Genomic DNA, 114,484 nt, shown 5'->3' with positions numbered 1-114,484 from the left:
TTGATGAGGAAAAGATTCCCGAAGAGGTACTTGAGAAACTTGTCGTAACTGCACAGGACTTTGAAGATGCACTCAAGGAAGTAGAGCCTTCTGCAATGAGGGAAGTGCTTGTGGAAATCCCGTCTGTAGGGTGGGATGACGTGGGTGGCCTTGAAGAAGCTGAACAAGAGCTGCGAGAAGCTGTTGAATGGCCATTGAAGTGGCCGGAAAAAATAGAGAAAATGGGAGTAAAGCCACCAACCGGCATTCTGTTATATGGTCCACCTGGGACCGGGAAAACCCTTCTGGCACAGGCAGTAGCCAATGAAGCAAATGCTAATTTCATAAGCATAAAGGGCCCACAGATTTTCTCAAAATACGTAGGAGAATCTGAAAAAGCAATTCGTGAAACATTCAAGAAAGCCCGACAGGTTGCTCCATGCATTATTTTCTTTGACGAAATTGATTCAATCTCTTCCACCAGACAGGGAGGCAGCGATGAAGGCGGAAGAGTTACAGAGCAGGTTGTAAACCAGCTGTTGACCGAAATGGATGGCCTCGAATCCCTGAATGAAGTCGTAGTTATAGCAGCCACCAACAGGCCTGATCTCATTGATCCGGCATTGCTTCGATCAGGAAGGTTTGACAGACTTGTTATGGTTACTCCGACAACTCATGAAGGAAGAATTAACATATTCAATATTCACACCAGAAACATGCCATTGGACACTGACGTAAATATCTCAGATCTTGCCGGCATGACTGATGGATACGTAGGCGCTGACATAGAAGCTGTTTGCAGGGAAGCCGCAATGCTGGCTCTTCGCGAAAACTTTGAAAATGAGAAAGTCAGCTTCCGGCACTTTACACAGGCATTTGAAAAAGTGAAGCCTACAGTCAACGAAGATATGATAGACTTCTATAACCGCCTGTCACAAAAACTCAAGGGCGGCACACGAAAAGCGGAATCAAGTTCATACACAGGATATATCTGAAGGAGAGGACAAGAATGGTAAAGGTATTTGCAAAGAACATGTCCAACAAACAGGTAATGACAACCGATGGCACTGAAATAGGCATACTTAACAATGTAGTAATGGATGTTAAAAGTGGAAAATTAGAAGATCTAATCATCAAACCTGATATTGGTCTTGATACTTCCAAATACCCAATGGAAGGACAATACCTGAAAATATCCTTTGGTGCAGTCCGTTCCGTTAAGGATTACATCGTCGTAGACAGGGCATTTATTTTTGATCAGGCTTAAGAAATAAGTCCTTCAGCAAGGAGGCGTTCGAGCGCCTCTTGTGTTCCATCACCAAATGACAAAGAGGTCACCATATCTGCTATCTTTTTCAGTTCATCTGACGCATTGCTTACCGCAACAGAAAAACCGGCCGCCTCGCACATTTCAATATCGTTTACCGAATCACCGATTGCAATAAAATCCTTTACCCTGACATCCATAAGCTCTGCCATTCTAGCAAGGCCAGTACCCTTATTAACATCCCTGCTTTTTATGTGAACAGCAAAGCCCGTGTCAATTATTTCGACATTGGGATGAGATCCTAAGATTGATTTCTGAAGCTCTTCAACGGGGACGCTTCTACGAAGGGTTATTTCCGTTTTCCGAAGATGAGAATCCAACCTGACAAGATCAAATTTGGAAGACAATAGATCAAAGGCTTCTTCACATTCCTCTATATTGTCTGAAACATATGGTTTGGCATCAAAAGCCAACTGTAAAACTCCGCCATTTTCACTGATTACTTTTCCATCCAGACCTATCAGTTTTGAAGCTGCGGAAGCATAACAAAGTACATTCCCTGTAGCCAAAACTACAGGGACTTCCAGATTGTAAAGAAGTTCAGAAACCCCATGATGGAGCCTTCTGTCCATTCCTGTAATTGTACCGTCTATATCTACGGCAACTGCAGAAAACATAGCAGTATTCTAAGAAAAGGGATAAGATAAAATTATCCCCGAATTAACCGTCTACCAGACCGTCAGTGGTAACTGCTATAATTGCTTCCCCGTCTGGAAGACAAGGAGAATCCACCAATTTAACAATTCTTTTGTCACCCTTGGATTTACGAATGTAGAGCCTGAAAGTGGCAGTATGCCCTACAATGTGACCTCCAATAGGACGGGTTGGATCCCCGAAGAAAGCATCCGGTTTAGCCATTACCTGATTGGTTACCACCACACAGGCGTTATTAAGATCACCGAATCTCTGTAAATCGTGAAGATGTTTGTTCAGTTTTTGCTGGCGGTCTGCAAGAGTACCCCTGCCCACATATTCAGCCCTGAAATGTGCTGTCAGTGAGTCCACAATCAGCAACTTCACCGGCCTATCAGTGTCCTTTAATGCGGTTGCCTTTTCAGATGCTGCGTCTGCCAGAAGAATCTGGTGATTGGAATTGTAAGCTCTCGCCACATGGATATTTCGAAGGAATTCTTCCGGATCAAGTTCAATGCCGTGTTTTAGTGCCGCACCCTCGACCATCTGCTTAATTCTCTCGGGTCTGAAGGTGTTTTCCGTGTCAATTATAACAACAGAGCCGTTCATTCCGCCTAGTTCTTCCGGAAGCTGGGCATTGACCGCAAGCTGATGAGTTATCTGGGTTTTCCCGGAACCAAATTCACCATATAGTTCGGTGATTGCCTGGCTCTCTACTCCGCCACCAAGCATTTCATCAAATTCTATGCATCCGGTGGAAAGTTTGGCTACTCTCTCCCGTCTTTCCATAACAAGATCACCGGTTTCAAATCCACCAATATCGGCTGCGTTTCTGGCTGCACTGATAATCTTGGCGGCAGTTGACTCCCCTATTTCTGCACTGGCCACCAGTTCTGCAGGAGATGATACTGCAATCGCTTCCACGCTGGTATAGCCTGCTTCCTTTAACTTCTGGGCGGTTGCAGGACCAACATGATCCAATTCCTCAAGTGATATATCGCTCATTAAAATTCCTCTTTTGGTGCACAATTTTTCGTCCTGGGTGCACTGTGATATGATTGACTATCCGCTTTGCATTATATATACGTGATCAAAGCGGCCTGAAAGTATTCTTCAAGGGGTTACACATAATCATGCAGATTCTGCTTTTATTATCCGATATTCTCTGACAAGCATCCATGAAGTAAGCACAAAGGCAAGAGCATCCGCAACAGGAAAAGCCAACCAGACACCTTCAAGATCATACATCAGAGGTAAAAGGAAGAGCAGAGGAAGTAGGAAAATCGTCTGTCTGGCCATTGAAAGAATAAATGAAGGCAAAGCTTTTCCCAATGCCTGATACATTCCTGCACTGATAAACTGAATCCCGAGAAGCGGTACAGCCAGAACCATAATCCTCGTTGCGTCCACCCCGGATTCAATAAGCAGTTCATCAGTAGTAAATGCAGAAAACAGGATTTCTGCCATTACGTACAGCAGCACAAAATCGAAAACTGCGATAGCTGTGGAAATCCAGAGGGAAAGTTTGAGAGTTTCAAGAACGCGCCCATAATTTCCCGCACCGTAATTGAATCCTATTATGGGCTGCATACCCTGCAAAAGACCGATAAGCGGCATCGAGGCAAATACCAATAAGCGGTTAAATATGCCATAGACGGCAATCGGCAGATCCCCACCGTAGATTGCCAGAATATTATTCACAAAGACAACTACAATGCTCATTGACGAATTGCGGGCAAAAGGCGCCAGACCAAGAGCGCATACTTCCTTTATTATTGGAAGATCAGGCTTTAGATCACGACTCCTGAACACAAGGGTGCTATGACCTGAAACAAAGTACTTCACCAGAAAAATAGCAGCGGAAAAGTAGGAGATCACAGTTGCAATCGCAGCGCCTTTGATGCCCATACCAAGTCCAAAAATGAATATCGGATCCAGAATTATGTTTAATACACCGCTGATGACCATTGTTAACATGGCGACTCTGGCGTTGCCTTCAGATCGGGCTACATTGTTTGCTACGAGGGAAAACATGAAAACCGGACTCCCATAGAGGAGTATCTGAAGGTACTCCTTTGCAAAAGGAAGAATTGTCGGAGTTGCTCCGAAAAGTTCCAGTATGGGAGTGATGAAAACAATTCCCAGTATGGCAACCAGTGTACCGAGTGCAACTGACATGCCTATTATGTTTCCAAAAGTCCTTTCAGCCCCTTCAAGATCCCTTGCACCCAATCTGCGGGAAATAATTGAAGCCCCACCAAGCCCTATGGCAAGTGAAATTGCCATACTAATCATCAAAACAGGAAAACTCACAGCGATAGCCGCAATGCCCTGAACACTGGCATCCCCGAGAGCACGGCCTACAAAAATCGTATCGACTATATTGTATAACCCACTGACCACCATTCCCACTGTAGCCGGAGCTGAAAGTTTAAACAAAAGTTTGCTTATCTTCTCGGTACCCAGCATTTCACTTTGTGCTTTCATTGCCACTTTTCCTCACAAACGTTATCCACCATCTTTGAAAGCAGTCTCAGGAAAGTAGCCTGCTCTTCATCCGAGAAACCCGCAAAGAGTTCCTCCCTCCTTTTGGTGGAGAGCTTCATTACGACTTCCTGCAGCTTTCTTCCAGCTTCTGTGAGATAAACCCGTAAGACCCGCTTGTCCTGCAGGTCCTGGACTCTTTGAACATATCCTTCTGATTCCAGTTTTTGCACCGCCCGGGCAGCAGTTGCCCGGTTTACAAGAAACATCGTGGCAAGATCTTCCTGACGCAGGCCATCCTAATGGTAAAGAGCCATCAAAAAACCAAATTGTCCGCCACCTATGCCGTATTTTTCAAGCTGTTTTGCCATGAATCCCAGGTTTTGCCGGTGGAGGAAGGCAATCATGGCACTTGGGGACTCTGACGGATCAGGAAAACTCATAGAGGAAGCCATACAACACGTCCATATATAATTGTTGTGCACGCAACAATTATCTAAAGGCTTATCAGAAAGAAAAACATCATGATTCCTGATGCCACATATAGCAGTTGGAGGAACCTTTGAATTCCTGCATGACGGACACAAGCAACTCCTAATCAGAGCCTTTGAAATCGCTGAGTCCGGAAATGTTGACATTGGGATAACATCCGATGAAATGGCACAAAAAAGAGGTCGCCCTATCCCCGACTATACAGAGCGTGTTAAGCAGCTTGAGGAATTCCTGAAAACCATTGAGGTAAAAGCGGACTCCTACAGAATCCAGAAGCTTGAAGACCCTTATGGGACAACGCTGACAGGTACTTATGATTACATTGTAGTATCGCCTGAAACACTCCCTGTTGCCCACAAAATAAATGAAATCAGGGAACAGAACGGCCTTGATACAATAACTATTGTAAAAATTGATTATGTACTTGCAGAAGATGATGTACCCATCTCCTCAACCCGAATTGTAAAAGGAGAGATAGACAGTCACGGGCATCTCAAAGGGACAAGTCTTTAATTTGTTGCCCCATATTATTTTTCCTATGGGACGCGAATTCACCGAAAAAGATATGGAAATTTTCAACAAACTTGCACCTGAAGCAGGCGGAAAAAACATGTCATCAATGGGCCATCCATTTCCGTTTATTTTGAGACCGGTTTCCCACAAGTTTGCAGAATCTGAAGAAGATTTCAAGGAACGTCTTACACGGCTCACCCCGGAAGAAATTGAATATCTTGCTGACCTTGCAATGGAAGGCAAGGAAGAAATCCGCACACTTGAAGATGAGGATTCAGACAGTTTTTTTGAAATACTTGGTGAAAAAGTATCTGCTGAGAAAGTCGAAGCCCTTAAAGACAAACTTGGAATTCTTTAAACCATGCCACTTCTTTTTGGAACTGCAGGGACTCCTATCAGCGCAAAGGGAAAAGGGAGCGCGGGAGGAATCCGACGTATTCGCGAGCTTGGGCTTGGCTGCATGGAACTTGAATTCGTGCGTGGAGTCCGGATGAAGGAAGATACTGCAAAAGAAATAGCTGCAGTTGCAACTGAAAATGACGTAGCTCTCAGTGTTCATGCGCCCTATTACATCAACTTCAATTCCCGGGAACCTGAAAAAATAGAAGCGAGCATTAAGCGGATCTATGATTCCGCAAGAATTGGAAGTCTTTGTGGTGCATCATCTATTGTATTTCATCCAGCTTACTATCATGGAGAGGATAGTGAGACCGTTTTTGAAAAAGTTATGGAATCACTTGATAAACTCAGGAAAACCTTTGAAGAGAAGGGAATTAATGTAATTCTTCGTCCTGAGACTACAGGAAAAGGCAGCCAGTTTGGCAGTCTTGAAGAAACCTTGAAAATGTCTGCTGAAATGGAAGGCGTAATGCCATGCATCGATTTTGCACACCTACACGCCCGTGCCAATGGTGAAGTAAACACATACGAAGAATTTGCTAACTGCCTCTCCCTTGTGGAAGAATATCTTGGAAAAGAAGGGTTAAAGGACATGCACATACACATCTCAGGAATTGAGTATACTCCTAAAGGAGAAAAAAACCATCTTGTCCTGAAGGAATCTGATTTGAATTACCATGATCTCATGAAAGCACTAAAGGATTTCAGCGCAGAAGGACTTGTAATTTGCGAAAGCCCTAATCTGGAAGCTGATGCGTTACTCCTTCAGGAAACTTTTGAAAAACAGTAAATCAGGCTTTTTTGTGCTTCTCACATACCTCGAAGAAGTTCATGAATAGCGCTTCTCCACTTTCAGTATGTGCAACTTCCGGATGCCATTGAACACCATAGATTGGTTTTTTAGGGTGTTTCATGGCTTCAACTTCACAAATCTCTGAGCGGGCAAGGTGTATAAATTCTTCAGGCATTACGGTCACTTCGTCAGCGTGGGAGGCCCATGTTGTAATTTTGGGACCTAAGCCTTTCAGGATATCATCTTCTTCAAGAATTTCAATATCAACATCTGCATAGCCACCATATTCTCCTGAACCGGTTTCCCCACCAAATGTGAGGGCTATCAGCTGGTGCCCAAGGCAGATGCCAAGAATTGGAAGATCGATTTCTTTTACATAATCACCACAAAAACCAACACGCTCCATGCTGGGTCCCCCACTTAAAACAAGTCCATCCGGCTCCATTGCGAGGATTTCATCAACTGGAGTAGTATTGGGCACTATTTTTGTGTCCATGTCCAGATCACGGACGGTCCGATGAATCAGGTGGCAGAACTGTCCGTAATTGTTGATGACAAGTATCTTCAACTCTTCCATGAATGAACTGAAGAATATAAAAATATATAATACATTTGCCTGTGCACATCCATAATACCAAAGACAAAATTGCAAACAAAAAGCTTAAATATTCAACCGTGCTACTATGTCACATACTAACACGATTGAGGAGCTAAACATATGTCAGAATTAGGAAAGAGCATTCGCATAGAAAGGATAATGGACAGGGATAGCAGAAATATGGTAATCATACCCATGGATCATGGGATTTCTGACGGCCCTATAAAAGGTGTCATCGATATTGCCGACTCCATAAACAAAGTTGCCGAAGGCGGGGCTAATGCTGTTTTAATGCAGAAAGGAATGGTTCCTTATGGCCACAGGGGATACGGCCATGATGTTGGACTGATTGTTCATATGAGCGCGTCCACATCACTGGGTCCTGACCCCAATGACAAGGTATTGGTGTGCACTGTTGAGGAAGCTTCAAGAATGGGAGCAGATGCGGTGTCCGTTCACATCAACGTCGGATCTGAAACCGAATCAGAACAACTCAAGATACTTGGTGAAATTGCCAAACAATGCGATTACTGGGGAATCCCCTTGCTTGCAATGATGTACCCAAGAGGAAAGAAGGTCACAAATCCACATGATCCTGAAATGGTAGCCCATGCAGCCCGCGTAGGAGCCGAGCTGGGAGCAGATGTAATTAAAACTGTGTACACAGGAGATGTGGAATCATTCAGAAATGTCGTGGAAGGATGCCCTGTCCCTGTAGTTATTGCAGGCGGACCAAAGACCAACACCGACAGGGAATTCCTTGAAATGATCAGGGGAGCCATAGATGCCGGTGCTCGTGGAGTTGCAATCGGCCGAAACGTTTTCCAGCACCCAGATCCTACAAAAATAACAAAAGCAATTACACATATAGTACATAAAAACAGTACTGTAGATGAAGCTCTAGAGATACTACGTTGAAATGGAGTAATCCTGATGACTAAGGAAGTATGGATACGCGCCGATGAAGGCGACTGGGAAACGAAAAAGCAGCGTATAACTTCAGGTCTTGAATCTGGTGTTACATGCGTGCTGGTATTGCCAGAAGATGTTGACAAGACAAAGGAACTTGGGGACATCAAGGTCGCCACTTTCTTTTCAGAAGAACTGTCAAAAGCAGATATAATTGTGGTTGGAAAGGACAGCGAAGGCGATGGAACACTTCCTTTACCCACTGATTTGAGCAAATCCAGAGATTTTGATATTATAGCCCACCTTCGCAGGGAAAAGAAAACTGTTGCAGGTTTCTCCGTAATACATGACAAAGCACATGAAAAATTTGCTTCATCCCTTGGAGGAGTTTGCGACTACCTCATTGCAATTGGCACAGACTGGAAAGTAATTCCACTCGAAAACCTGATTGCATCCCTGCAGCCGGAAGATGTTAAAATAATATCCGGTGTTCGCGATACTGACGAAGCAAGACTCGCTCTTGAAACCATGGAACATGGTGCAGACGGAGTATTGCTTGATACTGACAACCATGATACTATCCGCAAATCCGTGGAAATTGCAGAAGAAGCCACCTCAGAGAAGCTGGAGCTTGAAGTTGCAAAAGTCACAAAGGTAGAACAGGTAGGAATGGGAGACCGTGTTTGCGTCGATACCTGCAGCCTCATGGGCACAGGCGAAGGAATGCTTGTAGGGTGCGGCTCCGGCGGCATGTTCCTTGTTCACTCTGAATCCGAGGAAAGTCCATACGTTGCGTCACGGCCATTCAGAGTCAACGCCGGAGCGGTTCACGCTTACGTCCAGACTGGCGGAAAAACCCGTTACCTGTGCGAACTCGAAGCAGGTGACGAAGTTGCAGTTGTTGACGCCGAAGGAAAACAGCGCAGGGCCATTGTGGGAAGAGTGAAGATAGAGCGTCGCCCACTCATGCTTGTAGAAGCCCAGACTTCCGATGGAAGGACAATGAAAAACATCCTCCAGAACGCCGAAACCATCAAACTGGTTTCAGGAGATGGAAAACCTGTTTCAGTAACCAGTCTTGAGCCAGGCGACGAAGTTATGGTCTACGTCGAGGAAAGTGGCAGGCATTTCGGTATGAAAGTCGAAGAAACAATTATCGAGAAATAAACATGCTGGAATTACCCGGGCAGAATCGTTCTCTTGTAGTTGCATCAATTGATGCGAATCCATATTCGCAAGCATTAGCCGCAAAAAATCTTGGTGCTGATGTTCTGGAATTACGGCTTGATCTGCTCGGAATTGATTCTTTGAATGCCGCGATTGCACTTACAGAGCAGGTTTCATGCATTGGATTACCATGTATTGCAACCAACAGAATACCAACTGAGGGTGGATGTTGGGCCGGTGAAGAGGAAGACAGGCTGGAAATACTCGAAGGAATTCTTCCATATGTTGAGGCCGTTGATATCGAAATGTGTGCCCCTGAAAAAGAAAGGATTATCAAAGCAGCAAAACGCAATCAAACTACCACAATCGTTTCATCACACTTTTTTGAAAGTACGCCTTCTGTTGCAGAAATTAGAGAGCTTTTCAACAAGGGAAGAGAGTTAGGTGCGGATATTACAAAGCTGGCCACTATGCCCCAATCCCCTACGGACGTCCTGAAACTTCTGGAAGCAGCGAATTCCGCCGACAGTCCGGTATGTGCCATCGCAATGGGAAAAATCGGAAGCTACAGCAGAGTTGTAGGTGGACTTTACGGATCAGTTCTTACTTACGGATGCATCGGAAAAGCCGTCGCTCCGGGTCAGCTAAGGGTTGACAAAGTGAAATCGGCAATGGAGATGTTGCTGTGAAGGTTTTCGGGGTAATGGGAGATCCTGTGGAACACTCCCTGTCCCCTGCAATGCATAATGCTGCATTTCGCGAACTTGGGATGGATTGTGCATACCATCCGTTCAGGGTTACCCCCGGTGAACTCGGGGATGCCATAAAGGGAGCAAATGCACTTGGATTCGGCGGACTTAACGTTACAGTTCCACACAAGGAACACACACTGGATTTTGTGGAAGCTGATGAACTTTCCCTGCAAATCGGTGCCGTGAACACCATTGACTTCAAGGATGGAATAAAGGGATACAATACTGACGGGTTCGGTGCAGAAAAAGCCCTTACTGAAAAAGGAATCCCCATCAAGGACGCAAACATTTCCATTGTTGGCGCCGGCGGAGCAGCTAAATCAATAGCATTTCATTTTTCAAATCTTGGTGCAAATATTGACATATTCAACCGCACCCCACAACGTGCAGAGCAACTTGCCCATGTTATTGGCGGACAAGGACATGGACTGGACGTGCTTGTAGGCAGTCTTGAAAACTGCGACATCCTGATTAATACAACAACCGTTGGGATGCATCCGAACGTATCCGGATCAGTTGCAACTCGTGAACAACTTCATTTGGAACTGGCAGTATTCGACATCGTTTACAATCCCCTGAAAACAAAATTGCTTCAGGAGGCCGAAGCTGCCGGTGCAACAACAATCGACGGAGTCGGGATGCTGGTTCATCAGGGAGCAGAATCTTTCCGTATCTGGACCGGCCGGGAACCTCCGGTTGAAACCATGAGAAAAGCCGTGTTGGAGGGGCTTGCATGCAGATGCTAATTATCGGCGGCAGCGGCGAAATGGGGCAATGGTTTGCAACATTTTTCAAGAACGAAGGATATGATGTATGGATATCCGGCCGCCGAGGACGGTCTGATGTCGCGGAAAAACTGGGCGTTCGTTTCACATCGACTCCTGAAGAAATCATTCCTGAGTGCGATGTTGTAATAGTCTCTGTTCCAATTGATATAACACCTGAAATTATCCGACAAACAGCTCCCATCATGAAACCCGGTAGCTTGTTGATGGATCTCACATCCATCAAGAAGAATCCAGTTGATGCAATGATTGGAAGCGCACCGGAAGGAGTGGAGCTTCTGGGAACACACCCCATGTTCGGACCCTCAATACCGTCACTTCAGGGCCAGACTTTTATCCTGACACCGGTGGAAAACAGGTGTGAAAAATGGTTCCCGATAATGCGTGAACTGCTGGAGAGGCACGGCGCACATATCGAGATAATAACTCCACAAGAACACGATCACATTGTATCCATTGTACAGGGATTGACCCATTTTGCATACATTACAATCGGTGCAACCCTGAAAGAACTTGATTTCGACGTACAGGGATCACGTCGTTTTATGAGTCCCGTTTATGAGATTATGCTGGACTTTGTCGGCCGTATCTTGGGGCAGAACCCATGGCTCTATGCACAAATACAAATGCAAAACCCTGAAATCCCGAATGTACACCGGAGTTTCATAGAGCAATGTGAAAGACTCTCCAAACTTGTTGTGGAAAATAATGCTGACAATTTCTGTACCGTCATGAAAGATGCTTCAGTCCACTTTGGAGATACCGGGGCTGCGCTGCATAGATCTGACAAGCTTATCAATGCAAAGGTAGCTGAATTTGAAGAGCTACTCCAGTCAATCGGAAAAGAAAAGGGACTGTACCACATTTACTCCGGGAAAACTCATGTTGGAATCGTTGAGAAGGTGATGGCCCGATCAGTTGATATTTTAGAATCGGGGAAACTTGTCAACCTTAAAATTGAAAATGTGCGTCTCCTTAACTCTGATGAGCTTAATGCATGGAAAAATGATAACTTAGCAGCAAAAACAAGAGACATTTCTACCTACATCCCGGAAAACGCAGATCCTGATACCCTGTGCCATATTCTCGGGAAAATTAGTGAAGGAATATCCTGCAAAGTACATGATACCTACATAAGCCCCGATGGACGCAGAAGTGCTACTTTCCGCATAGACATCCGTCAGGATATTGACATTAACAAAATACAGGATGATATAGAAAGACTGCTTGAAGGTATCGGGTGCATCCTCCGCTAAGGCAAGGATTTATGTAATCAGAAGCCCATCTTCTGGAAAGGAGCATTGCGGGGCGCTAATATGAAAGTAAAAAAGAATGAACAGGAAGAAGCCGGATTACCCACTGTTTTCGGAAAAGATGTCCGGGAATTCTTACGGTTTTATAAGGGAGGACTCCTTTTTGTAGCCCTTTTGGGGATATATCTTGGCATACAGGGACTGTATTTGATTATTATTGACAAGAACTTTATTCCCGGAATTTGCCTCTTTCTGGCAGCACTTTTGATATCCCCCCCACCCATTGGGATCTCAAATATGGTGGCTCAGCATCTGAGAATTGAGCTGACAATGGGAATTAAACTGGGATTCTCAGCCCTTCTGCTAGTAATAGCAGTGCTTACGCTATGAGAATAAAGGAAAAGAAAAAGTGTTGAACAGGTAAAGATTAAAGAAAGCTGACAAGATCTTCAAGTGCAGCTTTCGGATTTTCTGCTTTTACAACACCAGAAGCAAGCAAAACCCCTTCGGTGCTAAGTTCAAGGGCTGCTTTTACATCCCCGCCCTTTGAAATTCCTGCACCACACAATACTTTTACATTTGGGTTCACATTCTGGACTGCGCGGACGGATCCTTCAACAACCTCCGGGTCAGCTTTTGAAACAGGGATACCACTTCCGATAAGTTCAGGTGGTTCAACTGCCACATAATCCGGCCCAAGAGCCGCTGCCGCAGCAGTTGTAGGAATGTTGTTAGTACAGACAATTGAAGTCAACCCTTCGGCTTTTGCAGCGCTTACTGAAGCCTCAATGTCTGCAAGTCTTAGACGGTGTTCTGAGTGGTTGATAAGGGTTCCGCAGGCACCTGCATCCTTCACACAGCGTGCAAGCACATGTCCGGTCTGGCTTCCAGGAGCCATTCCATCAAGATGCTGGGAATACACGGGAACATCGACCTGTGATGCTACACGGTAGATATCACATAGCTGGGGTGCCACCGCAATGGTAACACCGGAAGCATCAGAAACTTCCACACAGCTTTCGGCAATCTTTACAGCCTCAGGACCTGTGCCCTCCAAATAAGTCTTGAAGTTCACCACTATAAGCGGAACCTGCATTTAATCGCCTCAGAAATCAGTCATTACTCTGTACTGATCAATTTCAGGTGAATTCAATGCTTCAATAAACTGCTCTGCAGACTGACGCACCTCTTTAGAGTTGGTAATAGCACGTCCGACTACAAGGATATCTGCACCTGCTTCAAGAGCATCTGGAATAGTGCCTACACGGATACCACCTGCAACAGCCACAAGCATCTTTGGTGAGAGTGCTTTCATGTCGGCAATGCTGCCCCATGCGTGAGCAGTTTCTTCGATATCGATTGCCCTGTGAAGCTCCACAACGTCAGGAAGCTCATCGAGCTGTTTGAGTACTGAAAGTGGATCTGGCTGGTTAAGAGTATCCATAACTGCGTAAATACCAGTCTTGTGTGCTTCGGATATTGCTTTGTTAAGTGTTGCAATTGGTGCAAGAGCTGAAACCACAATGGCATCTGCCGTAGCATCTGCAACCATCCTTGCTTCAAGGTTACCTGTATCAAGAGTCTTCAAATCAGCAACGATGAATGCATCGGGTTTGAGTTCCCTGAGTTTTGTAATTACGTCAACACCATATCTTTTGATAAGAGGTGTACCTGCCTCAAGAATCAAGTGATCGCTCTTTGGAAGCTGTTTCACAATGCTGGAAATTGCTTCGATGTTTGGATTATCCAATGCCACCTGCAGGTATGGTGGATTCCAGAGTCTTGAAACTTTGAATCCCATAATTGCGTGTGCCATCCTGTCCTTCTCCTCAAGTACTTTGTCAATGCTTGGGAAACCGGCCATTGCACGTTTAACTGCCAACTTAGTAGCTCCGTAATTGTACCTGAAAATACGGTTATAATCCTGAGCTTCAGGGTGAATAAAGACACTTGCAACAACAACGAGATCTTCAGCCTGGTCTTTAGGAATCAAACCTTCCTCTACCGCATCGGCAACTGCCTTAGCAACAGCAGCCTGTGCTGGACCGAAAATCTGGGATGCCTGATCCATGTTCTTTACAGTGACCTTCGGAACAATGAGAGTAGAGGGTTTGGTAGGGAGATTTGGCCTGACTACCGAGAGTAATGGAGTGTGCCCTGCAGACAGCTGGGTCATCCCGGTAGCAAAGGCCTGGCCTACCGGCCCTTCCTTGTCTCCGATCATAAGATCAACGTGGGCGAGTTCGGGGGCCTCGCCGATTAAAGCTTCTCCGATTAACATCATTGTATCAATTCGCTACATGGGCATGAATATATATATGGTTTCTGATGAACCTTCACTCCGTAAACTACAATAAATTATTTATTAATATCAATCGATACTAATTGCGTGCCCTTAAGAACTGAAAATATCCTGATAGCAAACCCACGCATTCGTAATCTGTTAGTCCTCACCGCACTCATCATTACTTTTTTCGCAAGCTGGCTCCCTGATTTCGAAATGGGGTTTGTGGTGGAAGAAGGACGCATCAGTTCGATCCTCGCTTTTGGAACGCTTAATGGTTTTTTACTGGGACCTTTTATCGGACCAATAGTATCCCTGATAGCAATGCTGTCACATATCTTCATTAACCCGGATTACCTGGGAGACAACTTATTCACAATGCTTTCACCTACTTTTGTAACTCTTGCATCAGTGGTTGCGGGATTGTGCATCACAGGCAGACAAAAAATTGCAGCCATAATATATGGCGTATTGATTCTGGCATGGTTTGCTACACCTGAAGGGATACAAGCTTATCAGTATTTGTGGTTCCATCTGGTTGTTTTTGCCTGTTTTATTGCAGTTATCAAGACATCAGCATATAAGCGAATAACTAAACAGTGGCAAGTATTTATCTATCTCTTCCTGTCCGGATTGCTTGCAGTCCTTGCAGATCACCTGGCAGGCAGTATCACCGCTGCATTTGTGTTTAACCTCGAAGCAGAGCTTTTCCAGGAATTTATCTTCATATATCCCGTAGAACGTACAGTTCTCGCATTGGGAGGAGCGGCATCTGCTTACATCTTCTTCCAGTGGGCAAATGTGCTCCAGAATGAGAAACTCGATAAAGACGAATCCATTGTTGATCTCAAGGAAGTTATTGACTACATTGAAACCGACGTAAAGGCAATCCTGCAGAAAGAAAAGAAGTGAGCCTTATCTAATCTGCTCTTTTACACTGAATATCGCTTTTGAAAACGGATGAGTCGGATCTTCAAGAGTGAAGATTTTTTTAGTCCCATGCTCCGAAACATCGCACATGCATGGAATCATTGCAAGTATCGGGACACTGGAATCTATTGAGAAAGAAGTAACGCCGTTAACATTCATGTTCTCGACAGCCCCACACTTCTTCTCGAGCGGTTTGTAGATTCCATCAATCACAGGCTGAACACCCCTGCTTTCTCCCGACTTGAACACAGTTAATACATAATCACTGCATGCAACTACATTTACTGAGGTATAATCTACACCGGGGCTGGAATCCAGAATCACCACATCATAGCCATTGGAAAAGAGTTCTTTCTTACAATCAACCATTTCCTTAAGAGCCTGGGACTGCCAGTGGCGATCCTTCAGGGAGATGTCCCTTATCGCAGTGATCTCGGGATTTGAATAACCGATAGAAAGTTTACCTTTTGTTCCGACGCTATCAGTCGCATCCACAAGCACATCCTGAACATCCCTATTCCCTTCAAGCACACTGTTTAACCATCTATTTTTCACAGGAAACAAATTGCCAAAAAGGCTTGGGGATTTAAGATCAAGATCCATAAGGCAGACGTTTTTCCCTTCCATTGCATAAGCAGAAGCAAGGTTTTGGGAAATACAGGTTTTCCCTGTGCCGCCTTTTGAAGAATGAACTGAAATACAGATACTCATATTAACATGACCGTTTTGTAGTTTTGCAGAAGATTAGTGCACATAAAATGGCAATCTAGCTGGATGTCACTAAATCTTCTTTTAACATTCAGCTAAATAATATACATTAATTTGTCCTACGAATATTAATCCAATCGATTAATATAAATTCATTTGAACCTTTTTTTACTTTAGTATGAGGATTTGACTTCAAAATATACTTTCTTCCCTTTTCTTACTTTTCGAACATGACCCATTCTCACAAGCTGATTCAAGTAAGAGCTCTCAACTGCCCTCTTTTTGGTTGTCATCTCAGATAATTCATCCGCCGTAGATAAGCCGGCCTCAAAAAGTGCAGTTGCTGTTGTCCGCAAGTGATCTGGCAAGGACAGGAGAGTCATCACATCGAGGCCCTCTGGAATTTCAGCACCTGAATCCAGATTATTGGCCTTCAGAAGCCTGTCAAGCTTCCCATCAATACTCCTGAGCAAAAAAAGGAATTCATCTGCCTTTTCTTCGTCAATCACGTGTAAGCCTCTCGTAGTAGCTATGTACTACAAAAATACATAAATTTGACGGCCATTTCAGAGAAGCCTGGACATATAGGGGCCCTTAAGCCGATAACCAAATTTCCTGTAATATTCCCTTGCGCCTATACCACTGATAATTGCGAGTTCCCTGTAGCCAGCAGCCCGGGACATCTCTTCAGCAGTTTTCAACAATTCCGCGCCATATCCCCGATGTTGCCAGCTTCCTGTCCTGGAATCTTTTCCCGGAGGAATTAGTGAACCATAAACATGCAATTCCCTTACAAGAGCGGAATATTCAAGCTCCTTCCGATGCGGATTGTGAGGATAACGCAGCCTTAAAAACCCTATCAGAATATCCTGATTCACATCTTCAAAGGAAATGAAATGCTCCAGTCCGTCGCATGACTTGTAGCTTTCTACCATAAGTTCAATATCCGAAGCAACAGGTTCCTTCCCTTTCAACATATTGTGCCCGACTTCCCGACACCGGATGCACCTGCAAGTACCTCCCTTTTCTTCAAGCTTCTCGGAAGCGAGCTGCCTGATATTGCTCTTCCTGACTCCGGCAAGGATCTGGTTTGCCGGAATATCTCTCTGAATACGCTGCAGCCTCACCCATTTGGGAAGTATGGCCTTCAAATCCGCAATAAGCTCAATCGCCTCATCATCGTAAAGCGGAGAGTATTGCCCACTCTCCCACATTTTGTTAAGCTCGGTACCTTCCGTCACAAGGGTCGGGTAGATCTTGAGGTAATCCGGCATGAATCCTGGATCATTAAAAAGTTTTTTGAATCCCCGTAAGTCCCTTTCATTATCCGATCCCGGAAGCCGGGGCATCATATGAAAACCCACTTTCAGGCCACTGTCACGTAAAACCCGGTTTGCGTTTACGGTATCTTCCACCGTATGCCCTCTTTTTATACGGGATAAAACGAAATCAAAAACACTTTGAACACCAAGCTCAACCTTGGTTGCGCCTAACTGGAGCATCCTATCTACTTCGTTTTCGGTTGCCCAATCCGGACGAGTCTCAAAAGTCATCCCGATATTGCGCACAGAAGCAGTTTCATTGGCAACCTGTACCTGTTCAAGCGGAACGAACTGCCCCCTTGAAAAGACACTTTCCCTCCACTCTTTGCCTCGATAATCATTCATGGCTTCAAGGCAGCGTCTTACAAACCATTCCTGATAATCCAGACTTCGGGAGGGCATGGTTCCCCCCATTATTATCAATTCGGCTTTGTCAACATCATGTCCTATATCTTCCAGCTGCGAGAGGCGGCCGTTAACTATCCTGTAAGGATCATAATCGTAATTTATTGCCCTCAAAGCCGCGGGTTCCTGACCCATATAGCTTTGTGGAGACTCGAATTTGGAAGAAGGCCCACCCGGGCAGGGAACACAGATTCCATGCGGACAGGGCGCAGGTGAAGTCATAACAGCAATAACAGCAACACCTGAAATGGTTCGCACAGGTTTGCGACGCAGGAGGGCTTTGACTTTTTCTTTTAATTCAGGTGGTGCAACTGCAATTATATCAGAATTACGTGGCAATTTCTGAAGAGACATTTCCCTGCAGATTGCCAGTTTCTTACGGTTTAGAAGGGTTTTGTCTTCGATTTCACCACTCAGGACAATATCCATTAACTTCCTACAGGCCTCTGTGAATTTTGCATCTTCATCAGACATTCGCCATCTCCGTGACAAGGGCTTCAAGCTGTATCCTGTCGCTGGCACCACTGCGTATGAGCAGATCAGCATCTGAAAGTTTCCGAAGCATTGCAGCAATATCCTCGGGCTGCAAGGCCTCCTCCCAGATGACCTTGTGAAGGTGGCTAATTACTTCAACTCCTGACATTCCATCTCTGATTAAAAGTGGATCGATGGCTTTTCTTGCGGCTGGAAGATCCTTTTTCAGAATTGCCCTGTAAAGTTCCCTTACTCCTGCAGGAATACTTTCCTGTGAGGCCGTAAAAATCATTTCCGTGTCTACTTTTCCGCTGCTTTCAAGGGAAACGGTTTGCAGTATATTTAGACCACATGCAATGTTGCCTTTGCATAGCATGTACAGATTATCCCATGCATCATCGGATACATCCAGATTTTCAGCTTCTGCAACTCCCTTAAGGAAAGTTATGAATTCGTCTTCCCCGACGTAGGTGAAGAAAAGTTCCAGACCCCTGGATCGCAGGGGCGATATAAGTCTGGATGGCTGGGTTGTGGAAAAAACGAACCTGCACGTCTTGCTGTAGCGCTCCATTATCCTTCTCAGTGCATGCTGGGCATCTTCCCTGAGGGATTCGGCGCTGTCTATGAAAATGATTTTGTAATCCGCATCCAGAGAACCCATTGCAGCATACTCATTTACCAGATCCTTGAAAATGGAAATCACGCTTGACTGGATCTTTTTGGGATCGTCTGTTCCGAGAAAACGGATGAAACGCTTATCCCTTACAAGATAACGTTTTCCCTGATCAAAAAAATCTGATGCGTTGAAATAAGTGAGGTTGCGCTCGTAGTCTTCGCCATACATTTCATTTGCAAGGGCAAGGACTGCCGTGGACTTGCCGCACCCTGCGGGGCCGTGGATTACAAGATGTGGCAGGCGACCTGATGATACCACCAGGCGAAGCATATCCACTGCTTTCTTATTTCCCACTATGCCGTCAAGGGTTTCCGGCCTGTATTTGACAGTCCACAGATCCTGCGTAGCTTAACCCTCCTCTTCGTGAAGGACTTCTTTAATCACTTTGCCATAAACAGGTCTTGCAATAAGGACACCGATCATGACACCAATAATGGTTGTTATGGCGAAACCTTTCAAAGCACCAAAGCCCATTACCACAAGCGGGGACATTGCAATAACCGTAGTGGAGGCGGCTGCAAATATGATGCCGAATGCGCGGGTAATGCGTGAGAGATAGACCTTTGTCGGAGGCAGTTTGCCTTCGTAAAGGACTTCATCGGTAATTATCACAAGATGGTCAATACCGGTTCCTATAGCTGCGATAATTCCTGCAATTGCCGGGAGGTCAAGCTGCCAGTTGATTGCGGAAGCAAACCCGAGAATCATTACGACTTCACAAAGGGAAGTTCCAACCATCGGGATAAGGATCTGTTTCTTGCCATACCTGCGGAATACCGCCAGAGCGACTGCGATAAGTGCAAGAAGTCCTGCGATTATCGCCTGCAGCTTAAACTGGCTTCCAAGAGCTGCGTCAACCTGTCCCGAGCCCATTAGTTCCACGTTAACAGGAAGCGCTCCTGAGCGAAGGTGAATCTGAAGCTGTTTTGCCTGATCTTCACTTTCCTCATCCCCTCCTGTGGATGCTTCCCAGGCATAAATCGGAGTTTGCTGGAGTTTTGTAGCTGCGGAGAAACTAAGAGGAGCACCATATATTTCCTCGTCATCGAGATACATTATCAGCCAGTGTGCATCCGGATTGGTGGTTGCTCCCGTTTCAAGGGCTACTTTCTGTAATGCAAGTGCACCTTCTTCGCTCAAGGTGAAAGGCGTAAACCACTGACCTTCATGGAAACCGGCGATTCCGACACTTGCGATATCGTCACCGTAGAGGACGTGTTTGGTCTGGTTTCCTGTAGTCTGGACACGAATTTCGAATTTTCCGGGAGTCAGTGCAATTTCCTTGGCTGTGGTGAGATCGATTCCCGCAAAGTCCATGAGAATGTACTCATCACCTACAGTTCTCACCGGGATGTCCTTAAGCCCGAGTCCGTTGAGCTTGTCACTCAGAATGTCCTTGGTCATGTCCCGGGTCTCGGTTCTGACACCGTCACGATAAAGGGATTCACCTGATTCGTCGGTGAGGATTGAGCCGCCTACTGCAGCAAAGAGTACGTCGAGTTCTTCCTCGGTTACCGCAGTGCGGATTTCATATTCCACACCGTCTTCTATCAGGAAAGGAACAACTTCTGAATTAAGTGAAGTCGAAAGATATGATATTATCAGGCTTTGCTCACTTGAAAAGAGAGTGACCGCTGAGCCGTTACCCTCGCTTGCAATGGAATACTCCCCCAGCCCGAGCAAGTCCATTTGGGAATTGGACACCGGTTTGTCGGTGACAAGCACTATTGTGGATGAACCTGAGGGGGTTTCAGACGAGCTTCGCACATCAACTGCATACCCGGTTGTTGATTCCAGTAATGATTCCGCCATCTGTCCGGAATCTGCGTCAGCCTGGATTACCGCACCCTGAAGCTTGACCTGAAGCCAGGAACCGCCTTCAAGATCGAGGCCGTAATTGAGATTTGTTTCAATGCCTTCATCTGCGGAATACCACGGGTGTATTGCTACAAGGGATAGCAAGAGGGCAAGTATGAATATCCTGACTCTCCAGTCCTGCCAGAGGGTTTTTGGTTTCTGTTCCCTTTCCTCGTTCATTTTTTCACCCCCCTGGGGTTCTTTGCTACATACCATTTCAGGATGCCGGTGTTAAGCAGCCATGTATTCATGATATCAGCCATCAGTCCGAAAATGAGGACTATGGCAATGTCTGAGAGCAGGTTAATCTGGGACGCTGTGGAAGTTATAAGATAAGAGAAAGTTGTTACAAGGTACATTACCACAAGAGCCGCGAGGGTTGTGGTTGTCATGGTCAGACCGGTATGGAGCGCGCGGGATATTTTTTCGTCAATGCTTCCCCTGCGCTTGAGCACGCGGGTGGTAAGCAATATGTCACTGTCTACTGAGTAACCGATAAGCATCAAAAGGGCTGCAACCGTTCCAAGGGATAATTCAATCCCTGCAATGCTCATGAATGCGGCTGCGATTGCAATGTCTGAGAGTGCCGAAAGCACTACGGCTACCGATGGCACGAAGGTCCTGAAAATCAGGAAGACAACTATTGCCATTCCGAGGAATGAGAGGACTAGTGCCTGTAGTGCCTGTGCCTGTAAATCCGCACCGTAAACCGCTCCGATTTGCCGGATTTCTACATTTGAATAAATACCCATCACGCTTTGTTCAAGAGTGAACTGTTCATCATTGTCCATGGGGCCGAATTGCATTACCGCCCTGTCCCCGGCTTTGCGCACGTCAACCAGAGCATAGGAAGAGTAGAGTTCCTCAAGCTCTGTGACGGAATCATCCGTCTGCATGGATATCATGGTTCCTCCCTTAAACTCCATGCCAAGATTCACAGGCGAACCTGTTGTCACAAACAAAACCCCGAGAACCAGCAGTGCTACTGCAAACACAGCCAACGGGATGCCGATTAATTGCTTTGTGTCACGTCCCCGAACAAAAGCTTCCAGCCTATCTCCAAAACTAACCATGGGTATGATACTCCAATAACTATCACTAGATGGTAGTTCCATAGCACTGGATTATATAAACAATTTCCTTTGGATTGTGATTTCGTGGATCTGTTGGAAAAATATGTCAAGTGAAGTGGTTGAGCACAGTCTATGGACGAAGTGCTAAACCAAATACTAGAAAATAGAATTGAAGATTTCTTGAATCAGAGAGATAACCGGGATATTAGCATAGAAAAGTCAAGTTTGAATGTTTATTTCCATTCTCTTGGCCATTTATTCTGAATGTAATTTTTTATCTCATCTACTTTGGCCACCATATCCTCTGATGATATAATGTCTTTATCAAATAAGATGTAAAGTCTGATTGAGTAAAGCGCCTTTCCAGACAAAAAATACATTAAAGAATCATCCCTCTGCATAATTGGAACTGATGTACCTGAAATTCTATCATAAATTCGAACCGTTTTTCGAATTCCTTCGTCTATACCAGATTCGTCACTCTCAATTTCAAAACTTCTTCCAATTTTTGTAATACTAAATCCTTTGAGATCCCAGATTATCACGTCTTCCTCAGGAATGCTAAACTTTTCCGAAATTTCTGGGAGCCAATTTTTAAAATCACGAAATGCTGAGATATGTTTATTTGAATAAGAGTTACGATCTTGAATTGACTCCAACCTTAGAACTTCTTTTGGAGGAACCCGGTTTATGAGTGATTTTATCAAAAGTTGAATAGATGGTTCAAGATCACTTTTTTTGTAATAGTCTCTGATCTTGTTCATGACATACAAATCATCATATTCATACCATCCACTATCTTCGATCAATGATTTATTTTCTTCTGAAATATATTGTAGCTCATTATTTTCAAGCAGATACAGAATAACTTTCTTTAATACTTCTTCAAATGCTACTACTGATTTATGATAAATTACTTGAGAATAATCAAAATACCTACATAGCAAAAAATGATCTACCGTTCTTAATGCTTTTGGATCGATGCAAATATTCTGATCTGCATCTAATTTCATTTGTAACAATATATATTGGAGATCAGTAGAGCCATAAGGCAATCCAAGATGATATGCAGATCTAAGTAGATAGTCTAATCGATCAGCATCAAGATCTGAACTAATTATATTAGAAATATTGAACTGCTTTTCGTCTTCATAATCAAATTTTTCGCCGTTACTGATGAACAAAGAGTATATTTCATGGACATCATAGTTATTGCTTTCAAGAATAGTTCGTATTTCCACATCCAAACGGAGTATTTCCCTTCCAACTGATTCGTGATTTAAAAATGTCTCCGAATGAAGGTCGTCTATTGTGGTGTTGTCTAAATCCTGGGATGGTTTTTTTAAATGCTCTTTTATGGCATCTTCCATAGCATGTGAGAATGGATAATGTCCGATATCATGCAAAAGCCCAGCAAGTCGAATTTTCTGTTTTGCCCGAATAAGATCATCCTAACCATCGCATCCTTTTTCTTCATCAAATTCCAACTTAAGACGCGCATCATAGAGCTCGCCACATAGGTGACAAACCCCTAAACTATGAGTGAAACGCGAATATTCAGCTCCCGGAAAGACAAAATGAGCAAGTCCTAGTTGCTTGATATTCCGTAATCGCTGAAATGCTTTCGAATTAATAACCTGAGTTTCAAGATCACTCAAATAAATTGTCCCATGGACTGGGTCATGGATTTTTTTCTTTTCAAAGTGTGTAGCCAACAGCGACATAAAATAGCCATTAAATTAATTTTAATTGCTTTGATAACTCAACACCATCATCAAAATATTCAACCAGATGTGGCTTTTCAAGATTTAATCTAGATTTTATAAGATCTTGTGTCAAACCCTCTTCCTTTTTTAAGTAAACAATTGAAGCAATTAACTCTAACCAACTGTCTACTTTTAATTTTTCAGATGGAACAGCCAATATCAACTTAAGTTCATGAATTTTCTGAGTCAAGCTCTCTGACAATTTAAATTTTCTATAATCTTCATCCCCACTATCCAGATAATCATTTAATGAATAATATGCCTTTGTTAATTCTGGACTATAGGGCCCCATCAAATACCAACCATATGAATAGCCTAAGTTTACACCTGCAGATTGACCAATGTAAACTGCTTTTTGTACAGTTTTTCTTTCATCGAGAGTGGCAATTGTTGTAGGCACATTTAATTCATCAAGAAAGAGTTTGAGTTTTATTGATGATTGATCCATAAGTTGAATATCCCCATTTATCTATAGAAACTTCTGATTATAAAGTTAGTGGAAAGTAGGCACTACACTTGTAACCTATTATATCAAGTTTACTTTATGTTCTTTGTCTATTAAAGTGGGAAGAAAGCAAAGTGAAAGTGAAAATGTACATGATCATTTTCTTTTTGATCATATATTTATTAATCATTTTCCTTATTGTTCTGTTCAACTCATCTGAATTTTTAGATCTATGTTAAAATTGCTTGAATATCTGATTACAGGACTGGGATACCCATTCCCAGTCCTTACTAATATATGCATATAAAAAAATAACCTCTATTGTGATGTATTTTTGTTTGTGTGCAAGATTTTCTATTCCTAAGGCCATAAAGCAAAAATAGTGCCTTTGAGCCGAATTAATTGAAATATGCCTCAGTATAGAACAGTACGCTCATTCCAAGAGCTGGACTTACCACTGGAACTAAAGAATTAGAAGATTTAAGCTCCTTGATTTTCCGCCAATTGATGACAGGAAAATTACAATTTCAAAAACCCTGCAATTCCTTCCTGCGCTATAAACCTCCTCTTACAAGCGTTGTATTCCCTTATACATACTCTCAACCCTACAACGGTACGCCGAAAAATATGAAACACTGCTTTTAATACCAGCAGCCGTCAAGAAAATCCCAACCAACCCCCGCCCCCAAACAGTTTCACCCAGCTTCCCAAGTTCATTAGTAAATCCGGCACTTTGTTCATGAGTACCAATTCAGGACAAATACACCGTTCAGGAAAATGCCGATGATAGAACCCAGTGAAGCTATTGGACTCATAGTTGGAAGTGCCGGATTAATTGTGGCTGTTTACTCCATGGGTAAACAAAAAAGACTTGAAAAGAGGTTCAAGGAGAAGGAAAAGCTGAAAGCTCTCTCCGAGAAAATCCTTTTTGAGCTGGATTTCCGGATCGATTCCATTCTTGAAGAAATCGAGAATCCGATGCTTGATGAGAACATCTATTTCGACCTGAAGCAGATATCCGAGATGGTTGTTGCAAGGGCTTTTGATCAGAAAAGCGACCTTGTCAGTTTAAACATCGAAATGGAAATTGATCTGGATGACACGTATGAGAGCATCAGGAAAGATCAGCAGAACATCATGACCCTTTCCCCGAAAAACGAAAAACAATTCCTGAAACTGATTGCAGATGAGAAATACCATTCTCCTCACATATACTGCTTTCTCGATAGCAACGACTTGTTAATGGAGCTAAGCGAGGTTCCGCTGGGTATAGAACTCCTGCTGCGAAACATGGAGGAAGTTGAAAGCGAATTCGGGACAATGATAAACGAATTCAAGCCGGAGCTGTTCATCAACCTCAAAAACTCCCTCATGGAAATGCTGGAAACAATAGCAAAGTCCGTGATTTTATCGAATGAAATAGCAATCAACATTAAAGACTTCGACAGGACAGAGGAAATCGGACTCTGGATTTATGATACCGCTCTTGGAAAACCCCATCTAACGGAACATTTGTTTTGCCTGAGTGAACTGAAAAAAGAACTTGATGACTTTCGGGAAAAACTGATAGCTACAAGCTACACGTGACCAGAAACAAAACACCAGCGTTTAATAGGAGAGAGAGCCTAAATACATACAGCAACTCAAAATAGGCAAAAGCATGGAAAAGCGGGGTACTTTCCTGAAATGCATCTTGCCGGGCATATTGCTTGCTCTTTTTATGCCGGGCATAACCGTGGTTGCATCGGCAGCCGTATATTTAGTTGACAGCGGGGAGTCCATACAGGCAACAATTGAAAATTCAAATACCGGAGATACAATAATTGTCAACAGTGGAACTTACCATGAAGCCGTTACTTTAAACAAACCCGGGCTTATTCTTAAAGGGAGTGATTCGGGAAATGGATATCCAACTGTAATCAGTGGCAGTTCAAATGGCATTGCAATTGAAGCGGATGGATGTGTTGTTGAAAATGTCCATATCACAAAATCAAAATGCGGTATTTTTGTAACCTCGGACAATAACATCATAAGAAATAATGAAGCAAACCACAATGAAAACGGAATCATTCTGGATAATTCTGATAATAATGTGCTTGTGGGAAACATTATCAATTCAAGCTTAAAGTTTGGAATGACCATGCAATTTTCCCATAACAACACGTTTGTAGACAATATTGCATGTGAAAACGGAGGAGATGCCTTCGTGGTTCATGACTCTGATTATAATACATTTGTTGGCAACAATCTAATTTCAAATGGTGACGACGGGATTGATCTGGCGTCATCTGACTACAACATACTTTCGGATAATATTGCACAATCGAATAGCTGGTTTGGAGTCAACCTCGAGAAATGTTATTACAATGAATTCATGAACAACAGCATCATCTCAAACCATGATTATGGTATTTATCTCTACTACTCCGGCAACAACATCCTGAAAAACAACAATGTCAGTTCTAATGGGTACTATGGATTCCGCCTTCAATCATCAGATTACAATGAGCTCGTAAACAATAATGCTATCTCAAACCATGACACCGGGATATAGCTGAGAGAATCACGGCACAATGTTTTTGTGGGAAATATTGCAAATTCAAATTCCGAAAACGGTTTTGAAATGTCTGGAGATTCAACAGATAACCGGTTTACAAACAACACTGCCATCTCCAACGAGGTGTTTGGAATCAGCATGGAATCCGCATACGACAATATTTTCTCAGGGAATCTGGTACACAGCAACTTGAATGGAGATTTCTACGGTGATTACTACCCCAACAAATGGAGTACAGATAACTCTGAAGAGGTTTATGGAAACCTTTTCCAGAGGTATATGGCAACAAATTCAAGTGAATATTCGGGAATAGCAGAATTGTATTACAGGGAAAGTGGAGGAGAATGGATCAAATGTGACGAATACAATGATGTCGAACTCAGATGCTCCACAATTCTTTCCGATCATTGCGACTTCTACACCATCGAAGATGACTCAAGTACATCCGGCAGTTTGGCCCTCGAATACTCTGAAAATAACGGCCAGTCATCCGGAGAGCAGCTTTCTGATACCTCCTACGTCAACGACAGCTCAGGAAATACGAAACCGAAAATGCCAGGCCCTGGAATACTCATCTCAATCCTGTCGGTTATAATTGCGTTTTTGCTGAAGCGCAAATAAAACAATCCCACTCCACTAAAAACCAATATATACCTCTTACACCCCTCTCCTAAGCTATGGATGAGAGACCTTCTACTGACGAATATTTCCTTGAAATCGCAACCGTGGTCGCCAAACGTTCAACCTGCCTGCGTAACCGGGTAGGCTCTGTAATCGTGCGTGACAAGCAAATCCTCTCAACCGGCTACAACGGTGCGCCGAGAAATATGGAGCACTGTCTTGATATCGGGTGCATACGCCAGCAAAATAACATCGAATCCGGCACCCGTCATGAAAAATGTCGTGCCGTTCATGCGGAACAAAATGCGATAATTCAGGCCGCACTGCACGGTGCCGGGATTGAAGGCGCCACCCTTTACTGCACCCATCAACCATGTATCCTGTGCACAAAAATGATAATCAATTCTAATATCGAAAGGGTGGTTTATCTCAACTCGTACCCTGATACCGATGCACTGGAATTCTTCAGGGATGCCGGCGTGGAAGTTGAGAACCTGCAGCCATCACACCTGCTTGAAACTGCGTAAGGCCTGCTTGACAATATCTTCATTATCTGGTCGGTAAAGATCGGTAATTGAAACTTCCCTGTCAGTGCGGAGGTTTAGCCCCCTCACAATCACCACAGGATTTCCGCCATTTCCCTCACCCATGAGAATATTAGCTGCCGCTGCCACCTCGTCCGCAACTGCTTCCTCGCTTATTTTAAGTTCCAGCCCGAAAAGGTCACGTGTGCCTTTCCAGTCCTTAATGGGTTTGATATGATAAACACCGATAGCCACACCGGTCTGTCCTATCCTGAAAGCCCTGCCGTTGGTATCGGTTATGATTACGCTAAGGCTTTTTCCTGAAAGCCTCTCAAGCTCCTCTCCTATGGCGCAGGCACTGGCATCGGAGTCCTCAGGAAGTTCCACAAACTTCCCACCCTCAACATTGGAATCGTCAATTCCCGCATTGATACAGACATGAGCCCCCTTGCTCTGCATGAGCATCATGGGATAACCGATTAGGCATTCGTGACTCCTGTCCAGAACCGCCTGCACGATCCGTGGATCCCTGTCTCCCTTTTCACCAAGACGCAGAGCTAGTTCTCCCGGGACAATTCCCTCAAGTGTAAAAAGACGCCCTTCTGCCTTTGCTACAATGGTGGATGCAATCACTACAATATCACCGTCTTCAAGAGCGATGTTTTCACAGATCATCTGCGCAATATTGTCCCCCGGCTGCACCAGAGGCAAGCCATCAACCGTAAGAACTTCCATTTTCAAAGACTCAACTCCACAACTGCAAAAAGCATCAGGAATAAATAACACTATCTACAATTACTGACTGCGGCGATGATGAGAGTTACCCCCACCGAGCAAAGGATGACGAGGACTACAGACCTGATGCCGCAAAACGAATTATAGTTCTAAAAAAAATAAGAAAAGATAGAGATTATTCAATCTCTATCTTTGGTTTTTCTGCCGTCTTGGTCTTTGGAAGAGTTACTGTCAATACACCGTCCTCGAGTTTTGCCTTTGCGCCTTCCTCGGTTACATTGGAAGGCAAGGATACAGCCCTTGAGAATCTGGAATAGCTACGTTCCTTCTGGACATAGCCTTCTTTCTCAGATTCTTCCTCCTTTTTTGACTCTGCGCTTATCTCAATGTAGCCCTCACCTATGCGGATATCCACATCACCTTTGTCAACTCCCGGAAGATCGGTTGTAACAACTACTGAATCATCTTTTTCCTGAATATCCACAAGAGGAGAGAACACATCCCCACCTTTCCATTCTATGGATGGCATGAAATCCTTAAAAAGTTGGTTCAGGTGTTCCTGGGTCTGGCGAATCTCATCAAATGGATCCCAGCGGCTAACTATCGGTACCGAAGGTCTGCGAATTAAACCCCTTTTCATACAATTCCACTCCTGCAGTCCTCTAAAACTGCAAAAAAAGTTAGGTTGCGGAAGCTTAAAAAGATTGCGAAAGGGCGTTAATTCGCTTCCCCGAGTTCCACGAGCAGATCAATAAGATCGTTACCTTCCACCGTTCCCAAACTACCGTCTGCAGCCTGCTCTTCAGTGTATTCAGTGACTTCATCCCGGATAAAATCTGCAGTAGACCAGACAACAAAAGGAACTGACTCCGACGTGTGAGTTCTCAGGGCGATTGGTGTCGGATGATCCGGCAATACAAGAACAATGCAGTCATCATCGAGATCCTCCACGCCTTCCAGAATTGGCCCTACAATTTTCCCGTCAAAGTCTTCAACTGCCTGTATCTTAGCCTCAATATTACCCATGTGGCCGGCTTCATCCGGCGCTTCAACATGCACAAAAACAGCATCATGGTTTTCCAGTGCCTTTAATGCAAACCCTACCTTTCCTGCATAGTTAGTATCAAGGTAACCGGTAGCTCCCGGAACATCAAGAACTTCCATTCCCGCATAAACCCCTAATCCTTTAATGAGATCAACGGCTGAAATCACTGAAGCCGTAAGCCCGTAAAGATCGTAAAACATGGGAAATTCCGGTGCATACCCCTGACCCCAGAACCAGATGGAATTTGCAGGTTTTTTCCCTTCCTTAATCCTCTGGATGTTAACAGGATGCTCCGCAAGGATATCCCATGAAGCCTCGATCAGTTTCCCAAGCTCATCGGAAGCCTCACCTTTAGGCATGTGATCTTTTACAGGTTGCTCCAGTACATCGTGGGGCGGTGTGCAATTACAATCCACACCAAAGGGAGCAGTCATGAGATGACGGTAGCTGAATCCAGGATAGAAGTGAACATCATTTCCTAATTCCTCTTCCACAGCTTCAATAAGCTGTGCAGCCTCTCCGCTTGAAATATGTCCTGCACTGTGATCGAGAATTAAGCCATTTTCAATGGTGATTAAATTACAGCGAAATGCCACTTCCCCTTCCTTTAAGCTGACACCCATACTTGCGGCTTCAAGGGGAGCACGTCCCGAGTAGTACTTTCTTGGATCATAGCCCAGAACCGACATGTTCGCCACATCGCTCCCTGCCGGGTATCCTTCCGGAACATTGTTTGCAAGACCACATGCCCCCTCCATTGCCATTTTATCCATGTTTGGAGTTGAAGCGGCCTCCAGTATGGTGTTCCCGCCCAGGCTTTCAATAGGGTGATCTGCCATCCCGTCACCAATGAGTACTACGTATTTCATACTACAACCATGGAAAAACTGCTATATATCTTCTGTTAATAACTTTAAATAATCTAGGAGGAGGAGGGTAAAGTGAAACCCACAATTCTTGTAACAACAATTCTACTAATTCTTACAAGTGTAGCCGTAGGTGCAGCCATTGAAGACGAACCGCCAATCCTGTATTATGAAACAGATGCCACCGCAGGAGATGTTTTCGGAATCCAGCAGGATTATTCCATAGATGTCATGGACATTAACAGCAACAACGGAGATCTCTGGATAAAGGTGTCTCTTGAAGGAGAGGAAGTGGATAGCGGATTTGCCAAGGAAAACGACCCCTATGAATACATTCTTGAAATCGAGGATGAAGACGACGAGGATGAAACAAAGGAATATCTCATCGTAAAAGTCTCTTTCATCGACATGAAAGATGATGGGGATGATACCATTTCCGAAATCCTGATTGAACAGTTCCTTGATCCGGAGAGATCTGATTCTGATTTCCTCCTCCTTGGTTCAGGAACTTCCGTAGCTCAAGGGGAAGAAAAGGATCTTAAAAATGGGTATGCAATTACAGCCACTGATGTGGACACGGATATGACAGACCTTATACTGAAAAAGGATGGAAATATCGTAAAAACAGAAGATGAGCTGGAGGAAGGAGATGTTTTCAGTTACACTCTTCATGGTAATGGAGAGGTAAATACCATTTTTATGGCTTATGTGGATACACTCTTCGAAGGTGTAGATTCAAACACAGTCATTCTCAAAGATGTAGCCCTGCGCGAAGATACCGGAATAGATGCAGGTCTAAATATTGAAATCTCAGTAGGCGACATTGAAGCAGGAGACACAGCAATCATCAGCTACACCCTTGACGCCCCCGCCTCAAAAGTGGAAGTATTCCTTGATGGGGATATGATTGATGAAAGGAAGGATGTTGATGCCGGGACTTATGCTGCAATAACCGATGAACTTGATGCAAGTATCTATGAAGTTTCTGTAAAGGCAATCACTGAAGATGGACTGGAAGTCGAGGAAGAACTTGCTTTCAGTGTGGGAAATACTGAAAGCGAGGAGCAAAATACCACTGAAGAGGATGCACCTGAAACAACAGACGAACCAAGGGGAACCCCTGGATTCGGAATAATGATTTCAGTGATTGCACTGATTTCCGCCCTTATGTGGAAGCGCAGATGAAATGACGGTTCATAATGTTTATATTACACTGCCATATTATACTGCCAAAAAACGATTAAAGCTTACAGAAACGTGATTTGATAATGAGATATGTAATGAAATTTGGCGGTACGTCCATTGCGGACGGAAAAAAGATCCGCCATGTCGCCAGCCTCCTCAATGATTACAAGAAAGAAGGGCATGAAGTAGTGGCAGTTACTTCGGCGCTTGGTGGTGTTACTGACGGTTTGCTTGAGAATGCCATGGAAGCTTCCAGAAAAGGAAAGGTTCCACAGATCAAGGAATTCATGGCAAATCTGGCGAAGAAACATTATGATGCTGTGGAAGAGGCCATCGATGACAGCACTGCTGCTGATGAAGCAATCGAACAGATTGATGCCCGCATTGATGAACTTGAAAAGGCACTTATCGGAATTTGCTATCTCGGGGAGCTGACGCCTCGCTCCATTGATTACATTTCTTCCTATGGAGAAAGGCTCGCCGCCCCAATCATAAGCGGAGCAATACGAAGCCTTGGAACAAAATCAAAAGCATTTACAGGCGGAGAGGCAGGTATTGTTACAAACAGTAATTATGGTAAAGCATCTCCCCTGGAAAAAACCTACGAGAATGTAGCGAAAACACTCGGGGAAATTATCGAAGATCATATTCCTGTGGTAACAGGATTTATCGCTGAGAGTGAAGAAGGAATAATCACAACCCTTGGTCGAAGCGGCTCTGACTACACCGCATCAATCATCGGTGCTGCTGTCAAAGCAGATGAGATCTGGTTGTGGAAGGAAGTGCATGGCGTCATGACCAGCGATCCACGTATCGTACCGGATGCACGCCCAATCATGCAGATTTCTTACATTGAGGCTATGGAATTATCCTACTTCGGTGCCAAGGTACTTCATCCAAGGACCATTGTGCCTGCCATCAAGCACGGCATTCCTGTCAGGGTAAAAAATACTTTTGAACCTGATTTTGGTGGAACGCTTATTGTAGCAGACCAGACCCGCAGTGAAGATGTGGTCAAAGCAGTTACACTTATCCGCAATGTTGCAGCAATCAACATTTCCGGTGCAGGAATGGTTGGTGCAATTGGAACAGCAGCACGTGTCTTTTCAGCTCTTGCAGATGCAGGCGTGAATATTATCATGATCAGCCAGAGTTCATCCGAAGCCAACATGTCATTTGTAGTGGATGATGCGCATCTGGATATTGCCGTAAAAGCACTCCAGCCGGAGCTTGAGAAAAACTCTATTGCAGATGTGGTCTGTGACAGCAACATCTGTGTGGTTGCAGTCGTCGGAGCCGGAATGGATGGCATACCCGGCGTTGCAGGGAGGGTTTTTGGCGTATTGGGCCGGGAAAAGATCAATGTTATTATGATCAGTCAGGGTTCATCCCAGCACAACATTTCGTTTGTTGTCAGCTCCGATCAGGCCGAAGATGCAGTCCGTGTACTTAACCGGGAATTCGAACTCGGTGCTCCCAGGGAGGAATGATTTTTGCAGGAAAAGAAACTTACATACGCCGATTCCGGCGTAGACATTCATGAAGAGGAAGGAACAATTGGAAACCTGACAAAAAGCATGACCTATCGCAGGGAAGGCATTGGTGCACCCCTGACAAACATCGGACATTATGCCGGCCTGATGGACTTCGGGGAACATGCACTTGCAATGGCCACAGATGGTGTCGGTTCAAAAGTCCTCATTGCAACGGAAATCGAAAAATGGGATACAGTGGGAATTGACTGTATTGCCATGAATGTCAACGATCTGCTGGCAATCGGTGCCGAACCCATCGGATTTGTGGATTACCTGGCAGTCGAAAAGCACTCCGAGGAATTTGCACGCCAGATTGGCGTCGGACTTGCAAAGGGTGCTGAGATCTCAAAGATGTCAATTCTTGGTGGCGAAACAGCTACTTTACCGGAAATTGTCAACGGATTTGATCTGGCAGGAACCTGTCTTGGAATGGTCAAGAAAGACGAGATAATAACTGGCGAAAAAGTGGAAATTGGCGATGTTCTTGTGGGCCTTCCAAGCAGCGGGATACACAGCAATGGCTATACCCTTGTCCGCAGGATAATTGAGGAATCCGGATATTCCTATCATGACCCCCTTCCTTACAACTGTTCAAAAACCATCGGTGAAGAGCTTATTACTCCAACAAGGATTTACATGGAAGTACTGGACGTGATCCGGGAATGCAACGTTCACGGTCTTGCACACATTACCGGCAGTGGTTTGCTGAAACTCCAGAGGGTTACCGATCTTGGATTTGAATTCATCGACCCGATTGAACCACCGGAAGTTTTCAAGTTCCTTCAGAAGGAAGGCGGAGTAGATGAAGCTGAAATGTACCGCACCTTCAACATGGGAATGGGCTTTTTGATTATTCTCCCACCGGAAGAAGCTGAAAAAGCTGTCAACCTCTGCAATGGTAAAATTGTCGGGAAGATTGTGGAAAAGGGTATTAAACTAAAAGGAATAGACTTCATCTAAGGGTCCTAAAATGTCCTGTATCAATGATATTCCTTACGAAATAATGCTCAAAGGGGCGTCCCAAAAAGAATGTGAGGACTTCGTCATACGTAATTCCGATGAAGTCTACCATGTTCCAGCGGGTTACACAATTCGAGGCGTTATGCTCAGGGGAGCAGAAACCATTCCAATTGGCATTCGCGAAAAGGCAATCTATTTCCAGTATGTAAAACCCTGTGCAGGGCTGTTTGTGCTCAAACTGGACAATGCCGAAGATGAAATTGAAAAACTCCGCAAAAGCGGATACTGAGTCAGAGTTTTGAAGGACTTCCTTTTTCAACCACACATTTCATGAAATCCCCGGATGGGAATTCGTGAATTGTGGAAGCTACAACCAACCCCTTTCCTATTTCTTTCTTCACCATCACTGGCTGATTTCTTTCATTTTCAAGAATCACGATAGCATCGGCTTTTGAGAAATATCCATCACATTCCACCGGTTCTGACAGGTCTTCAATAATACATGAAATGTCACCCTGATTCACCTGATGCAATGGAAGTTGCTCATGCTCTTCAAAATATTCCAGTTCAAACGGGAGCCAATCAAAAGAATAGAATTGTACCAGTGGACCGAATATAACTAAAGTCCCGCCTTTCTCCACAAAATTTACAAGCTTTTTTCCTTTATTCCCGATAGACCGATGGATTTTGCTGTAAGCGGTATTCGCAAAACCTGTAGGCAGGACAAGACATCTGGAAGTCGGTAGGAAAGGAGTACCAAGAGCGGCACCATCTACCCTCATGCACGCAAGTCCATGTTCTGTGAACAGTTTTTCAAAAAGGATAGGAGAATCCCATACAAGCATCACATCGGTCATGGGAAACTGCTACGATGGCATTTGAGATTAATATTATGGTTTAGCTGTATTCCACAACAAGGAGGGGGGCACTGGAAGAAACACCATCATAGGATTCAACAACACGTTTTCCTGTGCCGTTAATTATTACTGTCATCGAGTTTCCTGAACTCCAGCCCGATCTGCTTACGATTTCCTGCACGACACTTGATATGTCCGGGGATTCGAGAGTTTCGCCTACATCCGGAGAGGGAAGACTGTTCCACTGGACAACAGCAGAAGTTCCTGCACGGCTGCTTATGTTATAATCTGAACTGCTAAACTCCGGCGAATCATCAATGTCATGACCATAAATATTCAGAGTAGTTGGTTGAGCATTGTTTTCGTCAATAATAAACACTATTTTAGCACTGCTAATCGTGCTTCCCTGTGGGATATCAACGTTCTGGAAACGCATTCCTGTTACCTGATCCTGACTGCCATCACGAATCAGTTCAAGATCACTGCTCGTGAGCGACATCGCACCATTTGAAACCCTCTCCTCTGCATCATCACTGGAAGCACTCACACGGTATGATTCACTGCCCTGAGGAAGTGTAACTGCATTGTATATTTGTGTAATTTCCGATTCACTGAGAATTGAATCACATATCCTTACATCATCCAAATCACCCAGGAATGCCTGGTTTAAGGCAAACCCTCCACCAACTGAATCCTGTTCCTGTCCCATCACTACTGAACCACCGGTACCAATAGAAGTTCCGCTTGCAAGAGTACCGGAATATGCAAGAGAGCCGTCTTTGTACAATTTAGTGGAGCCGTCCGAGCCTTTCCATGTAACAGCAATATGATGCCAATCCCCGTCATTTGCGGATACACCGGTGGCAACATTGGAATTACCCCTGTATATGGCAAACGATCGGTAGTTATAGATCAGGAATTCATTATTGTGAGAAGCAGCATATGAGAACGGAGTTCCACTTTTGCTGCTGTCCGAACTCTTCATCCAGAACATAACAGTTATTTCATTCTGTGGCAGATCCATGGTTTTCTGTACATAATCATTGGTTCCGTCAAATGACAAACCATTGCCATCTATTGCAGAAATCCAGGTAGCCCCATAGATTGTAGCATCGTAAGAACCTACGCTATCATATGCAATTGATCCGGAACCGGTGTCAAATGCCCATCTTGCAAATCCACATGTGGGATCAGGCGTCACTCCACCAGATCCTGATGAGAGTGAAGAACTTCCAGATAAGAAACTGTCAAAAACAACAAGGTTTGCAGAAGTGTGAATAAGTTTCGATTCAATTGAGCTGTTTTCAGTAATGTTGTACCCGAACATATCCGATACATTCAGTTCAATTGTGTCGCCAAATTCCCATATGTCCCTGCCATAGAAAGAAGAAATCTGGGAAGAATCGATTCGCTCAATGGTACCGTTAATATTCACCAGAAATGCGATGTCGCTGACATCTATGGTTTCTCCACCGGTATGCCTGAAGGAAACCGTATCAGTGTCAATATCCGTCCAGGCATCTACATCCACTCGTGCGGATTCGTCTGCCCCAAGGTTTGCAAAAATAAAAGTGACAATGGCAGCAAATGCCAGAACTGCAATCGCACTCAAAAGAATCTCTCCAACGACCTCTGCTACTGCAGATTCGTCGCTTGAAAGCGTTTTCATGCGTGGCAACACTGGCATGTACTAATTTAACCTTTTAATAAAATATATTATTATGGGCTCAGACCGCATTCAGGTAACGTTTGATTTCCCAATCGTGAACCTGTATCCTGTAATCATCCCATTCTGCCTTTGCGTATCTAAGGAGATTATTGTGGAGATGTTCACCAAGGGCATTTCTCAGGAGCTCATCTTTTTCAAGGTGGTTGGATGCTTCCAACAGAGTTCCCGGAAGGGTTTCAATTCCCCTGTCATCCCTGCCACAGGCGGTTAATTCAAAGATATTTTCTTCCGTGTACAAATCGGCAGGATCTATCTTGTTCTTTATTCCATCAAGACCCGCCGCGAGAAGAGCCGCAAAAGTAAGGTAGGGGTTACATGAAGGATCAGGACTTCTCAATTCAACCCTTGTGCTTTTCTTTCTTGCAGAAGGAATACGTATTAGTGAACTGCGGTTGGCCCCTGACCAGGCAATGTAAACCGGTGCTTCATAGCCCGGAACAAGCCTCTTGTATGAGTTAACTAAAGGATTGGAAATTGCAGTAATACCGTTTACGTGTTTTAGCAAACCTCCAATAAAATGGAATGCAATATCACTCAATTCCATCTTCCCATCGGGATCATAGAATGCATTATTGCCATCCTTTGAAAGAGAAAGATTTACGTGCATACCTGATCCATTTTCACCGAAAATGGGTTTTGGCATGAAAGTTGCATGAAGACCGTTTATTTTAGCAATGGCACGTGTAACATACTTGAAAGTAACAACATTGTCTGCGGTAGTCAGAGCATCCCCATATTTGAAATCGATTTCATGCTGCCCGAAAGCAACTTCATGATGAGAAGCTTCAATATCAAAATCCAAATCGGTAAGTGTGAGTACAATATCCCTGCGGATGTCTTCGGCCAGATCTGTCGGAGCAAACTCAAAATAGCGTCCATAATCGTGGGGTTTGGTCGTTGAATTTCCATTCTCATCCTTTTCAAAAAGGAAAAACTCGAGTTCCGGCCCGACATTGAAAGTGTAACCCATTTCATGAGCTTCTTTCATTACTTTCTTAAGGACATAGCGGGGGTCTCCTTCAAAGGGAGTGCCGTCCGGCATGTATACATCACAGATCATACGGGCAACAATACCCTTTTTGGAATTTAATGGCAAGATTGCGAAGCTACGAACATCAGGTCGCAACACCATGTCGGATTCATCGATCCTCACAAAACCTTCAACTGAAGAACCGTCAAAAGATATACCGGTATCAAGGGCTTTCTGGATCTGCGTCACAGGAATCTCAACATCCTTGACACCACCCTGAATATCGGTGAACTGCAAGCGAATGAACTTAACATTCAGTTCTTCAGTTGCTTTCAATACATCTTCTTTAGTGTTGATTATCATAATATCACCTGATGATTGTTTGTATTATGGAGAGGGATTACGCCCTGTATGATATATCATGTTTTTGGTGATAAATGTAACATAAAACAGAAAAGAAGCATACAGGATTTTGGTTCACTTTATTGGAGTTTCACTTACGAAGTGGTGATATCCTAAAAAAGGAAGTAGTTGGTAATCAGCAGTTCTCATCAACGAACTTTATACCAACATCTTTCATATTGTTCCTGATGGCTACGTTGATAACAAGCGGAGTCAGGGCTTCAACCATAGAGGATGTTTCAAGCGGGCCAATGTCAATTGGTCTCATATTTGAAATATCCCTGACGAGATCAAAAACAATGTTTTTGGAATGCATGTTGTTTCCACATACACCAATATCATAGTTTAATTCGATGTCCAGGTTTGCAAGCTTTGCTGCCGGAACATTGTGGAATGCAGATACAAGTTCAATCCCATCCGGAAGCAGTGCATCAATTTCCTCTGCCGCACTACCTGAAGCGGGAGTACTGTAACAGAAGTAATCCACATTATAATCATCACGATCAGCTGCTGTCACCTCAATTGTATCGGAATCCGGCATAATTATGCAGCGATCCTTTGCCATGGGTACAACAACAGATATGACGATTTGATCGTCGAGTACGGGCTTTATTTGATCAATTATTGAAGCAACCTGACCATACCTGACTGCAAGCACTACAACTTCAGCTTTTGAAGCTGCTGTTTTGTTGAGAGCACCCGTAATACTGGCATCAAGACCACGATTTTCCAGCATGCTTGTAAATTCAGCTGCTTTGGCTTCGGCTCTTTCCTGGTTTCGGGAGCCAATAATTACTTCGTGTTTCTGGCCCCATCTGAGCGCAAATCCCTTCCCGATGCTACCTGTGCCACCAATTACTGCGATCTTCATGGGAACCCCATAATTAATAATGTAAATAAAATTATTGGTTAAAAAAATAGCCGGATGAACCAACTAAGGATCATTCGGCTATTTTAGCAATGACAAATGTTGCGGGGCTTAAATCCAGCCACGGTCTTTCATTGCAACTACGACACGGTCGATAGCAACTACGTAAGCTGCGGTTCTCATGTCGATGTTGTAGTTCTTGGATGCTTCGAGGACTGCGTGGTATGCGTCAGTCATCTTCCTGTCCAAACGGCTGTGGACACGTTCCTCACTCCAGTAGTACATGTAGAAGTTCTGGACCATTTCGAAGTATGATACAGTAACTCCACCAGCGTTACAGAGGAAGTCAGGAATGACGTGTACACCTCTCTCGTGGAGAATTTCGTCAGCGCGAGGTGTGGTTGGACCGTTTGCGAGTTCTGCTACGATCTTAGCTTTAATCTTGTCTGCGTTCTTCTCGGTGATTACGTGTTCGAGTGCTGCAGGAATAAGCAATTCAACATCCAATTCAAGGATTTCTTCATTGGAGATTGGTTCGGTGTTTGCGAGACCAACAACGGATCCGGTTTCAACTTTGTGCTGGAATGCGGCTTCTGGGTCGATACCGTCCATGTTCATGATACCGCCTCTGCTGTCTGTAACAGCAACGACTGTGGAACCGAAGAGTTCTACTGCGAGTTTTGCAGCGAAGTATCCTGCGTTTCCGTATCCCTGAACAGCGACCTTTGCGTTCTTGAGGTCTATTCCGAGCTCTTCTGCTGCTTCACGGACTGTGTAGAGACCGCCTCTTGCAGTTGCGTCGCCCCTACCGAGGGAACCGCCGACAGATAGTGGCTTACCGGTGATAACACCTGCTTTGTTCATGGTGGAGATCTTGGAGAATTCATCCATCATCCATGCCATCATCTTAGGGTTAGTGTAAACATCAGGTGCAGGAACATCTTTTTCTGGACCTACAATCTGGGAAATGCTTGAGATAAATTTACGGCTGAGACGTTCGAGTTCGCCTTCGGACATTTCCTTAGGGTTGCAGATTACGCCACCTTTACCGCCGCCGAGTGGAATGTCAACAACTGCGCATTTCCAGGTCATCCATGCTGCGAGTGCCTTGACTGTGTCAACGGTCTCTTCCGGGTGGAACCTGATACCGCCTTTTGTTGGACCCCTTGCATCATTATACTGTACCCTGAAACCTTCAAATACCTTAATGGAACCATCGTCCATACGGATTGGAAGGGATACGTGCAGTTCACGCATTGGGTGTCTGAGCATTTCGTGTACACCGTCATCGAGTTCAAGAATTGCTGCACACTTTGCTAACTGTTTCCTTGAGTTTTCAAATGGGTTTTCTGTTGACATTTGTTTTACCTCTTAAATTTATGAGATATTTAAACGGATTTAATTAACAAGCAAACTTTAATGCGAGATTACAATTTTTGTCGAAATTTCCCTGATTTCACTTCTAAATTGTTCCATGTAGGCGAACCCCGCCAACCAAGCACCATATAGAGAGTTTGCTCAAATACCATGGGTATTGGCAACCTATTACCTCCTTCTGATATATAAGTTAACCGGACAATTGTAGGAAACTAACGCCAGCTTTTTATCAAATACAAAGAGTAAGAAATGTGCGCATTGTAAGGTCCTTGCACAAGAATATGGCACGAGCCTTTCAGTGAGTGTACAGACAACCTCAATGCGCCACATAAGGAGACGATGCGACACAAGCCTGTCACGAGGGTAACCGGGAAGGACTGCGGAGATGTCCAGAGGATGATCTCCCGGAGTTAGTGCGTCGGGCGACAGCATTGTCCCCTGCAACAAAATGGATTTTTACCCATGCCTTTTAGTGATGCCATTCGTGAAAACGATACTGGAATTACCATCGATTTTGAAGTTACTCCGGGGTCTAAAACACTCTGTATACCAGGAGAATACAATGAGTGGCGAAAACGCATTGAAGTTAAACTCACTGAAAAAGCACAAAAGGGAAAAGCCAATTTGCAGCTGATCCAGAGCCTTTCGGAAATTTTAGGGATTCCTACGTCATCGATATCAATCGCTGCCGGAATGAAAAACAGTCAGAAAACCGTTAATGTGGAAGGAATCAGCAAAATAAAGGCAGTCGAATATTTGGAAAAGAAAAAGTAAAGAATCAGAGGGAAGAAATGTATTCCCTCACTATTTTAGCAGTACCGTCTGCCTTGAAAGCTTTCAGGAAGACCATTGTCTCGGCATATACACGGGCTTCAATGGCAACTTTTGTGTCCTCGTTTACAGCATAAATCCTCTCAAAGAATTGTCCGACTGCGAATTTGCTGAACTTGCCGAAGATTTCGTTGTCGGATTTACCCGGAGCTTTCTCACGGTGGTTTTCAATGGTCCATTTCCAGATATCGTTGAACAGCTCAGGTTCGAAAATCCTGAAGATCTCCCATACAATGTTCTGGAAATACGTTGCAACATTCCCTTTGAGAATAGTCCCATGAGGGAAGCGCTCATAAATCAGCTCTCGCGGAGTGCCGGTAATCCCGTGCTGGGCAACACGCACATCAGAACCATTTTGCCTGAGTGCGTCGGCAATCGCAATTGTTTGCTCGACATCAATTGAAATCTCTTCAATCAGATGTCCTGCACTGTCATAGGTGTTGCCATGAGCACTCCCATTTGCAATAGCAAGAACATGGGGATAAACATCATTTTCGTTGAGCGCCTGAATAAAAGTAACGGCTTCTTCAGGTTTTGTGAGAACACGGCCATGCTCATCCTCTCGCCCGATTTCACCGACCTCAACTTCAAGGCCGTATTCTTTGCCGCCCATCTTCTCTTCAATGTGGTGAGCGATTTGCGTAGTGGCATTAATGTTGTCAGCAAGCTCTTCCCTAAGATTACCTCCCTTGAAATTGAAGAGATGGGATGCATCAATGGCAAAAGAAGTGAAACCTGCTTCAACCTGTCCGCTTACAAGATCTTTTGTTGCTTCGATGTCTTCAGGGGTCCCTTTCTTGATGCCAATATGATCAGCATGCAATGCCCACATATCATAGCCCACCTCCGCAGCAGCTTCCCTTGATCTTCTGGAGAATTCTGCAGGGGTAAGTCCGGAATAACCACCACTCAGATCAGACTCAGATCTTGCAAGCTCCAAAATTACCGGAGCATCCATTTCTTTTGCTGCCCTGAGGATACCCTTCGTTACCAGGGCTATGCGGGTGTTGGTTGCAAGGATGATTGTGTCCCTGTCAAGCAGGGCTTTAAAGAAATATGAACTTGGGACTGGTTCGTAGTTTTCGCTCATGTATTATGACCTCAAAAGCGTTTATCTGGTACCTAGATATACCTTTCAATTCATAACGATTTCTGTCACACAAACCATAAGTCCTAAATACACAAAAGCGCATCAAATTGAACAGATTAATGGAGAAAAACCATGAAAGAGATCCTTGAACTTGAGAACAAGCTCCGTGCCATGAGTGCAGAAGAGCTTCACAAATATGCTATTGAGAAACATCCAGATATTCCAAATGTGGGTCTTGGAAAACCCAAACTTGTTATTCGTAAGCTGCTCAATCTTGAAAGAGAAAGGTTAAACCGGGAAGAAAGTGAATCCTGAGAACATCATCAGGATTCGAGCCATCAATTATTTCTGCATTTTATCTTAACCACAGAGTTCTCAGAGAGCACAAAGACTGCAAAATTATCTGGGTACTCTGTGTTCTCCGTGGTTGCATTCGAACAAGGGTTTCGACAGAACCGAAAAATCAGGCAACTTCCTCATCGATTAAACGAGTTCCTACCCCTATCACCCTCATGTGGGTCTGGAGCGGGAAATCCCATCCATCCGGCACAATTTCTTCCTTAATAACATCAATATCCACGTGATCCGGATCAAGTCCCGCATCTTCCATGTATTGCATTATCAGGGAGTGACCGGTTTCCTTTGCGTAATGCATAGCATCACGATACTCATGGAAACTTACCCTTCCTAGTTCTGAGAATACATAGTATTCCCAATCCGGAGCTGCCATTGAAGCGGGTTTCACCAGGAAATCAACCCTCCTGACACCCTTGGCAGCAAGAGCTCCTGCAGCATTGCCGACATTTGAATAATCCGGAAGAATTATTTCCGCATCAAGGATTTCCTCAAGCTCTTTCTTGTAGGCAACCACGGGGCCACCGATGAGAACTACCGGAACATCGATTTTGAACTTAACAGGAACATCAAGATCGAACACTTTGCGAACCTCTTCCTTTGGAATTCCTTCGAGGAAGAAAGATATGAGGTGAGAAGCCATGTTGCGGACAAACTTTTGTTTGATGGACAATGCAAATCCTTCTGCATCCATTTTGCACATTTTCCCTAGTAATGCAGCACCGATTTCTGCAGCCTCGGTATTGTGCTCAGTGTAATCGCCCAGTACGTGAAGAGCATCAGTAGGAGTAAAACCAATAGGTTGTATCAGGCGTTTCTGGAGAAGTTTATCCAGAATTTTGGAAGACGGATATCTGTTATCAAGCCGGGTTCTCAGTTCGCGAAGTGAAGTCGGTTCATCGGACACCGCATCAAAGACCGCTTTTTCGAGTTCCGTAAGCCCTATTGGCCCATATCCGGACTTCATGTAGAATGTGGTGGGCTGGATGTTGTTACTGATCAAAGTGTTGGAAGGCATAGGGTTTACTTTAAGCATATCCAGGAAACCCGGGAATAATTCCGCTGCACGACTTAATGGAACTACCCTTCGCGGACCAATATTTGATTTCCCGTCTTTCACCCATACGTGGCTGTCCCCACCCATTGCAGACGTTTCCATCTTAATGGCTTTTACACGTGTTTTCCAGCCTCCTACAACCGCCCCTTCATCACTAATCTCAGGAACGCCGTTTTGAATAACTGAAATATCAGTGCTGGTTCCACCAACATCAATGACAGCACAACTGTCCCTTCCGGTGAGGAAAGACGCACCAACAAGACTTCCGGCAGGACCGGAAAAAATGGATTCGATTGGTTTTTCAAGGGCACTCTTGATGCCGATAACCGAACCGTCACATTTGAGCATGAACACTTTCGGGTTTATTCCACGGCTCTTTATATCCTGTTCAACGGTTTCCATGAATTTTTCCGTTATTGGAAGCAGTTGGGCATTGAAAAATGCCGTTGTTGCCCTTTCAAAAGCACCCAGATCAAGAGATAATTCGTGTGCACAAACAACAGGATGTCCAGTGATTTCCCGAACAATTTCCTTTGCTTTTTCCTCGTGTTCGGGATTACGTATACTGAAAAACGAGGATATAGCAAATGCCGAAACTTTATCCTTGACTTCAGCGGCAAATTTGCGTATTTCGGCTTCATCAAGAGTTTCTTTTTCCACACCATTGTGGTTATGCCCGCCTGTGACTTTCACATAGTATGGTGTTGGCAACTCCTGCTTAAGCTCGTAATCCCCAATAAGGATAAGAGCCACCGGGAAACCGGTCCCTTCAAGAATCGTATTGGTTGAAAGGGTTGTTGATACCGAGACTATCCTCACTTTTTTCAACAGGTCCTGATCAATCCCATCAATTGCGTTTTTAATACCCTGAAGAGGATCAGGGTAACTTGTCAAAGCCTTGTTTGCATCAAGAATGCTATCGTCATCATCGTTTAACAATACGGCATCAGTGTATGTGCCACCAGCGTCAATCCCAAGACTATAAACCATGTAAATACAACTCCCTTTTTTTTTGAAAATATGACATACAAATGAAACAGAGAAATACGTTCAAGTGCTGCATATATAAGGATACCGTATTCATCCAACGCTGTGAACTTTCAAAAACAGTCACTTGTTATCGAATATAAAAGCAGGAATTGCAGCCAGATAAAAACATAGCTTCGAATAGAAGCTCCTTACCAAAAGGTATATATTAATATCTATGGATGTTTTTATGATGGAGAATCAACATAAAATGTTTGAATTTGATCAGAGGGGATTCAAATGAGAGAAATATGTGATTTTTCTTGGAAAGACTGTAAAGATCTGGCTTTAGACAAACATGACGGAATTGTGGGAATCCCGCTTTTAGTTGAAAGCAGAGACCCCCACCAATATGCGCTCAATGAAATAAAAGCCAACATGGTAGTTGACGACTTCAAAAACAAGATTTCCAGGACATTATCTGAAAAGAGAGCAATGCTGGACTAATAAAGTCTATCATTATAGGTAAAGGACAATTCCAAGCAGGAACACGGCTGCGATGGCAGTTAGAATGCGATCCCTATTTTTAAATTTCATTTCATATAGCTGTGTTCGTGGCCCACCATGATAACAGCGGCTTTCCATTCCCACGGAGATGTCATCTGCAAGCCGAAGGCTTCCCGAAAAGAACGGAATTACAAGAGAAAAAATCCCGGAGATCATAAACCTGTTCCCCAATCCTCTTGAAAGCTGTGCATCCCTTACTTCTTCCATATACCTCAAAAGGAGAGGAACGAGATTTACGGATAATGCCATCATTGTGGCAATTTCCGATGTTGTTATTCCTGCACGATGAACCGGAATTGGTTTCAGGATTGATTCAATCCCCAGCGCCAGCATTGCAGCGGAAGTGGTTGCTGAAAACAGGGAAGCAAATAATATTAACAGGACAAAGCGACCCACCACAAGAGAACCGCTGAGTAGTCCTTCCTGTGAAAAACTGGACCAGTGAAACTCAGATGAAGCTGTGCCCGGAAACATCAGGAAATGAAACAAAAATATGGCAATCAGGAATGGAAGTAAGGGGCGTACGGAAAGAACGTGCTGTTTAAGAGAAGTCCCCGAAAAATGCGCTGCCCCAATGAAAAGAAGCAAAGGATAAAACAAGTTCTGGAGAGATGAAATTCGGAATATCAGAATACTCAGCACAATAAGCGAAAATAGTTTGGTCCGTGGGTCAAGATTGTGGATTGCAGAATCGCCATTGATAAAACCGAAGGAAATATATTTTCTCATCTGGTTCCCCCTTTTCCGCATACCGAGAGAATTGCATTGAATGCCTCTTCAACTTCAGAAATGTCCGAAGGCAAGTCTACACCACGATTCTGCAATAAAGACATCAATGCGGAAATTGAGGGAGATTGCAAAGGATATTTTTCAACAAAGGAATCCGGGGAACCATCATAAGCGATGCTCCCATTTTCAAGGAATAGCATTCTGTCAACAAGATTTACAAACGTATCGGAATGATGGGAAGCAATGAGAATCCCACAACCCTTTCTCTTCAGTGTTTCAAGGGCATTCACCATCTTGTTCCGGGAAATACTATCCAGCCCGCTAAAAGGCTCATCGAGAATCATGTCATCTGGAGAGCATGCAACAACACCTGCAAAACAGGCAAGTTTTTTCTCACCCCCACTCAACCTGTGTGGTGAAAGTTCAAGTAATTCCTGTCCAAGACCTACAAGATCTGCGGCCTCATAGACGGTCTTTTTGAGAGTGTGTCCCTTCTCACCATAATTTTTCGGACCGAACGCAATGTCATCAAAAACAGTCTGCTCAAACAACTGCCTTGAAGCATGCTGGAAAAGGATACCAACCAGCTTCCGGGCCTTTTTGTCAGATGACGGAAAATCATCCACCAGAACAAAGCCACTATCCGGGGAAAGCAGTCCATTGAGATGCCTGATGAGTGTGGATTTTCCAGATCCTATTTCACCCATGAGGCCAATGATTTCACCGGATTCCAGAGTAAAAGATATATCGGATAGTACAGGCTTGTTTTTTGCATATGCAAAACTTATGTTTTTGACTTGAACCGACATATTCCCTCCACAACGGTGCCCATGTCACATGCAATATCTTCCAAGATGCCTGCCTGTTTGAGTCGCAAGGACAGATCCATGATTTGGGGGATTGCCATACCTGCATCCCGGAACACTTCCCTTTCAAGAAAAGTCGCCATTTTCCCGTCGTACAAAACCCTTCCGTTTTTCAGGGCAATAATCCGTTCAGCATGCCGTATTTCATCCAGATTGTGAGCAATGTGAACTATGGTTTTCCCATCGGAATGCAATTTTTGGATCAAAGAGATGATTTTATTCCTTGTAATGGAATCAAGCATTGAAACAGATTCATCAAAAACCAGACATTCGGGTTCCATAGCCAGCACCCCTGCAATCGCAGCCAGTTGCATCTGCCCACCACTGAGCAGTGAAGGTGAGGCGTCCCTGAATTCTTCCAGACCAACAGCCCTGAGTGAAGCCTCAACAGCTTCAAGCATTTTCTCACGGGAGAAACAAAGGTTTGAGGGACCAAAAGCAACATCTTCCCAGACAGTAGCCCCTACAAATTGTGTCATGGGATCCTGGAAAACCATGCCCACTTTCTGCCGTATTTGATCCAGGCATGATTCATCAGTGGTAGGCATTCCGGAAACTGTCACCGAACCTTCCGCAGGAAGCAGCAGGCCGTTGAGGTGCCGTACAAGAGTGGATTTTCCACTGCCGTTTTCCCCTACAATTGCAACGTACTCTCCTGCTGATATCCGGATGTTGACATCTCTGAGAATATATTCACTTCGAGGATACCTAAATGACAGGTTTTTGATTTCAATCATAGTTCAATATCCACACGTGTAAACAATACTGCTGCAGCGATTGCCTTGATGGCATCAAAAAGAATGAACGGAGCCACCCCCAATGTAAAAGCCTGAACAGGACTCAGGGAGGCCACATACATTAGCTGCAAATAGCCAAAAATATAAATTACAATCATTCCGGCAAGGAAATAAACTGAAGCATATGAAATTGATTTTCCGGGAAAGCGTTCTACCAGGTAACCAATAACCGCTGCGGATGCGATAAATCCTATCAGGTAACCACCTGTGGGACCAAGAAGCACACCCAGACCTGCTGCACCCCCGGCGAAAACAGGCAGACCTGCTATCCCGAGCAGAAGATAGACAACCATGCTGGCCGCACCCCAGCGGGCACCAAGGAACGCCCCTGCAAGGAATACGAATAGTACCTGAAGAGTTATCGGAACAGGACCGACTGGAATTACCATATACGCCCCCACTGCGGTCATTGATGCGAAGAGGGAAGCGTAGACCATTTTCCTTATACGTTCCGATGAACTGACAGTGTTGTTAACCATGTTCAGTTTAATGGTTAACTAGTGATATATATTTTTGCTTTACGGATCTGAAAGCATTAAAAAAAAGAAAGAGGTTGATGGGCTTAAATAAGCCACATCACATTTCCATATCGCCCATGTCAGGCATTTCAGGGGTAGGGCCTGCAGGATTTGGAGAAGCTGCAACAACGTCATCAATCCTCATGATCATGACAGCTGCTTCGGTTGCAGACTGGATTGCCTGTGTCTTGACACGGAGTGGTTCAATAACATCTGCCTCCCACATGTCAATTATTTTACCTGTATAAACATTAAGACCTGCGTTCTTGTTGCCTTCCTCGTGCTGTGAGCGAAGTTCAACAAGTTTGTCTATTGGATCAAATCCTGAGTTCTCAGCAAGGGTTTCAGGAATGGTTTCAAGTGCTTCGGCAAACTTGCTTACTGCAAGCTGCTGCCTTCCCTTGAGACTTGCTGCGTATTCATTGAGACGCAGGGATAACTCGACTTCAGGAGATCCCCCACCGGCAACAACATTGCCGTCTTCCAGTGCTACACTTACAACATGAAGTGCATCATCCATTGCGTGCTGGAGAGTGGCCACGACGTGCTCGGTACCACCGTGGAGAATCACAGTAACTGCCTTCTTTTCCTTGCAGCCTGTGACATAGGTCATCTTGATGCCCTTGATGTCGCGCTCTTCTACAAGTGCAGCTTCACCAAGATCTGCAGGAGTGATTTCATCGAGATCCTGAATGTCGGTAGCACCGGTTGATTCACAGATTCTCTTGATGTCGCTCTTCTTTATCCTTCTGACAGCATAGACGCCTGCCTTTTCAAGGTAGTACTGTGCAAGGTCATCAATGCCTTTCTGGGTGAAAACAACATTTGCACCGCTTGCAATAATCTTGTCAGCCATTTCCTTGACCATTTTCTCTTCCTGATCAAGGAACATCTGCATCTGTTCTGGAGAAGTAATCTTGATTTCCGCATCCATTTCAGTCTTGCGGAATTCGATTGGAATGCTGAGCGCGAGGATCTTTGCATCTTCGATTTTCTCAGGCATGTTGGGGTGGCTGCGCACCTTGTCAATAACAAGGCCTTCTACAATATGGGATTCCTTGATGCTGGCTCCTGCCTGCTTTTCCACTTTGATGTTTGTTACATCAGCCACGATTCCGTCATCGGTTTCCTCGACAATGAGTTTTACTGCATCGACGGTGAGCTCGGAAAGTTTGTCCTTGTAGCTCTCAGCACCTTTACCGGTAATTGCAGTTGCTGCAATCTTTTTCAGTGCTGCGATGTCATCAGGGGAAACTGAAATTGCGATGTCGTTGAGAATCTTGATAGCTTTCTTGGATGCTTCCCTGTAACCGTTTGAGATGATTGTTGGGTGAACACCTTTGTTGGTGAGCTCTTCAGCCTTTTCGAGAAGTGCGCCCGCAATAATTGAAGCGGATGTGGTTCCGTCGCCGACCTGTGCGTCCTGGGTCTTGGAAACTTCCACGATCATTTTTGCTGCAGGGTGCTCGATATCCATTTCCTTGAGAATGGTTGCACCGTCGTTGGTAATTACAACGTCACCCATGCCGTCCACAAGCATCTTGTCCATGCCTTTTGGACCGAGGGTTGTGCGTACAGCATTTGCCACGGCTTTTCCTGCGAGGATGTTGTTGCTCTGTGCATCCCTGCCACGTGTTACTCTGCTTCCGTCTGCTAAAATGTAAATTGGCTGTCCAGCCATATATCCTGCCAAATTCTGACCTCCTGAATCGCGTAATATAGTGATTGTTATCGTACTGACCTGACACCCTTCGGGAGCATGGTCTGTTCGTTGTAGATGAATGAACTTCTATATAAGTATTGCTCGTGCCCAAACCTTTCATGCATGCAAAGAAAATAGTGCTATCGGGGTTTGAATCCCCATCGGAACATCAAACCGACTCAATTAAGCCCGGTGCTTGAAAAGCCCTGACACGTAAAACATTTAGGATTGATACGATACATAATAAGTATAAAAGATTTGGGGAGGACATCAGATTCCAACAATAACAATTAATCCCGACTTATGCATACATTGCAATTCCTGTGTGAAATGCTGTCCGGAAAACGTTTATTTTAGCGAGGATTCCGATGAAACACCTAAGGTTTTCTTTGAAAGGCTGTGCATTAGTTGTGGACATTGTGTCAGCATCTGCCCCACTGAAGCCATAAGTCATTCTGCTTTTCCGGAAGATAGTTTGCATCTTTTTGAAAAGGAACGGCTACCTGCAGAAGAAGTGCTTAAGTTGCTTAAAACCCGGCGCTCTGTGAGAGCTTTCCAGAATAAATCTGTTGAAAAAGAGATGCTGGAGAAGATAATCGAAGGTGCCCGGTATGCTCCAAGCGCGCATAATTCACAGAGTACAGAATTTATTGTCATTTGGGATCGGGAAAAACTGGAAGCTATTGTGGAAATAACAATAAGCTACCTGTCAAAGATTGTGGGCCAGCTCAACAATCCGATTACAAAAAATCTGTTGCTCAAATTATCCCATGATGAAATTGCAGGGGCATTGGAGCTTCTTCCTAATTTTGTAAGAATCGTGAGTGAAGCAAACAAGGGAGAAGATTCGATATTGCATGAGGCTCCTGCCCTGATATTATTCCACGGGAAAAGAGATGCCATTTCAGCAGAAGCAAATGCGCTTGTTGCGACACAGAATGCGATGCTTATGGCACACAGTTTAGGACTTGGCAGCTTTTTCACCGGATATGTGATGGGAGCCTGCAAGCGGGACAAAAGGATACCGGAACTGTTGTCACTGCCTAGCAACCATAGGATTTATACAGGACTTGCAGTGGGTTACCCGGAGCTTGAATACAGGTACTGGATCGAGAGGAAGCCCCCCGCAATAAAATGGATGTGAGATTCAAAAAAGGGCCTGAAGGAGTAAAATACCATGAAATTGCTGTGTAAACTGGGACTGCATAAGTGGGAGAAGGCTGGAGGATTTTCGCAATATTCCTCAAACGTCCGGGAGCAACATTACATTTGCAAACGTTGCGGGGAGAGGAAGAAAGAAGTCATTGCGAAAAAGGGCGACGATTTTTTCTGACAAATCCGGAAAAACAGGATTAGTAAGACGTTTTCAAAAGGGAGATAAGTGTACGGATAACAGCGTATCCGCAGCTTTTACATTATCCCTTATAGTATCGGAACAAAATACCACAATGCATAATAAAGCATGGCAAGCGCCGTAGCGGTGGCCGTTGCGTTCCTTAGATCCGATACTGATATTCCATACCTCATACCGTCATACCTCCACACGTTCACTTCACTAAAGTACCACCATAATATAATATTAAAAACTTATAATATATATTTTACTATAGATAATTAGTATGAGTATTATAACCTCACCTAAAAGACGTACCAGACGTCCTTTAAACGAGCAAAAATGTTCCAAACATGGATCTAAATCCAGCCAAAAATGAATACAATTCAAAAATGTATAAATATATATAATAATCCTAATATCTTTTACCTATGAATCCCGTCAGCCCTTCCGAAATAATGTACGAAATGTTCGGATTCCGCCCCGAACTCGGAGGCATTATAATCATTGTCGTCCTTGCACTCATCCTGCGGGGACTTGTGCTGAAAACCGGGAAGTCACTGGTAGGGCGGTTTTTGATCAGTGCAGTGATTATAGCTATCGTGATTGTAGCGCTTTCGGCTTACATGATTAGCAGGCTCTAAGCTTAGTTCTTGCTTTTTGCATACTCCAGTGCTTCGTAAATGAGTGATTCGTACTCATCTTCGAATTCTATAGGAATCATCACCCATTCCTTAAAGCGCTTCTTCGTGAGATTGAATTCCTGACCCTTGCCTTCGGCAATCAATTCATTAACCCTTTCAGGAGAAACCTTGATGACAAGAACATCTTCCTTTTCCCACATCATTCCCATGAAGTCGCCTTTGTATCGCAGACAGGCGTTTTTCATCATCGTGGATTCTTCAACCCCGTCTTCAAGCAGGAGCTTGTAAACTGCTTCATCGTATGTCATGCCAAATTCTCCTGTATGTATTTTAGAAGGGGTGGATTGTTCTCGAGTTTGCGGGGACCCATGAGCATGCCATTGAGCCCGTTCTCCTTGAGATAATAATAGTTCACCGGAGAGTCTTCCTTAATCTCAACGGCAGAAGACACTTTCACTTTCATGAATGGTTTTGTGTGCTTCTTCCCCGAATCCGATTTTTTGATGAAAGCACTAACCTCGTCCATGATGTCCTCGGCATCATATCCAATCTCCAGCACCTCACAAACAAAACCGATTTGCTTGTAAGGAGCAGCCAGGTAAATGTAGAGCACATCCCCAACGGACACCTTGGAATTTACAGGCCAGTAGGTCTCTTTCTCACCAAACGCACCCAGGACGTCGTAGTATTTTGTGTTTGCAGGGTATAGCCAATGTTCCATGATATTTTGTTTGTGTTGGGAGGGATTTATAGGTGATGGGGTGTGAGATTCAGATACGGAATAGAAAGCAAAATGAAGCCTAATCATTCATTGCCCAAAATGCCGGTGAAAGCTCTCTTAAGTCTTAGTTTCTGAAAGATGCTTCCTCATCCAAACAGCTACTTTTTTAGCATTTGCTACTGCTAATAGAGGCAAACCCGCTAGGACGGCTTGAGCAATCTCTTTTGAAGACAAATCAAACTGATCCATAGTCAATTTAAAAGCATAGATGCCAAGGACAGCAATGAGAAAAATTAACGCAATGAAAACAGGTTTTCGATTGTTTTCAACAAAATTAGCTGTTCTCTCACTTGTGTCGAAGACCACTGAAGAAGTTACAAAAACAATATGCCATATTAGTATAGTCAATGAAACCAAAAAAATTGCAAGATAGATAGTTATTCCATAGTTCCCATAATACGAGGGTATTATTTCAGGATTGACCAATGCATTATAGGACACGATGAAGAGGATAAAAGATACCAATGTCCATTCTATATGTTTAACGCGCTCTTCCAATGTCAAAGCTTTTGAATTCATAATTAACCCCTAGAGAACTAATAGTATTTTCTTTGAACGCTTTATAAATTTTCCCAGACTTGCAACCTAACTTTGAGCATCAAATCTATTTTGACAGCATAATTCTGTAAATAAAGAATTGGATAGACGAAAATAAAATAGTATGTACTAACAATTGCAGCAAAACTAACTGAAAACGATTAAACAAAAGAAGAGAATAAAGCGTCCCGACCGAGACTTGAACTCGGGTCTAAAGCTCCGCAGGCTTCAAGGATATCCGCTACCCTACCGGGACACGCTTTGATGTTGTACATGTTTTTCAGATATAAAGCTTGCTGGTGAAGGCTTCATTCATTAGAGGACAAAGAGGCGCTCAATCCAGCCATACCCTTACGTAGCATGATTTCAAGGATGTAAACGTTGTCATCCTCAATGGAGAAGATAGCACGATAATCGCCTATTCGGAGACGATACAAGTCTTGCCTGCCCTTTGTCCCCTTCAATTTTTTGACATCACGGGAAAGCGGATCGTTTTTTAGTTGCCTTAAGCCTTCCACAAGCCGGCTCTTTGTGCCGGAATCAAGTGCGTTCAGATACTTCTGCACGTCCCTGTGAATGCTTATATTATAGTGCATGCCGGATCACGCTCAAATGTTATCGAGCGAAACAAACTGATCCTTGTCTTCCAGCCGGCGGTACATCCGATCCATGAATTCATCCCTGTCAGCACAATCCATGAGACGGTTCAGGATATCGCTGTAAGTATCTCCTTTTTGGCCGTAGGTTTTCAGCCGGTCCCTGATATCTTTTGTTGTTGGTATTGTAGTTGCATCAGACATGGAAATCACCTTTCGGGATACATCTGTTTCATCGAAATCAGATGAATATGAAACTATTATATTATTAGTTCTTATAAGTTTTTATTAGTAATTCATAACTACTTATAATCAAATTATAGGGATTGGTAATTGCAGAAGAAACATAGCTAAAAAACACAGAGCACACTCACCTCCTGTGGAGTTGAGTGCCTTCTACGCCTGTGAGGCGTGCAGGTCACAGAGAGCACGGAGGGAGACTGCAAAATCCTCTGAGAGCTCTGTGTTCTCTGTGGTTAAACTTGTCGTGTTTGAATAATCGGGGAGTTTCTGCAGAGCCACAAGATAAAAATTAAATGCCTGTAGAGTATGAGGGATTAGCATGACAATGACCATAGGCCTTGCCGGCAAGCCTAACGCCGGAAAATCAACGTTTTTTAAAGCCGCCACACTGGCCGATGTGGAAATCGCAAATTATCCATTCACAACCATCAACGCCAACCGTGGTGTAACCTATGTGCGCACGGACTGCCCATGCACCGAAAAAGGCAAACCCTGCGGGAAATGCAATGATGGCGTGCGCTACGTACCTATCGAAATTATCGATGTTGCAGGACTTGTCCCTGACGCCCACAAGGGCCGGGGATTGGGCAATGCTTTCCTTGATGAACTGCGCCAGGCACAGGCAATCATCCACGTAATCGACGCCTCCGGGGGCACGGATATCGAAGGCAACCCCGGAGACATCGGCAGCCACGACCCCCTTGGTGACATTGACTTCCTCAACCGGGAAATCACCATGTGGATGGCAGGCATCCTGAACCGCAACTGGCTCAGGCTCGCCCGTAAAATCAAAGCCGAAGGACTCAAACCCGAGCAGGCAATCGCCGAGCAGCTCATGGGAGCCGGCGTCTGCGAGGCTGATGTGCACGAAGCCCTCTGCCAGTACAAGGATGACAACTATGAGAAATGGGAAGAAAACCAGCTCTGCGAACTCTGCGAAATAATACGGATACTAAGCAAACCCCTCATGATCGCAGCCAACAAGATGGATGTCGCACCTCCTGAAAACGTGAAAAAGCTCCGCGAGCTCGACTTAATAGTGGTTCCCACAAGTGCTGCAGCCGAACTTGCCCTGCGTAATGCCGCAAAACATGAAATTATCGATTACATCCCCGGAAACGAGGATTTCAACATCATCTCCGAAGACCTCGATGACAAGCAGAAGAAAGGACTTGAAAGCCTCAAGGCATTCATGCAATCCCACAAACCGGCCGGTTGCGGAGTTCAGGAATGCATCAACAAAGCCGTTTTTGAATTACTCGACCTGATTGTCGTCTACCCTGTGGAGGATGAGAGCCACTGGACGGACAAGAACGAGAACATGCTTCCTGACGCCTATCTCATGAAACGCGGATCAACCGCCCATGATCTTGCCTACCGCGTCCACACCGACATCGGGAAGGCATTCCTCTACGCCGTCGATGGCCGTACGAAAATGAGACTCGGGGAAAAACACGAATTGCAGGACGGGGACGTAATTAAAATCGTATCAACTGCCCGTTAAGCGTCCCGGAGTAATCCGCCATGCTCAGGAAAATCTATGAAAAACGTCTGCAAAACACGGTCATGAAACCGGGAAGGGCAATTCCCGAACATGTTGCCCTTGTACTGGCGGAAACCGACATCCTGAGCAGAAACGGAGTATCCAAACTAAGGGATTTCGTCAACTGGAGTTCAAAACTCGGAGTTACCGAGATAAGCACTTACATCGATGTTCTGGACATCGAACCCCAACTGCAGGAAGAAATGGCAGGCAAGCTCGCAGAAACCCTGCGACAGATGTTTGCCGGCATGTCCCTGAAAACGGAATATGCGATTTACAACGACAAAGGCACTCTTGTGGCAAAGAACGGGAATGAGAAGCCTTTAATCAACATCCTTGTGGGATTCGGCGGGAAAAGGGAACTGACACATGCTGTCAGGGCCATCCTTAAAAAAGTCGAGGTCGGCGAGCTACAGCCGGACGAAATCACCGAAAAATCCATAGAGGATAATCTCACGATCCGGACAGAGCCTGATCTAATCATACGTGCAGGGGGAAAACATCTTTCCGATTTCCTTATCTGGCAATCCGTATACGCAGAGTTATTTTTTACCGATGTCAACTGGGAAAGCCTGAGGAAAATTGACCTCCTCAGAATAATGCGTGACTTCCAGAACCGGCAGAGGAGATACGGGAAATGAGCGACTGGGAAAAGCATTACGTGGTCGTAGTCTGCCCGAAATGCCGGATACAGTCCCAGATAGTAGAAGATACAGGACAAAAAACCATACGCTGCCAGAACTGTGGTGCAAATCTTAAGTTTAGAAAACTGAGACAATTCCACAATTCAACCGATCTTGAGGAAGCAATTCTCGCAAGAACAAAGTTGCAGGCATCGCTTGTCGGTAAGGGCACTGCCAGCATTATCTCGACGGTTGAAGTTGACGAATCAAAAATCAAAGAGAAAGCAGATGACGTCACCCGACCGAGAAAACCTCTGGAAATTGTTCTCTCAAATATCCCCGAAAAGGGAAACATATCCCACGAAGAGCTGAAAAGCAGCGCCGGTAAACTGGGGCTTGGTGAGGAAAAATTCGAGACAACATTACGCAAATTGCTTGAATCCGGTCATATCTACGAACCTAAAAACGGATTTTTCCGCCGGGCCTGATTTGGTGCACAAAATATATCTAAAAAAAAAGCGTACCAGTATGGATCGAAATACTTGTCACAAAACCGGAGATAATTTGAATATGTCAGAAAGTCGTCTCGACATCGTTGAACTACTGCTCACGACCAGCGTCTATAACGATCACAAGGAATTGGATGAAAACAGTCTGCCTCGCGATATCAGGAAAAACTACTGGAACAAGCAATACAAAGGCGTTCCAAAACCCGTGAAAGTATCGCTCTCGGATCTGGAAAAACTCTACGGGATAGAAAACCAAAAAGCTGCGGTACAGGGTATTCCGTTCCTTGAAATCGATGACGTAGGATACAAATTAAAACTCACGTCTTTTGACGTAGCTGCAGACTGGTTTGAAAAACAGGAAGATTCAATAGAACGAATCAACAACAACCCCATTCTCGCATATTATTTTGAAAAACGTGAACATGAGCACGCAGATTATAATGCAGCCCTTGAATTCACCCGACCCAAGGAAGTGGACAGGGAATGGCTGGAATCCCTGCAGGAAAGGATCAGTCAGGAAGAAGGCGGGGAAGATATGCTCAAACTCGCCCACCTCATCGCTCCCGAGGACATCATACAGCCGCTTAGTGAGCTTGTCCTGACTTCCAAGCAGGAAGAAAAAGTGGAAAAGATTGTCAAGGCCATAACATACAGGGATTACCTGAGGGAAATAGGCCTATATGACGTCGGGAAGGTACTTCTGGTCGGAGCTCCAGGTACCGGGAAAACATCGGTTGCAAGAGCACTTTCCGAAAAACTGGCAGTCCCCTTTGTTGAAGTCAAGCTTTCAATGATAACCGACCAGTATCTCGGGGAAACGGCCAAGAACATAGACAGGGTTTTCGAACTGGCGAGAAGACTCAATCCCTGTATCCTGTTCATTGATGAATTTGACTTCATCGCAAAAACCCGTACCTCCGACGAACATGCCGCACTCAAAAGAGCGGTTAACACTCTCCTGAAGGCCATTGACAGTATTAGTCTCACAAACGACGGCGTTCTGCTGATAGCCGCCACCAATCACCCGCACATGCTTGATTCGGCTGCGTGGAGGCGTTTCGATGAAATCATGGAATTCCCGTTGCCAGACCTTGAAATGAGGAAGGAAATCCTTGACATTGTCACCCGTAAGATTAAGGGTAAAATGGATACTGAAGAAATTGCAGAACTCACCGAAGGGTATACAGGCTCCGACCTCAGGATGATTATTCGGGAAAGTGTCCTGTCTGCACTTCTTGAGGAGAGAACCGAACTAACACAGGAAGACCTCCTTGACGCGATTGAAATCTTCAATGCACGGGCAATCATCAAATCTGATGAATACATAAGCCGCAATTTTACCTGAAAACCGGGGAAAGTTTATGAAAATTACTTTACTGGGAACCGGTGATGCTCCCGGAACCCCGATTATTGGATGCCATTGCCCCACATGCAATGACGCCCGGAAGGGAACAAAGAGTCAGAGACTCAGGAGTTCCCTGCTTGTAGAAAGTGAAACTGGCAAGGTATTAGTCGACACAGGCCCGGATCTCCGTGCACAGCTACTGAAAATCGGAGTGGAGCATGTTGACGGGGTAATCTGGACACATGGTCACTATGATCATTTTACAGGATTTGCAGAATTCCATCGGGTACAACGTAAAGTTGATGTCTACGGAGTTACGGAAACCCTTGACTATATCATCGATTACCTTTCATTCCTGGGACCCAGCAGACACGACATCGCTTTGTATGAACCATTTGAACTCATTGGCCTCAAGTTCACACTTTTCGGGGTAAGGCACAGACCTTCCAAAAACCCTATCGGTGTGGTAATACAGGAAGGGGAGAGGAAAGTCGTTTTCACCGGTGATTGCGAAAGCTTGTTCCCGGAAAAGAGCCTTGAAGTAATGGACAGACCGGATCTTCTCATCGCCGACGCAATTGTACCGGATCTAACCAAATTTCATATCAAAAAACACATGGATGCCATACAGGCCATGGAACTCGGGGAACGCATCCAGGCGAAAAATATTGTTTTAACGCACCTGAGCCACTATTTCAAGCCTCATGAGGAAGCAAGCAAGGATTTTCCTTTGGGATATGACGGAATGCAGTTTGAAGTTTGAATAACTTCAATCCTTTTTCCGGGCATCCATGTTCTCTATTTCCATACGTTTCTCTTCGAGCTTGCGCCTGGTTGAAGCATAATTTAAGGCTACAATCAAAGTTGCTATGCTGAGAATAGTAGTTCCCACTAACAACCCCAGAGGTGCGGAAGTGGTATAGAATTTGAGAATTACCGGATGGTATTCCACCGGACTTTCATCGGAATCTACGCCGCTTCGGTTAAAGAGATCCGCAGGCAGCAATGAGGACGGTTCCCTGTGAAGATCTATCCATCCAAGAACCTGCCTGTCGTTTTCATCATGATACGTGAAATTGACCTCGGGTTGGACTTTGCCTATGAAAGGATTGCCTGTGGTATAACCTGCAGGAAGAACTATTCTCACCACTGAATCATGTGTTGGCATGTAAATGAAATCCTGCCCTAGCGGCACGTTCACCTTAAATGCAACAAATCCCGTAATTGATTTATTAAAATCGATTACCTGCGACTTTTGTCCTCTTTCCACAACCTCTTCAATTGTGAAATTGAGATCTGTAGCTTCTTCTCGTAGAGACAACTGTCTCAAAGTCTCCTCAACATCAGTCACATTGCCGGAGTCTTCAGCAATTATTACTATCTCGGAAATGGGATCTTCCCCGGGATTGGTGAGATCCTCCATCGGGATAATTTCAATAGAAGAAGCGTTATCCAGAGCATAAACACCTGTTGCAAAGCCATCCTTTGTCAGGAAAAAGGTTGTTTCATTAAATGTGGTTGCATTCGCTTCTTTCCCGTTGTATACGATTTCGTAAACGGAAACATTTACAGGTCCATCCTCCTGAACGGCCACAAGTTCATCAATGCATCCACTTGCAAAAAGAACGGAAAAAAGTACCACAAGAATAATGCAAAAAGCTTTGCTATCCATTGTATTCATCACAGTTAACCTATGTAAAAAAGATAACGCCCCCTTAATTAAGGAGGCATTGTAACATTACTTGTTTTCAGGAATGCTGATGAATATCCCGATGCTCTCAAGAGCCTGGGATACTTCATTGTAGGCAACAAATAGTTCCTTCTTCTGGAGTTCGATGTCGTTTACATTTGGTTCTGATGCAAACCAGATTTCCTTGTCGTTGTTACCCCGGGTAATTGAAACACAGGCAAGCATGTCAGCCTGGACAAGCCTGTAAATGGAATCAATACCAGTGGATGTAACCCATGCAGGATAAGTGGTGTGAAGTGCTTCAACAAATCTCTTCCAGTTAAGTGATGCAGAACTTTCCATTCTTACATGCAAATGAGCACGTTCCCCGACAGCCTGTTCATCGATTGTTGTAACGAATGTCTGGAAATCAGGGCTATCTGCATCCACAGCTTTTGCTTCTTCTGCAGCAAGGTTTTCTGCCTCATCCTTGAAGAACGGAGCAAGGTTAACACTGCTTGAGCGTTTTGTTGCGAGGGATACGCCAAAGAAAGCAATACCGCTGAGAGCCATTCCCACGATAACACCGTGACTCATCAGGATAGGATGGATGGTTTCAAGGTGTGCTGTGGCGAATGGTGGTGTCATGTAAAGATCATAGGCCACAAGGGAAATCTGAACCACTGCACCCACAATCAATCCTGCCATAGCACCCTGCTTTGTTGCACGCTTCCAGTAGAGACCTCCCATGAGAGGGAAGAAATATGATGCGCTGGCGATGAAAGTCGCAATGTGGATTGCTTCAATAATACCGTCAATAAGGAATGATCCTATTGTAGCTGCGGCGATAATAATCAGGACACAGACACGGTTTATGACAAGCATTTCCTTCATTGTGGCATCCGGTTTGATGAAACGCTGGTAAATATCCCTTGAAAGGGATGACGCACCGGAAGTTGCAAAGGTATCAGCTGAAGACATCGCAGCTGCTACAAGACCAATAGAACATAATGCAACTATTGCCGGGGAGAAATACGAAATTATGAATACAAGCATCGCCGGCTCTGCCTGTGCCATGGCGCCCATTCCGATTTCCCCAAAGGACGCCGGAATTTCAGGATAAATCGAACTCAAAGCAATGGCTATTACCGCACATGCTGCGAAGACAATGGTTACCAGAAGGGAACCAATTAACAAACCATTGCGAGCAGATTTCACATCTTTGGCCGCCCAGACTTTCTGCCATGGATCCTGTTCAGTAATCCATCCCGGAATGATTGCGAAGATGAAAATTAGCACCATCGGGATACCGATACTTATCGGATTCCACCAATTCGAGGGTACTGAAGAGAAGAGTTCTGCTGCATCTGCCGGAGCTCCGACACCACCTGTTGCAGCACCTACTGAAACAATAGCTATTGCAATTGTTAAGAGTACAAGGAATACGAACTGCATTACGTCAGTCCAGACAACAGCATGTAGTCCGCCAAGAGTCACATAAACAGAGACTGCCAGGGCGACAATTAATGCTGCATAGATTGGATCCAGGCCGTAGAATATCTGGAGAACCAGTGCAAAACCTTTGATATCGGCTACTGCAAAAAGGATCATGACAATAGCGATAATAATTCCCACAGGTGCCCTAATTGCTGAACTGTAACGCTGTTCAAGCAATTCCGGTTGAGTGATAGCCGGGAGATTCTTGAATCTCTTGACAAAGATGGCGATAATCAAAAGGGCTAAAATGTTCGGGGCAACAAATCCCCAGATGGAACCCATGCCCAAAAGCATGAAGAAACCAATTACCGCAAGAATACCTCCTGCGGTCAACCACGATGCAGCGGAAGAAAATCCGACACCTATTGTGCCAATCCTTCTTCCTGCGAGCCAGAAGTCAGTAACGGTCTTCTGCCGTTTTGTAAAGTACCAACCAATGGCGACCAGTACACCCAGATAGAGTGCAAGCAATATGAGAAATAATTGATATGCATCCATTAGTAAATCCCTCAATTGAGTGAATGCTGCTACTAAAGGAAATGCACTATATATACTTACTCCAAAAATGAAGGCTTAGGGCATTCAATTGTGTGAGGATTCAAAGGAGTTTAATCAGCAATTGCCGGGAACATGAATGCAAACACCATGGCTCCAATCAGAAAAAGGAATCCTATGCCATAGTTCCCGTTTGAAACACAATCCAGACATGCAAGAAACGTCAGTTCAACGCAAATTAATGCAATTATAAATACATATGTAGAATTCACTAGTACTCCCCGCCCCTAAAACCTGCATGTTAGTATAAAACTGTATTCTTCTAATATTATTGTGAAATCAATAAATAATTTCTAATGCTTTCAAGAAGAGGCCCTAATTTCACTAAATGGAAGATAGCAAAAACGGTAATAATCTTAAAAATCAATTGTTTACTAATGGCTACCATTACCCTGACAACAGATTTTGGGACTTTGTATCCGGCATCCATGAAAGCCGTAATACTGGATATTTGTGAAGAGGCTACAATCGTCGATATTTCACACACTATCCCGCAGGGAGATATTCTGTCAGGGGCATTTGCACTGTACAATACAGCCCACCTTTTTCCGAAAAGGACAGTCCATGTGGCAGTGGTGGATCCCGGAGTCGGGACTCTCCGAAAGGCGCTCATACTGGAAGCAGGAGGGCATTATTTTGTTGGACCGGACAATGGTTTAATGATTCCTGCAGCCCACAGATGTGGAAAAATGAAAGTATGGATAATTCAGGTTGATAAGCTCTTTCCGGAAATATCACCCACGTTCCATGGCAGGGATGTGTTTGCACCGGTTGGTGCATACCTGGCCTCCGGCAAAAAACCGGAAGAACTGGCCAAACCAAGTGACTGTTATGTTTGCCTCCACATTGAAGAAGCCAGGGTTAAAGTCGAATCTATGAGGGGCAAAGTCAATTATGTGGATGACTTCGGAAATATCGTAACAAGCATTCCTGCCCGATTATTGCATAATATTGTAGAATCCGGAGATATCCTTGAACTTGAAGGAAATGAAATCAGGTTTGTAGAAACCTATGCGAATGCGACCCCCGAAGAAACAGTTGCTTTAGTTGGAAGTCATGGGTTTCTTGAAATCGCAGTCAGCATGGGAAATGCTGCAGAAAGGCTTTCGATCTCAGGTCATCCGGAAATCTGTCTTCGAAAGGTTACATCCACTCGTAATGACGAATGACTTCCGGGTTAAAACGGTACATCATACTGTTTTCTGCATATCCGAAAAAGAGGCATCCTTCGCATGAAGATGCTTTCTCTTGCATCTGTTTACCCCATTGCTTCCAGACATTTTCGAGCCCGTCACGAATATCGGCCAGAGGTTCTCGGTGGACCCTGCAAGTATAGACCATACCCTCCTGTGATACCCCGATGAGAATGTTCGGAGCATGGCATTTCCATTTAGGCCTCATATCTCTGACCATCTGAAGATATGTCTTTGAATTTATGATAGGATAGCCGGCCTCTTTCATATGAATTAGATCGTCAACTGCCATCCTATGCTGGTTTTTGTCCCGAACTCCGATTTTATCCCACACATTATCCTCAATGCTGGAAAATTCATACATAGGTTCAAAGGAAATCATGGCCCCAAGATCATCTGCTAGGAGCACAAGATCACGAAGTTCATGAATATTCCTGTTGCTTATGACACAGTTTAAGAGAACATGTTTTTCAAAAGTGGATACAGCTTCTTCAATTCCGGGGAGAATCCGGGAAAAATCCACACCCCTGGAGTCACGGTAAGTTTCAATCCCGTCGACAGAAACTGAGAGATAATCAAGATCAGTAAGTTCCGAAATTCGCTTTTTCAGCAAAAGGCCGTTAGTCACAAGAGAAGTTTTCAGTTCCAGGGAGTGAGCATATTCAAGAATTTCAGGCAACTCGGATCTCATTAAAGGTTCGACAGTCCATGCATTGTAAACTCCAATTCCAAAGTCTTTTGCATCATCCAGCATGGAAAAGATTTCTTCAACCGTCATTTCCTGCTTTTCTTCGCGCCAGTAATCACAAAAACTGCATTGCATGTTGCAGGTTGAATTGATTCCATGTGACAGGACAAACGGACGCTTGCGTATTCGCATCTGCCATAAAGCACGAACCGCAGTATTGAAATTAGACATTGGTTGCCATTTGGTTTTGAAAACAGATAAGTTAAGCCCTTAAGAAACAAAAAAAGAAAGAGTGGTGTCCGCATTTGCGGACACAGGTATCAAATTTAGCCAAAGAGTGCACCGAGACCGGCCATGCCGCTCTCTTCTTCTTCAGCAGCTTCTTCTTCAGCAGCTTCTTCTGCTGCTGGAGCTTCTTCTGCTGCAGGTGCTGCTGCGGCTGCTGGAGCTGCTGCGACTGCTGCGGTTGCCATTGCTTCTTCGATGTCTACGCCATCAAGAGCTGCAACGAGTGCTTTTGCACGTGCGTCATCTACATCGATACCTGCTGCTGTGAGAACAGCAGTTACTGTTTCTTCTGTAATCTCCTTTTCTGCGTTGTGGAGTAAAAGTGCTGCATATATGTATTCCATTTAAATCACCTAATTAATTAATATCAAATTTTAACCAAAGAGTGCACCGAGACCGGCCATTCCTTCCTCTTCGGATTCTTCTTCCTTTTCTTCCTCAGCCTCTTCTGCAGGAGCTTCTTCAACTGCTGCAGGTGCTGCTGCTGCACTCTGTGCTGCTGCACCAAGTGCGGAACTTAATTCCTCGTCCACAGCGTTTGCATCCTTGCCTGCTACAGCAGATGCAAGGGAAAGCATTTGTGACTGTGCCTTGGAAAGGAGGGAATCCATAAGTTCTGGTTCCATGACTGCGGCGTTGATACCGAGGTTCTTTGCCTCTGAAGCGGCTTTTGAAATGAGAGTGCTGATTGTAGCATCTGTCGGATATGCCATGTTAACAGCGAGGTTGAATGCCTGCTGAGCTGCCATTGCAATATCAGAGAAGTATTTATCTTCATCAATGGCAAGTACATCCGGACCAAAAATTGAGCCTTCCTCAAACACTGCCCTGAGGTCAAGACCTACTTCTACAGGATAAATCTCCAGTCTTGTAAGCATGGATGCGAGTTTCTGGGAAACTACATCTCCTTTTGCTGCCACGACTTTGTCCTGACTGATGACCACACTTCCACCATCAATAGCTGCGGGGATGCCTGCACTTTGCAGATCACCGAGAATTGGTCCTGGCGGGAAGCTTGTTGGTCCCTTCTCAACTTCAATGTCATTTGGTGCCACTGCACCTGCCTTTATTGGAGAAGGAGTCTTGCTGCCTTCAAGTAATTTGTAAAGCTTGAAAGGATTCTCATTTGTGAAAACGAGAGCTGATTGTTCCTCAAGGAAATCAACCATATCTGCACATTCCTGAGCAGATTCTTCAAGTGCTCTCTTTATGAGAGTGTTCCTTGAAACTTTGACTACCGCGAGGTCTTTTAGAACTCTCCTCATGGACTGAAGCTGTTTTGCAGGAATCCCGCCGACACCAACAATGCCGAACAGTGGATAGGAATTAATAAGTTCCTTAATATCCTCAATTTCCTTCTTCTTCCATTGTGGGATGTGTTCACTGTGATGAACTGCTTCCATCATGCCACCCTCACGGATTTGCCCATAGTGGTTGTAACATAAACTGACTTGAGGTTATGTATACCCTTTTCAAGAGAATGTTCAACCCTACTTACAACTGTTTCAATGTTCTCTGCGACTTTTTCCGCATCCATGTCCCTCCTTCCAACTGCCACGTGGAAGGTCATCTTATCCTTGGAACGGATACGAATTGAGTTTCTTGAGGAATTGATAAGTTCTACTACGTCCTTACCAGGGGGGAGAGGAATTGGCATTTTTCCTCTTGGACCCAACACAACACCCAGGCTCTTACCAATCAAAGGCATGTACTGCACTTCTGCAATAAAGAAGTCGCATTCATTGGCAATTGCTCTTGCCTTGGCTTTGTCTTCTCCAAGCTCTTCAAGATCTTCTTCGGAGAAAACGTATTCACAGCCAGCCTCTTTGGCCTGAAGCCCAACCTCACCTTTTGCGAAAACACCGATCTTGATATCCCTGCCACGACCGTTGGGAAGCATAATTTCTTCATCCACACGGTTTTTAGGCTGGCTCAGATCGATATTTTTTAAGTTAATTGCAAGGTCAACACTTTCAGGGAACTTGCGCTGCGGGGACTCCTCAAATAACTTATTTACGGCGTCCAGTATAGTTTCTTCTACCATTCTGTACCTCCCGTAGTTCGATAGACCTCAAAGGTCTCCTACGGATCATACTGTAAGGGCTCTCAAATAGAGAGCTATTTATTTTAAAGCTATCGGTTAAGGGGCAGTGAATCACCAGGATTCAGCTGCCAATGCATCATCAAATTTGCCTTCATCAATGGCTTTCTGGCATTCCTGAGGTTTCATACCTTCAGCGGTAACACCCATTGGTACACAGGTACCAATTACTTCCTTGACTGCGGCCTTAAGATCGTAGGACAACAGGTCGTCCTTTTTCATGCGGGCGATCTTTGCAACTTGTGGAATTGTGATGTCACCAACAATGTTGACATGTGGCTCACCTGAGCCTTTTTCAATACCAATTTCCTGCTTGATCAATGCAGCTGTTGGTGGAGTACCAACCTCGATCTCTACATTCTTATCGTCATCTACGATTACTTTTACAGGAACCTGCATTCCATTGTAATCTTTTGTCTTCTCATTGATAGCATCAACAACATCTTTGATGTTAACACCTAGCGGACCTAAAGCTGGACCAAGTGGTGGTCCTGGATTTGCTTTTCCGCCTGGAACCAGGGCTTCAACAACGCTTGACATTGAATAATCACCTTTTTAGTTTGATAAATTTAAAATCAGGAATCTTCTTCCTCTTTCCTGAGAATTCTTACCGTATCTCCGCGAATTGTAATGGGAATTGGAACCACTGCATCAAACAGCTCGACTGTGATTTCCTCATGCCCTTCATCCACACGCTTAACACGGGCTTTTTCTCCCTTGAACGGACCGGAAGTAACTTCGATAATTGCACCTTCCGTTATACCGGTGACAGTTGGTTTTGGAGTCAGGAAATGCATGATTTCCGCCAGACTGGATTGTCCCTTTACAACTGCTCTTGCATGTGGAACGGTCTGAATTGCCAATTCCACAACTCCGGAATCAGGAGCTTCTACAAGCACATAGCCTTTCAGCTCATCCGGGGCCAGAATTGCACGGAGATCAAGGTTTTCCTTGCGTGCGGTCTGTGCCAGCATGCCTGCAACTGAACGTTCCTGATTTGCAGTAGTCTTTACTACAAATATAGCGGCATCGTCACTCATGACTTACACCCATTTAGGTAATTCAGTTAACAGCACGTACACTACAAACCCAACGAACCCGATAATGAGGATTCCTGCACCTGCTACTTTTGAGATCATCAAGAACTCTTCCCGGGTAGGTTTCCGGGACAGCTTGAGAACCCTGAAGTAGGATTTGAGAGTCTGGCTGATGCTGCCATTTCCTTTTGCTGATTCAAGTATATTTCCTGCCAAAATATTCACAACCGGTATATTGTGATACGGGGATACTTACAGTTCAATTATGATATAAAACTATAGCGCCCTTCAAACAACTTAAAGATTAAAAAACTTTTCCACCCACACGAAATAGCTTAGAAGAAGAGAAGAGGGTCGTGGGCTCTTCTCATCTTACAAAATCAATTCCATATCTTCGAGTTACGTTTTTGGCACTTCCGTGACCGTAAATCTGAGGTGATTTCACACCTGTTACAACAATCATGGTGCGTACACTGTGTTCCAGATCAGGATCTACCTGAGCACCCCAAATGAGTCTTGCACCTGGATCAATGCGACTGTAGACTTCCTGTACAACACTTTCCGCTTCCGCAATGGTCATGTCCTGTCCACCCACTACATTTACCAGGGCAGATGTTGCACCGGAGATGTCCACATCGAGAAGAGGGCTGCGAAGTGCTTTCTGCACAGATTCAACTGCCTTGCTTTCGCCGTCTGCTTCACCCAGACCGATCATTGCAACGCCACCGTTCTGCATTACAGTGCGAACATCGGCAAAGTCAAGGTTAACAAGACCCGGCTTGGTAATCAGTTCAGTGATGCCTTTAACGGCGCGCATAAGAACTTCGTCGGAAACCTTGAATGCTGCCTGAAGAGGAAGACGTGGTACAACTTCAAGGAGTTTGTCGTTTGGAACAACAATAACAGTGTCTGCTACGTCCCTGAGTCTTTCCAATCCTGCTTCTGCATTTGTTCTTCTTACTTCACCTTCCACTGCAAAAGGAAGAGTTACAACAGCAATGGTCAAAGCGCCTGCATCACGGGAAGCTTCTGCAACAACCGGAGCGGAGCCTGTACCGGTCCCTCCACCAAGACCTGCCGTAATAAAAATCATATCAGTGCCTTCTACTATTGCACTGAGTTCATCAATGTTCTCCAGAGCTGCATCTTCGCCAATCTGAGGGAGACTGCCCGCACCCAATCCACGTGTCTTCTTCTTACCGATAAGGACTTTCTTATCGGAGTTTACATTGAGAAGATGTTGCGCATCGGTGTTTATGGCAACCAGCTCTGCGCCCTTGATACCTTCATCAGCCATACGCTGAACGCTGTTAGAGCCGCCGCCACCGCATCCAATTACCTTTATGTTCGTGTGCATTTCCCGCAACACAGCCTCAATCTCTGCATTCACATCCACCTGCTCAGGTGTTGCTGTATGGACACGCCTCTCTTCTGCCGATCGCGCTAAAGCCTCTTCAACTATGGATTTCATAATGTATTTTCCTCCACGACCAAAAGATAATCATGAGATTAGATGACTCTGCTGTCAAGCAAGAGTTCTTTTGTTACTTTTTCATGAACCATTTCCGGGCCGACAATATTCCCATCCACCTCAACTGGAATTCCCTTTGAAAGTTTCCCATATAAAGGACCTTTGGGAATTCCAAGCTCCTCTGCAAGGTAAGGATTAAACCTTTTTTCGGATAGATAGAGCATGGATTTGCCTGGAATATACTCAATTTCATAATGTTCTTTTAGTATTTTAATGCATTCATTTACTATTTCGTCCAATAAAACTCCTGCATCAGATTTCCAGACAAAAAAGAAACCTGAAAGAGTTCCATTATCCTTTTCAAGCCATACCAGAGGAAGATTGTCAAGCCATTCAATGAAGGTGTCAGAATCATTTTTCCAGGTAAGGTGTATGAGTCGAGGGTCAATCATTATCGTATCAAAACTTCCAAAATCGGAAATTAAATTCTTATCAAGCATATTCCTCAGATGTGTAGAAATATGTGGAGATGAACCAGATTCAACCTTCTCAACTCCTTCAAAAACTTCTCTGAAAAAGTCCCATGAAACACCCTCCAGTCCATTAATATCACTTTCACGCAACATCAGGAATCCGTTTTTCTTCGACAACTCTTCTATTTTCGATTTTTCAGCAACTGACATGGATTTGCGATCCATATAAACAAAATCAGCACCGGACTTTTCTATTGCCTGAAGAAACAGGGATTCACTCAGGTTTTCAAGATGGTATGACGGGAAGTTATGCCCGAATGCCACACTGTTGTTCATAAGGATTTCTGATTGCCTGACAGCATAGTGTCCTCCTCCAAATCCCAATGCTACAGGCATGTCTTGAGGAGTAAATGATAAAATAGCTTTAGCAACTGCCTCACCGGCATCCGGATCATCCCATTGCTCAGGACCGCTCCCAATTTCGACATAAATTGAGGGAACGTTCAGATCCGTCGGCCCGTGGTGAGTGGATTCCATCGAGACCTGATAACCAAGGTTTTCCGAATATTTTGCCAATTCAGATATAATAGGTTTGATAGCGGATGTATATGCAACAGCCAATTCTCCATCCTTTCCACCATATTTTGCATCAGATGGATTTCCTGTGAAATGTGCAGTCAGTAATCGCCTTCCATCATCACTTTTATGCTTGGAAGCAAACAGGATATTTTTAGCAGGAAGACCGCAGGCTTCCAGATTCCTATCAATCCCATCCTGAAAAACGTGATGTTTTGCTACTTCCACAAGCCTGAACTTACCAGATTCATAAACATCTGCCAGATCTTCAAATCCAGGACATTCAATCTCCAATTTAGACCAGGAATCAAGTTTCAACAAGTGGTTTTTGATGTTCTGGCTCGCAGCATCCACTTGCGAACAAACAATTGTGCTTTTAGGAGCTGCATTTTCAAAATTACTACCCATGGGAAACAAACCACGTATTTTTGTTCGGTTTTTCAGCTTAGACTTAAGGTCTTACATTATATGTGTTTTTGGAGATCAAAAGCCCATCGACTGACACCTGCAGCCACATTCCCGCACCTTCTGACACACAGTACTTCATATCCCTGCCCGATAAAATCCATTTTAGTGGAGTCTATTTCCTCAGCAACCTTGAAAGTATAAAAATGAAGATAGCCTTCTTTCTTAAGCAGGGGAGAAAGGATTTCAAAGAAAAAATCCATCCCATAAGGAGTAGGGACAATAATCCTGTCAAATTTAGTGTTCACTATATTTGGTATATCTGAGACATCAGCGCAAACAGCATCCGCATTTGAAAGCACATTGTTTAGCCGGATATTCTCGGAAAGCCATTTACATGCAGCAGGGTTTTTTTCAATCCCAAGAACATTCGCACCCTTTGATGCTGCGGGAATTACAAAGGGCCCAACCCCGCAAAAAGGGACAAGAATGGTTTCCCCTTCCTTTACCTGTGATATCACCCTTTGTCTTTCAAACCCTAGCCTGCTATTGAAAAAAACTTCGGAAACATCCATTTTGTAGCGATGTTTGTATTCCCCGTGAGTTGTTACCGTACTTTCGCCTAAAATAATTTCAAAATCCGAAACCCGATGATCACCCTGTACCAGACTTGTTTTGTTGAGAACTGTCCTGATGTTACCCCTTCTTCCTGCAATGGCCTTTGCAATCAGGAAGCGATAGTCATTAAGTGATTGAGGAATGGAAGCAATTGCAATATCCCCCACAAAATCAAAACGGTTCGGAACATCCTGAAGCAAATGGGGTGGAATAGCATTCTCCAGCGTACTTCTTAAACCTCTGTCACGCATATTGCCACCTGTTAGGATGCAAGATATGTCAGAACAGCTAAGTATTTAATTCAATCCTTCCAAATATTGTACAGGAGTGTATTTGAATGGCCGTAGCAAAGTGGAATGGAGTTGTAATTGCAGAGAGTGATGAGACTATTATGGTTGAAGGTAACCACTATTTTCCTCCCGATTCAGTTAAAATGGAATACTTTTCAAAAAGCGAAACTACCAGCCGTTGCCCATGGAAAGGACTTGCACACTACTACGACATAACGGTGAACGGCGAAACCCTGAAAGATGGGGGATGGTATTATCCGGAACCAAGTCCTGCAGCTGCAGAAATTAAAGATCATGTGGCGTTCTGGAAAGGTGTGGAAGTAACAGATTAAATATCGCAGTACTTCCCTTCCAGTATTTCTGTGAGTTTTAAGTTTTCGGAATAATCCACAGGAACGTCTACTATCCAGACACCACCCTCTTCAAATGCGTTTTGAAGTATATCGCCCAATTCGTTAGCATTGCTCACACGTATGCCTTTTGCACCAAAACTGTTTGCAAGACCTACAAAATCAGGATTTTTAAAAGACGTTCCGAAAGAGGAGCCAAATTCTCGGTTACTATCCCACTCGATAAGCCCGTAGGATGAATCATCAAAGATAACAATAACAAGATTGCAATCCAGCCGGACAGCGGTTTCCAGATCCTGAAGGTTCATAAGGAACCCTGCATCCCCTGCAACTGCCATGACTTTCTTTTCCGGATGCACAAGACAGGAAGCTATTGCTGCGGGAAGGGCAAATCCCATGGAAGCCAGTCCGTTTGACATCAATACCGTCTTGGGTGCGAGGGCAGGATATAATCTCCCAACCCATAATTTGTGAGCACCTACATCACTAACGAGAATATCATCCCTGTCCAGGATTTGTCGAACCTCCCAGAGAATACGCTGTGGCTTCACCGGAAAGGACGGATCATCCTTGTAATTGAGTAATCCATTTTCCATGGAAATCTTGATGTTGTGGTAATGTTTGGGGAATTCCTGAGCAGGAATTGCATGAAACAGCGCTTCAAGAGTTGTTTTGAGAGAACCGATAAGCGCGCAATCCGGGACATAACTTGACTCCATCGCAGGGTGACGATTGTGAACATGAATTATTTTTTTGGCACCACCCATGTTCCAGTGATCCGGACTGTATTCAACAGAATCAAAACCTATGGTAATAACCACATCTGCTGCGTCCAGTCCGCACATAATGTAGTCTTTCTCGGACATTCCCATGGTACCAATGAAGTGTTCATTGTCTGCACTGATTGCACCCTTTCCCATGAAAGTGGTCACAACGCCCATGTTTGATGCTTCTACGAATTTTTCCAGTTCAGCCGAAGCATTTTCACGAATTACACCGTTTCCGGCTACGATTAAGGGTTTTGAAGCTTCTGAGATCAATTCAAGCGCCTTATGCAGTTCCCTTTCTTCAAAATTACAGGTATGTGAATACGATTTTTTCTCAAGAGGGATTGCATTGGTTTCCTGCTCACCAACATCTTCAGGCAATTCAATATGCGTGGCCCCTGGCATATCTGTTGCTATATCAAAAGCCTTCCCCACCAACTCGGGAATCTGATGAGCAGCGGTGACAGTTGCATTCCATGAGGTTATCTTGCTGAACATTCCTGCAACATTCAGAAACTGGTGCGATTCCTTGTACGCCCTGTCAAGGGAACCCTGTCCGGTTATTGCTACAAGAGGTGCCCTGTCAAGATGGGCATCCGCTACACCTGTCATCAGATTGGTAGCACCCGGACCCAGAGTTGAAAGACATACACCGGGCCTCCCTGTCAAACGCCCGTATGCATCCGCCATGAATGCTGCAGACTGTTCGTGCCTTACCACAACAAATTCGATATCCGATCTGGATAGGGAATCCATAAAATCAAGGGTTTCCTCTCCCGGAATTCCGAAAATATATTCTACGCCTTCGTTTTCCAGGCACCTGATAAACAGGTCGCTTCCTTTCATATCAATACACCTTAATCGATTTAATATTCATGAACTCATAAAGTCCGTATTTATACAATTCACGCCCGATGCCGCTCTTTTTGGTTCCGCCAAACGGCAGGCGTGGATCCGAGGCAACCATTGAATTAACAGACACTACACCCGATTCAATGTGTTTTTCGAGTTCCATTGCATGTTCCCGATCCTCTGTCCAGATGCTTGCACCCAAGCCGAAATCAGTGCTGCCGGCAACCCGAATGGCTTCATTCTCATCCTTTACAATTACAATAGGTGCAACAGGTCCAAAGGTCTCTTCTTTCAGCACACGCATGTTCTCGTTAACGTTACTGAGAACAACAGGTTTGTAAAAAGAACCAGGACTGTCAATTCTGCCTCCTTCAAGCAAAGTTCCGGCACCTTTGTCAACCGCATCCTTTACCTGAGCGTCAATGAGATCAACCTGTTCCGGATTTACCAGAGGACCAATATCTGTTTGCGGGTCCATCGGATCCCCAACTTTTAGTTGCTTTGCAGACTCTACAAAAACACGCAGGAATTCATCTGCCACTGCTTCGGTGACTATGAACCGTTTGGCTGCAATACAACTCTGACCTCCATTCAAAAATCGGCTGTTTACTCCAACCTCTGCTGCCATCTCAACGTTTGCATCATCAAGAACTATGAATGGATCACTGCCCCCCAACTCAAGAACAGCTTTTTTCATATTCCGCCCTGCAGCCTCTGCTACCTTGCTTCCCGCGTTGAGACTCCCCGTAAAAGTAACTGCTGCAATTTCATCCCTATCAATTAATTCCGAAGCGGTTTTGCCGTCAATGAGCAATGTCTGGAAAACACCCTCCAGCAACCCGGCATCCAGAAGTACTTTTTCAATTGCAAGAGCACACATTGGAACTGAGCTTGCGTGCTTTAGGATGACCGTGTTACCACCGACAAGTGCCGGTGCACCAAAACGTAAAGCCTGCCAGAATGGGAAATTCCAAGGCATTATACTGAGAATTACTCCCTTTGGCTCAAATGAAACCCCGGATTCCATGGCATCCGTTTCCACAGCCTCAGGAGCAAGAAACTCTTCTGCATTTTCTGCAAAATATTCGAGAGCCCAGGCACATTTTTCCACTTCGGGAACAGATTCCTTGATGGGTTTTCCCATCTCAATTGTTATGATGCGACCCAGTTCATCCTTCTCTTTTCTCAGCTGTGCTGCTGCCATTTTGAGATGGTGAGCCCTTTCTGAAATATCGAGATCTTTCCATTCAAGAAAAGTGGACCTTGCCCTTGTTAATGTCTGGTCAATCCTTTCCCCCGAATAAAGTTCAAATTCCTCATTAATTTCCCCTGTTGCCGGATTCCTGGAAACCATTTTCTTCATGTAATCACTCCCAAATAAGCGGAGGAATACAAGCCCATACCCTGATTCACAGGGTTTTTCAAATCCTCCTGATTCACCAGTAATAATGATGTTAACGATGCAATATAAAACAAATTGTGAGAGAGTTCAATACAATTTCATGGATCTTACATGCATGAACTCGTATAATCCGAAATCTGAGAGCTCACGCCCCATCCCGCTATGCTTCATCCCACCAAACGGCAGGCAGGCATCGGGCCTAAAAAAACCGTTAACTCCCACAATTCCAGCATGTACCTTCTTTGCGAAGGACATGCCTTCTTCCTTATCTCCTGACCAGACGCTGCCACCCAGACCGTAGGGTGTTGCGTTGGCAAGCCGGATTGCTTCACCTCTATCTTTGAAAGTTACTATCGGCGCCACAGGACCAAATGTCTCCTCCTGCATAACAGGCATGTCGGTATTAGCATTGGACAAAATTACAGGGGAATAAAAGAAGCCCTTCCCTTCAACCGGACCGCCTTCCAGCTCAAGTTTTGCCCCCATAGCAAGTGATTTGCGAACCTGCATATCCAGCTCTTTAACCTGTGAAGGCCTCACCATAGGACCAATGTCAGTATCCTCATCAAAGGGATTCCCGACTTTCATTTTCATTGTCTCTTCAACAAACCCGGCTGTGAATTCATCAGCTATGGATTCATGCACAATGAAACGCTTCGAGGCAATACATGTCTGTCCCGTATTGATGAAACGACTTGGTGCAGCCACTTTCACTGCCTCCCTAACATCGGCATCCTCCAGTACGACAAAAGGATCGCTTCCACCTAGTTCCAATACGAATTTTTTCATGTGGGATGCCGCTTCAACAGCAATTTTACGACCGGAATTTGTGCCTCCTGTAAATGAAACTGCTGAAATCTTGTCGGAGCCGATTAATGAAGAAGCTGTTGAGGAATCGGTCAGCAAGGTCTGGAATACACCCTCAGGAACTCCTGCCTCAATGAAAAGTTCCTCCATTTTCAGGGCACATTCCGGCACATAGCTGGAATGTTTGAGCAGTATCACATTGCCTCCAACAAGGATATGGGATGCAGCACTTAGCACCTGCCAGAATGGGAAATTCCATGGTTTAATGCAGAGTACAGTTCCCATGGGTTCAAAGAAAATTGTGGATTTTTCAGCATCCGTTTCCTCTTCACGGGATGCAAGCAAACGCTCTGCATGGTCAGCGTAATAGTCAAAAATCACCGCACATTTGGAAATTTCCGCCCTTGCCTGCTTAATGGGTTTCCCCATCTCCATGGTAATAAGGTGGCCAAGTTCCTCTTTGTTCCCACGCAACAGAGAAGATATATTCCTCAGGTAATCGGTCCTTTCAGAAATATCAAAACTGCTCCACTGTTCAAATGCTGAGCCTGATTTCTGAACTTTCTCCGCAATTTCTTCCTGCGAATGGGGAGCAAATTCCCTGTTTATCTGGCCGGTAGCGGGATTGATTGAGGAAATGGATTTCATAACTCCAATTTAATGGTTGATGGAATATAATGGTAATCCGGTTTCCTCTTGATCCTGAAGAAAGAATTATCTGTTTGTGAACTAATGATCATGCGGAAGTGGATCTTATGGATTACAAAACATATAATCCGGTAAAAGCAGTGGGTTTTGCTTTATTCCTCTGGATTTTAGGGTTTGTCTGGGGAACAGTTGTTTTCATGACACCGCAATTGATGGCTTTTGAAGAAATAACATATATTTCACAATTTCCTGCCATCAGTTTCCCGTTAATCATTGTGTATGCCATCCTGACAATATACTTCTCAAGAAACTACCTGAAACCCATGCAATCCCGGGTTTACGCAGGATACAAACTGGGATTTACCCTCTTTCTCGTGAACATCGTACTTGATGGCCTGATATATGCACTAGTTTTCGGAACAAGAGAGTTCTTTTCCTATCTTTCCGTCTGGCTGGCTTATGTGCTGATAATGGTAATACCCTGGGGCGTTGCGGTAAGAATGGAAGGGCACAAATAACTTCATTCTTTATTCATATCCTCGTCCCGATAACGCCTGCTGGCTTCTGAGCCAAGGCTCCTCCGGTAGTCGCTACGAATTTGTTTTCGGCTGCTTTTGACAAGCAACTCTTCGAGTTCTTCATCGGATAGACTTTCTTGAGACAAGTTTAAAAATCCCCTACAAATCTGAAAAATATCTGCTCTGTTTTGTCTATTTTTATAATTAGGAGAGACTACCAATTACCCTAATTGTCAATTTCATTAAGATCAAAGATTCATCCTCGCTAATTTCATGCCTACAATCGTGGATCAATGAATTTCGATCTGATCTTAGTCCATGCAAATAATGTTTATTTGATTCACTGATAAAACCATCTTTTTTTGCTTTTTCTACCATATCATAAAATGTCATTTTATCCCCATATTTCAATGACAAAATGTTTTCAATGGTTGCTATGGCAAAAACACATGCTGCACGATTAAATCCATAAAGAAACATGTTAAAAGCTTCATTAAACAAACTTTTGGCAGCAGGATGCACATCCAAGAACCCCAGCCCAGAAGTATCACCTAATTTAGCTCTGTTTTGTTCAAGATAATTCATCATTTCCCTGTATTTTTCAGCATCTTCAATGGCTTTACTGTGCTCTTCTTTAAGATGTTTTGTTTCGAGTAATAATCTATCGTAATTAGCTATTTTCTGCTTATCTTCTGGCTTTGTAGATGCAAAAACCGCTCCAAGAATTCCTCCAAGAATTAATGCACCGGCAGCTGCCCCGGAATCATCTTCATAATGATCATCTTCATACATCCCATAACCTCTTAAAATTTCTATTTTTATACAAATTTACAAGAAGTATTTTAAACTTATTCCTTAAGAGTTGATGCACCTTGTATAATGTGATGAAAGCTGAAACCCCATACCTATAAATTCCCAAACCCCAAATTCCCTTACATGCAGCAATTACTTGACACGGCAGAAAAGATTCGCACAATGGAAATCAGGGGAGCAGGCAGGATAGCTGTTGCAGCCGCCGGCGCACTCAGGGATTATGTGAAGGATTTACAGGTTTCATCCTTTGAAGAGTTTGAGACAAAGGTTGCAGAAGCCTCCCGGATTCTTGTGGAAACCCGCCCAACTGCAGTATCCCTTCCAAACGCTGTGAAACTTGCCGGCAGGTATGATGCATCAACTATCGAGGAAGCTCGTGAGCAGATAATTGCCAGCGCTAATGAATTCATCGAGAGAGCCGAGAAAGCACTGGATACTATCGCTGAAATCGGGGCAAAGCGCCTGAAAGATGGCGACGTTGTGATGACACACTGCAATTCCCATGCCGCCATCGCAATCATAAAAGCTGCACACAAACAGGGTAAGAACATCAGGGTTTACGCCACCGAATCACGTCCTCGCAGGCAGGGATTCATCACAATCCGGGAACTCAATGATGCAGGAGTTCCAACAACACTCATCGTCGATTCTGCCGTGCGCCTGACAATGAAAGAAGTGGATGTTGTAATCGTGGGTGCGGATTCAATTACCGCAAACGGTGCACTGGTTAACAAAATCGGGACATCCCAGCTTGCACTGGCCGCAAAAGAAGCCCGGGTGAATTTCATATCCGCTGCCGAGACTTACAAATTCCATCCTAAAACTGTCATGGGGGACATGATTGAAATTGAAGACCGGTCTCCTGACGAAGTCATTGATCCCGAAATAATGGAAAAACTGCCGAATGTAAAAGTCAGCAACCCTGCATTTGATGTTACACCGGCAGAATATATCGATCTCATCGTCACCGATGCAGGAGCATTTCCGCCAGCGATGGCATTTGTTGTTATCAGGGATTACCTCGGGCTGGATCTTCTTGAGAATTAAAAGTAGATTATTTCTTCCTTTTTTCCAGGTTCGCATCGGACCAGTTCCACCACTTGAGCAATTCCGGATCATGGTTTTTGTGGGATGCATAGTAGACAGCTTCCCTGAAACCGTACAATACACACCTGTCAACATGATGACCTGCCAGATCCATTAATTCAAGGTAAAGCAACTCGGGATCTTTTCCTTTGAGATCAGCAATGGAATGAATTCCTAAATCCCATAAATTAGTAGCGGACTTTACCCCGAATCCCGGTATTTGGGTTAGCTCATCAAGTGCTTTTTCTTTTTCCGATATCCTCCCCTGCTTTTTCATACCTTTCCCACCGTTGCAACATAAATTGCAAACTCTTCCTCGCCATCAGCACCCAGCAGATCGTTTAATTCATCATCCAGAAAAGCAGCAATCGCACATACTCCACAACCTATGGATTCAGCACTCAGGTACAGATTCTGGCACACATGCCCAGCATCCAGATGCAGATACCGATATCCTCTTTCACCATACCTGTAAGTCATCCTGTAGGCAACCGCCGTCCAGATGAAAGTAACTGTATTTTTCTTAACAAAATCCTGACCAAGACAGGCTTTGGCAATCCTGTCGGAAATACCTGCGTCTGTATTTACTTGTAACAGCTTGTGCTCGATTGGAAGAAAGCGGTATAGACCGGACTCAAGACCTTTGACATTGTTTGCAAGAATATATGTCTCAAGCGCATGTCTGGCGCCTGCCGAGGGCACTGTCCTGAAAGTAGCAGCATCCCGAATCACTTTCTTTACACCCTGTGTACACCAGAGCAGATATGAAAGCTCTTCCATAGAGATGGGTTCAGTGGAATAATCACGAACACTGATACGCTTTTCAATTGCATCCGTTACAGTGATATTGGCCGTAGAAACCGATTCCAGATCAGGAAGATCTATCAGCACATCGGTGTCAGCATACTCCAGTTCAAGCGGTGGATATGGATAACCCAAAGATTGATCAGACCTCATGAGATTTTGAAACTTGGTTTTTTCCAGAAACTCTTTTCCAATTGTCATTTTGTACCCCCATAGTTAGTGGGAGATACAATCTTTTATTATTTGTCGTTCGGGAAATTGGGAAAAGCGGTGGCAATCCTGTCAACGTTTGGAACAAATTGATTCCTTTTCTGACAAAACCATGCCTTCAAAAAAAGGAAAAAAGCTGGTTTTCCAGCTTATAGCTGTTGAAAATGTGATTTGTAGTCACTTCAAATCAGTTCACGATCTCAAAACCCCAAACGGGGAATCCTCATAGTAGCTTACGAAACCCTTTACATCCTCTGATGTGGATTCCGAGCCGAAAAGCAAGCTTGTCAGTGATGGACGGTTCACATAATAAACATCCGGTTCGCCTTCAATTCCCCCAAGTTCTGCCGCAATATCGATTGCATCGTAGAGGCTACCGAATTCATCGACAAGGCCTATACGCTTTGCAGCAGTTCCTGTATAAATCCTGCCGTCTGCGATTTCCTTGACCTCATCGACAGTCATGTTGCGCCCTTCAGCAACATCTGCCACAAAAAGTTCAAAGGATTCGTTGATTACCTCATCGGCATAAGCCTTCTCCTCATCGGTAAGCCCACGCCATGAACCACCCATATCCTTGAATTCGCCTGACTTGGCGATATAATACTCAATTCCTTCTTCTTCGTAGTAAGCAGACATGTTTACGAAAGTCCAGATCACTCCGATACTGCCGGTAATTGTGTTAGGGTTTACAACAATAACATCTGAGGCTGAAGAAGCATGATAGGCAGCACTGGCACCCAGATCACCCATGGAAACAACCACTGGTACACCCAGATCCTGAGCCCGGTTTATTTCGTTATAGATTTCTTCACCGGCAGCAGGCGAACCTCCGGGACTGTTGACGCGCAATACTATAGCTTTGACGCTTTCGTCATCAAGAGCCTCACGTATGCTTTCACTGATGTCTTCAGAAGTGGCATAGCCAAAACCTGCAGGAACACTGCCGGTTACCATGGTACCCTGAAGATAAATTACGGCGACCCTGTCACCCGAAGAATAAATATCTCCATCAAAGGAATAGATAATGGCTGCAAAACTAGCAAATATTATCATGAATAAAACAGCAACAATTGCCACATATTTGACCCAGCTGTTATTCTTTGGTTGTTGGGGAGGGGGAGTATATGCAGGTTTTTCCAGAACAGGTTTGTCCCTAAACGGTGGGATTGTTTCATCGGCTTCATCAGGAACAAGTTCAACTGGAGGAATATCGACTTCTTCCCCGGGAACTTCGTCTTCAATTTCAGTATAAACATCAGAATAGCTTTCCGAGAATTCTTCGGAGTTGTCTTCAGGTTCAATGTAAGAGTATGAAGCAGACTCTTCTTCCTGAATTGGCTCATTTCCCTCTTCAGGCGTTTTGCCAGGATTATCAGTATCAGTCATCAAACTCCCCTTTTTAGGTGTAAAAGATACGAAGCCGGACATTAAAAACTTTCCCGATAAATCGGTTAACAAGCGAAACGTATTTTATAATTGCCTCCAATCCCATTGAAATATTGTTTACTCATATCATCCATAGCGGAGTATCAAAATGTCACAATTCCCATCCGATAAACCTGTACTTGTAACATGCGGGCTTCCTTACGCCAACGGAATGGCACATGTCGGGCATCTGCGAACCTATATCCCGGCAGATATTTTCGTGCGTTCATTAAAAAAAATGGGACAGGAAGTCACCTTTGTTTGCGGTTCCGATACCCACGGAACTCCAATTGTATTCAATGCAGAGGAACTGAATACCACTCCTAAAGAACTCATTAAGATTTACCACAAGCACTTTGATGAGACATTCAAGAAAGTGGGAGTGAAATTCGATGCATTCGGTACTACCGATGATCCTACAAATCACAATCGTACAACCGATATTGTGAACAAGTTAATCGAAAACGGCTATGTGTTCCCAAAAACTATCGAGATAGCCTACTGTTCTTCATGCGATCGTTTCCTTCCTGACAGGTATGTAAAGGGTGTCTGCCCTCACTGTAAAAAGGAAGCAAGGGGGGACGAGTGTGATCAGGGATGTGGAAAGCACCTTGAACCCGGGGAACTGGAATCCCCTACCTGTACAACCTGTGGCGGACCTGCTGAATACAGAAAACAGGAACATTTTTTCTTCAAACTATCCGAATTCAAGGATTTCCTGATAGAGCATCTTGAAAAACTCGGCGGAACAACCAATGCAAGGAACTATGCACTGGGATGGATCAAGCAGGAACTCACTGACTGGTGTATTACCCGAAACCTTGAATGGGGAGTCAAATTCCCGGGACATGACGACCTTGTGGTTTATGTCTGGGTGGATGCTCCTATAGGATACATCGCATTTACTGAAGAATGGGCAGAAGCCAACAATGAAAGCTGGGAGAAATTCTGGAAAGACGACGGTCGTATCGTCCACTTCATCGGCGGAGATATCATCTACCACCACTGCATCTTCTGGCCGGCAATGCTTAAAGGTGCAGGATACAGCCAGCCATGGGCAGTTGTTGCTTCGGGCATGGTGAAAATTGAGGATAAGACATTCTCCAAGAGCCGCGGATATGTGGTATGGGTCGGCGAGGACTATCTTGACCACGGATTCCACCCGGATCTGCTTCGCTACTATCTTGCAAGCTACACATCCCACACAAAGGAACTCAATTTCTCATGGAAGGTATTCCAGGATAAGATCAACACAGAACTAGTAGGTGTTTTTGGAAACTTCCTTTACAGGACACTTCTGTTCACTTTCAAGAATTTCAAGGAAATTCCTGAAGGGGAAATCAAAAAGGAAACACTGGATGAGATTGCTAAGACCATTGAATCCACCAATGAAGCAATGGAGAACTACGAGTTCAAGAAGTATGCAGACACTGCAATGGCCCTTGCATCATACGGAAACACATACTTCCAGTCCAACGAGCCATGGAAGCTTGTCAAGGAAGACAAGGATGCATGCGGCGAGGTTATTGCAAACTGTATCCAGATTGCAAAAGCGCTTTGCCTGCTCTTTGAACCGATCCTGCCAGAGAAGATGGAAGATGCATGGGAACAAATCGGCATGGAAACCGATGTTCACACAGCAGGATATGCCGAAGGTCTGGTGCCTGTAGTAAGTGGAACCGCTCTCGCAAAACCATCCATCCTCTTTGAGAAAATAGAGGATGAAAAAACTGAAGAAATGGAAGCCATTGCTACCGGAAGGGTGAAAGCAGCTATGGAAAAAGAGAGTGGAACCGGGAAGAAAAAAGAGATTAAGGAGATGAAAGAACTGATTACATTTGATGACTTTTCAAAGCTTGACCTGCGTGTCGGAACAATTGTGAATGCCGAGAAGATCAAGAAATCCAAGAAACTGCTTCGCCTTGAAGTTGATCTCGGGGAAGAAAACCTACGCCAGGTTGTTGCAGGAATTGCACTAACTCATGACCCTGAGGACGTTAAGGGCAAGCAGGTAATTGTTCTTGTAAACCTTGAGCCTGCCAAATTGTGTGGCGTGGAATCCCATGGCATGGTACTTGCAGGTGTTGACGATGAAGGCAATGCAATTCTTCTTCAGCCGGAGAAGGAAGCAGATGCCGGTACAAATATTGGTTAAATTAAAAGAAAAAAGACAATCGTGATGGGTTTACTCACCCATCACCAATTCAAGATAGGATTTCCTTATGGAATCTTCGGCTCCAAGTCCGAATTTCTCCATAAGTTCAAAAAGCCTGTCACGGCTTTCTTCTATGCTTTTGTCTGAAAACAGTTCGAATTCGATGAATTCACCCAGGTTAGGCACCTGATCGACGCACACGGTTATGTCGCCGACTTTGTAGACATCACGAACTTTCTCAACTGTTGCTGTTTTGGTAAAACCCAGTCTTTCCAGAATTGCCTGAGTTGAATCCCATTCCACTGTCGTCTGGAGTTCTTCACGGCTTTTGGTCAGTTCGTCCAGTTTTTCACCTTTGTATGTCATAACTGAACGACCGTTAACCAATCGAAGTCTGAGGGCCTCATCTGTTACGGCGAAATCGCGGTGAGGAGCATTGTAATAGATATCGTAATGCTCCTCGGATTCCACAAATTCCGCGTTTAGTTCTTCTAAAACTTCCCTTGCGCGGGCAATAGGAAGCTTCGCCTTGACCTCTACTTCGATCATAGGATCAGACCGGAGTAAACTTTGTTCCGTAATAGATCATCCCGTTTTCTCCGCTTTCACCTAACTTGCGGAAAACCGGGCGGACCCTTGTCCCTATATCCACTTCATCGATTTCTGCTACAATCTGTGAAGTGAGTCTGGGACCTTCATCAAGTTTCACAATTCCCAGCACATAAGGAGTCTGGTGTTCAAACCCTTCTGCTGCGGTGTGAATTATTGTATAGGAAACAATTTCGCCATCGCCCTTGAATTTGTAAGGCTCCAGCTCGCCACCCCTCCTACAGAAAGGGCAGGTGTTCCTTGGCGGGTAATAATATTCATTACAGCTTTCGCAATGGGTTCCAATGAGATTATACCTCTGAACCTGCTGTCTCCAGAATCTTGGTACTGACATTTTTCTCACCTATCCCTCGAAAGTATGTGAACCAATGCGGTAGCACCTGAACCACCCACATTGTGGGTCATGCCGATTTCCGCACCGTCAACCTGACGTTTGCCTGCTTCACCGCGAAGCTGCGTTACAATTTCAGCAGCCTGCTTAACACCTGTGGCACCCACCGGGTGACCGCATGCCTTCAATCCACCGGAAGTATTTATTGGGATACTGCCACCGATGGCTGTCTGTCCTTCCTCGGTGAATTTGCCACCCTGTCCTTTTTCCGCAAAACCGAGATCCTCAATCGCACAGATTTCTGCAATTGTGAAGCAGTCATGCACCTCGACTACATCAATGTCTTTCGGCCCTACGCCTGCCATATCATATGCACGATTTGCAGCAGATACAGTGGCATCAAGAGTAGTCAAATCGCGACGGTCATGCAATGCGATAGTGTCACTTGCCTGTGCGGTTGCCTTCACATAAATCGGAGTATCCGTATATTCATGTGCAACATCCGCAGGAGCCAAAACGACTGCTGCTGCACCGTCTGTAATCGGAGAACAGTCGAATATGTGCAACGGATCAGCAACCATTACGGATTTGAGTACCTGTTCGACAGATATTTTACTGCGATACTGGGCAATCGGGTTCATTGAACCGTTTTCGTGGTTTTTAACTGCAACCTGTGCGAGTTGTTCGCTTGTGGTTCCATAGCGATGCATGTGCAAGCGAGCAATCATTGCATAGAGTCCCGGGAATGTTGCACCCATCATGCCTTCCCATTCACGATCCGCTGCTGCCGCCAGAGCCGTTGAAGCACTGCTGGAGGAAACATCAGTCATCTTTTCCACACCTGCTGCCACAACAATATCATTGTGACCGGAAGCAACAGCCAGTATTCCCTGCCTCAGGGCAAGTCCGCCAGATGCGCAGGCAGCTTCCACACGTGTTGAAGGAACATGCAGCTCACCGGCAAGACCGGAATAATCTGCAATTAAAGCACCAATATGCTCCTGTTCCACGAACTGCCCTCCGCTCATATTTCCGACGAAGATACTGTCAATTGACTCTCCGTAAACCATGGCGTCTTCAAGGGCACCTACACCAGCTTCTACAACAATATCCCTGAAGGATCTGTCCCACATTTCTCCGAATTTGGTGGTTTTTACACCGATAATAGCTACGTCTCTCATGATATTCTCCCCTCAGCGTTTTATCTTACCCTTGTGTTTTGCATACATGGCATAGTCCATGTAAACAGGGTTTGCAAGCAGTTCTTCTACTTTCGGGGCTTTATCCCTGACTTCATCAATTCTGTCGGTTACACGGAAACTGAAAGCATCCCCGCCTGCACCGGATCCAAATGCAGTTGCGAATATCCTGTCACCCGGCTTTGCCTGATCAAGAGTTGCTGCAATTCCCATCATACAGGAACCGGAATATGTGTTTCCTAACCTTGGGACAACAAGACCCGGCTTGATCTGCTCTTTGCTGAAACCGAGCATTTTTGCTACCTTTTGAGGGAATTTGCCGTTTGGCTGGTGGAATACTGCGTTATCGTAATCCTCCGGAGAGGTTCCTATCTTATCCATGAGACCCCTGGCAGCACCGGTTACGTGTTTGAAGTAACCCGGCTCTCCAGTAAAACGACCTCCGTGTTCAGGGTATGGCATTCCCTCACGTCTCCAGAAATCAGGAGTATCTGTAGTAAATGAAAAGGTATCTTCGATTACCGCAATCATCTCGGATTCATTGCTTCCGATAATGTAGGCAGCTCCCCCCGCAGCGGCGGTGTATTCAAGTGCATCTCCCGGAGCGCCCTGTGAAACGTCAGCTCCAATTGCAATTCCAAGATCCGCCATTCCGGATTGTACTAATCCCATACATGCCTGAATTCCGGCTGTACCGGCCTTACATGCAAATTCAAAGTCTGCCGCAGTCATTGCCGGAGTAGCTTCAATTGCCTCGGCAACAATAGTACTGGTAGGTTTGACAGCATAAGGATGGCTTTCGGAACCTGTGTAAACCGCCTCAATTCGGGAAGGATCTACTCCTGCTCTGCAAATGGCTGCCCTTGCCGCCTCAACTGCGATTGTAGCCGTGTCCTCATCAAGACCAGGTACGGACTTCTCATTAACCATAAGACCTGCACTCAGGATTTCGGCGTCATCTCCCCAAACCCTGGCTATGTCTTCGACTTTTATACGATATTTGGGGATGTAGGCCCCGTAAGAAACTATCCCAACACTCATTGTTGAAATCACCTTTTTGATAGACGTGATTTATTCCATCACATGGTACTGGCTGTACTTTTTAAGCACATCCACAAGTTCATCAAGATCTTTCGTTGTTGCAAGCAAAGGTATCCTGTCAACCTCTGCCATCTTCTTTGCCATAGGATCCACGTTCTTTGCCGAAATCCCATGAAGCACAACTGCCGCAGGTTTCAGGGTTGTCACCCGGATAGCAACCATCGGGGATTTCCCCGTGCTTACTTTGGTGAAAACCATTGCCCGCTCGGTACTCCACCCATATAATTTCTGGAATTCGTGTGAAGACAGCTCAACAATTGCCTTCCGGCTGTCCACTACCGTGAAACCGTAAAGGGGTTTTTCACTACCCTTGTTAACAAAATCCGCATCTATCAGCGTGGCAAGCTTTGCCAGCTGCATGGGATACGTGTATTCATAAGTTGCGTAAACCGCTCTTGATGCGATTTCGCTGGAAAGCATCCCTTCATAAGCATGGATTTTCTGTCCTCCGTTGGACTCATCTATGTCCAGGAGTGCTTCCACTATCTTACTGACAATCAGCGTCCCCGGAGATTTCCTCCTCCCGCTTTCATAATCGCTGATTACCGATGGCGAAACTCCCAGATAACCTGATAGATCAGTCTGGGCAATATCAAAATTGAGCCGCCATTTTTTGAGTGCCTCACCGGGTTTGTCGGAAAGGGTAATTTCCCCTGCCATCTTCTCGGCCAGACGCCTCCGAACGTTTTCTTTGGATATGTCCTCGTCCATGGGTTAGATTAGATATAACCAGAACGCATATATATTTAGCGAATGGCGATTCGACTATTGTCGATGATGAGTTTTATATGCCTGTACATTGCACAATAACTTAATGCCAGAAAATATTCCACAAATTTTGAATAAACTATCCGATGTTGCCCTTTACCTTCGATGTCCAAGGAAAGTATACTTCGAATACAGAGAAAATGAGAGGGAAATGCAACCTGTGCTTTTCGCAAAGCATCTCCTTATCAAAGAACTGGCATATTCATACCATGAATTACTTGATAGCGCATCCGACAGGAACGAACTGGTAAATTCAATGCAAGAAAAGCTGTATGAAGCAGCAGCCGATTTTGTCCATATTTATGCAGCAGAAGCCGAGGACCTTGCCAGCACAGACATTCAGGAAAATGTAGCCGAAATCACCGGGTTGCTGGAAGAAATCGCTTCGAACCTGATGGCGCACTGTGATGAACACGGGAAGAAAAAAGCAATCAATATGATTACTCCCGTGGAAATTGAACTCATCCTTTCAAACGAAGCCATCAAACTAACCGGACAAATCCCTGCAATTGTAGAACTGGATGAAACACCATCTCCAATGCTGATTAAAACAGGCAATGCTCCTGAAAGCGGCATCTGGAAAAATGATCGCATACACCTTGCAGCAAGTAGCCTGCTTTTAGCGGAATACTCCGGAACACATGCTGCCGAGGGTATCGTGCAGTATGCAGCCTCCGGAAACATAAGAAGAACAAGGATCCATACTGCAGACAGGCGCAATGCCCTCAATGTCATCAAGAAAATTGAGAAAATAAAAAAGGGAAAAATGCCGGAGAGAAAAGAAAACCCTCTGTGCGAAAGCTGCGAATTCCGGGAAAGCTGTATCAGTAAGCCCACATCCCTTGCTTCTCGATTATTCTGATGTGGCAAAACCTATATCTAGAATCAAAGGTTCATCCGGCTTAATGTCAAAACCTGTCTATCTTGGAGACCTTTTGCTTTACTGGTGCCCGGATTGTAATGTGCCTGTGCTTGGAAAGAAATGCGGATGCGGCAAGAAAACATTCCATGTGGAAATCACGCCTCCGGGAGACATACGTCCTGCTTTTGAACATGATATCGAGCACATCAACCGGATTGCAAAGGAGCAGTTCAATCGGCCACTACTTGCAGAAAACAGTGTTGTTGTCCTTAACAAGGCTCCATATGACGACAGGATGGACGAAATAATTGCAGACGGACAGGTAATCGCAAGCATCAGGTATGAGACCGAGAAACTGCGATGGATGATGCTTCCGAGGATTGAGGGCGCAAAGAGAATCGTTTCCATGGAAGGAGACGAACTGAAAAAATGGGTTTTGATTGAAGACGAGGTTGAAAAATTCCTACTTAAAGGTGCAAGCCTGCTCGCACCCGGTGTTCTTGATGCAGAGCCTTCCATTGAACTCGACGATGAAGTAATTATCATTAACTCTGAAAAGAGAGTGATTGCAACCGGAAGGGCCCGGATGAGCGGCCCGGAGATGGCAGAGGCAAAGAAAGGAATTGCTGTTAAGCCCCGCAAGAAGGACAAGGGCAAGAAAGCACCTGAAGTGACACCTGCCTTCAAAAGCTGGGAAGACGTTATTGAGGCGAATTCACAAATTCTGGAAAAGTTCCAGAACGAGGCATACGAGTTTATTCACAATACCGTCGAGAAGGTGGACAGGCCACTTTCAGTATCCTATTCCGGGGGGAAAGACAGTCTAGCCACATTGCATCTTGTGCATGAATGCACCAACGATTATGAGATTATTTTTGCAGATACCGGACTGGAATTCCCTGAAACCCTGCAGAATGTGGAAGATGTCGCTGAATTTTACGACAAGACTCCAACTGTAAAAAGTGTTGGAAATGCATTCTGGGAATCCGTTGATGATTTCGGACCACCATCCCTTGAGATGCGCTGGTGCTGCAAGGTCTGCAAACTTGGGCCCATCACACAGTTGATAGAGGACAATTTCGACGAAGGCTGTCTGACATTCGTGGGACAGCGCAAGTACGAATCCGCCACCCGTGCACGAAGCAATCGAGTCTGGAAGAATCCCTGGGTGGCAAACCAGACTGCAGCATCCCCAATACAGGATTGGACTGCCTTGCATGTCTGGCTATACATTTTCAAGAACAAACTGCCTTACAATCCGCTTTACGGCAAAGGCTTCGACCGTATCGGCTGCTGGCTCTGCCCGTCTTCCTCGCTGGCAGATCTAATGAACCTTAAGGAAACTCACCCTGAACTTGACGACAGACTTTCCGAAATGCTCCTCAAGTATGCGGAGAAGATGGGGCTTGATCCCGGGTGGGCTGAGTACGGGATGTGGAGATGGAAGAAACATCCCCCAGCCATACAGGAAATGGCTGAGAAGCTGGATATCACCATCCTTCCAACCAGAAAAGACGATACAAAACTCACATTCACTTCGAGTTCAGGCTACAGGCCATGCAAAAACGGAGAGATTACAGCAGAAGGAAGTTTTTCTGCAGCTCTTGATCTCGATCACATCAGGGATACCGGCATGACGATTACCGTCGGGAAAACAGGATACATGTCAGGAGTTGCCCACATCCGTTCCGATGAAAAATCGGTCCAGCTTTTTGCTTCCGGGAACATTGTTTCAAGGGCAAAATCCGAGGAAGAGGCAAAAGCCCTGCTTACCAAAACCAGGAAAACCGTGCTTCGGGTACTCGGGTGCGTGGGCTGCGGTGTTTGTGTTGGAAGGTGTCCTGTGAGTGCTATTTCCCTGAAGGAGAAGCAGGCTTATGTTGACGAGAGTTGCACAAGCTGTGGCAACTGCATTGACAGCTGCCCTGTGGTGAAATTCCAGTGATACTAGGACAAATGCAAAGGGCCTACGCCCCCTTCACTGAAGTAATAGGACTCGGCAATCAGTTGTGCGAAAGATGATTTTTGTTTTGAAATATCAGTAGTGCCTGTTGTCCCATAATAGACTATGAAATAGTCATTTGAGATTTCAACAAAAGGTTCACTGTAAACCACAAAATAACCTGATGTTGCTTCACTTTCATAGCTGGTGGCATTGAATGTTTTTGGCCCATATGTTGGACGCCAGTAATCATTCGGACTCAACTTATTCTTGAGTTCCCGGGCTTTGATTACCTCTTTCATTTCTTCGTTGATATCAAATTCCACAGTGCTGACAGTGCCAGACTCAAGAAGGTATGCAGACAACGTGTCTTCCGCGTTCTGGAAAGACTCCTTGTCACTAAAAAACCATGAGCAGATAATCATTCCTGCAAGAGTATCATCACTTGTAGAAGAATCAGTATTCACAAACAGTACAGGAATAGGATATTCTACCTGATGCACGAAGTATTCACTGCTGGCAGAATATTCAGATATATCCGGGAAATAAGCGAGATAGCTGTTATTTTTCTGCATCGAATCCGGGAAATAAACCTCCGGCATTTCTTCAAATGCTGGTATGTGCCACCCTAGAGAGAAAACGGAAAGGGCTGTCAAAACCAATAGTCCTAACATCAGAGGTATTAGGGCTGCAACAAGTAATGTCCGGGACCGTAGCGAAAAAATTGAAAACATTGATTTAAAAGTATCATATGTTTTACATAATAAATTTATCACTACATCTAATAAATAGGCAATGTATGATCTGGAGATAAACTCATACCAGAACATTTATACCCTACTTCTAACAATGGGACTTGGTGATTTTTTGGTAAAAAGGGCATTGCTGAGCGTTTCCGACAAAACTGGAATTGTCGAATTTGCGCGCGGGCTCAAGCAACTTGACATAGAGATTATATCCACCGGAGGCACAGCAAGAATCCTCCGTGACGAAGGCATAGAAACAACTGACGTATCAGAGGTCACCGGATTCCCCGAAATGATGGGAGGCCGGGTTAAAACACTTCATCCACACATCCACGGCGGACTGCTGTGCATGAGAGAAAACCCGGATCATGTGGAAGATGCTGAGAGGCTTTCCATTGGACTTATCGATATGGTAGTAGTAAATCTCTATCCGTTTGAGATTACCATATCAAAGGACGAAGTAAATCTCGAGGAAGCCATTGAGAATATCGATATTGGCGGACCTACCCTCCTCAGGGCTGCTGCCAAGAATTACAGTGCAGTAACCGTTGTTTCCGATCCAGACGATTACGGACACATCCTCAAGGAGCTCCGCTCCACAGGTGTTACTTCCATCGAAACAAGGGAGAAACTTGCAGTCAAGGCATTCAGGCACACTGCAAATTACGACAGCACAATCGACACCTACCTGAGCAGCACGCTGCTGGGCGAGGAAGCGCTTCGCATGAATTTCACCGAGGGTACAAAATTAAGGTATGGTGAGAACTGGCACCAAGAAGCAATGTTCTACAGAGATACCAAAGTAACCGGACCCTCACTTGCCAACTGTCGCCAACTGCACGGCAAGGAACTTTCCTATAATAATTACATCGACGCCGACAATGCCCTCCAGACCGTGAAGGAAATCGGCAACGGCAACCCGGCTGTTGTTATTGTAAAGCACAACAACCCCTGCGGACTGGCCACAGGCAAAACCCTGGAGCAGGCATTACAGGCGGCATGGGACGGCGACCCAATTTCTGCATTCGGAAGCATTATCTGTACCAATACGGTCTTTGACCTGAAGGCTGCCGAGTACCTTAAGGGCAAATTTGTGGAAATCATTCTTGCACCGGGCTTTGAGCACGATGCACTGGAATATCTCAAAAACAAGAGCAAGGATCTCAGGTTACTGGAACTTCCACAGCTCAACGAGCCCTTTGACGTGGATTGCACTTACAAGTACGTCATCGGAGGCATGCTGAAGCAGTCGCGCAACATCGGCCTTTACGAGAAATGGGATTGTGTCACCGATGCAGCATTCCCTGAAGAAAAAAGGAAACTTGCAGAATTCTGCATTGCAGCCTGCAAGAGCACCAAATCCAATGCGGTAAACCTTGCATACGAATACGATGACGGATGCTACATTATGCTGGCAATGGGTGCAGGACAGCCTAACCGCGTGGATTCCATCCGCAAGCTTTCCGCAACCAAAGCCCGCGAGAACCTCAAACTAATCTACGAGAGGGAACAGCCCGACGTGGACTTTGAGGAATACTGCAACAAAATCATGTCCGAATGTGTCATGGCATCCGATGCGTTCTTCCCATTCGATGACAGCATCATCCATGCCAACGAGCACAATATCAAGTACATCGTATCTCCGGGCGGATCAATCCGCGACGCGGAAGTGATTGCCACTGCCAACAGGCTTGGTGTTTCACTTGTGTTTACCGGAATGAGGCATTTCCTTCACTGAGATGCCTTCACTTTTTTCTTTTTTGTACTTTGATTTTCGTAAAAAATGTGTTTTTGAGTTGTGAAATTCAAGAAATCACATCCACACAATCAAAAGGTATTTCATCTTTTCTCCACTTTCTTCTAATTAATTGAATGAAGTGGATTTTCATGCCTATATCAAACGATAAGCTAGCACAGAAAATTGAGAATACTTTGGAAATACCAATGATATTCTTAGCCATCCTTGTTTTGCCAATTGTTACAATTGAGCTTGGCATAATTGAGACAAATCCAGATTTGATGGCTACAGCACAACTTATCGACGACATAATCTGGTTTATATTTCTTGCAGAATACCTCATCTTGATTACACTTCACACCAACAAATCCACCTATACTCGAAACAATTGGTTTATGGTTTTGATACTGATTCTCACCCCTCCAATTATTGTACCGGAGAGCTTTGCTGCACTTAGATCACTCCGAGCATTGCGCACTCTTCGGGTTGCTAGAGGATTCAGAGTCTTGATTGCTTTTCACAGAGGACTAAAACCAATCTCCGATATTTTCCAGAAAAACTCACTTCATTATGTAACAAGCGTCTCAGTCTTCTTAATTGTAACAGCAGGAGTTGTTTTTAGCCATCTTGAACAAATGAAACCCTATGAAGGCATTTGGTGGGCTTTAACCACTGTAACAACTGTAGGCTATGGAGACCTCTATCCAGAAAGTGTCGAGGGGAGAATACTTGCTTTCTTTGTCATGTTAATAGGAATTGGATTCGTTTCCGTTCTAACTGCAAACATAGCCGCTTACTTCGTTGAATCAGACAATGAAAACGAGAAATATGCTACAGAGAGCGATATCAAAGCCTTGCTTCTCAAAATGGATGTATTGTCAGAAAAGATAGAAGAAATTGATAACAAGTTATCTGAAAAATAATACACTTACTGAGGTTTGAATCCCCATCGGAACACTATATTTTTTTTTAGATACTTATAAGTAATAATGCATAGCTCTAAATTATGGTGGCTATGACTTTTAACTATACAGATTTGAAAACATACAGAGTATTGATAATTCTTTTTCTTTCTATAGCTCTTCTTTCCTCGATTACCTTTGTGGCAGCGGCAGCTACAACGTATGATTTCCAGGATCCTGAAGGGAAATATACTTTCAAGTTCACTTTCCCTAATGAGGATATAGTAGAATGTGACCCGGCATTTCATGTCGAAGATTGGGGCGAACATATCAAATTTTCCGTGAATCAGGGACCCGAAAACGAGGACGGCGTAGAGGTTATAATTGAAGTTGAAGGAGCGGATGTCAAAGAATGGAGGCTCATCCAACGAGGCTATCCAATAAAAGACCGTTCCAATTCAACTAATGAATTCGCATTGTTTTATGCAAGTTCAGACTGTCCCCAGATTCGATTTTGTGGAGAAAGTGCACGTTATAATATAGCAGTCTCAAGTCAAGCGCCAAAGGGTTCTGCAGGCCTCAAATTTGTTCTAGTAGCTGTAGAAGATAATGAAGATGATTTTTTTATTGTTCCGGCATATGAAGAGATAAAATACGGCGAAACAATCGATTTCACTCTGAAAAAAGAGAGGAATGGTATCTATTCAGATGTAAGTAACCGGGATGTTGAATGGGGTGTTACCCAATCCAAATCAATTAGTAATTTCATATCAGATGGCATAGTTATAGGGACAATTGATAATGCTGGCGTTTTCAACTCAAATGGAGGTACTTTCACTTCTCAGGAAATAGGCAGTTGTACTGTTTACGCCAGAATGGATGATGATATAGTAGCTAAAGCTGAAGTAGATGTGAAATGCCCCTGTGACGATGAAGGAGATCTTCAGGAAATTATCCGACTTTACAAGCTTCGTATTGCTGAAGGTCCTTACCATAGGGATCTGAAAGCTGGAAAAATATCATTTCCTTATAGCAGTATGAATCCGGGTTATGCAAACAATTTGTATGCAGCCATGAACTATACAGAATATGGGGAATTTACCTGTGGAGCCTATCAGTCTTATGTCTTAGAATTCCTGAGTATCATGCAGTCTACTCCAGAAGAATGTCATCTATTGAACGGATATGACTTTGGTCCCATAGAAGGCTCATATGCTGGCCATCATGCTGTCGTCGTGTATCCTAAAGGAACTGACTGGAAAAAGACCGGAATAGTCTTTGACCCTTGGTATAACCAAAAACCTGAAGTGATGGATATCAATGTATGGGAAGATGTTTTTTCACCGATTGCAGGTGATACATCTCCTACCTATAGGAATGATTATAACACTACCAAAGATCCTAATGATTACAAGTATGCTCTATGGCCTGCAACCGAAGAGCTTATTCTGAGGACAAGTGCATTAATAGGCTTTGGTCAATGCCCGGTGAACATTCTGATCACTGACAGCAGTGGCCGCCAGATGGGTGCTGTTGACGATGATGAAATTGTCTCTGATATCCCGGGTGGTTACCTTTTAAGGATGGCTGATGAAGAAGGAGGATACTTGTGGTATTTCACCCTCCCGGCAACGGATGAATATGATGTTGACATCACAGCATTTGATGATGGTGATTTCGATTTCGTTGTAGTAAACAGCAATACGGAACAGGTGCAACTTTATGGTGAACATCCTATCGAGAAAGGAGAGGCCACAGAAGTTGAACTCAGTTCAGAGGATCCAACGGCACCAATGATATTACCGGACAAATCTGAAGTGATTCCTACTCTTGAAGTACTGGAGGTTCCGGAAATATCTACTCCAGGCACTGCAGCAAAAAAAGGGGAAATTTCGGGTTTTGAGCTCTTTACAACTGTCTTTGTGATCTTTGCAATTATGCTGTTCAGAAGGACGTAAAGCCGTATGTTTAAATGGACAAGTGGTATTTGCTTTTTCAAGCCACTTACCTTTTTTCTTTTTAGTGAATTTTACAAAACAATTATCTGCCATCGGCGGCAGAATTAATACCTGCATGAGACTTACTTTTGTAATCCTCTTCATCCTGGCTGCAATAATGATATCCGGATGCCTTGACGGTGAAACCACAAATAATTCATCGGAAATTGCATCGGAATACAACTCGAGCATTGCAGAAACTAATTAGTCGATTACTTCGGCTCAACAACCGGAAACCAACGAGTCTGAAGCCGTAATCGATCAAACAAAAGCATGCATTGTGGAGGACAGAGACTTCACATCCGGAATCGACTACCGGCAGGAAATGCGAATCTTTGTCATCAATATCGCTGCCTGCTCAAGAGCGCAGGATCCCGATTTCATGATAATCCCCCAGAACGGACAGGAATTGCTGACAGAAAACGGGGAAGCTGATGGAAATCCGGCAGAAACATACATTGATGCGATTGACGGGGTCGGCAGGGAAGACCTGTTTTACGGTTATGAAGATGACAACGAACCCACCCCACGGGATGAAAATGAGTACATGATAGGATTTCTCGATGTGGCGTTGGACAACGAAGTTGCCGTACTGGTAACCGATTACTGCTCCAATCACAACGACATGGATAAATCATATTCCGAAAACCACGACAACGGCTACATATCATTTACCGCCGACCACAGGGAACTGGACAACATTCCTGACTACCCCGGAAAACCTTACAGTTCCAATGACCTCGATATTGTATCACTAAACGATGCACAAAATTTCCTCTACCTGATCAATCCCGACGAGTATTCAGACAGAGAGGATTTCCTTGATTCAATCCGTGAAACGAATTACGACGTCATAATTCTGGATGCATTCTATGATGAATCACTGATCACAGCCAAAGAAGTAGCATCCCTGAAAACAAAGAGCAATGGTGGGCAGCGCCTCGTTATCGCCTACATGAGCATCGGGGAAGCCGAGGATTACAGGTATTATTGGCAGGATAGCTGGAACAACAATGAGCCATCATGGATTGAGGAAGAAAATCCCTACTGGGAAGGCAATTACAAAGTCCGCTACTGGGAAAGAGGATGGCAGGAGATCATATACGGCATTGATGAAGCCTATCTTCAGCTTATTCTCGATGCGGGATATGATGGTGTTTATCTGGACATAATTGATGCCTTTGAATATTTCGAGGAAAACGACTAAAAAATCAGGCGGAATTACTCCACCACATCCTCACCCGCCTTGTCGGAGCTTCCATTACCACATCATCACCATCTTTTCTGAGAATTGATTCAAGGTGCTCCCTCAGGATATCCTCCTGCTCGGGAGTGGAAATCCTGTAATGGGAATGGTAGTGTTTAACCGCTTCATCAAGTGATGAATAGCGTGTTGTGTGAGTTAATTCAAAAGTCTCGATATTTGGATAAATCCCCATATCGTAAAGGATATTGTAGATGATATTGCTTTTCGGGAATGGATGGTATTCCCTGTTGTGCAGAGCCGGCCAGATTTTACGATAATCTTCATCCCATGCAGTATCTCCGGCAAACCAGTAAATGTAAGCATTTCCGTTACTCACAGCCTGAATCTTCTCAATTGCCTGCTTCATATCAGGAACATGCAGTGAATAGGAAGCGATTATTACGTCATAGGGACCGGGAAGTTCCTTAACATCGATATCCTCCCATGCCTTCTTGATGTGAGTAATGTTAGAAAGGCCACTTTCCACGATATTTTCTTCCAGTACCTGCGTCATACCATCAGAAGGCTCAACTGCTGTCACATGGGCAACATGTTCAGCCAGAGGAAGTGCGAGGGAACCAGGACCTGCACCGATATCCAGAACCCTTGAATTCTCATTAAAATCGATTTCGCTGAAAGACTTCTCGATGCGTTTTTTATCTTTTCTTGAGGATTCCCAAAACTTCTTCGCATTCTCGTAGGTGCCCCAGATATCCTCCGCCTCCCCCAGGGCATTGGCATCCTCGTGTTGCATCATCTGGTCTTTCCAGACCTCTCCCCAATCAATATTCACGCCAGTCATGGGGAAAAGTAAACCTGACGGGTAAAAAAGCTGTTGCCCTTACTCGTATGGATAACCGGCAGCCACCCAATCGTTGAACCCGCCGTCGACATCGTAGATTACACAGAACCCGTTTTCCTCAAGAATGCCTGCGGCAGTGGTGCTGCGCCTGCCAGATCTGCAATAAACCAATAAAGGCTCATCTTTGGGAATTTCATCCAGCCTTTCGGAGATTTCGGATACCGGAATCAGGGTTGAATTTATGAGGTGGCCTGCTTCGTACTCCTGAACTGTCCTTACGTCAATAATGAACATCTCGCCAGTATCTACAAGAGCCTTGGCTTCATGGACGTTGATATCATAGATTCCGCACTCTGTAGCTGGAGCTGTTATAGTTGACTGTGGCTCTGTACAACCTGAAACTAGTGTGAAAAGTAAAAGAATTGCAATTAATTTTTTCATTCCGGATTCCTCATACAAAATTTATCGCCCTCAAGGGCAAACTGGTGATAAACATAACAATCTCTGCACAGGCAACCCTTGTCTTCTGCCGGGCTTTCAGCCACACCTCTTGCGCAATACATATACCTGTCATCGCCCGGATATGAAGGGCAGTTGGAACACCTGCATCCCTTTGAATGGTGGTACGAGGGACAAACACCGAAATACTTCCCCATACCCTTTTTCAGATCAGAATTAGCTTCCAAACAAATCCTCCTCAATCTATTCTCTGGGCGACAACACCCATATGATCAATATGGAAAGGTGAAAGATTTTGCTTCTTCACGATCTTCAATTTGATGCCCTGTGCAGCAGAGAGGATTTTCAGTTGCTCCTTGAAAATCTTCTCGGGAGCCACGGTAGAATCAACGCTTCGTGCCTTGATTGAAAGAAGGAGGTAGCCATCCTTTTTGAGGAATTGCTTCGCATTCTCAACAGCAATTTCCGCCTGGTTGGCCTGTGCAACATCCTGAAAAATAACATCCACAGGTTCCACGACATGTGCATAGGATACCGGTCTTGTGGCATCCGCAAGCAAAGGAACAATATTTTTCCGTGCATCGCAGAGCCGAAGAAGTTGTCTCATGGTGGAAGGCGCAAACTCAACTGCATAAACAACGCCTTCTGGAACCATATCTGACACATGGCTCACCGTGGTACCTGAAGCCGCACCGAGATATAGAACCCTGCTGTCCTTTGAAAAGGGCATCTGGAATTTCCTGACTGCCATTGCACCAAGCTTACTGCGACGCGGGTTCCAGATACGGTATTCAACAGAATCATCTTCGAGTGTTCTCTCACCATACACGGTATTTCCCGGAACAAGGTTTCGCGTGGCTATCTGCTTCTTCCTGCCACCCTGTGTTTCGTAGATACCACTCGAAATTTCCTGCACTCTCATTTATGTGCCTCCTTTTTCTGGCGGGATTCAATTGAAGCCACTTTTTTATCCAGCTCGTCTTTAATAGACGGATGGAATTCTCCTGAAAACGCATCCGTTCTGGCGGCGAGGCTTATTTTTGCGGCCAGCGCACGGGAAATTTTACCCCGGTTTCTTGGGGATGAACTTTTTACCAGCGGGTGATTGAAAATAATACCATGTTTTGGAGATGGTGCTTTTGAGCGAAGGTGCTTGAACAAGGCGTTGTTTGCACCAATTACCTGAACAGTGCTTGAAGGCATTGAAGCCAGCTTTTTGAGACTTCCTGCCATGCTCATGAGCCGTGCTCCGAGCAGAGGACCTGCCAGATAGCAAAGATTTGGAGCAACTTCTTCCATGTTGTCCCTGATGTATTGCTCAAGGGCAGAGCGACGCTCGTATAAAGATGAAATATCACCTGCAAAACCTTTCAGGATCAGGCCATCCTTTTCATTCATTGGGCAACCCATTGAATTCTTAGTAAGCTCATAAAAAGCATCATCCGGCGAAACATCATCCCTTAATCCCCTTGTTTCAACAAAGGATGCAAGATCGAATGTTTTTAGATCGAGTTCCGGAAAGTGATCCCCGTACCAGACCGAAAGGCGCTCTGCAAGCAGGTTTACTGCCTCGTCAACGTCATCAATTGCCCCAACAGCGTGGATAATCGGCAAGTCCGGAGTGTAGGATTCTTTTATGGATTCACGTGCTGCTTCCACACAGGCCTGCTGTAAAATTGAAAGGTATTCGGAATCATCTGCGGCAAAATCACATTTCCGGGCAAGCTCCCTCAACTCAACACCAGCAGGAAAAGCATTTGCTTTTTTCTGGATCTGGCGGATTCTTTCAGCAAGTTCTTTTGGATCCCTGCCTGAAAGATTGCATTTTTCTATATCTCCGTCATCGGAAATTTCCACTTCTCCAAACCAGTTATCCAATTTCAGACTTTATTCCTCCTGAATGGTTGCCCCGCAATTGTTGGCAGTTGTGAGCATGACAGTGCCACCAATTGTTTCGTCAAGGTATTCCTGCACCGATCCCTGGATTTGTCGCCCTTCGTTTTCAGACTCGACAAAACCGTAGATTGCAGGCCCGAAGGAACTCATTCCAGCACCAAAGGTACCTGCATTTCGCATAAATGTGATAAGTGATTTTACTTCCAGTGATTGCAGGCTTACCTCTTCCTTCTTGAAGCCCACAGTCTGGATATGATCAATCGATTCCCCAAAATTCTCGATATCCTGCTCTATTATTGCAGGCATCATCTGCATCAAGACAACATGTGATACTTCCTGTACTTCACGCAGAGGAATTGGACATTTTTCCTTGAAAATGTCGACTTCTGTTGAATCATGTGCTCCCTGTGTATCGGGTAATGCGAGAACAATGTGCCAGTCCGGGAAATCTTCCCTGAAAATAATTGGTGCAGGCGGAGCCTGACTTGCCGAGGAAGGAGAAAATGATCCTTTTTGGGAAAAACGGTGACCTCCATCCACAATAAAACCGCCTGTTTCAAAACCTGCAACACCGATGCCGGATGTTCCACCTCTGCCCACTGCAATACCTAGTTCCCTGACGGACATGCCAAGGTCATAAAGTTCATTTACAGCCGCTGCAGCACAAAGGGAGGCCTGTGTTCCTGAACCCAAACCCACGTGAGCGGGAACATCTTCTTCCACATGAATATGAATTCCCTTTCCTTCGGGAAGTACTGAAGATGCGGCTGACTTCATTCTTTCTGCAAGGAGAGATGAGCCTGTAATTTCCACTTTTTCTGCAATCTCAGCACGTATGTGAGTGTGAGGATCTTCAAGACAGATTCCCATGCCACCGTCTATGCGCCCCAGCGACGCATTCAGATCAATAAGAGAAAGGTGCAGCCTTGAAGGCGAGATAATATCCAGCATGGTAACTAGCAACTATCTCATGCTAGTATATATTAGTGTTTGGAAATCCCAAAAAGAAATCAGGTTAGCAATTTAGTAATAATCCCCGCCGAAATCAAAAGAAGATCAAGAATCAATATCTCGAATATATGAAAGCTAAAACTGGGCCCTACAAAAAATGTAAGGATTGCTACTGCTGCGAAAGTAAGGACTATAATCATAGCATTTTCATTCATGTCTAGTTCCCCAAAATACCCAAACATAAGTAGTCAAAAAAGATATATCTACTTTCCCAGGTAGCCATTTCCAATGCCATGTGCCAATTCTTTAGCCATTGGACAAAAATATTCGGTAAAAACTTTCAATTACTGCGCATCTTCCATGCCGCCCAGATAGCACGACGACCATCTTTACTATATAATACGTGAAGAGCCGCGAAAACAATCCTGTAAAGTTTTATCCTGATTGTGGAAGATACTGAAAAATCAAGCTTTCTATCGTCGAATACCGGTGACACATTATACTTAAATGAGGGAATGTGATGATTGACAACCCCGGCAGCTCCGTACATGAAACCGCAGGCCATCCCTGTGTTCGCAGGGTCATCAAATCCAAAAGCTGCATTAATTTTCATTAAAGGGAAATCAACTGCTTTCCAGAGATCGAAAAGCAGCTGCCTGACAGGATTTAGGAAAATAGGAATCTGTTTTATCGAAAAAGAGGATTTGCCCTTTCCCTTCTTTTTCGTGGTTTCTTCTTTCTTCTTATTCTTTTTTGATTCAGCCTTCTTTGGTTCAGATTCTTTCTTTTCCTTTTTCTTACCCTTATCCGAACGGCTGAATCTCTCCGGATTTACCGTTATGCCGAGCCAGTTGATTCTGATGCTATGCTCAAGTGCCTCTGTGCCAACCCTCGCTTTCAGGTGGATCTTGACCGGAAAGAAAAGAAGCAATAGAGGTAAGACTATCAGAGCAAGTAGCAGGTAAAGAATCCAATCCATAAAGGATGCTCACTCTTTGCTTTCTTCAGTCTCCGGGGATTCTTCGTCCCCTTCCTTCTTGAGAGTTTTCTTGAGGGATTTCATCTTTGAGAGTACATCTGGCATAGCTTCGAGGAATTTATCTACATTGCTTCCACCGGACATCGTAAGAAGCTTAACATCTCCTTCGGAAATCACGATAAACGCTACAGGCTCAATCCTTGCACCTGCACCGCCACCCCCGCCAAATCCTTCCTCGGTTGCGCCTTTTTTACCTTCTCCACCGCCACTTCCGAAACCGAAACTAACACGGCTCACAGGGATGATAGTTGCTCCTGCCGCCTCAATCGGATCTCCAACAACGGTTTTCGTACTCACCAGTTTCTCAAGCTCAGTAGAGACTTCCTTCATTAAATTTTCGAGCCCCATTTTCGAATACCTCCCCTTTTTGGGATAGAAGATATCTGTCTTACAACCTAAAAAGAGTTGTTATTGCAAATCCTCAATATCCTGGAAAAAGTTGAGTAATGAGTATTTCACCTTTGCAGGTTCAACGTCTACAAATTCCGGTTTTTCTTCTTCCGGGAAAAAACCAAAAACAGAATATTTGGGCCAGCGACGTTGCGAATCTGTGAGGAACCTGCCGTCAAGCAGAACCCTTACACCATAATCCGTAGGAGACCTTACAACTCTCCCCATAGCCTGCCGGATTTTCCGGATTGTCGGGATCTGAACTGCATACTCCCAACCCATTCCAAAACCAAATTCATGATCGTAAGCTGATTCCACGGCATGCATCCTGTCAGTTAGTGCAGGATATCCCACACCCAGGATAATTGCAACTCTGCATCTGCTATCCCTGAAATCCACCCCTTCGCTGAGTGTACCCCAGAGATATGTGAGAAGGACAGCTTTTCCTCCCTGTTCCCCGACCCTGAAAAACTCCTGACGTACTTCCTGTGCGGAAACCCCTACTTCATCGAGGAATATGGGAATATCAAGCGCTTCCTCAAGCAGTTTGCAATACCTGCGAGCTTCAAAAGAGCTCTGGAAGAAAACCACCACATTTCCCGGAGAATTCTCAATTGAATCCTTCATTACTCCAAAAACATCTTCAAGATTTCCGGGTTCGTCCCGACTTCTGGCAAACTGAGGCTGAACCGCTGCAGCAATTGTAAGGCGACGCTCCGGCGGGAAAGTGAGACCATAAGACAGCTCACATGTATCCCTTTCAATGCCAAGGGTTGTTTTAATCATATCAAAGGGTTTCAGGGTTGCAGACATCAGGATAGCCGAATGAACTGATCTGAATAATGGAGCAGTTACATTTTGTGGAATGCATGTAAAGAGCTCCAGTCGCCCGTATACCTCATTCCGATTGTCCCTCCTCACATTAAGAATCGGATAATGCTCCTGCCCATCGGAATGCTCAATATAAAATGACAAAAACTCAGCCACGTGCCAGATGTGGGAACGTTTCAGGATTCCTGATTTGCCTTCCTTATACTGTTCACGATATTTCTCATCAAGAGCAGCCCCGATATCAGAAGCCATTCCCAAAAGTCGCTGAATATCTTTTTTTTCCCCGTAACCTGCTTCCTTTGCATTTCTAAGGAACCGGGCTTTTACGATGTCGCCCCTGTCAAAAGGATCGCTGATCCTGATGTCATACCAGTTTTCCCCTACCCGCTCTTTTTCTCCAAACCGAAACCTTGAGTTGTAAGTCTCCTTCAGTACATCCAGAAGAATAGAAATAACCCCATCGATATCTTCAATATCAAGTCCCTGGAAAGCCTCATCCATGGAATTTGCTTCCAGTTCAGAAAGGGCACGTTCAATAGTATGTTCTGTAAGGGTTATGGAAGAATGGGATCTCGCAGCACTCTCTATATTATGTGCCTCGTCCAGTATTATAATAATGTCATCTGCTTCTTTCTCCAGCCACCTGAGCATTGTGGCAAAAATATCCCCGTCGAGAAGGTGATGGAAATTGCCTATCACCAGATCTGCAGATTTGAGTTCCTTTTTGAGTAGCTCATATCCACACATCCCATTTTCATAGGCATATTGGTTAACTTCATCCGGGTCCCGGACAGTTTCGAAAAGCCATTCATTGAACTTTTCATTGTCCAGACGCAATACCTCGTATAATTCATTGCAGCACCTGTCCCTGAGTGCATGCGCCCGATCCTGTAGTTTTTTCAATTCGACGTCAAGCTGATCCCGCAATTCCACATACACGGCATCACTGGATTTTTTGTAATTATCCATGGCCGCTTTCATTTCAGCTCTCTTCAGCTTTGTATCATTTTCAATATCGATAAGCTCAAATGTGTTTTCCCTTTTCGCCTCGCACTCATCATAACCCAGTTGCAGGGGACACATTGATTTCTTGCCTTTGAAAACCACGACCTTGATATCGTGAATTTGCTTGATCTGCCGTGCTTCATCTATGAACTGCACCATCTGCTGGTGGACATTAGTTGCGATGAAAACTGTTTTATCGAGGACTTCCCCCGCCTGCAAAGCCGGAGCAAGAGCGCTCAAAGTCTTGCCCGTACCACAGGCACCCTCAAAAAGTATAACTTCCTGATTGAAAATAGCAGAGTGGATGCGCTTCATCGCATCTTCCTGATTGGGATAGCAGGAGCTTTTTGGAAAATACTTGAGATAGTCCGACCCTCTCATGGCACTACCTACTATGGTAACCCTACATAATGATTGTGACAACTTAGTCCGCAGGCTTGACAACAGCCGAATCCTCGGCAATTAGTCTTTGGGTACGTGAGTCAAAAATCTTCATCACAACAGTTGTACCTTCCCTGAAGCCATAGTTGTTGGATGTGTTTTCCAGACCGTTTATTGTCACACTCACTGAAGAGGCATCTGTCCCGTTTACACTGTCATCCCCATTCAGTATAATAGTCTCTCCTGTTGACCAGCGGTGATCCCCGATGACAGGATTACGATTTTTGTATTCTGAGATCGAACCTTCAGGAGTCAGATCATGATACCTGATCACTAAATCCCCGATCACTATCTTTCCTCCTGCTCCAACTTTCCCCACATAGCTGCTACCTTTGCCTTCAAGCACAATAAAAGTAGAATCAAGAGACAAAGAATCCCCATTCACATGAGTCAATCGAATATAATTCTCATCATACCTGATACCATTTGGAATTCCCCCCTCAACATCCACAATTTCAACTACTGCAAAAGGTGTTGGTGTAAAGGCCATTTCAATTTTGCTTCCTGCCCCTTCACCATAGACACCTGCAAGGACAATGGCAGAGAGTAAAAGCGATAGCATAAGCATTAGTATAGTACCCATTGCAGGGGAGATAGCATCCGAATCGTACAAGGTCTTTGCTCGCATCATCTAACAATGATTTGCTATTTTGTATTAAATTTTTCTGCTTTTAATTATTTATTTGTACTGAATGGTTTGTAATGCCTTGTGCCAGCTAATCGATAGATTTTTATCCCATTTGTTTAATGGTATAGTGCAGATTATTACTAAATCTCAAAAAATTAGGAGTGTTAGACAAATGGTAGCTGTAATTAACAACGATGAATGTGTTGGCTGTGGAACATGTGTAGACGAATGTCCCACCGAAGCAATTTCAATGAACGATGACAACATCGCAGTCGTTGATGAAAACGAATGCACAGACTGCGGCGCATGTGTTGACGTTTGCCCAACAGATGCAATTACCCAGGAATAATTTATTCCTGTCTTTTTTATTTTACTTTCATTTTTTATTGAGGCAACTATATGGCCAAGACCATAAGGGCCGGAATCCTTGGTGCCACTGGTGCTGTAGGACAGCGATTTGTACAGGCTTTGGCAGATCACCCGTGGTTTGAAATCACATCCCTTGCAGCTTCCGAAAAAAGTGCGGGAAAACAATACAAAGATGCTGCAAACTGGAGACTCGATGTACCCCTTCCAGAGGAAGTTGCAGACATGGAAGTGGTTCCTGTAGAACCTTCCAGAGTTGATGCTGATGTGGTATTCTCAGCTTTGCCGGCATCATCTGCACTGATAGTGGAAGAAGCATTTGCCAAAAACGGTTTTGCTGTGGCAAGTAACGCATCCGCATACCGGATGGTGGAAGATGTACCGCTCGTGATTCCGGAAGTAAACGCAGATCACCTTGATCTCATTGAAGTCCAGCAGGATAATCGTGGATGGGATGGATACATTATTACAAACCCCAACTGCTCTACCATTATGATGACAGTCACGTTCAAACCACTCATGCAATTTGACTTGAGCAATGTGACAGTTGCAACCATGCAGGCGGTTTCAGGTGCCGGATACAATGGCGTCTCTTCAATGGGAATTATTGATAACATCGTTCCATACATCGGAAACGAAGAAGACAAACTGGAAACTGAACCCCAGAAATTGCTTGGGGAATTTGACGGAAGCCAGATTGTGAAGGCTGACTTCGATGTAAGTGCTTCATGCCACCGTGTCCCTGTATTGGATGGCCACACTGAAGCCATATGGGCAACCATGGATGATAATCCTACACCCGAAGAAGTCAGGCAAGCTTTCCTTGACTTTGATCCAAAACTTGGTGACCTCCCAACAGAACCTGAGAAGCCTCTCATTGTAAGGGATGAAGAGGATAGGCCACAACCCAGGCTTGACAGGAATGCAGGTAATGGAATGAGTGTTTCCGTAGGCAGGATCAGGGAAGGAATCCGATACGTTGCCATGGGACACAACACTATTCGTGGAGCAGCCGGCGCAAGCGTTCTCAATGCCGAACTGCTACACAAGACGAATCGATTATAAGGTGAGTTTGATGCAGCCGTCAAAATACCAGAATTTTTCAGGAAAAACGGCTGCCACTGTTTTCTTTTCTTTTTATTTGCTAATTAATTCAAATTCCACTATCGTGGAGGCGAGATAAGATGTTAATAGTTCTATCTATAGGTGGATCAATACTTGCAAAGGATCTGGACCCTGAAAGATTCAGGGAATATGCAGAAGTACTCAAGAAACTGTCACAGGAACACAAAGTAGTCATCGTGACAGGTGGAGGCGTCGCAGCTCGCCGCTATATTGACGCTGCCAGGCAACTTGGTGCAAATGAATCAGTATGTGATTTTGTAGGAATTGACGTTACCCGTCTCAATGCGCAACTGCTTATTGCTGCTCTTGGAAATTCAGCATACCCTGAACCACCCGGTACGTACAGGGAAGCGGAATTGGCTCTTGCGTCCGGGAAGATCGTTGTTATGGGAGGGGTAATTCCCGGCCAGACAACAGATGCAGTTTCAGCAATTCTTGCAGAATACCTTAATGCAAACCTGCTGGTGATTGCAACAGCTGTTGATGGTGTATATTCAGAAGATCCAAACAAGAACCCCGCAGCAACCAAATTCGACACAATGACCCCTGAAGAACTCATAAGTGTCGTTATGAGCACGGAAATGAAAGCAGGATCCAAATCTCCGGTCGACCCGTTGGCTGCAAAAATAATCCAGCGCTGCGGCATGAAAACAATTGTTCTTGATGGAGGCAATTCCGAGAATATTGCCAATGTAGTACTTCAGGAAAATGTCAAAAGCGGACCTGTAGACGGTGTACCAATAGGTACACACATACTTCGGTAAATCACGCTTTTTTTAAACCATTACTACTATTTCATTTGAGTTGAAGGAGCTTTCTCCGAAAGCTCCCTTTTTTGACTTGAATTTTCGCCATTCAATAAAATGGTACATATATATTTTCGTTGAAAAATGCAAATAATAATATTTTAATACTGTCTTTTAAATAAAATTGCTCCGAACCCCCTTCCATAGTGTCAACTCTGTGAAGTTTCTCATGACTGTCTAAAATTATGGCGATATCTTTATATATCGCAAAGGAATAGTTTGACATATCATTATGATGATAATAATGAAATACTCGGCAGATGATCTGAAGGGTGACAAATATGACAGAAAACGACAAAAATATGGATATAAATGAGCTCGAAAAATTTGCAGAAGGACTTCCGGTAACCCTTTTCCGCTGTGATATCAACGCGTCATGGGCTATCTATTATATAACCCACAATGTGCTTGCACTTAGCGGATATTCAAAAGAAGACTTCCTAACCCAGAAAGTGGTCTGGTCAGATATCGTCATTCCGGAAGATGTAGCCAAAATTGATGCTGCCATCGATGAGGCTATGAAAAACAACACGCCCTACAACGTAGAATATCGGATTAAGAGGGCAGATGGTAATGTCATTTACATCGAGGAAAAAGGACACCTAATCAGTGATGGCGAAGGAAATTACACCTACCTCGATGGCGTTTTTCTGAACATTGACAAGTATGTTAAAGCTGAAGAAGACTCAAAGAGATCTATTGTAGAAAGTCTTCCTGCACCGGCTCTCGCACTTTATGTAGACAAAACCGGAAAAGTACAATACATCAATGAATATGTTGAAGAGTTGTGTATAGCCGGTAATCCTCAAAATGTTATCATTGGAAAGACAACCTCGGAACTAATGGCAAGCCGCAACAAAACAGTCGTTGATACTGTCTTGGAAACCGGGGAAAGTGTCCAGAATCTGGAGAAGACAATAAACCTGACATTTACAGATCATGAACTCTACACTGTTATTTCCTGCGTCCCCATCAGGGACAAACATGGTGAAATTGCCGGTGCATTGAACATCATGATTGACCTGACCGAACTGAAAACCAAGGAAAAAGAAATTGAAGGCATGCTTGCTTATACAAATGACTGCCTTGCCGATCTTGGCGCCGGAATCAGGAGAGTAAGCGAAGGTTACATTGACGTCACCCTTGAGAAAATTAAGGACGATGACTTTGGCAAGACATTTGATGAATTCAACACTTTCACTGAAAGACTCAGAGGTATACTCAAGGATATTGTTGAGGGAATGAATGAAACAGCCGAAGAAGTGCGCCATTCCGAAGAAGCGGTTACCCAGATGAATGCAGGAATGGAGCAGATATCAACTGCTGCAGAACAAATTGCTACAGGCTCAGAGAACCTTTCAAGGCACGCAAACGTTTCTGCTGCTGATGTGAAAACTGCTGAGCAGATTTTCAGGGAACTTAACAACTCATCCGCCAAATCAGTCGAATTCTCCGCTGAAGCTGTGAAGATCAGCGAAGTGACAAAGGAACTCGGAAACAACGCATTGAAAGATCTTGATGTAATTGTGGATGAAATCGAGCAACTTGGAGGAATTGTGTCTTCACTTGACGGTGCAGTAAACAACATCGGTGTTGTCAGTGAAAAGATCCAGTCTATTGCCGACCAGACCAACCTCCTTGCACTAAATGCAGCAATTGAAGCAGCAAGAGCAGGAGAACACGGTCGTGGGTTTGCTGTTGTTGCAGATGAAGTCAGGAAACTTGCCGAGGAATCAAGGAAGAGTACTGATGAAATCAAAGGTATTGTTGCAAGCGTCCAGAAAGAAACCGAAAGAGTAACTGAAGCTATCAACCGTGCCAAGCAGGAAGCAAAGGGTGGAAGCAAGGATATTGAAGGCGCATTGAGTAAAGCAGCAGAAATCGCTGAAATGGTTGCCAAGATCAATGTCATGCTGGATGAAGTTACCGAGAAATCTGTTGAAGGACTCGAGAGAATTGAGAGCATAGATAACAATATCGGTGAAGTCGCATCTACCGCAGAAGAAAACGCTGCAAGCAGTGAAGAGACATCTGCAGCAATTGAAGAGCAGACCGCAGCTGCCCAGCAGGTGACAACTTCAATGAAACATGTGAACGATCTGGCACAGAAAACACATAAAATGCTCATGGAGAACTTCAAGATTTCAAGTGGGGACCAGTAACTTTTCTGAATCCAAAAGGAGGTTATTGAGATGGAAGCCCACAATCAGATACTAAATGTGGATCAAACGGTCCAGGTAATTGTGTTCACCCTTGGTGAAGAAAGGTATGGTGTCGAGATCTCCCAGGTAAAGGAAATCATTCGCCCAACCAAGATTACCAGAATACCAAATGCACCTGACTTCATGGAGGGAGTTGTAAACCTCCGTGGTCAGATTACAACCATAATCAATCTCCGAAAACGTTTTGGAAAGGAACCAAAGGAAGTTGACGGAAATACAAGGATTATCGTTGTTGAATATGAAAATGCAGTTATTGGAATGGTAGTAGACACAGTTAACGAAGTGAAATACCTTTCATCCAAAAACATAGATCCTTTGCCAAATATCGTTACCTCAAGAGATGATTCAAAGTGTCTCACAGGCGTAGGTAAACTGGATGACGGACTGCTGACTCTAATGGATCTGGATAAGGTGTTCACAGAAGAGGAAATAGAGGGAATGAGTGGATGACAGAGAAGATACACCTCAGGACACCAGCCAAACTGTATGACGGCAAATGGATGGATGCAGAACTTGTGCTGGGTGATGAAACCCTTGCAATCGGAAACAAGAGAATTCCGGTGAAAGAAGTAGAAGATATCGATAATGTAGAAATCGAAAACGTGAGCGCAATCAAAATCAAAAAAGATGGCGAGATAATTATCAAACCTCCGGAAAAACTTCATGCCCAGGTTTTTCGATTTCTCTCTTTCAACCTGAAAGCTGATCGTTTCGCTGTTTATTTCCTGGCTCGTGCAACCAGTGGAGGCGTCGTTTCCGCTGGTGTCCAGTGGGAAAAAGGGTATTTCAGTGTAACAGAAGAAGGGTTGTGGTTCCTTTCACCAAAAAAACAGGAAAGGATCCCACTTGAAAATATGGGAAGTGTTGAGAAAGATGTCAGAAATGTTGGCGGCCAGCAGAGAATGGTCCTCGTCTTATCTCATGTTGAAAAGGGCAGCGTCCTTACAAGTCTCATTATGTGCCCGGAGACAACATTGGAAATGGTCAACAACTATCTCCAGCGTTTGATCAAATCCCATAAACCAGAAATTGAACTCACTGAGGAAGAAAAAGAAATCCTTACTCTAATCTACTCGGGTTTGGATTCTGTATCAATTGAAAATTTCATAGGAGTTTCTACAGAAGATCTTAACGCATACTACGATCGGATTGTGGAAGCCGGATTAGCAAATGTTGTCAAAATACGAAAAGAAATCGAATTAACACCAAGTGGAATTTCCATGGTTGATAAAGTGAAGTGATAAAAATGCCAAAAGTACTGATTGTTGATGATACAGCGTTTATGAGAAAACTTATGAAAAACATACTCTTCGGAGCTGGATTTGATGTCGCCGGAGAAGCAGAAAACGGAAAGATGGCCGTTGAGATGTACCAGCAGATAAAGCCGGACATTGTTACAATGGATGTCGTCATGCCTGAAATGACCGGTATTGATGCCCTGAAGAACATTAAATCCATTGACGGTAACGCCAAAGTTGTTATGTGCACAGCTATCGGCCAGGAAAAAATTGTCAAGACCGCAATAAAACTCGGTGCAAAAGGATATATCATAAAACCATTCCAGGCCCCGAAGGTTATTGAAGAAATCAAGAAAGTCCTGGCAATGTAAACAAAAAAGCGAAAAACGAGGCAACTGTGATTCGAATTCTTGTTGTCGACGACTCCGCGTTCATGAGAACCGCAGTCCGAGGCATGCTCGGAGATCTTGACGATATAAAGATAGTCGGATCTGCTGGAAATGGCAGGGAAGCTATCGACAAGGCCAGGAAACTCAAACCTGACATAATCTTAATGGACGTTAATATGCCCGTTATGGACGGGATTACCGCCGTTAAGACTATAATGAAATCATCTCCTGTTCCAACCATAATGTTTAGCGCCTTGACCAAAAATGACTCAAAGGAGGCATTAGAGGCACTAAAATTCGGGGCAATCGATTTTATCGCAAAGCCTAACAGCGTCCAGTCAATCGTTGAGACTGAGAGTGAATTAGTTGACAAGATAAGAAGAATTCACAGCTCCAACCCAAACATCATACGGCTTTTGAACCTTAAGCGTTTCAAAGGAGATGTTGTGAGAGGAAAATGGAAACAAACCCTCGATCTCGGACTTCTCATTGGTTCTTCAACCGGTGGCCCATCATCCCTTGAACAGGTGATTCCCAGACTGCCTGGAGATTTACCTGCACCGGTTTTCGTAGTCCAGCATATGCCGGAAGGCAATTTCTGTGCCCAGCTGGCTGAAAGGATAAATAAAGAATCTGAGCTGGAAGTGAAAGAAGCAAGGAACAATGAAAAAGTGAAAAACGGTGTTGTTTACATTGCACCGGGGGGTTACCACATGACTCTCAGAAAAGCCATGGATGTCACCAGGATTAAAGTCGCAAAAGGAAAACCTGTCAACGCAGTTATGCCTGCAGTTGACGTTACTGCCGAGAGCATGCTTGATGTTTATGGGAAAAATTCGGTGGCTGCCATTCTTACCGGAATGGGAAGCGACGGGGCAAACGGATTAAAAATGCTCAAAGATGCAGGCGGATCAACTGTAGCATGCAGCGAAGATACCTGCGTTGTTTTTGGAATGCCCAAAGCTGCTATTGAAGCCGGAGCTATCGACACTGTAAAACCCATCTATCGAATTTCTGAAGAAATTGTAAAAATGGTAGAGGTGAAATGTAATGGAAATTGATATGGCTGCATACAAAAACGATTTTCTTCAGGAAGTCTACGAACATCTCGAAGAGTTCAATCAGGGATTTGTAGATCTAGAAAATGGGGATACCTCTGCATTGGACGAAATCTTCAGGGTTGTCCACACAATAAAAGGAATGGCCGGATTCCTGGGATATAAGTCACTTGAACATCTGTGTCACAGTATGGAAGAAGTCCTCAGCAGCATGAAATGCGGGGAAGTTGAAACCAGTGGAGAACTCATAGATGTAATGCTGGAAACAGTTGACAGGATTAATGCCATTGTCGAGCAAATCGAATCTGAAGATAATGACGATATCGCCATAGAAGATCTCCTGGAGAGTTATGAATCCTTCAAAATGGAAACCGGCGATCCAAAATGTTCAATTGAAGAGACTCTCCCTGAAGAACTGGAAATTACTGATGAATCCGAAACCTCGGAACTGGAATCTGACACAGAAATCTGTGAAACCGAAAACGAAGAAGATATTCTGTCAGATGAGCCGGGGTATTCACTTGAAATCACGCTTTCAGAAGACTGCCCAATGCAGGATCTAAAAGCCTTATTGATAATTGAAAACCTGAAAGACTTCTGCACTGTGAAAGAAGTTGTTCCAGATGAAGATGAGATGGAAGATGATTTTGATGGGAAATTCAAGATCTTGCTCCATGGTGATGCTGAGAAAATCGAAAACTCAGTCACCATCGTTTCCGAAATCGAGTGCTACGAACTTAAGCCAATGAATGGCAGTGCACCTCTTGAAAATACAAGGGGCATGTCAGAAGAAGAAAGCATACAGGATGTATCTGAATCCCATGAAGAAGCCACTTCTGTTGAACCAACAACTGCTGCTTCAGACAGTCCTAATCCTGGAGAATCAGGTATCATAAATTCATTTACCCAATTCTTCCAGAAGCAGATTTCAAAATTAATGAAAATCTTTGCAGGACCTTCATATGCTGTGGTTCCTGAAGAAGAAAAAACGATAGAAACAGCTGAGGAACTTCCGGAAGAGGCTATCCAAATAGATGTTGACGATGAGATTCCCGAATCTATGGAAATAGTTGAGGAAGAATGTCCTGAACTGGAAGACGAATGTCTTGAAGATGACATTGAAAACTATGAAGATGAAGATATTGAAGATGATGTGATTCCAGCTCCTGAAGAAGTGGAATCAGACGAAAAAACAGAGAAAAACGAAGAGGTGGCTCAAGAAGAAAACGCGGATGAACCTGTTGATGCGGCTGTACCTTCAGAAGAAGAAAAAACAAATGCCTGTATACCAAAAGAAAAGGCTAAAAAGAGCAACAAAAAACGGGACACAATCCGCGTCCAGATCTCAAATCTTGACAGTATAATGAATCTTGTTGGTGAACTTGTCATAAACAAGGGACGCCTTCTTCAGATTTCCCAGGAACATAATATTCCCGAACTGGAAGAAGCAACCGGCAATCTTGACAAGTCCATAACAAGCCTGCAAGACGAAGTTATGAGGATGAGAATGGTCAAGATTGAAAGAGTCTTTAGCAAATTCCCGAGAATGGTCCGTGACCTGAGCAGGAATTTCAACAAAAAGATTGACTTTGAAGTTGTTGGACAGGACACTGAATTGGACAGGACGATTCTCGACGAAATCAGTGATCCACTTGTTCATCTTGTCCGTAATTCTGTTGACCATGGTATCGAAGACCCAGAAGACAGGATTAAAGCCGGAAAAAGCGAAATCGGCCACATAAAACTTTCCGCAAGACAGGAAAAAAGCAATGTTATCATCGAAATTGAGGATGACGGCAAAGGACTTGATCTTGATACCATCAGGAGAAAGATTCTGGAAAAGGGCCTCGTCTCAGAATCCGATCTTGAAAGGATGGATGATGACGAAATAAAAATGTTCATTTTTGCACCCGGCTTCTCAACAAAGGATGTCGCAACAGAAATATCCGGCAGAGGCGTGGGCATGGACGCAGTAAAAACAATTGTTGAAAAGCTCGGAGGAAAAGTAAGAATATACTCAACAAAAGGAGAAAGCACCAGAATCAGGATCGATATTCCACCTACTGTAGCCATCATTAAATCTCTCATTGTAAAAACCGGTGAGGAAATCTACGCTATCCCTATTTCCAATGTTGTTGAAGCACTGGATGTCACAAGTGAGAGTTACAAGCATATTCAGGACAACCCCCTACTCTATGTCAGGAATAAGCTAATACCGGCAGTCAAACTCAGGGAGATTTTCAGAATTGATGGCCAACAGGTCGAAAAAGAAGTTGGAATAATTGTCGAAAAAGAAAACGAAGAAGTTGGATTGATAGTCGATTCGATTATCGATCAGCAGGAGATTGTAATTAAGCCACTAGGAAGCGTTTTGTCAAGAGTCAAAGGATTCATTGGCGTTACGATTCTTGGAGATGGCAGAGTGATACCGATTCTGGACGTATCAATCCTTATTGGAGGCGATATTGATGGTTAATATGGAAGCGCTTGGTGAAATGGAAGTGGAGGTCTTAACTGAACTCGGGAATATTGGAGCCGGTCATGCGGCTACATCCCTTTCAACACTTCTGGATCAGCAAATTGATATAACCGTACCGAAAGCAAACCTTGTGAAAATAGCAGACATAGACAAATATATGAGTAATAACATTGTGGCTGGAGTCCTGATGGCACTTCAGGACATCGATGGAACAAATTCAGGATATCTTTATGTTATGATCCCTGAAGCTTCCTCAAACAGTGTTGTAAGTACCCTTTATGGCACAGATGAAGTCGACCCGGAAATGTATTCATCTGCAGTCATGGAAGTA

General features: G+C 44.4%; 127 protein-coding genes and 1 tRNA gene (2 of these 128 cut by a window edge). 53 read left to right on the top strand and 75 right to left on the bottom strand.

Annotated features, from left to right (window positions below):
• Both J2755_RS05110 and J2755_RS05105 read left to right on the top strand, forming a co-directional pair.
• Positions 1-974 carry the 3' end of a CDC48 family AAA ATPase gene (locus J2755_RS05110; RefSeq protein WP_209680634.1) on the top strand. Its footprint begins 1,255 nt before the window's first position, so 974 of the gene's 2,229 nt are visible here — the last part of the coding sequence; the start codon falls outside the window, past its left edge; it ends in the stop codon at positions 972-974.
• Between the two features lie 14 nt (positions 975-988).
• Positions 989-1,246: a PRC-barrel domain-containing protein gene (locus J2755_RS05105; RefSeq protein ID WP_209680633.1), complete on the top strand. Its 258-nt coding sequence runs from the start codon at positions 989-991 to the stop codon at positions 1,244-1,246.
• Here the strand turns inward: J2755_RS05105 and J2755_RS05100 are convergent.
• The 5 genes from J2755_RS05100 to J2755_RS05080 all read right to left on the bottom strand — a co-directional run bounded on the left by J2755_RS05100 (position 1,243) and on the right by J2755_RS05080 (position 4,866).
• Complete coding sequence (locus J2755_RS05100) at positions 1,243-1,923, bottom strand: phosphoglycolate phosphatase (RefSeq protein ID WP_209680631.1); 681 nt, start codon at positions 1,921-1,923, stop codon at positions 1,243-1,245. The two genes, J2755_RS05105 and J2755_RS05100, sit on opposite strands and share 4 nt — an antisense overlap.
• A 43-nt stretch (positions 1,924-1,966) precedes the next feature.
• A complete protein-coding gene (gene radA, locus J2755_RS05095) occupies positions 1,967-2,944 on the bottom strand; it encodes a DNA repair and recombination protein RadA (protein ID WP_209680629.1) in 978 nt (325 codons plus the stop codon).
• A 126-nt stretch (positions 2,945-3,070) separates the two neighbouring features.
• Complete coding sequence (locus J2755_RS05090) at positions 3,071-4,426, bottom strand: MATE family efflux transporter (RefSeq protein WP_209680627.1); 1,356 nt, start codon at positions 4,424-4,426, stop codon at positions 3,071-3,073.
• Positions 4,423-4,716 carry a MarR family winged helix-turn-helix transcriptional regulator gene (locus tag J2755_RS05085; protein ID WP_280954395.1) on the bottom strand — a complete coding sequence of 98 codons (294 nt, stop codon included), beginning with the start codon at positions 4,714-4,716 and terminating at the stop codon, positions 4,423-4,425. The genes J2755_RS05090 and J2755_RS05085 overlap by 4 nt, the downstream gene beginning before the upstream one ends.
• 6 nt (positions 4,717-4,722) lie before the next feature.
• A complete protein-coding gene (locus J2755_RS05080) occupies positions 4,723-4,866 on the bottom strand; it encodes a hypothetical protein (RefSeq protein WP_209680623.1) in 144 nt (47 codons plus the stop codon).
• A gap of 91 nt (positions 4,867-4,957) precedes the next feature.
• Here J2755_RS05080 and J2755_RS05075 point away from each other — a divergent pair, with 91 nt between their 5' ends.
• The 3 genes from J2755_RS05075 to J2755_RS05065 are packed head-to-tail and all read left to right on the top strand — an operon-like array spanning position 4,958 to position 6,617.
• Positions 4,958-5,428, top strand: a complete 471-nt coding sequence (locus tag J2755_RS05075) for a phosphopantetheine adenylyltransferase (RefSeq protein WP_209680621.1) — start codon at positions 4,958-4,960, stop codon at positions 5,426-5,428.
• Positions 5,429-5,453: 25 nt separating this feature from the next.
• The gene (locus J2755_RS05070; RefSeq protein ID WP_209680619.1) at positions 5,454-5,786 is read left to right on the top strand and encodes a hypothetical protein; all 333 of its coding nucleotides are present in this window, start codon (positions 5,454-5,456) and stop codon (positions 5,784-5,786) included.
• Positions 5,787-5,789: 3 nt separating this feature from the next.
• Positions 5,790-6,617 carry a TIM barrel protein gene (locus tag J2755_RS05065; RefSeq protein WP_209680617.1) on the top strand — a complete coding sequence of 276 codons (828 nt, stop codon included), beginning with the start codon at positions 5,790-5,792 and terminating at the stop codon, positions 6,615-6,617.
• Position 6,618: 1 nt separating this feature from the next.
• Here the strand turns inward: J2755_RS05065 and J2755_RS05060 are convergent, their stop codons facing one another.
• Positions 6,619-7,197 carry a GMP synthase subunit A gene (locus J2755_RS05060; protein WP_209680615.1) on the bottom strand — a complete coding sequence of 193 codons (579 nt, stop codon included), beginning with the start codon at positions 7,195-7,197 and terminating at the stop codon, positions 6,619-6,621.
• Between the two features lie 141 nt (positions 7,198-7,338).
• Between J2755_RS05060 and J2755_RS05055 the strand changes: the two genes are divergently transcribed.
• Genes J2755_RS05055 through J2755_RS05030 form a run of 6 tightly spaced genes read left to right on the top strand, consistent with a single transcriptional unit; the run spans position 7,339 to position 12,474 of the window.
• Positions 7,339-8,136, top strand: coding sequence for a 2-amino-3,7-dideoxy-D-threo-hept-6-ulosonate synthase (locus tag J2755_RS05055; RefSeq protein WP_209680613.1), 798 nt, complete (start codon positions 7,339-7,341; stop codon positions 8,134-8,136).
• A 12-nt stretch (positions 8,137-8,148) separates the two neighbouring features.
• On the top strand, positions 8,149-9,294 hold the full coding sequence (locus J2755_RS05050) for a 3-dehydroquinate synthase II (RefSeq protein WP_209681407.1): 1,146 nt from the start codon (positions 8,149-8,151) through the stop codon (positions 9,292-9,294).
• A 2-nt stretch (positions 9,295-9,296) separates the two neighbouring features.
• Positions 9,297-9,983, top strand: coding sequence for a type I 3-dehydroquinate dehydratase (gene aroD, locus J2755_RS05045; RefSeq protein ID WP_209680611.1), 687 nt, complete (start codon positions 9,297-9,299; stop codon positions 9,981-9,983).
• Positions 9,984-9,997: 14 nt separating this feature from the next.
• On the top strand, positions 9,998-10,792 hold the full coding sequence (locus J2755_RS05040) for a shikimate dehydrogenase (protein ID WP_245312781.1): 795 nt from the start codon (positions 9,998-10,000) through the stop codon (positions 10,790-10,792).
• Complete coding sequence (locus J2755_RS05035) at positions 10,780-12,087, top strand: prephenate dehydrogenase (RefSeq protein ID WP_209680607.1); 1,308 nt, start codon at positions 10,780-10,782, stop codon at positions 12,085-12,087. Before J2755_RS05040 ends, J2755_RS05035 begins: the two co-directional genes overlap by 13 nt.
• 60 nt (positions 12,088-12,147) lie before the next feature.
• Complete coding sequence (locus tag J2755_RS05030) at positions 12,148-12,474, top strand: hypothetical protein (RefSeq protein WP_209680605.1); 327 nt, start codon at positions 12,148-12,150, stop codon at positions 12,472-12,474.
• A gap of 37 nt (positions 12,475-12,511) precedes the next feature.
• Here J2755_RS05030 and tpiA read toward each other — a convergent pair whose 3' ends face one another.
• Together tpiA and J2755_RS05020 are read right to left on the bottom strand one after the other, a co-directional pair.
• Entirely contained in the window at positions 12,512-13,180 is a 669-nt protein-coding gene (tpiA, locus tag J2755_RS05025; protein WP_209680603.1) for a triose-phosphate isomerase, read from the bottom strand.
• Positions 13,181-13,189: 9 nt separating this feature from the next.
• The gene (locus tag J2755_RS05020; protein WP_209680601.1) at positions 13,190-14,368 is read right to left on the bottom strand and encodes a bifunctional 5,6,7,8-tetrahydromethanopterin hydro-lyase/3-hexulose-6-phosphate synthase; all 1,179 of its coding nucleotides are present in this window, start codon (positions 14,366-14,368) and stop codon (positions 13,190-13,192) included.
• A gap of 105 nt (positions 14,369-14,473) precedes the next feature.
• On the opposite strand from J2755_RS05020, the gene J2755_RS05015 reads away from it, so the two are divergent.
• Positions 14,474-15,280 (top strand): hypothetical protein, encoded by an 807-nt coding sequence (locus tag J2755_RS05015; protein WP_209680599.1) that lies wholly within the window; start codon positions 14,474-14,476, stop codon positions 15,278-15,280.
• 3 nt (positions 15,281-15,283) lie between these two features.
• Here the strand turns inward: J2755_RS05015 and J2755_RS05010 are convergent, their stop codons facing one another.
• From J2755_RS05010 to J2755_RS04975, 8 genes are all read right to left on the bottom strand, one after another.
• The gene (locus J2755_RS05010) at positions 15,284-16,009 is read right to left on the bottom strand and encodes a tyrosine-protein kinase family protein (protein ID WP_209680597.1); all 726 of its coding nucleotides are present in this window, start codon (positions 16,007-16,009) and stop codon (positions 15,284-15,286) included.
• A 170-nt stretch (positions 16,010-16,179) separates the two neighbouring features.
• Positions 16,180-16,515 (bottom strand): transcriptional regulator, encoded by a 336-nt coding sequence (locus tag J2755_RS05005; protein WP_209680595.1) that lies wholly within the window; start codon positions 16,513-16,515, stop codon positions 16,180-16,182.
• Between the two features lie 57 nt (positions 16,516-16,572).
• Positions 16,573-18,207, bottom strand: a complete 1,635-nt coding sequence (locus tag J2755_RS05000) for a tRNA uridine(34) 5-carboxymethylaminomethyl modification radical SAM/GNAT enzyme Elp3 (protein WP_209680593.1) — start codon at positions 18,205-18,207, stop codon at positions 16,573-16,575.
• A complete protein-coding gene (locus J2755_RS04995) occupies positions 18,200-19,219 on the bottom strand; it encodes an AAA family ATPase (RefSeq protein WP_209681405.1) in 1,020 nt (339 codons plus the stop codon). The genes J2755_RS05000 and J2755_RS04995 overlap by 8 nt, the downstream gene beginning before the upstream one ends.
• Positions 19,220-19,231: 12 nt before the next feature.
• Positions 19,232-20,920 (bottom strand): preprotein translocase subunit SecD, encoded by a 1,689-nt coding sequence (locus tag J2755_RS04990; RefSeq protein WP_209680591.1) that lies wholly within the window; start codon positions 20,918-20,920, stop codon positions 19,232-19,234.
• Positions 20,917-21,813 (bottom strand): protein translocase subunit SecF, encoded by an 897-nt coding sequence (locus J2755_RS04985; RefSeq protein WP_209680590.1) that lies wholly within the window; start codon positions 21,811-21,813, stop codon positions 20,917-20,919. The genes J2755_RS04990 and J2755_RS04985 overlap by 4 nt, the downstream gene beginning before the upstream one ends.
• Positions 21,814-22,046: 233 nt before the next feature.
• Positions 22,047-23,237, bottom strand: a complete 1,191-nt coding sequence (locus J2755_RS04980) for an HD domain-containing protein (protein ID WP_342591068.1) — start codon at positions 23,235-23,237, stop codon at positions 22,047-22,049.
• A 310-nt stretch (positions 23,238-23,547) separates the two neighbouring features.
• Positions 23,548-24,027 (bottom strand): hypothetical protein, encoded by a 480-nt coding sequence (locus J2755_RS04975; RefSeq protein WP_209680588.1) that lies wholly within the window; start codon positions 24,025-24,027, stop codon positions 23,548-23,550.
• Positions 24,028-24,807: 780 nt separating this feature from the next.
• Here J2755_RS04975 and J2755_RS04970 point away from each other — a divergent pair.
• From J2755_RS04970 to J2755_RS04955, 4 genes are all read left to right on the top strand, one after another.
• On the top strand, positions 24,808-25,611 hold the full coding sequence (locus J2755_RS04970) for a hypothetical protein (protein WP_209680587.1): 804 nt from the start codon (positions 24,808-24,810) through the stop codon (positions 25,609-25,611).
• A 73-nt stretch (positions 25,612-25,684) separates the two neighbouring features.
• A complete protein-coding gene (locus J2755_RS04965) occupies positions 25,685-26,578 on the top strand; it encodes a right-handed parallel beta-helix repeat-containing protein (protein ID WP_209680586.1) in 894 nt (297 codons plus the stop codon).
• Positions 26,579-27,202: a right-handed parallel beta-helix repeat-containing protein gene (locus J2755_RS04960; RefSeq protein WP_245312778.1), complete on the top strand. Its 624-nt coding sequence runs from the start codon at positions 26,579-26,581 to the stop codon at positions 27,200-27,202. It begins immediately after the preceding gene.
• Between the two features lie 56 nt (positions 27,203-27,258).
• Positions 27,259-27,729, top strand: a complete 471-nt coding sequence (locus J2755_RS04955; RefSeq protein WP_209680583.1) for a deoxycytidylate deaminase — start codon at positions 27,259-27,261, stop codon at positions 27,727-27,729.
• Here the strand turns inward: J2755_RS04955 and J2755_RS04950 are convergent.
• From J2755_RS04950 to J2755_RS04940, 3 genes are all read right to left on the bottom strand, one after another.
• Complete coding sequence (locus tag J2755_RS04950; RefSeq protein WP_209680581.1) at positions 27,706-28,467, bottom strand: coenzyme F420-0:L-glutamate ligase; 762 nt, start codon at positions 28,465-28,467, stop codon at positions 27,706-27,708. The two genes, J2755_RS04955 and J2755_RS04950, sit on opposite strands and share 24 nt — an antisense overlap.
• 169 nt (positions 28,468-28,636) lie before the next feature.
• On the bottom strand, positions 28,637-29,101 hold the full coding sequence (locus J2755_RS04945) for an Hsp20/alpha crystallin family protein (protein ID WP_209680579.1): 465 nt from the start codon (positions 29,099-29,101) through the stop codon (positions 28,637-28,639).
• A 77-nt stretch (positions 29,102-29,178) separates the two neighbouring features.
• Positions 29,179-30,375 carry a cofactor-independent phosphoglycerate mutase gene (locus tag J2755_RS04940; RefSeq protein WP_209680577.1) on the bottom strand — a complete coding sequence of 399 codons (1,197 nt, stop codon included), beginning with the start codon at positions 30,373-30,375 and terminating at the stop codon, positions 29,179-29,181.
• Between the two features lie 72 nt (positions 30,376-30,447).
• Here J2755_RS04940 and J2755_RS04935 point away from each other — a divergent pair, with 72 nt between their 5' ends.
• From J2755_RS04935 to J2755_RS04920, 4 genes are all read left to right on the top strand, one after another.
• Positions 30,448-31,557 carry a hypothetical protein gene (locus tag J2755_RS04935; protein WP_209680575.1) on the top strand — a complete coding sequence of 370 codons (1,110 nt, stop codon included), beginning with the start codon at positions 30,448-30,450 and terminating at the stop codon, positions 31,555-31,557.
• 95 nt (positions 31,558-31,652) lie between these two features.
• On the top strand, positions 31,653-33,047 hold the full coding sequence (locus tag J2755_RS04930; RefSeq protein WP_245312708.1) for an aspartate kinase: 1,395 nt from the start codon (positions 31,653-31,655) through the stop codon (positions 33,045-33,047).
• 3 nt (positions 33,048-33,050) lie between these two features.
• A complete protein-coding gene (purM, locus tag J2755_RS04925; RefSeq protein ID WP_209680572.1) occupies positions 33,051-34,052 on the top strand; it encodes a phosphoribosylformylglycinamidine cyclo-ligase in 1,002 nt (333 codons plus the stop codon).
• A gap of 10 nt (positions 34,053-34,062) precedes the next feature.
• Positions 34,063-34,341 (top strand): DUF1894 domain-containing protein, encoded by a 279-nt coding sequence (locus tag J2755_RS04920; RefSeq protein ID WP_209680570.1) that lies wholly within the window; start codon positions 34,063-34,065, stop codon positions 34,339-34,341.
• A 1-nt stretch (position 34,342) separates the two neighbouring features.
• On the opposite strand, the gene J2755_RS04915 is transcribed toward J2755_RS04920, so the two are convergent.
• The 5 genes from J2755_RS04915 to J2755_RS04895 all read right to left on the bottom strand — a co-directional run bounded on the left by J2755_RS04915 (position 34,343) and on the right by J2755_RS04895 (position 40,237).
• On the bottom strand, positions 34,343-34,909 hold the full coding sequence (locus J2755_RS04915; RefSeq protein ID WP_209680568.1) for a hypothetical protein: 567 nt from the start codon (positions 34,907-34,909) through the stop codon (positions 34,343-34,345).
• Positions 34,910-34,949: 40 nt separating this feature from the next.
• Positions 34,950-36,578, bottom strand: a complete 1,629-nt coding sequence (locus tag J2755_RS04910) for a LamG-like jellyroll fold domain-containing protein (protein ID WP_209680566.1) — start codon at positions 36,576-36,578, stop codon at positions 34,950-34,952.
• Between the two features lie 58 nt (positions 36,579-36,636).
• Positions 36,637-37,971 (bottom strand): type I glutamate--ammonia ligase, encoded by a 1,335-nt coding sequence (gene glnA / locus J2755_RS04905; protein WP_209680564.1) that lies wholly within the window; start codon positions 37,969-37,971, stop codon positions 36,637-36,639.
• Positions 37,972-38,146: 175 nt separating this feature from the next.
• On the bottom strand, positions 38,147-38,881 hold the full coding sequence (locus tag J2755_RS04900) for an NAD(P)-binding domain-containing protein (RefSeq protein ID WP_209680562.1): 735 nt from the start codon (positions 38,879-38,881) through the stop codon (positions 38,147-38,149).
• 108 nt (positions 38,882-38,989) lie between these two features.
• Complete coding sequence (locus J2755_RS04895) at positions 38,990-40,237, bottom strand: Glu/Leu/Phe/Val family dehydrogenase (protein ID WP_209680560.1); 1,248 nt, start codon at positions 40,235-40,237, stop codon at positions 38,990-38,992.
• Between the two features lie 480 nt (positions 40,238-40,717).
• Between J2755_RS04895 and J2755_RS04890 the strand changes: the two genes are divergently transcribed.
• On the top strand, positions 40,718-41,029 hold the full coding sequence (locus J2755_RS04890; RefSeq protein ID WP_209680558.1) for a DUF167 domain-containing protein: 312 nt from the start codon (positions 40,718-40,720) through the stop codon (positions 41,027-41,029).
• A 4-nt stretch (positions 41,030-41,033) separates the two neighbouring features.
• Here the strand turns inward: J2755_RS04890 and J2755_RS04885 are convergent, their stop codons facing one another.
• Positions 41,034-42,176 carry a class II fructose-bisphosphate aldolase gene (locus J2755_RS04885; protein WP_209680556.1) on the bottom strand — a complete coding sequence of 381 codons (1,143 nt, stop codon included), beginning with the start codon at positions 42,174-42,176 and terminating at the stop codon, positions 41,034-41,036.
• 132 nt (positions 42,177-42,308) lie between these two features.
• On the opposite strand from J2755_RS04885, the gene J2755_RS04880 reads away from it, so the two are divergent.
• Positions 42,309-42,491: a hypothetical protein gene (locus J2755_RS04880; protein ID WP_209680555.1), complete on the top strand. Its 183-nt coding sequence runs from the start codon at positions 42,309-42,311 to the stop codon at positions 42,489-42,491.
• Positions 42,492-42,639: 148 nt separating this feature from the next.
• Here J2755_RS04880 and J2755_RS04875 read toward each other — a convergent pair whose 3' ends face one another.
• The gene (locus J2755_RS04875; RefSeq protein ID WP_209680553.1) at positions 42,640-44,577 is read right to left on the bottom strand and encodes a hydantoinase/oxoprolinase family protein; all 1,938 of its coding nucleotides are present in this window, start codon (positions 44,575-44,577) and stop codon (positions 42,640-42,642) included.
• 276 nt (positions 44,578-44,853) lie between these two features.
• Between J2755_RS04875 and J2755_RS04870 the strand changes: the two genes are divergently transcribed.
• Positions 44,854-45,060, top strand: coding sequence for a hypothetical protein (locus tag J2755_RS04870; RefSeq protein ID WP_209680551.1), 207 nt, complete (start codon positions 44,854-44,856; stop codon positions 45,058-45,060).
• A gap of 12 nt (positions 45,061-45,072) precedes the next feature.
• Here J2755_RS04870 and J2755_RS04865 read toward each other — a convergent pair whose 3' ends face one another.
• From J2755_RS04865 to thsA, 5 genes are all read right to left on the bottom strand, one after another.
• Positions 45,073-45,849, bottom strand: coding sequence for an energy-coupling factor transporter transmembrane component T family protein (locus J2755_RS04865; RefSeq protein WP_209680549.1), 777 nt, complete (start codon positions 45,847-45,849; stop codon positions 45,073-45,075).
• The gene (locus J2755_RS04860) at positions 45,846-46,658 is read right to left on the bottom strand and encodes an energy-coupling factor ABC transporter ATP-binding protein (RefSeq protein WP_209680547.1); all 813 of its coding nucleotides are present in this window, start codon (positions 46,656-46,658) and stop codon (positions 45,846-45,848) included. The genes J2755_RS04865 and J2755_RS04860 overlap by 4 nt, the downstream gene beginning before the upstream one ends.
• Positions 46,634-47,452 (bottom strand): ATP-binding cassette domain-containing protein, encoded by an 819-nt coding sequence (locus J2755_RS04855; protein ID WP_209680545.1) that lies wholly within the window; start codon positions 47,450-47,452, stop codon positions 46,634-46,636. The genes J2755_RS04860 and J2755_RS04855 overlap by 25 nt, the downstream gene beginning before the upstream one ends.
• Positions 47,449-47,991, bottom strand: coding sequence for a biotin transporter BioY (locus J2755_RS04850; RefSeq protein WP_209680543.1), 543 nt, complete (start codon positions 47,989-47,991; stop codon positions 47,449-47,451). Before J2755_RS04850 ends, J2755_RS04855 begins: the two co-directional genes overlap by 4 nt.
• Before the next feature lie 97 nt (positions 47,992-48,088).
• Positions 48,089-49,711, bottom strand: a complete 1,623-nt coding sequence (gene thsA, locus J2755_RS04845) for a thermosome subunit alpha (RefSeq protein WP_209681403.1) — start codon at positions 49,709-49,711, stop codon at positions 48,089-48,091.
• 277 nt (positions 49,712-49,988) lie between these two features.
• Here thsA and J2755_RS04840 point away from each other — a divergent pair, with 277 nt between their 5' ends.
• From J2755_RS04840 to J2755_RS04830, 3 genes are all read left to right on the top strand, one after another.
• On the top strand, positions 49,989-50,876 hold the full coding sequence (locus J2755_RS04840; protein WP_342591067.1) for a nitroreductase family protein: 888 nt from the start codon (positions 49,989-49,991) through the stop codon (positions 50,874-50,876).
• Positions 50,877-50,909: 33 nt separating this feature from the next.
• Positions 50,910-51,065, top strand: coding sequence for a DUF1660 family phage protein (locus J2755_RS04835; RefSeq protein WP_209680540.1), 156 nt, complete (start codon positions 50,910-50,912; stop codon positions 51,063-51,065).
• A 431-nt stretch (positions 51,066-51,496) separates the two neighbouring features.
• Entirely contained in the window at positions 51,497-51,709 is a 213-nt protein-coding gene (locus J2755_RS04830; protein ID WP_209680538.1) for a hypothetical protein, read from the top strand.
• Positions 51,710-51,711: 2 nt separating this feature from the next.
• On the opposite strand, the gene J2755_RS04825 is transcribed toward J2755_RS04830, so the two are convergent.
• From J2755_RS04825 to J2755_RS04800, 6 genes are all read right to left on the bottom strand, one after another.
• Entirely contained in the window at positions 51,712-52,017 is a 306-nt protein-coding gene (locus J2755_RS04825) for a hypothetical protein (RefSeq protein WP_209680536.1), read from the bottom strand.
• The gene (locus J2755_RS04820; protein ID WP_209680535.1) at positions 52,014-52,430 is read right to left on the bottom strand and encodes a hypothetical protein; all 417 of its coding nucleotides are present in this window, start codon (positions 52,428-52,430) and stop codon (positions 52,014-52,016) included. Before J2755_RS04820 ends, J2755_RS04825 begins: the two co-directional genes overlap by 4 nt.
• 117 nt (positions 52,431-52,547) lie before the next feature.
• Entirely contained in the window at positions 52,548-53,009 is a 462-nt protein-coding gene (locus J2755_RS04815) for a hypothetical protein (protein WP_209680532.1), read from the bottom strand.
• 202 nt (positions 53,010-53,211) lie between these two features.
• Positions 53,212-53,283: transfer RNA gene (locus J2755_RS04810), tRNA-Arg, on the bottom strand.
• Between the two features lie 52 nt (positions 53,284-53,335).
• On the bottom strand, positions 53,336-53,623 hold the full coding sequence (locus J2755_RS04805) for a type II toxin-antitoxin system RelE family toxin (RefSeq protein WP_209680530.1): 288 nt from the start codon (positions 53,621-53,623) through the stop codon (positions 53,336-53,338).
• A gap of 12 nt (positions 53,624-53,635) precedes the next feature.
• Positions 53,636-53,827 carry a hypothetical protein gene (locus J2755_RS04800; protein ID WP_209680528.1) on the bottom strand — a complete coding sequence of 64 codons (192 nt, stop codon included), beginning with the start codon at positions 53,825-53,827 and terminating at the stop codon, positions 53,636-53,638.
• 358 nt (positions 53,828-54,185) lie between these two features.
• On the opposite strand from J2755_RS04800, the gene J2755_RS04795 reads away from it, so the two are divergent.
• The 5 genes from J2755_RS04795 to J2755_RS04775 all read left to right on the top strand — a co-directional run bounded on the left by J2755_RS04795 (position 54,186) and on the right by J2755_RS04775 (position 58,649).
• A complete protein-coding gene (locus tag J2755_RS04795; protein WP_209680526.1) occupies positions 54,186-55,370 on the top strand; it encodes a redox-regulated ATPase YchF in 1,185 nt (394 codons plus the stop codon).
• 20 nt (positions 55,371-55,390) lie between these two features.
• On the top strand, positions 55,391-56,050 hold the full coding sequence (locus J2755_RS04790; RefSeq protein WP_209680524.1) for an undecaprenyl diphosphate synthase family protein: 660 nt from the start codon (positions 55,391-55,393) through the stop codon (positions 56,048-56,050).
• Complete coding sequence (locus J2755_RS04785; protein WP_209680515.1) at positions 56,047-56,520, top strand: DUF5817 domain-containing protein; 474 nt, start codon at positions 56,047-56,049, stop codon at positions 56,518-56,520. Before J2755_RS04790 ends, J2755_RS04785 begins: the two co-directional genes overlap by 4 nt.
• 82 nt (positions 56,521-56,602) lie before the next feature.
• Complete coding sequence (locus tag J2755_RS04780; RefSeq protein ID WP_209681401.1) at positions 56,603-57,886, top strand: ATP-binding protein; 1,284 nt, start codon at positions 56,603-56,605, stop codon at positions 57,884-57,886.
• A 16-nt stretch (positions 57,887-57,902) separates the two neighbouring features.
• Entirely contained in the window at positions 57,903-58,649 is a 747-nt protein-coding gene (locus J2755_RS04775) for an MBL fold metallo-hydrolase (protein WP_209680513.1), read from the top strand.
• A 6-nt stretch (positions 58,650-58,655) separates the two neighbouring features.
• Here J2755_RS04775 and J2755_RS04770 read toward each other — a convergent pair whose 3' ends face one another.
• From J2755_RS04770 to J2755_RS04760, 3 genes are all read right to left on the bottom strand, one after another.
• On the bottom strand, positions 58,656-59,558 hold the full coding sequence (locus tag J2755_RS04770; protein WP_209680511.1) for a DUF5803 family protein: 903 nt from the start codon (positions 59,556-59,558) through the stop codon (positions 58,656-58,658).
• Positions 59,559-59,624: 66 nt separating this feature from the next.
• On the bottom strand, positions 59,625-61,550 hold the full coding sequence (locus J2755_RS04765; RefSeq protein WP_209680509.1) for a sodium:solute symporter family protein: 1,926 nt from the start codon (positions 61,548-61,550) through the stop codon (positions 59,625-59,627).
• A gap of 110 nt (positions 61,551-61,660) precedes the next feature.
• Positions 61,661-61,819, bottom strand: coding sequence for a hypothetical protein (locus J2755_RS04760; protein WP_209680507.1), 159 nt, complete (start codon positions 61,817-61,819; stop codon positions 61,661-61,663).
• Positions 61,820-61,984: 165 nt separating this feature from the next.
• Between J2755_RS04760 and J2755_RS04755 the strand changes: the two genes are divergently transcribed.
• Positions 61,985-62,776: an SAM hydrolase/SAM-dependent halogenase family protein gene (locus tag J2755_RS04755; protein ID WP_209680505.1), complete on the top strand. Its 792-nt coding sequence runs from the start codon at positions 61,985-61,987 to the stop codon at positions 62,774-62,776.
• On the opposite strand, the gene J2755_RS04750 is transcribed toward J2755_RS04755, so the two are convergent.
• From J2755_RS04750 to J2755_RS04705, 10 genes are all read right to left on the bottom strand, one after another.
• Positions 62,751-63,719, bottom strand: coding sequence for a radical SAM protein (locus J2755_RS04750; protein ID WP_209680504.1), 969 nt, complete (start codon positions 63,717-63,719; stop codon positions 62,751-62,753). The genes J2755_RS04755 and J2755_RS04750 overlap by 26 nt on opposite strands.
• 95 nt (positions 63,720-63,814) lie before the next feature.
• Positions 63,815-64,120 (bottom strand): 50S ribosomal protein P1, encoded by a 306-nt coding sequence (gene rpl12p, locus J2755_RS04745; protein WP_209680501.1) that lies wholly within the window; start codon positions 64,118-64,120, stop codon positions 63,815-63,817.
• 30 nt (positions 64,121-64,150) lie between these two features.
• Entirely contained in the window at positions 64,151-65,182 is a 1,032-nt protein-coding gene (locus J2755_RS04740; protein ID WP_209680499.1) for a 50S ribosomal protein L10, read from the bottom strand.
• Positions 65,179-65,820: a 50S ribosomal protein L1 gene (locus tag J2755_RS04735; protein ID WP_209680498.1), complete on the bottom strand. Its 642-nt coding sequence runs from the start codon at positions 65,818-65,820 to the stop codon at positions 65,179-65,181. Before J2755_RS04735 ends, J2755_RS04740 begins: the two co-directional genes overlap by 4 nt.
• Before the next feature lie 111 nt (positions 65,821-65,931).
• Positions 65,932-66,417 carry a 50S ribosomal protein L11 gene (locus J2755_RS04730; protein WP_209680497.1) on the bottom strand — a complete coding sequence of 162 codons (486 nt, stop codon included), beginning with the start codon at positions 66,415-66,417 and terminating at the stop codon, positions 65,932-65,934.
• Positions 66,418-66,452: 35 nt separating this feature from the next.
• A complete protein-coding gene (locus J2755_RS04725) occupies positions 66,453-66,917 on the bottom strand; it encodes a transcription elongation factor Spt5 (protein ID WP_209680496.1) in 465 nt (154 codons plus the stop codon).
• A 3-nt stretch (positions 66,918-66,920) separates the two neighbouring features.
• The gene (locus J2755_RS04720) at positions 66,921-67,118 is read right to left on the bottom strand and encodes a protein translocase SEC61 complex subunit gamma (protein WP_394357560.1); all 198 of its coding nucleotides are present in this window, start codon (positions 67,116-67,118) and stop codon (positions 66,921-66,923) included.
• A 163-nt stretch (positions 67,119-67,281) separates the two neighbouring features.
• Positions 67,282-68,385: a cell division protein FtsZ gene (ftsZ, locus tag J2755_RS04715; RefSeq protein WP_209680494.1), complete on the bottom strand. Its 1,104-nt coding sequence runs from the start codon at positions 68,383-68,385 to the stop codon at positions 67,282-67,284.
• 38 nt (positions 68,386-68,423) lie between these two features.
• The gene (locus tag J2755_RS11330; protein WP_245312705.1) at positions 68,424-69,842 is read right to left on the bottom strand and encodes a D-aminoacyl-tRNA deacylase; all 1,419 of its coding nucleotides are present in this window, start codon (positions 69,840-69,842) and stop codon (positions 68,424-68,426) included.
• A 56-nt stretch (positions 69,843-69,898) separates the two neighbouring features.
• Entirely contained in the window at positions 69,899-70,708 is an 810-nt protein-coding gene (locus tag J2755_RS04705) for a class I SAM-dependent methyltransferase (RefSeq protein WP_209680493.1), read from the bottom strand.
• A gap of 86 nt (positions 70,709-70,794) precedes the next feature.
• Here J2755_RS04705 and J2755_RS04700 point away from each other — a divergent pair, with 86 nt between their 5' ends.
• Entirely contained in the window at positions 70,795-71,079 is a 285-nt protein-coding gene (locus J2755_RS04700) for a DUF427 domain-containing protein (protein ID WP_209680491.1), read from the top strand.
• Here J2755_RS04700 and J2755_RS04695 read toward each other — a convergent pair.
• The 3 genes from J2755_RS04695 to J2755_RS04685 all read right to left on the bottom strand — a co-directional run bounded on the left by J2755_RS04695 (position 71,076) and on the right by J2755_RS04685 (position 75,573).
• Entirely contained in the window at positions 71,076-72,710 is a 1,635-nt protein-coding gene (locus J2755_RS04695; protein WP_209680489.1) for an acetolactate synthase large subunit, read from the bottom strand. The two genes, J2755_RS04700 and J2755_RS04695, sit on opposite strands and share 4 nt — an antisense overlap.
• Before the next feature lies 1 nt (position 72,711).
• On the bottom strand, positions 72,712-74,079 hold the full coding sequence (locus tag J2755_RS04690) for an NAD-dependent succinate-semialdehyde dehydrogenase (RefSeq protein WP_209680487.1): 1,368 nt from the start codon (positions 74,077-74,079) through the stop codon (positions 72,712-72,714).
• A 126-nt stretch (positions 74,080-74,205) separates the two neighbouring features.
• Positions 74,206-75,573 (bottom strand): NAD-dependent succinate-semialdehyde dehydrogenase, encoded by a 1,368-nt coding sequence (locus J2755_RS04685; protein ID WP_209680485.1) that lies wholly within the window; start codon positions 75,571-75,573, stop codon positions 74,206-74,208.
• A 107-nt stretch (positions 75,574-75,680) separates the two neighbouring features.
• Between J2755_RS04685 and J2755_RS04680 the strand changes: the two genes are divergently transcribed.
• On the top strand, positions 75,681-76,091 hold the full coding sequence (locus tag J2755_RS04680; RefSeq protein ID WP_209680483.1) for a hypothetical protein: 411 nt from the start codon (positions 75,681-75,683) through the stop codon (positions 76,089-76,091).
• A 2-nt stretch (positions 76,092-76,093) separates the two neighbouring features.
• On the opposite strand, the gene J2755_RS04675 is transcribed toward J2755_RS04680, so the two are convergent.
• Positions 76,094-76,237 carry a hypothetical protein gene (locus J2755_RS04675; RefSeq protein ID WP_209680482.1) on the bottom strand — a complete coding sequence of 48 codons (144 nt, stop codon included), beginning with the start codon at positions 76,235-76,237 and terminating at the stop codon, positions 76,094-76,096.
• A 58-nt stretch (positions 76,238-76,295) separates the two neighbouring features.
• Positions 76,296-76,883 carry a DUF4145 domain-containing protein gene (locus J2755_RS04670; RefSeq protein WP_209680479.1) on the bottom strand — a complete coding sequence of 196 codons (588 nt, stop codon included), beginning with the start codon at positions 76,881-76,883 and terminating at the stop codon, positions 76,296-76,298.
• A gap of 144 nt (positions 76,884-77,027) precedes the next feature.
• On the opposite strand from J2755_RS04670, the gene J2755_RS04665 reads away from it, so the two are divergent.
• Complete coding sequence (locus J2755_RS04665; protein ID WP_209680477.1) at positions 77,028-77,951, top strand: ribose 1,5-bisphosphate isomerase; 924 nt, start codon at positions 77,028-77,030, stop codon at positions 77,949-77,951.
• 7 nt (positions 77,952-77,958) lie between these two features.
• Here the strand turns inward: J2755_RS04665 and J2755_RS04660 are convergent, their stop codons facing one another.
• The 3 genes from J2755_RS04660 to sppA all read right to left on the bottom strand — a co-directional run bounded on the left by J2755_RS04660 (position 77,959) and on the right by sppA (position 80,393).
• Positions 77,959-78,267, bottom strand: coding sequence for a helix-hairpin-helix domain-containing protein (locus tag J2755_RS04660; protein WP_209680476.1), 309 nt, complete (start codon positions 78,265-78,267; stop codon positions 77,959-77,961).
• Complete coding sequence (locus J2755_RS04655; RefSeq protein WP_209680474.1) at positions 78,264-78,995, bottom strand: SagB/ThcOx family dehydrogenase; 732 nt, start codon at positions 78,993-78,995, stop codon at positions 78,264-78,266. The genes J2755_RS04660 and J2755_RS04655 overlap by 4 nt, the downstream gene beginning before the upstream one ends.
• 201 nt (positions 78,996-79,196) lie before the next feature.
• Positions 79,197-80,393: a signal peptide peptidase SppA gene (gene sppA, locus J2755_RS04650; protein ID WP_209680473.1), complete on the bottom strand. Its 1,197-nt coding sequence runs from the start codon at positions 80,391-80,393 to the stop codon at positions 79,197-79,199.
• A 148-nt stretch (positions 80,394-80,541) separates the two neighbouring features.
• Here sppA and metG point away from each other — a divergent pair, with 148 nt between their 5' ends.
• A complete protein-coding gene (gene metG, locus J2755_RS04645; RefSeq protein ID WP_209680472.1) occupies positions 80,542-82,587 on the top strand; it encodes a methionine--tRNA ligase in 2,046 nt (681 codons plus the stop codon).
• 30 nt (positions 82,588-82,617) lie between these two features.
• Here metG and cyaB read toward each other — a convergent pair whose 3' ends face one another.
• From cyaB to J2755_RS04620, 5 genes are read right to left on the bottom strand one after another with little or no spacing between them, the layout of a single operon-like run.
• Entirely contained in the window at positions 82,618-83,136 is a 519-nt protein-coding gene (gene cyaB / locus J2755_RS04640) for a class IV adenylate cyclase (RefSeq protein WP_209680471.1), read from the bottom strand.
• 4 nt (positions 83,137-83,140) lie between these two features.
• Positions 83,141-83,530: a Zn-ribbon domain-containing OB-fold protein gene (locus tag J2755_RS04635; RefSeq protein WP_209680470.1), complete on the bottom strand. Its 390-nt coding sequence runs from the start codon at positions 83,528-83,530 to the stop codon at positions 83,141-83,143.
• Between the two features lie 5 nt (positions 83,531-83,535).
• On the bottom strand, positions 83,536-84,708 hold the full coding sequence (locus J2755_RS04630; protein ID WP_209680469.1) for a thiolase domain-containing protein: 1,173 nt from the start codon (positions 84,706-84,708) through the stop codon (positions 83,536-83,538).
• A 12-nt stretch (positions 84,709-84,720) separates the two neighbouring features.
• Positions 84,721-85,767 (bottom strand): hydroxymethylglutaryl-CoA synthase, encoded by a 1,047-nt coding sequence (locus tag J2755_RS04625; RefSeq protein WP_209680468.1) that lies wholly within the window; start codon positions 85,765-85,767, stop codon positions 84,721-84,723.
• A gap of 30 nt (positions 85,768-85,797) precedes the next feature.
• Positions 85,798-86,538, bottom strand: a complete 741-nt coding sequence (locus J2755_RS04620; RefSeq protein ID WP_209680466.1) for a helix-turn-helix domain-containing protein — start codon at positions 86,536-86,538, stop codon at positions 85,798-85,800.
• Between the two features lie 103 nt (positions 86,539-86,641).
• Here J2755_RS04620 and J2755_RS04615 point away from each other — a divergent pair, with 103 nt between their 5' ends.
• A complete protein-coding gene (locus tag J2755_RS04615) occupies positions 86,642-87,457 on the top strand; it encodes a CRISPR-associated protein Cas4 (protein ID WP_209680464.1) in 816 nt (271 codons plus the stop codon).
• 43 nt (positions 87,458-87,500) lie between these two features.
• Positions 87,501-89,402: a phosphoadenosine phosphosulfate reductase domain-containing protein gene (locus J2755_RS04610; RefSeq protein WP_209680462.1), complete on the top strand. Its 1,902-nt coding sequence runs from the start codon at positions 87,501-87,503 to the stop codon at positions 89,400-89,402.
• A gap of 2 nt (positions 89,403-89,404) precedes the next feature.
• On the opposite strand, the gene J2755_RS04605 is transcribed toward J2755_RS04610, so the two are convergent.
• Positions 89,405-90,073 (bottom strand): hypothetical protein, encoded by a 669-nt coding sequence (locus J2755_RS04605; RefSeq protein WP_209680460.1) that lies wholly within the window; start codon positions 90,071-90,073, stop codon positions 89,405-89,407.
• Between the two features lie 193 nt (positions 90,074-90,266).
• On the opposite strand from J2755_RS04605, the gene purH reads away from it, so the two are divergent.
• From purH to J2755_RS11535, 5 genes are all read left to right on the top strand, one after another.
• Positions 90,267-91,883 carry a bifunctional phosphoribosylaminoimidazolecarboxamide formyltransferase/IMP cyclohydrolase gene (gene purH / locus J2755_RS04600; protein ID WP_209681399.1) on the top strand — a complete coding sequence of 539 codons (1,617 nt, stop codon included), beginning with the start codon at positions 90,267-90,269 and terminating at the stop codon, positions 91,881-91,883.
• 149 nt (positions 91,884-92,032) lie between these two features.
• Complete coding sequence (locus J2755_RS04595) at positions 92,033-92,806, top strand: potassium channel family protein (RefSeq protein ID WP_209680458.1); 774 nt, start codon at positions 92,033-92,035, stop codon at positions 92,804-92,806.
• Positions 92,807-92,898: 92 nt separating this feature from the next.
• Positions 92,899-94,743, top strand: a complete 1,845-nt coding sequence (locus J2755_RS04590) for a hypothetical protein (RefSeq protein ID WP_209680456.1) — start codon at positions 92,899-92,901, stop codon at positions 94,741-94,743.
• A 115-nt stretch (positions 94,744-94,858) separates the two neighbouring features.
• On the top strand, positions 94,859-94,990 hold the full coding sequence (locus tag J2755_RS11440; RefSeq protein WP_280954377.1) for a hypothetical protein: 132 nt from the start codon (positions 94,859-94,861) through the stop codon (positions 94,988-94,990).
• A gap of 72 nt (positions 94,991-95,062) precedes the next feature.
• Positions 95,063-95,989, top strand: a complete 927-nt coding sequence (locus J2755_RS11535; RefSeq protein WP_209680454.1) for an endo alpha-1,4 polygalactosaminidase — start codon at positions 95,063-95,065, stop codon at positions 95,987-95,989.
• Positions 95,990-95,993: 4 nt separating this feature from the next.
• Here J2755_RS11535 and J2755_RS04580 read toward each other — a convergent pair whose 3' ends face one another.
• The 11 genes from J2755_RS04580 to J2755_RS04530 all read right to left on the bottom strand — a co-directional run bounded on the left by J2755_RS04580 (position 95,994) and on the right by J2755_RS04530 (position 104,473).
• On the bottom strand, positions 95,994-96,830 hold the full coding sequence (locus tag J2755_RS04580; RefSeq protein ID WP_209680452.1) for a class I SAM-dependent methyltransferase: 837 nt from the start codon (positions 96,828-96,830) through the stop codon (positions 95,994-95,996).
• A 39-nt stretch (positions 96,831-96,869) separates the two neighbouring features.
• Entirely contained in the window at positions 96,870-97,271 is a 402-nt protein-coding gene (locus J2755_RS04575; RefSeq protein ID WP_209680450.1) for a rhodanese-like domain-containing protein, read from the bottom strand.
• Positions 97,268-97,516 (bottom strand): DUF2769 domain-containing protein, encoded by a 249-nt coding sequence (locus J2755_RS04570; protein ID WP_245312703.1) that lies wholly within the window; start codon positions 97,514-97,516, stop codon positions 97,268-97,270. The genes J2755_RS04575 and J2755_RS04570 overlap by 4 nt, the downstream gene beginning before the upstream one ends.
• A gap of 11 nt (positions 97,517-97,527) precedes the next feature.
• Entirely contained in the window at positions 97,528-98,211 is a 684-nt protein-coding gene (locus J2755_RS04565; RefSeq protein ID WP_209680448.1) for a fibrillarin-like rRNA/tRNA 2'-O-methyltransferase, read from the bottom strand.
• On the bottom strand, positions 98,208-99,167 hold the full coding sequence (locus J2755_RS04560) for an NOP5/NOP56 family protein (protein WP_209680445.1): 960 nt from the start codon (positions 99,165-99,167) through the stop codon (positions 98,208-98,210). The genes J2755_RS04565 and J2755_RS04560 overlap by 4 nt, the downstream gene beginning before the upstream one ends.
• 9 nt (positions 99,168-99,176) lie before the next feature.
• On the bottom strand, positions 99,177-100,136 hold the full coding sequence (locus J2755_RS04555) for a beta-ribofuranosylaminobenzene 5'-phosphate synthase (protein WP_209680444.1): 960 nt from the start codon (positions 100,134-100,136) through the stop codon (positions 99,177-99,179).
• A 59-nt stretch (positions 100,137-100,195) separates the two neighbouring features.
• Entirely contained in the window at positions 100,196-100,351 is a 156-nt protein-coding gene (locus tag J2755_RS04550) for a hypothetical protein (RefSeq protein ID WP_209680443.1), read from the bottom strand.
• A gap of 125 nt (positions 100,352-100,476) precedes the next feature.
• On the bottom strand, positions 100,477-101,115 hold the full coding sequence (locus J2755_RS04545) for a DUF2953 domain-containing protein (RefSeq protein ID WP_209680442.1): 639 nt from the start codon (positions 101,113-101,115) through the stop codon (positions 100,477-100,479).
• Between the two features lie 9 nt (positions 101,116-101,124).
• On the bottom strand, positions 101,125-101,523 hold the full coding sequence (locus J2755_RS04540) for a GerW family sporulation protein (RefSeq protein WP_209680441.1): 399 nt from the start codon (positions 101,521-101,523) through the stop codon (positions 101,125-101,127).
• 60 nt (positions 101,524-101,583) lie between these two features.
• The gene (locus J2755_RS04535; protein ID WP_209680440.1) at positions 101,584-103,782 is read right to left on the bottom strand and encodes an ATP-dependent DNA helicase; all 2,199 of its coding nucleotides are present in this window, start codon (positions 103,780-103,782) and stop codon (positions 101,584-101,586) included.
• A gap of 43 nt (positions 103,783-103,825) precedes the next feature.
• Positions 103,826-104,473 carry a type IV pilin gene (locus J2755_RS04530; RefSeq protein ID WP_209680439.1) on the bottom strand — a complete coding sequence of 216 codons (648 nt, stop codon included), beginning with the start codon at positions 104,471-104,473 and terminating at the stop codon, positions 103,826-103,828.
• 169 nt (positions 104,474-104,642) lie between these two features.
• Here J2755_RS04530 and J2755_RS11585 point away from each other — a divergent pair, with 169 nt between their 5' ends.
• The 10 genes from J2755_RS11585 to J2755_RS04480 form a co-directional block, all read left to right on the top strand.
• Positions 104,643-104,819, top strand: coding sequence for a 4Fe-4S binding protein (locus J2755_RS11585; RefSeq protein ID WP_209680438.1), 177 nt, complete (start codon positions 104,643-104,645; stop codon positions 104,817-104,819).
• Positions 104,820-104,869: 50 nt separating this feature from the next.
• Positions 104,870-105,901, top strand: coding sequence for an aspartate-semialdehyde dehydrogenase (asd, locus tag J2755_RS04520; protein ID WP_209680436.1), 1,032 nt, complete (start codon positions 104,870-104,872; stop codon positions 105,899-105,901).
• 119 nt (positions 105,902-106,020) lie between these two features.
• Positions 106,021-106,725, top strand: coding sequence for a UMP kinase (gene pyrH / locus J2755_RS04515; RefSeq protein WP_209680435.1), 705 nt, complete (start codon positions 106,021-106,023; stop codon positions 106,723-106,725).
• Between the two features lie 323 nt (positions 106,726-107,048).
• Positions 107,049-108,929, top strand: a complete 1,881-nt coding sequence (locus tag J2755_RS04510) for a methyl-accepting chemotaxis protein (protein ID WP_209680433.1) — start codon at positions 107,049-107,051, stop codon at positions 108,927-108,929.
• 30 nt (positions 108,930-108,959) lie between these two features.
• Positions 108,960-109,439: a chemotaxis protein CheW gene (locus J2755_RS04505; protein WP_209680431.1), complete on the top strand. Its 480-nt coding sequence runs from the start codon at positions 108,960-108,962 to the stop codon at positions 109,437-109,439.
• Positions 109,436-110,230, top strand: a complete 795-nt coding sequence (locus J2755_RS04500) for a CheF family chemotaxis protein (RefSeq protein ID WP_209680429.1) — start codon at positions 109,436-109,438, stop codon at positions 110,228-110,230. Before J2755_RS04505 ends, J2755_RS04500 begins: the two co-directional genes overlap by 4 nt.
• A gap of 5 nt (positions 110,231-110,235) precedes the next feature.
• Positions 110,236-110,598 (top strand): response regulator, encoded by a 363-nt coding sequence (locus tag J2755_RS04495; RefSeq protein WP_209680427.1) that lies wholly within the window; start codon positions 110,236-110,238, stop codon positions 110,596-110,598.
• A 26-nt stretch (positions 110,599-110,624) separates the two neighbouring features.
• Positions 110,625-111,677 (top strand): protein-glutamate methylesterase/protein-glutamine glutaminase, encoded by a 1,053-nt coding sequence (locus J2755_RS04490; RefSeq protein WP_209680425.1) that lies wholly within the window; start codon positions 110,625-110,627, stop codon positions 111,675-111,677.
• Complete coding sequence (locus J2755_RS04485; RefSeq protein ID WP_209680417.1) at positions 111,667-114,150, top strand: chemotaxis protein CheA; 2,484 nt, start codon at positions 111,667-111,669, stop codon at positions 114,148-114,150. Before J2755_RS04490 ends, J2755_RS04485 begins: the two co-directional genes overlap by 11 nt.
• A protein-coding gene (locus tag J2755_RS04480; protein ID WP_209680415.1) for a chemotaxis protein CheC crosses the window boundary here: on the top strand, positions 114,143-114,484 show its 5' portion. 261 nt of this gene lie beyond the right edge of the window; only the first 342 of its 603 coding nucleotides appear in the window; it begins with the start codon at positions 114,143-114,145; its stop codon lies off the right edge, out of view. The genes J2755_RS04485 and J2755_RS04480 overlap by 8 nt, the downstream gene beginning before the upstream one ends.

This window comes from Methanohalophilus levihalophilus, assembly GCF_017874375.1.
Taxonomy (GTDB): domain Archaea; phylum Halobacteriota; class Methanosarcinia; order Methanosarcinales; family Methanosarcinaceae; genus Methanohalophilus; species Methanohalophilus levihalophilus.
Note: the sequence above shows the minus strand (reverse complement) of the source record. Positions and strands in the feature narration are given on the sequence as shown.

Coding starts and splice junctions, on each gene's coding strand:
- J2755_RS04975 (WP_209680588.1), bottom strand. CDS start 24,027: ATGGATCAATCATCAATAAAACTCAAACTCTTTCTTGATGAATTAAAT.
- J2755_RS05035 (WP_209680607.1), top strand. CDS start 10,780: ATGCAGATGCTAATTATCGGCGGCAGCGGCGAAATGGGGCAATGGTTT.
- J2755_RS04545 (WP_209680442.1), bottom strand. CDS start 101,115: ATGGATTGGATTCTTTACCTGCTACTTGCTCTGATAGTCTTACCTCTA.
- J2755_RS04815 (WP_209680532.1), bottom strand. CDS start 53,009: ATGAATTCAAAAGCTTTGACATTGGAAGAGCGCGTTAAACATATAGAA.
- J2755_RS04730 (WP_209680497.1), bottom strand. CDS start 66,417: ATGTCAAGCGTTGTTGAAGCCCTGGTTCCAGGCGGAAAAGCAAATCCA.
- J2755_RS04665 (WP_209680477.1), top strand. CDS start 77,028: ATGCAGCAATTACTTGACACGGCAGAAAAGATTCGCACAATGGAAATC.
- J2755_RS04890 (WP_209680558.1), top strand. CDS start 40,718: ATGCCTTTTAGTGATGCCATTCGTGAAAACGATACTGGAATTACCATC.
- J2755_RS04550 (WP_209680443.1), bottom strand. CDS start 100,351: ATGAATGAAAATGCTATGATTATAGTCCTTACTTTCGCAGCAGTAGCA.
- J2755_RS05020 (WP_209680601.1), bottom strand. CDS start 14,368: ATGATGTTAATCGGAGAAGCTTTAATCGGCGAGGCCCCCGAACTCGCC.
- sppA (WP_209680473.1), bottom strand. CDS start 80,393: ATGACTGATACTGATAATCCTGGCAAAACGCCTGAAGAGGGAAATGAG.
- J2755_RS04770 (WP_209680511.1), bottom strand. CDS start 59,558: ATGGATAGCAAAGCTTTTTGCATTATTCTTGTGGTACTTTTTTCCGTT.
- J2755_RS04915 (WP_209680568.1), bottom strand. CDS start 34,909: ATGACCGATGTGATGCTTGTATGGGATTCTCCTATCCTTTTTGAAAAA.
- asd (WP_209680436.1), top strand. CDS start 104,870: ATGGCCAAGACCATAAGGGCCGGAATCCTTGGTGCCACTGGTGCTGTA.
- J2755_RS05060 (WP_209680615.1), bottom strand. CDS start 7,197: ATGGAAGAGTTGAAGATACTTGTCATCAACAATTACGGACAGTTCTGC.
- J2755_RS04895 (WP_209680560.1), bottom strand. CDS start 40,237: ATGTCAACAGAAAACCCATTTGAAAACTCAAGGAAACAGTTAGCAAAG.
- J2755_RS04655 (WP_209680474.1), bottom strand. CDS start 78,995: ATGACAATTGGAAAAGAGTTTCTGGAAAAAACCAAGTTTCAAAATCTC.
- J2755_RS04900 (WP_209680562.1), bottom strand. CDS start 38,881: ATGAAGATCGCAGTAATTGGTGGCACAGGTAGCATCGGGAAGGGATTT.
- J2755_RS04610 (WP_209680462.1), top strand. CDS start 87,501: ATGTCAAAACCTGTCTATCTTGGAGACCTTTTGCTTTACTGGTGCCCG.
- J2755_RS04945 (WP_209680579.1), bottom strand. CDS start 29,101: ATGAAAAGGGGTTTAATTCGCAGACCTTCGGTACCGATAGTTAGCCGC.
- J2755_RS04830 (WP_209680538.1), top strand. CDS start 51,497: ATGAATCCCGTCAGCCCTTCCGAAATAATGTACGAAATGTTCGGATTC.
- J2755_RS04750 (WP_209680504.1), bottom strand. CDS start 63,719: ATGTCTAATTTCAATACTGCGGTTCGTGCTTTATGGCAGATGCGAATA.
- J2755_RS04940 (WP_209680577.1), bottom strand. CDS start 30,375: ATGAAATACGTAGTACTCATTGGTGACGGGATGGCAGATCACCCTATT.
- J2755_RS04605 (WP_209680460.1), bottom strand. CDS start 90,073: ATGTTAGGACTATTGGTTTTGACAGCCCTTTCCGTTTTCTCTCTAGGG.
- J2755_RS04705 (WP_209680493.1), bottom strand. CDS start 70,708: ATGCGTGACAGAGGTTTAAGAAGTACGCTGGAGAATGCTATTCCACCC.
- J2755_RS05080 (WP_209680623.1), bottom strand. CDS start 4,866: ATGAGTTTTCCTGATCCGTCAGAGTCCCCAAGTGCCATGATTGCCTTC.
- J2755_RS04530 (WP_209680439.1), bottom strand. CDS start 104,473: ATGATGCGAGCAAAGACCTTGTACGATTCGGATGCTATCTCCCCTGCA.
- aroD (WP_209680611.1), top strand. CDS start 9,297: ATGCTGGAATTACCCGGGCAGAATCGTTCTCTTGTAGTTGCATCAATT.
- J2755_RS04635 (WP_209680470.1), bottom strand. CDS start 83,530: ATGTCAGTACCAAGATTCTGGAGACAGCAGGTTCAGAGGTATAATCTC.
- J2755_RS04865 (WP_209680549.1), bottom strand. CDS start 45,849: ATGAGAAAATATATTTCCTTCGGTTTTATCAATGGCGATTCTGCAATC.
- J2755_RS04615 (WP_209680464.1), top strand. CDS start 86,642: ATGCCAGAAAATATTCCACAAATTTTGAATAAACTATCCGATGTTGCC.
- J2755_RS04620 (WP_209680466.1), bottom strand. CDS start 86,538: ATGGACGAGGACATATCCAAAGAAAACGTTCGGAGGCGTCTGGCCGAG.
- J2755_RS04595 (WP_209680458.1), top strand. CDS start 92,033: ATGCCTATATCAAACGATAAGCTAGCACAGAAAATTGAGAATACTTTG.
- J2755_RS05105 (WP_209680633.1), top strand. CDS start 989: ATGGTAAAGGTATTTGCAAAGAACATGTCCAACAAACAGGTAATGACA.
- J2755_RS04850 (WP_209680543.1), bottom strand. CDS start 47,991: ATGGTTAACAACACTGTCAGTTCATCGGAACGTATAAGGAAAATGGTC.
- J2755_RS04875 (WP_209680553.1), bottom strand. CDS start 44,577: ATGGTTTATAGTCTTGGGATTGACGCTGGTGGCACATACACTGATGCC.
- J2755_RS04505 (WP_209680431.1), top strand. CDS start 108,960: ATGGAAGCCCACAATCAGATACTAAATGTGGATCAAACGGTCCAGGTA.
- J2755_RS04775 (WP_209680513.1), top strand. CDS start 57,903: ATGAAAATTACTTTACTGGGAACCGGTGATGCTCCCGGAACCCCGATT.
- J2755_RS04495 (WP_209680427.1), top strand. CDS start 110,236: ATGCCAAAAGTACTGATTGTTGATGATACAGCGTTTATGAGAAAACTT.
- J2755_RS04575 (WP_209680450.1), bottom strand. CDS start 97,271: ATGAAAAAATTAATTGCAATTCTTTTACTTTTCACACTAGTTTCAGGT.
- J2755_RS04630 (WP_209680469.1), bottom strand. CDS start 84,708: ATGAGAGACGTAGCTATTATCGGTGTAAAAACCACCAAATTCGGAGAA.
- J2755_RS04725 (WP_209680496.1), bottom strand. CDS start 66,917: ATGAGTGACGATGCCGCTATATTTGTAGTAAAGACTACTGCAAATCAG.
- J2755_RS04820 (WP_209680535.1), bottom strand. CDS start 52,430: ATGGAACATTGGCTATACCCTGCAAACACAAAATACTACGACGTCCTG.
- J2755_RS04555 (WP_209680444.1), bottom strand. CDS start 100,136: ATGCTGGATATTATCTCGCCTTCAAGGCTGCACCTTTCTCTTATTGAT.
- ftsZ (WP_209680494.1), bottom strand. CDS start 68,385: ATGAAATCCATAGTTGAAGAGGCTTTAGCGCGATCGGCAGAAGAGAGG.
- J2755_RS04930 (WP_245312708.1), top strand. CDS start 31,653: ATGAAATTTGGCGGTACGTCCATTGCGGACGGAAAAAAGATCCGCCAT.
- rpl12p (WP_209680501.1), bottom strand. CDS start 64,120: ATGGAATACATATATGCAGCACTTTTACTCCACAACGCAGAAAAGGAG.
- J2755_RS05065 (WP_209680617.1), top strand. CDS start 5,790: ATGCCACTTCTTTTTGGAACTGCAGGGACTCCTATCAGCGCAAAGGGA.
- J2755_RS04690 (WP_209680487.1), bottom strand. CDS start 74,079: ATGAAGAAAATGGTTTCCAGGAATCCGGCAACAGGGGAAATTAATGAG.
- J2755_RS05070 (WP_209680619.1), top strand. CDS start 5,454: ATGGGACGCGAATTCACCGAAAAAGATATGGAAATTTTCAACAAACTT.
- J2755_RS04765 (WP_209680509.1), bottom strand. CDS start 61,550: ATGGATGCATATCAATTATTTCTCATATTGCTTGCACTCTATCTGGGT.
- J2755_RS04500 (WP_209680429.1), top strand. CDS start 109,436: ATGACAGAGAAGATACACCTCAGGACACCAGCCAAACTGTATGACGGC.
- J2755_RS04835 (WP_209680540.1), top strand. CDS start 50,910: ATGAAATTGCTGTGTAAACTGGGACTGCATAAGTGGGAGAAGGCTGGA.
- J2755_RS04755 (WP_209680505.1), top strand. CDS start 61,985: ATGGCTACCATTACCCTGACAACAGATTTTGGGACTTTGTATCCGGCA.
- metG (WP_209680472.1), top strand. CDS start 80,542: ATGTCACAATTCCCATCCGATAAACCTGTACTTGTAACATGCGGGCTT.
- J2755_RS04485 (WP_209680417.1), top strand. CDS start 111,667: ATGGAAATTGATATGGCTGCATACAAAAACGATTTTCTTCAGGAAGTC.
- J2755_RS11440 (WP_280954377.1), top strand. CDS start 94,859: ATGAGACTTACTTTTGTAATCCTCTTCATCCTGGCTGCAATAATGATA.
- J2755_RS04780 (WP_209681401.1), top strand. CDS start 56,603: ATGTCAGAAAGTCGTCTCGACATCGTTGAACTACTGCTCACGACCAGC.
- J2755_RS04825 (WP_209680536.1), bottom strand. CDS start 52,017: ATGACATACGATGAAGCAGTTTACAAGCTCCTGCTTGAAGACGGGGTT.
- J2755_RS04965 (WP_209680586.1), top strand. CDS start 25,685: ATGGAAAAGCGGGGTACTTTCCTGAAATGCATCTTGCCGGGCATATTG.
- J2755_RS04510 (WP_209680433.1), top strand. CDS start 107,049: ATGACAGAAAACGACAAAAATATGGATATAAATGAGCTCGAAAAATTT.
- J2755_RS04785 (WP_209680515.1), top strand. CDS start 56,047: ATGAGCGACTGGGAAAAGCATTACGTGGTCGTAGTCTGCCCGAAATGC.
- J2755_RS04535 (WP_209680440.1), bottom strand. CDS start 103,782: ATGAGAGGGTCGGACTATCTCAAGTATTTTCCAAAAAGCTCCTGCTAT.
- J2755_RS04565 (WP_209680448.1), bottom strand. CDS start 98,211: ATGAGAGTGCAGGAAATTTCGAGTGGTATCTACGAAACACAGGGTGGC.
- J2755_RS04680 (WP_209680483.1), top strand. CDS start 75,681: ATGGATTACAAAACATATAATCCGGTAAAAGCAGTGGGTTTTGCTTTA.
- J2755_RS04990 (WP_209680591.1), bottom strand. CDS start 20,920: ATGAACGAGGAAAGGGAACAGAAACCAAAAACCCTCTGGCAGGACTGG.
- J2755_RS04700 (WP_209680491.1), top strand. CDS start 70,795: ATGGCCGTAGCAAAGTGGAATGGAGTTGTAATTGCAGAGAGTGATGAG.
- pyrH (WP_209680435.1), top strand. CDS start 106,021: ATGTTAATAGTTCTATCTATAGGTGGATCAATACTTGCAAAGGATCTG.
- J2755_RS04580 (WP_209680452.1), bottom strand. CDS start 96,830: ATGACTGGCGTGAATATTGATTGGGGAGAGGTCTGGAAAGACCAGATG.
- J2755_RS04855 (WP_209680545.1), bottom strand. CDS start 47,452: ATGATTGAAATCAAAAACCTGTCATTTAGGTATCCTCGAAGTGAATAT.
- J2755_RS04985 (WP_209680590.1), bottom strand. CDS start 21,813: ATGGTTAGTTTTGGAGATAGGCTGGAAGCTTTTGTTCGGGGACGTGAC.
- J2755_RS05100 (WP_209680631.1), bottom strand. CDS start 1,923: ATGTTTTCTGCAGTTGCCGTAGATATAGACGGTACAATTACAGGAATG.
- J2755_RS05010 (WP_209680597.1), bottom strand. CDS start 16,009: ATGAGTATCTGTATTTCAGTTCATTCTTCAAAAGGCGGCACAGGGAAA.
- J2755_RS04670 (WP_209680479.1), bottom strand. CDS start 76,883: ATGTATGAAGATGATCATTATGAAGATGATTCCGGGGCAGCTGCCGGT.
- J2755_RS04920 (WP_209680570.1), top strand. CDS start 34,063: ATGTCCTGTATCAATGATATTCCTTACGAAATAATGCTCAAAGGGGCG.
- J2755_RS05075 (WP_209680621.1), top strand. CDS start 4,958: ATGCCACATATAGCAGTTGGAGGAACCTTTGAATTCCTGCATGACGGA.
- J2755_RS04685 (WP_209680485.1), bottom strand. CDS start 75,573: ATGAAATCCATTTCCTCAATCAATCCCGCTACCGGCCAGATAAACAGG.
- glnA (WP_209680564.1), bottom strand. CDS start 37,971: ATGATAATCAACACTAAAGAAGATGTATTGAAAGCAACTGAAGAACTG.
- J2755_RS04695 (WP_209680489.1), bottom strand. CDS start 72,710: ATGAAAGGAAGCGACCTGTTTATCAGGTGCCTGGAAAACGAAGGCGTA.
- J2755_RS04860 (WP_209680547.1), bottom strand. CDS start 46,658: ATGTCGGTTCAAGTCAAAAACATAAGTTTTGCATATGCAAAAAACAAG.
- thsA (WP_209681403.1), bottom strand. CDS start 49,711: ATGGCTGGACAGCCAATTTACATTTTAGCAGACGGAAGCAGAGTAACA.
- J2755_RS04910 (WP_209680566.1), bottom strand. CDS start 36,578: ATGAAAACGCTTTCAAGCGACGAATCTGCAGTAGCAGAGGTCGTTGGA.
- J2755_RS05030 (WP_209680605.1), top strand. CDS start 12,148: ATGAAAGTAAAAAAGAATGAACAGGAAGAAGCCGGATTACCCACTGTT.
- J2755_RS04540 (WP_209680441.1), bottom strand. CDS start 101,523: ATGGGGCTCGAAAATTTAATGAAGGAAGTCTCTACTGAGCTTGAGAAA.
- J2755_RS04735 (WP_209680498.1), bottom strand. CDS start 65,820: ATGGTAGAAGAAACTATACTGGACGCCGTAAATAAGTTATTTGAGGAG.
- tpiA (WP_209680603.1), bottom strand. CDS start 13,180: ATGCAGGTTCCGCTTATAGTGGTGAACTTCAAGACTTATTTGGAGGGC.
- J2755_RS05090 (WP_209680627.1), bottom strand. CDS start 4,426: ATGAAAGCACAAAGTGAAATGCTGGGTACCGAGAAGATAAGCAAACTT.
- J2755_RS04955 (WP_209680583.1), top strand. CDS start 27,259: ATGGATGAGAGACCTTCTACTGACGAATATTTCCTTGAAATCGCAACC.
- cyaB (WP_209680471.1), bottom strand. CDS start 83,136: ATGATCGAAGTAGAGGTCAAGGCGAAGCTTCCTATTGCCCGCGCAAGG.
- J2755_RS04885 (WP_209680556.1), bottom strand. CDS start 42,176: ATGAGCGAAAACTACGAACCAGTCCCAAGTTCATATTTCTTTAAAGCC.
- J2755_RS04740 (WP_209680499.1), bottom strand. CDS start 65,182: ATGATGGAAGCAGTTCATCACAGTGAACACATCCCACAATGGAAGAAG.
- J2755_RS05040 (WP_245312781.1), top strand. CDS start 9,998: ATGGGAGATCCTGTGGAACACTCCCTGTCCCCTGCAATGCATAATGCT.
- J2755_RS04800 (WP_209680528.1), bottom strand. CDS start 53,827: ATGTCTGATGCAACTACAATACCAACAACAAAAGATATCAGGGACCGG.
- J2755_RS04970 (WP_209680587.1), top strand. CDS start 24,808: ATGATAGAACCCAGTGAAGCTATTGGACTCATAGTTGGAAGTGCCGGA.
- J2755_RS04625 (WP_209680468.1), bottom strand. CDS start 85,767: ATGAGTGTTGGGATAGTTTCTTACGGGGCCTACATCCCCAAATATCGT.
- J2755_RS04790 (WP_209680524.1), top strand. CDS start 55,391: ATGCTCAGGAAAATCTATGAAAAACGTCTGCAAAACACGGTCATGAAA.
- J2755_RS05055 (WP_209680613.1), top strand. CDS start 7,339: ATGTCAGAATTAGGAAAGAGCATTCGCATAGAAAGGATAATGGACAGG.
- J2755_RS04870 (WP_209680551.1), top strand. CDS start 44,854: ATGAGAGAAATATGTGATTTTTCTTGGAAAGACTGTAAAGATCTGGCT.
- J2755_RS04880 (WP_209680555.1), top strand. CDS start 42,309: ATGAAAGAGATCCTTGAACTTGAGAACAAGCTCCGTGCCATGAGTGCA.
- J2755_RS04590 (WP_209680456.1), top strand. CDS start 92,899: ATGACTTTTAACTATACAGATTTGAAAACATACAGAGTATTGATAATT.
- J2755_RS05000 (WP_209680593.1), bottom strand. CDS start 18,207: ATGTCTGATGAAGATGCAAAATTCACAGAGGCCTGTAGGAAGTTAATG.
- J2755_RS11330 (WP_245312705.1), bottom strand. CDS start 69,842: ATGGGTAGTAATTTTGAAAATGCAGCTCCTAAAAGCACAATTGTTTGT.
- J2755_RS04660 (WP_209680476.1), bottom strand. CDS start 78,267: ATGAAAAAGCAGGGGAGGATATCGGAAAAAGAAAAAGCACTTGATGAG.
- J2755_RS11585 (WP_209680438.1), top strand. CDS start 104,643: ATGGTAGCTGTAATTAACAACGATGAATGTGTTGGCTGTGGAACATGT.
- radA (WP_209680629.1), bottom strand. CDS start 2,944: ATGAGCGATATATCACTTGAGGAATTGGATCATGTTGGTCCTGCAACC.
- J2755_RS04795 (WP_209680526.1), top strand. CDS start 54,186: ATGACAATGACCATAGGCCTTGCCGGCAAGCCTAACGCCGGAAAATCA.
- J2755_RS04805 (WP_209680530.1), bottom strand. CDS start 53,623: ATGCACTATAATATAAGCATTCACAGGGACGTGCAGAAGTATCTGAAC.